The sequence below is a fragment of the Spongiimicrobium salis genome, from assembly GCF_043678055.1.
Classification (GTDB): Bacteria; Bacteroidota; Bacteroidia; order Flavobacteriales; family Flavobacteriaceae; genus Spongiimicrobium; species Spongiimicrobium salis.
In genome coordinates this window covers 230,686-321,593 of sequence record NZ_JBHEQA010000005.1, presented here as the reverse complement: position 1 = coordinate 321,593, position 90,908 = coordinate 230,686, and the positions used below count along the sequence as shown (strand labels likewise).

Below are 90,908 nucleotides of genomic sequence, written 5' to 3'. Positions count from 1 at the left end.
GACTTGCATGTGTTAGGCCTGCCGCTAGCGTTCATCCTGAGCCAGGATCAAACTCTTCATCGTTGTTCTTTATATATAATTCCGATCAACAATATTGAATATCCTAAACTCTATTAATGAATTTTTTAATCTTAGTTTAATTTTCGCAATAACAAGTTTTAGAATTTCCAAAACTTGAAATACGCGTTGTCTATCAATATATCAATGAACTTTTTACTATTTCACATTTCCAATTAAAGTGGAAATTTAAATCTTAAGTCAAGCCTTATGTCTTTCCCTAAGCGGGTGCAAATATAGACCTGTTTTTTAAATAAAAAACTAAATTTTGAATTTTTTTTTGATTTATTTTTTAAAACACTATAAATCAAATAATTACTTCAAAATAAATCTTTAAAAAAGGGTATTAAATTTAAAGGATAATAATGATATATGCAACTATTTTTTTTGCTGGGAATTACGCCCCCATTTATTGATCAGAGAAGCGTAATCATAATCTAAAACGGTCTTCTGTCTCGTGAGCTTATTATCAGCAAAGGCCCGTTGCAAAATATCTTCAATAAGATAGTCTTCATGAACCTGATCGGGATGAAATTCTTCCTTAAGGTTTATTTTAAAAACTTTAGCCGTAGTATTGTACCAGAAGGCCCGCCATCCATTCCGTAACTCCTTCACCAAAGCAAAGGACGTTTTTCCGGTTTGCCTATAAATCAGTTTTACAAGAATCTGCCCTTCTGTTCTTGTCAGTTTTTTTAATTCTTCGGAAAACTCTCCCTCAATATACTTTTGGACCTTTCGCGTATATCTTTTTTTGTGTCGCTTCTTCTTAATGTATTGTAAGCTATCGTTCAATTCCACGAGACGTTCTGCGGCCAGTTTTGCATAAGGATATACTTTAATGGTTTTACGTCTCAATATATAATATCGTAATTTCTCTTTCCTAGAAGCAAATTCCAACTTACCAAAAATGTAGACTTCTTCTAAAGGTATGGAACTATGAAAAATAGAATCTCCCGCAATCTGGATATAATCTTCAACAATGGAATCAGTAGGCTGGGGCACTTGAGCCATACCCAAGAAACCCACAGAAACTAGTATCCATATGAGTAATATTCTTCTTTTCATCTTTATAGCACTATGGCCAACACAAAATTAACGATAAACATCTGATGTTATTATTAAATAAAAGTGAATATTGTTAAGTTTGTACAGCACAGGAAAATTGTATCGGGCTCTTTTATTACCATAATAATTTTATTAGTAATACGAAGAAAAAGCCTTTCTGGTTTTTTAACTTTTAATCCATATCGCCAGCTATTGCTTTTCCTAACAACAAAATTCTTTTAAACAAATATACATGAGTTCAAAAAAAATTATCACGAAAAAATCACTCAATTTTTTTGAAAAATACCTTAACAATGCGGCACCAACAGGGTATGAATGGGAAGGGCAGAAATTATGGATGGAATATTTAAAGCCCTATGTAGATACTTTTATCACGGATACCTATGGTACCGCAGTAGGTGTCATTAATCCCGATGCCAAATTCAAAGTGGTCATCGAAGGCCATTCTGATGAAATCTCCTGGTACGTAAATTATATTACAGACAACGGATTACTTTATGTTATTCGCAATGGGGGAAGTGATCATCAGATCGCTCCTTCCAAATGGGTCAATATCCATACCAAAAAAGGAATTGTAAAAGGTATTTTTGGCTGGCCTGCCATACACACGCGAAACCGCGCTAAAGAAGAACCCCCTAAACCAGATAACATTTGCATCGACATAGGCGCCAAAGACAAGGAAGAAGTTTTAAAAATGGGCGTTCATGTGGGTTGCGTAATTACCTATCCCGATCAGTTTCAAATATTAAATAAAGATAAATTTGTCTGTCGTGCCATTGATAATCGCGCTGGTGGATTTATGATTGCAGAGGTTGCACGACTTATACATGAAAATAAGAATGAATTGCCTTTTGGGTTATATATCACGAATTCTGTTCAAGAAGAGATTGGACTTCGAGGAGCAGAAATGATCACCCAGACTATTCAACCGGACGTAGCTATAGTCACTGATGTGTGTCATGATACGACCACACCCATGATCGATAAGAAAGTACAAGGCCATACCGAAATGGGATCGGGTCCTGTAATTTCATATGCCCCTGCTGTGCAAAACAAACTTAGAGAGCGCATTATAGAAACTGCTGAAGCCAAAAAAATACCTTTTCAACGAATGGCGGCTTCCAGATCTACAGGAACAGATACGGATGCTTTTGCCTATAGTAATGGCGGTGTTGCCTCTGCATTAATTTCCCTCCCCTTACGTTATATGCACACCACTGTTGAAACGGTGCATCGGGACGATGTGGAGAATGTAATTCGCTTGATCTACGAAACCCTGCTCACGATTAAGGAAGGTGAAACCTTTAGTTATTTCGATTAATATGATAAACAAACGCTCTTCTTTTAATTTAGGAGAGCGTTTTTTCATTGGACCTATCCCTTAAAAATGGATGAATTAGTAGCGATTTTAGATGCCCAAGGTAAGCCGACAGGAAAGACGGCAATGAAGTCCGAAGCCCACCGGTTTGGTTGGTTCCACCCCACGGTACATATTTGGTGCTATACTTCAGATGGCCATGTTTTGCTGCAACAACGCGCTAAAAACAAAAAGACTTTTCCCCTTCTATGGGATGTTTCTGTTGCTGGGCATATCGCTGCAGATGAAGATATCGCATTAGCGGCGCAACGCGAAATAGAAGAAGAAATAGGTCTTAAAATAGTTCCTGAGGAATTAGAAAAAGTGGGCATTTTTAAATCCATTCACAAGCACCATGAGAAATTGATTGATTGTGAATTTCATCACACTTTCCTTTGTGCTTTGGAAGTTCCATTACACCATCTACAAAAACAAGAAAGTGAAGTGGCCGATTTGAAGTTGGTCCCTCTGGCAACTTTGGAACGCACTCACGCACAACCACACTTTGTTCCCCACAAAAAATCGTATTATAAAAGCATTATCGCAGCACTTAAGAAAAAACTATAGTACTTCTGCAAAAAGAGCAAAATCTTCTAACTTGTACGTTTCTTGTGTTCCCTTAGCCATATCCTTGGCAACGAAGGTACCCTCTTTACGTTCTTGCTCCCCAATCATGATTACATAAGCCACTCCCCTTTTGTTGGCATATTTCATTTGCTTTTGCAATTTGGTATCACTGGGATATACATCTGCTTTAACACCAGCCTTCCTAAGGTTCCTGGTCAATTCTAACGATAAGAGCGCCTCTTCTTCCCCAAAATTGACGCAAAGTACTTCTAAAGATCGTTTAAGTGCTTCTGGGAAAAGGCCCAATTCTTCGAGCACCAAATAAATACGATCCAAGCCAAAGGAAATACCAACGCCACTAACATCTTTTAAGCCAAAAATGCCGGTTAAATCATCATAACGGCCTCCTCCTCCGATAGAACCCATTTTTACCGTCTCTGGCGCGGCCACTTCAAAGATGGCACCTGTATAATAATTTAGTCCCCTGGCCAAAGTAACATCAATGGACAGTTTAGCAGATTGCAAGCCTAAACGCTCCACAGTCTCCACAATATACTTTAGCTCCCTAACGCCTTCCGTTCCTTCATCGGAAGAACTCAAAAGTCCCGAAAGCACCTCCAATTGCTCCAGATTCGTACCTTTTAAAGAGAAGAGCGGAGTGACCTTTGCAATCGCATTTTCCGAAATACCTTTGCTCAACATCTCTTTTTTGACACCTTCTTCTCCGATCTTATCCAATTTATCCAAGGCTACGGTAAAAGGCACCAATAAGTGTTTGGCCCCAATAACTTCGGCTATGCCAGAAAGCACTTTTCTATTGTTTAGCTTAATGGTGGTTCCTTTTAACCCCAGCTCCGTAAAAACCGCATCATACAACTGTACCAATTCTACTTCCTGCAATAAAGAGTCACCTCCAACCACATCGGCATCGCATTGAAAAAACTCGCGAAAACGTCCTTTTTGAGGGCGATCTGCTCTCCAGACCGGTTGAATTTGATAGCGCTTAAAAGGGAAATCAATTTCATTCTGATGCATGACTACATAACGGGCAAAGGGAACCGTGAGATCATAACGCAATGCTTTTTCCGATATTTTAGGAGTTAAGGAACTGGATTTTTTTGAGCTATAAGTAACATCATCCACTTTACTAATATAATCCCCAGAATTCAAGATTTTAAAAATAAGGCGATCTCCCTCATCCCCATACTTTCCCATCAGGGTTTCCAAATTTTCAAAAGAAGGGGTTTCTATAGGTTGGAATCCAAAGGTTTGAAAATGTTTTTTGACGATATCAAAGATGTAGTTTCGCTTTGCAATTTCAACGGGAGAGAAATCTCTAGTCCCTTTGGGTATACTTGGTTTTTGTGCCATGAATTTTTAGATAACGAATGCAAATATAATTACTTTGAACGGCCCATAGCTTTTAAGTCCGTAAATATACATATGGAAAAAGGCTTGTTAGCCAATGATGGCATCAAACCACTGATACAATTCGCCCTTAGTAATTGCTGCACCTTGTTGTATGAGATTAAATTTATCCTGATTTTTATCGTCGGAATACGCTTTAGAAGCTGTTAGGTACTCTACAAAATCCGATTGATAATTTGTACGGAACCAGCTAAAACCTTCTTGAGTGGTTAAATCGACATTTGGATTGGATACTTTTACAGAAATCAACTTCATTTCTTTAGGCTCCATATGAAACAGATGCATATGCTGGGCAGAAATGTTCTCCATATATACGACCTTCCCCAAAACGCCTTCCCATACCAAATCCGAGAATACATCAATCTCCTCTTCCGCAACTTGGGGCTTATTTTCTTTGATGTCCTTCCATTCTTCTGCAGTAATGGATTGGGTTGCCAGAAAATTAATAAACTCCTGTTCCAATTCCTCCAACTGCTGTTTTGTTAGCCTTCTATACTTCATGCGGCAAAAATAAAAATGCTATTTCAATTGAAAGCTAATTTTTGGTTGAATTTTTACCTCTTCGCGGTATTTGTGCGTATTCTCTTCTCGTCGCAAAATAATTCCAAGCTTTTCCCGTTTTGCTATGTAGTTTTCTGAAATCCAGGTAGATTATACAATCTTTTAGGTTGTAGAAAGAAATAACCCAAACCACAACTCATGAAAAATAACCTTCTTCTTCTTAGTGTCTTTCTTGTAAGTTTAAGTTGTATTGACAAAAACCCAAAGATTGATGAGTCCAAATATATTGCCATGCAGCAGGAATACGAATCTGAAAAATCGGATCTTGCCAGTGTCAAAACCAATTTTCTTTCAGCCAATAAAGCTTCCATAAACGAGAAGCTCCTTTTTTTTGAGAAAATAAAGGATTCCGCCTATAGCAGTGATCAGGTTTTACTCGATAGCACATATTATCTGTCCGACACTCCGGTCAAATTGGTAAATTTCCCTATGAGTCTCAAACAGCGATTTGTTATGTCTACCACTCGCACCTCCCGAAATACCGATGATGATACGAGGCAGAAAGCTATTTTTCTGGCACGACAAGGGAATGAATTTGCAGAAAAAGCTTTTAGTGAGCATTATCAGGAAATATATCCTTGCGAAGACTCCTTGGAAGGAAACTTATGCTCTGACTTAAAAATGAACGACCTTAAAACCTTTCTTGACTTAAAATATGCTTTCGTAGTAGATGGATATCGCATTACGGAACCTGCCTTGGAAGATTCCAAAAACTTCACCCCTGGATTGTTCTTCGCCGCTGTAGTGGTCCATGATATTGAAAAAAATGAGGCCCTAATCCGATTTAATATTGCCGCTTCAAATAGTGAGGAAGTACAGTATAGAGAAGGTGGTTATTTGGATGAAGATCCTTTGAAAAAAATACAGAGCGACTTCGAAATAAACATCAAAAAAGAAATTTGGGCCGCTTGTCAAAAGCACTTTGATATTGGCACTTCGCGCTATTGATATTGCTATAGTTGCTTGATTCAGCATTTTTAAAGGGCCAGAAATCCCTGCCTCAATTTATGAGCCACCAATATTCCCCCTACTCCATTTAGGTTCTGCTTTATTCCGGAGAAAGCCTTAAGTCATAAAGAATTTCCATTGGATGCAGACGGGTTGCAATGGGCTTAAAACAAAAAAAGAACTGGGCCATTACGCAATTGTGTAATGGCCCAATTCTTTGAGGTATTTATCTCCTATGAAATATCAGCTCTTATCTAGTTTTGCTCGCTCCATATCTTGAAATTCAAAACACCATCCTAAGTCTTCAATTTTGGCATTCTCACCATACTCACGGTATTCCTTATTCAATAATCCCATTAAATTTTCTTTTTTAACGGTAAAATTATTGTAGATATACTCGTTGTTTTTAGCAATTTCACTGCTAATACTGTACGCGTATTGGTTATCTCCCAAAAGGTCCAGATAACCCGAAGCGAATTCAATATGTTCTTCATCATAGGAATTTACCTTTAAAATAACATAGGTAGAATTATACCTATCGTTGGAGCATTCATAGGCTTTGAACTTATAATAATCTCCCGTGGTGGGGTACTTCATCATCATTTTGGTCATCGCTTGATTTTCGTAAAACCGATTCTCTCTGGAAATATCATTCAGTTTTTCGGCACCTACAAAAATTATACCTCCTACAAAGGCAAGAACCAACAACGCAAAACTATACCAAGGTGTTTTAACCCCCTGCTGTTGTATTCTAGATTTAATATCCTGAGGCATTTCATAATAGTTGGAATCCCCCTTCTTTTTTACGACGTAAAGTTTACCAATGGGAAAAAAGGGAATCCAGAACAAGTGAAAATAACGCTGTCTAACTTGGAAGTCGATACCTTCGGCTCCCGGTTCCTGTGGGATTCTTAAATCTCGAAAAGAAAAGCTTTTAATTTTAAAATTATTATGTCCAAAAACAATCATAAGATATTGGTTTTAAGGTGTATTCCATAAGTTGTGTTCCAGACCGAAAACAAAACGCTAGTTCTCTTCTTTTAGTATATTTTAGCCGAATTCCCTTAGAAGGTCCCATAAAAAAACCACGCCTAAAGCGTGGTCTTTATTTTTAGAATAATACATCCTTAAAAAATATAGCGAACCCCCACTTGAGCCCTCCATCTGGATCTCTCAAAAGTATTGGCCGTAAAGGTATTTCTTTGCTCAGGATTGAATGTAAAAGTAGGTGTATTGGTATCGTCTACAGTAACACCCAACAACTGGTCAAAACTCTGTACATCAATAACGCCCCAATCAGAATTGATTAAATTCCCTACATTCAAAACGTCCAAACTCAATTGGAATTTATGGCGGTCATTGATTTTAATATCCTGTAGGATTTTCATATCCCAACTCCCTCTCCAAGGTGCCAAGGCCCCATAACGTTCCGCATATTGCCCTCTACGATCGCTTAAGTAGTCATCCTGTTGAATAAAAGCCTCAAAGGCTTCTGCTTGTCCAGCACCGCTAAATTGCATCTGTCCTAATTCTGTTGCCGTGGGAATATAGATTAAATCATTTATTCCAGATCCATCATTATTGATGTCTCCTCCATAGATATAATTAAAACGTCCCCCCTGGGCATATTCAAAAAAGGTAGAAATGGTAGTTCCGGTCTTAAATTGTTTAGAGATAACCCCAATCACGCGATGTTTATCCCCAAAACGGGAATTGGACAATACTGCTTCATTGGCATCTCCCACAATGGCATTGGCATTAAAGGCATCACTTGTAATTTCCGCATCTACCGAATTCACTTCTTTAGCGTCCAGATAACTATATGCCAATTGTGCATACAGGCCATTATCCCAGTTCTTTTCGGCTTTCACGGACGCATTGATGATTCTACCCGCATCTGCATTCGTAAATACATAGGCATTGGTCGGCGCTCCAAAAATCTGGGCCTTATCCGTGGCATCTACATATATCGCTCTATTATCCACGCCGTTTAAGGTAGCGGATGGTCTGTTCAGGGCAAAGTTCTGCACATGGGTAGGATTGATGTCTCGGGTATATGCAAAATCGGCAGTTAGCACCAATCCATCTTTAAGACGTTTATCCACTCCAATATTCGTACGCCATACCTGTGGCCATTTGAAATCTGGATCTACCAGTTGGTAGAAGAAAAAATCGGTTGCCTGCACCTGATTTCCCAGCCAAACAAAAGGGAAACGTCCTGTAAAAACTCCCGAACCACCTCTGAGTTGCAAAGAATTGTCCCCATTGACATCCCAATTGAACCCTACACGTGGAGAAATCAACCAATTGTTCGTAGGCAACTGCTCTGAATCCAAGGTAATGGGTTGATTGGTATCTGGATCAAAATACTGAATATCCGGAGCATAGGTGCCCCCTTCGGACAACAAGCCTCCTTTTCTTGCAATATTCTCTTGAATCTTTTCCCTTGTATCAAAATACAAAGGGCGATCAAAACGTACTCCATAGGTCAATTTAAAATCTTCCGTAGTATCCCATTCATCCTGCAAATAAAAAGACAATTGCCCCACATTAGTCTCGGCAAGGGCCCACCCTCCAGGAGCTCCTGTAGGCAATGCATTGTTTCTATCAAATGTGGCTCTTGCATTGGTAAAAGCATCTCCATATCGCGTTGCCAAGAATTGCTGGAACGCTGCCAAATCCGTTTCGCCGGTAACGTCATCAATATAATTTGTATCTGGGATCCCATCACCATCCAAGTCCGTTTCTTGGTCAATGGCTATACTACCAAAAAGATCAAATCCATAGGCGGTTAAGTTAAAGGAATTATCAAATTCGAATTTCTCAAAAGAGAAACCAATGGTATAGGTATGATTGCCTTTAAAGTAATTCAAATTATTGGTAATCTGGAACACCTGTTGATCCAAACGGTTGTTCACCGAAAAAGGTTCATGCCCTGCAATGATGTAATTTGTTCCGCCTCTAGTAATATTAATAGAGGGAGCCGGAGTGGAAAATGGATTCCTAAAATCATCAAACTTGGTATATCCCATCTGCACTTTGTTAATGACATTATCCGATAAGGTGGAATTCAACTCCAATTGTACCGATTGAATATTATTATTGATCTCGTAACCCGAATTTTCGAACTGCAGGGTTGTTATACTAGGTCCCCTGAAGGTAATGGCATTTCTATTGGCGGGCAAGCCCCTAGAGGCATTTAAAAAGTTATAAATAATGGCCAATCTGTTCTTATCATTGATATTCCAGTCCAATTTTAAAATCCCTTTCGTAGATTCTTGATCAAAGTTAAAGCCTTCAAATCTACCGGTATCATATCCCAATGCGGCCAAACCTTGTTGCACGGCAATCAGATCTTGTTCCAATACCCTGGATTCATTGATGGCCCCGGTTCCCCGATTGGGCACAAAGCCATCTGTACCCAAAGAAGTAAGGTCGTCTTTTTCAAAATTTGCAAAGAAAAACAATTTGTTTTTTATAATAGGCCCACCTATACTAAAACCATACTGCGTTTGTTCCAATCCAGTTTTTGAAACATCCTCCCCATTGATCTTTCCTCCCGTTAGATCGTCATTTCTAAAGAAGCCGTAAGCTGTTCCATGAAATTCGTTGGTACCACTTTTGGTTACCGCATTGACCGATGCTCCTGTAAAACCAGATTGTGTGACATCGTAGGGTGCAGTAGTCACTTGTATCTGATCGATAGCATCAATAGATATGGGTGTAGCGTTAGCCTGACCTCCAGGCTGTGCTGCATCGAGGCCAAAAGGATTATTAAAAATTGCCCCGTCTAGTGAAAAGTTGTTAAACTGATCATTTCTACCTCCAAAAGAACCGTTACTTGCCGTAGGTTCCAAACGGGTAAAATCATTGGTAGATCGTGAAATTGTGGGCAGGCGCGTTAGTTCCCTTCTCCCGACGCTGGTTTCCGCCCCAGTTCTGTCACTACCAAAAGTTCCCGTACGATCCGAAACCACAACGACCTCGTCCAATGCCTGACTTTCAGAAACCATTTTAGCATTGTAATTATAGGTTTTTCCCAGGGATAGATACACATTGTTTTCTACCTGATCTTTGAAGCCTATATAGGAAACTGTTATGGTATAAGGGCCTCCTACTCTTAAGTTTAAAAGATTAAATCTTCCATCTTCGTTGGTAATTGCACCATAGCGCGTACCTGTAGGCGTATGTACGGCTACTACATTTGCCCCCAATAAGGGAACATTTTGATCATCCGCGATGGTTCCCCGAATATTTGAGGTAGTCACCTGCGCCATCGCTATGGTTCCAAAAAAAAGGAAAACCACAGCAAGAAATAGCTGTTTTTTCATTTTATGTAAGTTTTAGTTTGCTAAAGTTAAAAGTAACTAAAACCCAAAGAAAAAGGCTGCAAAATTGCAGCCTTTTCTAACTTAATATAAACAGTTTATTAACTTTTTGCCTCTGCAATTACTTCAAAAGGTAAGTCAACAATAACATCTCTATGCAAACGGATACTCGCATTATAAGGTCCGGTTCTTTTGATAGAACCTCCTTTGATTTGAATAAATTTCTTATCAATATTCTGACCCGCTTTCTCCAATGCCGCAGCGACATCGATATTCGTCACGGAACCAAATAATTTTGTTCCTGTTTCGGATTTTGCACTGATCTTTATTTCTAATTGCTTAATGGCCTCTGCTACTTTTTTAGCATCGTCCACAATTTTCTTTTCTTTATGCGCTTTCTGTCTTAAATTCTCTGCCAATACCTTTTTAGCAGATGGCGTTGCCAATGCAGCCAAACCTTGAGGAATAAGGAAGTTTCTTCCATATCCATTCTTTACGGTGACCAAATCGTCTTTAAAGCCCAAATTCTGTACGTCTTCTTTTAATATAAGTTCCATAATCTAGTCTTTCTTTTTATTTTAATAAATCACCAACATATGGCATTAATGCTAAGTGTCTTGCTCTTTTGACAGCAGTAGCCACTTTTCTTTGATACTTCAAAGAAGTACCTGTTAATCTTCTTGGCAATAATTTTCCTTGCTCGTTTACCAATTTGATCAAGAAATCAGGGTCTTTATAATCTACGTATTTAATACCAGACTTCTTAAACCTACAATATTTCTTTTGCTTATTGGTCTCAATATTCAATGGGGTCAAATATCTAATTTCCCCATCTTTTTTTCCTTTAGCTTGTTGTTCTATAGACGACATAACTTATGCTTTTGCTTTGGTTTTTAACTTTTCTCTTCTTCTCTCTGCCCATGAAATTGCGTGCTTGTCCAATTTAACGGTCAAAAAACGCATTACACGTTCATCTCTTCTGAACTCCAACTCATAAGGAGCAACTACTTCTCCTGGAGCGGCAAATTCAAAAAGATGGTAAAAACCACTTTTTTTGTGTTGAATTGCGTAGGCCAATTTCTTTAGCCCCCAATTTTCTTTAGCTACCATTTTGGCGCCTTTACTAATTAAGAAATCCTCGAATTTCTTAACTGTTTCCTCTATCTGCGTATCAGATAGAACGGGATTTAAAATGAAAACAGTTTCGTAATGATTCATATTATTTTATATTTTAAGGAGTGCAAAAGTAATAAATATTCATTCGTTTCACAAGAAAATGAAAAATTCTTCGTTATAGTCTGTAGAATCATATAAATTGAATGTAACCAAATCTTTAAATGAACATGCATTGGCATATTACTACGGTGGCATAATATTTGCAAATTTTTGCAGATAAACGTGTTTTTTTAGTACTTTGTCGATGATTTAACCCTACAAATCAACCCATTTATGAAATTAAGAAGTATAATCGTAGACGATTCATCGATGCAGCGTATGGCAGTTGCAAAGTTGGTGAATAATCATCCTAATCTTGCTTTGGTCGCTGAGTATAGCAATGCCATTGAGGCAAAGAACGGGATAAAGAACAACGAAATCGACCTCATTTTTCTCGATGTAGAAATGCCGATAATCAGTGGATTCGATTTACTTGAATCTCTTGAAAACAGACCTCAGGTTATTTTAATCACCGGAAAGCCGGATTATGCCTTGAAAGCATTTGATTATGATGTAACCGATTACTTGCACAAACCCATTACTATGGTACGCTTTGATGCTTCGGTAAAAAGAGCTATCGCCAAATACGAACAAGCAAATCGTGTAAATGAGGATGAGGAGCATATTTTTGTAAAAAGCAACTTGAAGAAGCGCAAAGTAATCCTTAATGAAATAAAATGGATAGAAGCTTTAGGTGATTATATCAAACTCGTTACCGATGAAGCAAATATTGTGATTCTTTCTACCATGAAATCTTTTGAAAAACAATTGCCGGAAGATAAGTTTTTAAGGATTCACAAATCTTATATTGTAAATCTCGAAAAGGTTGAAAAATTCAACAGTAAGAATGTTGAAGTAAGCGGAAAGCAGATTCCTTTGAGTAGAAATAAAAAAGCGGAATTGGCCGAAGCGTTGAACAACGTATAAGCTATATGTGATCTACATTGTAGATGACTCGGACGCCGCGATAAAATGAAATAGCATTAAAGGATTTTTCTATTCTTTTAATGCTATTTTTTGTTTTGGGCAAAGAACTTTCCCTAGAAATCTTAATGATAATATTTTTAAGGTACTGATTGCGAATCCTAGCCACAGGAGGGTATTCTGGCCCCAGAACATTTTTCCCTAAAACATTTCGCAAGGATTTAGCAAACCAATCCGATGCCTCATTCAGTTTATTGTAATCTTTATGCTTTAAGGTAATCTTAATAATTCTATTTACCGGAGGGTATTGGTATTGCCTTCTCTCATACAATTGTTCTTGAAACATTTCCGCATAGGACCCCGTAGTTACCTGCTTTAAAATTTGATGAAAAGGATTATAACTTTGAATGATCACCTTGCCTCTTTTTTGTGTTCGCCCTGCCCTACCGGCCACTTGCGTCAATAGCTGAAAGCTTCTTTCATGCGCCCTAAAATCAGGAAAATTGAGCAAGGCATCGGCATTCATAATACCTACCAATCGCACATTTCTAAAATCCAAGCCCTTAGTGAGCATTTGCGTACCCACCAAAATATCGATTTCCTGTTGTTCAAAAGCGGTAATTATTTTTTCATAGCCATGTTTCCCCCGGGTAGTATCTAAATCCATACGCCCAATCTTATGCTTTGGAAAAAGACCTTTCAATTCCTCTTCTACTTGTTCCGTACCAAAACCTTTGGTATCCAATAACCCACTACCACAAGCTTGGCAACTCTGTTGTAAGGCCATATGATATCCACAATAATGACAACGCAATTGCTTTCTGCGTTGATGAAATGTCAAGCTTACATCACAGTTGGGGCATTGGGGGGAATGTCCGCAGGTAACACATTCCATGATGGGCGCAAACCCCCTCCTATTTTGAAATAGAATTACCTGTTCCCCCAAATCCAAAGTCTCGGTAATCTCTTCGAGCAAACGTTCCGAAAAATGTCCTTTCATCCTCTTTTTTCGATGTTGCTCCTTGATATCCACCAACTCCATGTCTGGCATCAGTACATTTCCATAGCGTTTTTCAATACTGGCATACCCGTATTTTTCCGTTTTTACATTATAAAAACTCTCTATACTAGGCGTTGCGGACCCCAATAGAATATTGGCTTTGTGAATATGCGCCAATACAATGGCACTGTCACGGGCATGATATCTCGGTGCCGGGTCATATTGTTTAAACGAACTTTCGTGTTCTTCGTCTACAATGATCAATCCTAAATTGGAAAAAGGAAGAAACAACGAGGATCGGGCTCCAATGACTATCTGCGCTTTTTCCTTTTTAAGTAGTACATTATTCCACACTTCTACCCTTTCCTGAACATTATATTTGGAATGGTATACTGCAATCTTTTCGCCAAAGTACAATTGCAATCTGGAAATCAATTGTGTCGTAAGGGCAATTTCAGGAAGGAGATACAAGGCCTGTTTCCCAGATTGAATGCAAGCATCTATAAGTTTTACATATACCTCGGTTTTCCCCGAAGAGGTAACACCATGCAATAAGGTAGTCTTCCCTAATTTAAAATTTGAAGTGATAGTCTCGAATGCTTCCAGCTGATACGCATTTAGGGATTTTAATCCTTCGCCTTTCCCCCCATCGTAATTCACTCTATCTTTTCTGATGGAATATTCCTCCAAAACACCTTTATCCATTAGGGCTTTAATACTACTTCTAGAACCTCCACTTTCTCTTTCCAATGCAGAGATCTGGATCGGCTTTTTCTCACTGGCTTGCAGCTGAAACAATAAAAGTACCACCTGGCTTTGTTTAGGCGCCCGGGTCAAACTATAAAGTAACTGTTCTAATTTTTCTTCGGAACGATAGGCTTCCGCCAAGCGGACATAGCGGACCATCTTTGGTTTGTATTGCTCATACACCTCTTCTTTGAGGACAATAATATCTTTGGCCAGCAAACGGTTTAATATGGGAAGAACATTCTTTCGATCAACTATGGCACTTATTTCATGAACACGCAAAACTGCTTGATGCAATAGGGCTTCAAAGACCAAAAACTCATCATCTTTTAATGCCTGTTCATCTACAGTTACACCCGGCTTCCTAAGTATGAGCGTTTCACTTTCCAATAAAAAAGCTCCGGGTACCGCTGTCCTAAAGACTTCACCTGCTGTACAGAGGTAATAGGAGGCCATCCATGACCAGTGCTGCAGCTGAAAAGAATTCACTATGGGGTGATCATCCAAAATCTGATCAATTTCCTTTGCCTCATAGATCTGGGGAGCATTATGATGCACTTTAAGCACTAAGGCGGTATAAATTTTGGATTTTCCAAAAGGCACTGCAACACGCATTCCGGCTAGCAAAAACTTTCCTTCGGTATCACTGACACGATAGGTAAAATGATTTTCCAGTGGAATGGGCAATATTACATCAATAAAGTACTGCATGAAAGCTGAATTTCTTATTCAGTAACTCTAATCCAGGTTTGGGTTCTATAGATAAAGGCAAGATACCCTCTCACCTTCAATTCATTGGAATCCTTAGGGTTCAACCATATCTTACAACGAAATGTCATGGCTTGTTCCGGGTCAAATAAGGTTTTTCCTTTATACTCTCCATACTTGTTTCGCTTAAGACCAGAAATAATTTCCATTCCCAAAACAGGTTTGTTCTTACGTGCCCCCTTGCATTTTACGCATTTGGCATTTTCTTTTCCCTTTTCCAATATCTGGATTACTTTGCCATACATCAATCCTCCTTTTTGGTATACTTCTATAATTGCTTTGGGTTTTCCCGTGCGGTCATCTATGGTTTTCCATTTCCCAAAGATACTTTGGGAAAAACAATGGGTAATGGTAAAAAACAAGAGGAAAAATGGAAGTAGGTGTTTTTTTTTGATCATTGATCTTTATATTTTTTTCTGAGTGAGTTCAACGAGGCGTTCAGTTCAAACCCAAGTAGCAAGATATTGGAATTTAACCAAATAAATACCATTAAAATCAATAATCCTCCCAAGGCTCCATATAATTCGTTATAACGTGCAAATTTTTCTACATACACACCGAACAGATACGACGTTAAAATAAACAATAAGGTGGTCATTAATGCTCCGGCCGAAAAGAATTTTGCATGTTTGCCTTCCGTTGTTCCGTAGTAGTAAAGAATTGCGGTAGTAAAATAGGACAGGAGGGCAAAGAAAAGGATCTTACCTATCTGAACCCCAACGACATCGCCTTTTTCTATATCCGTGCCATAGGTCTTATTAGATAGCTCGCTCACGTATTCCACGATATAAAATTCAAAATACACAAATGAAACCGCTCCTATAATTAGAAGAATGGAAAGCATCAATCCAATCATTAAAGCGTAGGCATATTGGCGAACAAAATTGCGTGTGAGGCTCACATGATAGGAGTTTTCAAATCCACCAAAAATGGCATTCACTCCATTTGCCATTAAGAAAATAGAAATAATAAAAGCAGAAGAAAGGAGTCCGCCCCTTTTTTGGTTTTTGATTTGTTGGTATATTTCCTCAAAATAATCCGCGGTAGCATTGGGCAAGAAAGATTCTAAAAACTCCAAAAACTCTCGATCAAAATTATCTCCGCCAACACTTACATAGGGAATAATAAAAGGAAGCAAGGTCACCAAAAAGATCAACAAGGGAAAAAGCGCCATAAAAAGGCTGAACGCAATGGCACTGGCCCTTGTGGACAAAGCCCCCTGCACAATTCCCAAAATGTACATCTCCAATAAATCATAAATGGAAAGTCCTTCAAATCCTGGAAGTTTTATTTTTTTAAGCAAACGTATCAACCAATTGACAATTGGAATCTTACTTAACTTTCTTTCAATCTCTTCGGACATCTAAACAGCTTTAAGGCTTAGATCCATATTATAAACCGAATGCGTGAGCGCGCCGGATGAAATGTAGTTAACGCCACATTCTGCATATTTCCGAATGGTTTCTTCATTAATTCCACCTGAAGATTCCGTGAAACACCGATCCCCAATCATTTCTACAGCCCTTCTGGTATCTTCATAATTAAAGTTATCCAAGAGAATCCTGTATACGCCTTCCATCTTTAGGATTTCAGCCACTTCTTCCAAATTTCTAGCCTCAACTATGATTTTAAGGGCTCGATCGGTATCCTTGAGATAGGCATTGGTCTTGCTAATAGCTTGGGTGATTCCCCCGGCAAAATCGATATGATTGTCCTTCAACATGATCATATCATAGAGGGCAAATCTGTGATTTTCCCCTCCCCCTATTTTGACCGCCCATTTTTCAGGGGCTCGGAAACCGGGTGTTGTCTTACGGGTATCCAATATTTTAGTGCCCGTACCTTCCAATAACTTTACAAAAAACGCCGTTTTTGTTGCAATTGCGCTCATTCGTTGCATCGCATTTAATACCAAACGCTCGGCTTTTAGAATACTCTGCGAATTCCCGCTCACATAAAACACAATATCTCCATGCGACACTTCCGCACCATCTTCTATCAGAATTTCCATTTCCAAAGCTGGGTCTACGTAGGTAAAAACTGCTTTTGCAAAAGCTACCCCTGCAATAACCCCTTTATCTTTTACCAAAAGTTTGGCCTTCCCTTCAGCAGTATTTGGGATGCATGCCAATGAACTATGGTCACCATCCCCTACATCTTCTCGAATGGCATTTTGTATCAGTATGCTTATCTCTGCATTAAATTTTTCTTCAGAAATCATAAGTTATGCTTTGGTATCCGCTAAAATACTAAAATGTTTTGTGGATAGTTCTCTATTTTAGCCATCAAAATATGAAAAATTATACCTTTGAAACATGACGATAAAGTTACTTGCCATTGGGAAAACAGATAGTGCTACCTTACAACAATTGATTTCGGAATACGAAAAACGTTTACGGCATTATGTAAAATTTGAACTGGAAATTATTCCCGATATCAAAAATGCGAAACACCTGTCCGAATCCCAACAAAAGGAAAAAGAAGGAGACCTTATTTTAAAAAAAATAGGCGCTACGGATGTACTTTTCCTTTTGGATGAAAAAGGCAAGCAATATACTTCCATGGCATTTTCCCAATTTTTACAAAAGAAAATGAATGCAGGAATCAAACGATTGGTACTGGTTATTGGAGGTCCCTACGGTTTTAGCAATGCCATTTACAATAAGGCCCAAGGAAAAGTAAGCTTATCCCAAATGACCTTCTCCCACCAAATGATCCGGCTGTTTATTGTAGAGCAGCTATACAGGGCATGTACCATTCTTAAGAACGAACCCTATCATCACCAATAAAAAAAGCCTCTTCATCCTAAGATAGAGAGGCATGTTTACCGATGTCTGTACCATTTAATACAGTACTCTAAATTTAATGGTGTTTTCTATTTTCTTCAAGGCCTTAATCACCTCTTTATTATATTTTTTGTCTAAATCTACAATGACATAGCCCACTTCATTATCCGTGGATAAATATTGGCCCGAAATATTCATATTATAGGCAGCCAATACTTCACTTATTTTAGCCATGATCCCTGGTACGTTTTTATGAATATGTAAAAAACGATGGGCATTGCTTTGTTTTGGCAAGCGAATATTGGGAAAGTTTACCGCATCTACTGTATTCCCGGAATTAATATAATCCATGATTTTATTGGGAACAAAATCAGCAATATTACGCTGGGCCTCTTCAGTACTACCACCAACGTGAGGCGTTAAAATAACATTGGGCAATCCTTGTAATTGCGTTATGAAATCGCCATTGCTCCGGGGTTCTTCTGGATAAACATCTATAGCTGCTCCGGTAATCTTACCCTCTTTTAGCGCATGTACCAAGGCAGGGATATCTACCACAAAACCGCGGGATAGATTAATGAGCATGGCTCCTTGCTTCATCTGTGCAATTTCACGCTCCCCAATAAAATTCTTGTTGGCTTTATTATCATCTATGTGCAGGGTAACCACATCGGAAACACTCAGCAAATCTTCAAGCGTACTACATTTAATGGCATTTCCAAGGGCCAATTTGTCATTTACATCATAATAGTATACGCGCATACCTATAGCTTCTGCCAAGACCGACAGTTGTTTTCCTATGTTCCCGTATCCTACAATACCTAAATTCTTCCCTCGCACTTCCCTGGAACCTACCGCGGTCTTATTCCATTGTCCATTATGAATTTCCGTACTACGCGGAAAAACACTACGCATTAACATGATAATCTGACCTATGGCCAATTCCACTACAGAACGTGTATTACTATAAGGTGCATTGAAGACTACAACGCCTTTTCGTTTTGCAAAATCCAAATCGATCTGCGTTGTTCCAATACAAAAAGCACCGACCACCAATAACTTATTGGCCGCTTTTAACACTTTTTCCGTGACTTGGGTTTTTGATCGTATTCCCAGTACATGTACGCCTTTGATTTTTTCTATTAATTCTTCTTCCGACAGACTATGTTTTATCAACTCTACGGAAAATCCATCCTCACTAAGGTTTTCAAAGGCATCGGGATGTACATTTTCGAGCAATAAAATCTTTATTCTATTCTTTGGATACGATATTTTCCTGGGCAAATCGTTGACAAATAAAAATTCATCCAGATTAGGGGTCACATGATCGGCGTTATTTGCTGCTTTCTCCCGATGCACATTTTCCGTATAGGCAAAGAATTTGTCCGCTATACCTGCTTCGCGCATCACATAATCACTATAGCCATCTCCAATGACCTGTACTTCCCCCTCTAAATTCAGATCCTTTAAACAGGCAATTTTACCGTTGTGCGAAGCTAGGACATTGGCCTCATCAAAACCAATGATATTTCCCGCTTCATCAAAGGTGAACGTATTGGCATAGACGCGTTCCGAAGGAATATTATACTCTTCCACAATAGGATCGATAAACTCCTTAAAACCACAGGAAATCACGTAAATATCATCCGAATACTCCTCAAAAAACTCTTTATTGGCAGCTATGGATTTCGATATTTTTAGTCGAAGTTCTTCCACCAACCCCTTTAAATCGTCTTTGTGCGCGCTGAGTAATTTAATACGTCGTTCCAAGGATTCAGTAAAAGAAATATCACCATCAATCCCCAAATTGGTTATCTCTTGAATCTCATTGATGATTTCCTCTTTATTCGATTTTCCTTGCAGGGTCATTTCGGCAAGAACATCCAATGCCTCTACCCGGGTTAGTGTACTATCAAAATCGAACACATATTTTCTGGCCACGTCTATCATTTTATATTGCAAAAAGTTCGTGGTAAAAATAAAAATTAAATCCCTTTAACTCTCTTTTTTCAAACAAAAGTGGTTGGGCTTTGGCATTGACAGTATTTCACTGCGAATTTGATTTTTTTTGCCCCTCAAAATTATCAATATCACATTTTAAAATTTTCATCCCTTTAAAAATGCAATCACAGCTTGGGAAAATTCAGCAGTTTTATACGTGCCATTATGATCTCCTTTCACGATTTGAAGTACACTTTTTGGAATTGCCCGCTGTAAATCCGAAGGAGCCCCATTATCTTTGTCCTCATCCCCAGCCAAGACCAAAACTTTGGTCTTTATTTTTTGAAGTGCTTCTTTGGAAGTAACAGGTTGATATTTTTGCTGCAAGTGCAATGATCGTATATCTGCCTTGATCGATTTGGCATAAGTTACCGCCCCTTCCGTCTCTGGGGTAATGTTTCCTGCAAAAGCTTCCATGAACAACAACCTTCTATCCCAGTTTGGATCGGTAAAGTGGACCCCCATTCCTCCCAATACCGCTTTTTTGATTCTTGATTCCTGTGTCAGTAATTTTGCTAAGACAATACTTCCTCTGGAATACCCCACGGCATCGTATTCTTGAAGTCCAAGGTGAGCTATCAACGCCAACAGATCTTTAAGTTCGGCATCATGCTTATAGGCATCTTCCTTCTGTGGTTTATCCGATGCTCCATTTCCTCTTAAGTCCGGGGCAATGACACGATATCCCTTTGCCAGCAATTCTTTTTTCAGCATGGTCTTGTTCCAAGATGCACCAGTATTTATGAATCCATGCACCAGTAGGACAGGAAAGCCCTTACCTTCATCCGAATACGCAATTTTAATGCCGTCGAAAGATTGAAATGACTTTTGTTGCCCTTGACAATAGACTACAAATAATAATGCCGTAAAGGCGATATTGTTTCTTAGATTAAATTTCACAAACTTCATATTTTGGTGTATAACATTCCGGTTAATATGGCCAATCCAAAACTTACTAGGGTGCCTATTAAAATATATTCCGTGAGCTTTCTACTATTGGTTTCCTTAAGGTCATTAAAACGAAAAACAGATTTTGCTGCTATAAGCAAGCCTATGCCTTCCCATTTTCCCATAAGAATAAAAGTGAGGACAAAAAGACGTTCTATAATACCAATATATTTTCCCGCATTGGGCAATGATTTATGATCAAACTCTATTTGTTTTGAAAAGTTCTCTAACAACTTCCCCATAATTATTCCGCAAGGAAGTGTTACAAAAACAATGGCCGTGACCAATGCCCAGTCTATTTGCTGAAATAATGCCCTAGTATGAGTTTCCAAATTACCGTAATAGGCGCAAGCATACAATACTAGAACATGCAGTATTTGATCTATAAAAAAAGGAATGCCTTTGTTCTTAAAAAGCCTATTGGCATACAATTTGCCAAGGTCAATAACATAATGAGAGATCATAATGACCAGGGCTATTTTCCAATAACTCAAGTCCCAAAGAAGTATCATGGTGATCAATAGATGCAATACCACATGTACATATAGGAATTTAGAGGATATCTTATTGGCCTCTTTATGAATCACCCATCGTTTGGGCTGTACTAAAAAATCTCCGATGAGATGTGCCAGAAGCAATTTCGTCAATACTATCATAAGGTAATTTCTTTGAGCTTGTTTTCGTAATATTCCAGTAGTTCAAAAACCAATTCCAGACGGGCACGCTTTACACGTTGACTTACCGCAGATTGTTGTATTTTCAGTTTTTCGGCCAATTCTTTTTGGGAAGCATCCGGATTTTGTAGTACCATGGTCACTATTTCTGCCGAGACTTGGGACCAATCATCCATAAAAACCGAAGCCATTTTTAGTATTAAATTTAGGGTAATCTCCAATTTTTTATCGTCTAAGGCAATGGCAAGGTTACGTTTATTTTGCTCTAAAGTATTGAAGGTACGCCCAGAAAATCGGTATGCCGTTCCGTTGGAATCGCTCACGCGGTCCCCAATAAATGTTTCTGTACCGATACCTATAGCCATACGGGCGTCCAACCCCCTAATTGTTCTTAGTAGGGCTTTAAGTCCGATAGCCGCGCGCAACGCATCTTTAGTTGCCAATCGCAATTGAAATTCGTCGCCACGATAAATCTCCCAATCCACGGATGCCTTGCCGAACGTATGGAGGTATTGCTTCAGCATATCCATCCATGCCGAAGCATCATGGTTTTCGGAATTGATAATATCTCCCGTGAGTACTGCAATCATACTTTATAAGTTAAAAAGCTAATATATTAAAATATAAGCTAAAAAGCTAATAATTTTAAATATAAGTCAAAAAGCTAATATATGGATGCTTAAATATGAAAGGCAATAACACTGTTCAAAATCAATCAGAACCAACGTCTCACACTTTTGGTGTATTGTATATACGATTTACCAAATTTATTCGTCAACGCCTTTTCTTCCGGCATGATCTGAAAAGCATTCATATACGACACAAAACCCGCGGCCAAAATGGTATTAAAGGCATTACCAAGCCATAAGCCCCATGCCAGCAATACCAATAACATGGCCAAATACATAGGATTACGAGAGTATTTGTATACGCCTCCAGTAACCAATTCGGAAGCTTTTGACGGTTCTCTTGGATCAATAGAGGTCTTGGCTTTATAAAAACCAAAAAGGGCAGAAATCAAAATCAGAAAAACTCCGATGCATAACGCCATAATCAAATAACGCTGTCCTGTAAATTGGAAGTCGCCTACAGGCAGAAACTTCGCAACCAAATACATCAACAAACCGAAAATGGAAATCACAAAAACTGGTGGTACTTTTAACTTCATATTTCACAACTATACGGAAATAAATGTACTATTTTTGACGTCACAAAACCTAATTACTTTATAGAAATTATTATTCCCCTATGGAACTTGTTTTTGCCACACATAACAACAACAAATTTAAAGAAGTGCAAGTTCTTGTACCGAAACACATCCGTCTTTTATCATTGAACGATATTGGTTGCACCGTAGATATTCCGGAAACCGGACATACCCTGGAAGAAAATGCACAATTAAAGGCCAATTATGTTACTTCACATTATGGTTATCCCTGTTTTGCCGATGATACCGGGTTAATTGTAGATAGTTTAGACGGCGCTCCAGGCATTTATTCCGCACGCTATGCCGGCCCACAAAAAAGTGCTGCTGATAATATGGACAAACTTCTTAACGCATTGGATGGAAATAAAAACCGAGCGGCCCGATTCAAAACAGTAATAGCCCTAAATTTAGAACAAGAACGCCTTCTGTTCCAAGGCATTGTCGAAGGAAGCATTACCCATACTAAAAACGGTACCGCAGGTTTTGGTTATGACCCTATCTTTCTGCCCCAGGGATATGACAAAACTTTTGCCGAATTAAGTTTATCCGTAAAAAACAGCATAAGTCATAGAGGAAAAGCCATACAACAACTCATTGATTTCTTGAAAAATCAAGAAGAAAGATCCTTTTAAATACCTACTACTCCCTTAAAATATTGTGACTACAAGATTTTTTCTTATTTATCTGTCATGTAAATAATTAGCATTACCTTTGCCGCTTCAATTAACGCCGCTGGTATAGCATGTGTTGCGCTGAGTACAATGGGTTATTTACGATAATCGCTCTATGCAACATACATATTTGCGATTAAGTAAAACACATTATGACAAAATTTGAAGCGCTAGGGCTAAAAGAGTCCCTATTGAACGCTGTTTCCGATATGGGGTTTGAGCAACCTTCGGAAGTACAGGAAAAAGCAATTCCTATCCTATTGGGAGAAGATACCGATCTTGTAGCCCTGGCCCAGACAGGAACTGGAAAAACTGCTGCTTTTGGTTTCCCTTTAATTCAAAAAATAGACGCTGCGAGCAGAACTACACAAGGACTGATCTTATCTCCCACAAGAGAGTTATGTTTGCAGATTACCAATGAACTACAACTCTATTCAAAATATGAAAAGGGGGTAAATGTTGTGGCTATTTATGGAGGTGCCAGTATTACAGAACAAGCAAGACAGATCAAACGTGGTGCCCAGATCGTTGTAGCCACTCCTGGCCGAATGAAAGACATGATAGGTCGTGGGTTGGTAGATATCCGAAAAATAGATTATTGCGTTCTTGATGAAGCCGATGAGATGTTGAACATGGGATTTTATGAAGACATAAAAGACATTCTTTCGGATACCCCAGACGATAAATTGACCTGGTTATTCTCTGCTACGATGCCCAAGGAAGTATCTGCAATTGCCAAAAAATTCATGTACAATCCGCAGGAGATTACCGTAGGAGCCAAAAACTCTGGTGCATCAACGGTTCAACATGAATATTATGTCGTAAGTGGTAGGGATCGTTACCCTGCCTTAAAACGTTTGGCAGATACCAACCCGGATATTTTTTCCGTAGTATTTTGTAGAACCAAGAGAGACACTCAAAAAGTGGCAGAAAAACTTATTGAGGATGGGTACAATGCAGGAGCCTTGCATGGGGATTTAAGTCAGAATCAACGAGACTTGGTCATGAGTGCCTTTAGGAAAAAGCAAATTCAAATGTTGGTCGCTACTGACGTTGCCGCTCGTGGAATTGACGTAAATGATATTACACATGTCATCAATTACCAATTGCCCGATGAAATTGAAACCTATACGCACCGAAGTGGTCGTACAGGTAGGGCCGGTAAATCTGGTATTTCCATGGTTATCGTCACGCGAAGCGAATTGCGCAAGATTAAATCCATTGAAAACAAAATAAAGCAGCAGTTTATCGCCAAAAAGATTCCAACAGGGATGGAAATCTGCGAAATACAGCTGTACCATTTGGCCAACAAAATAAAGAATACGGAAATCAATGAGGAAGTAGACAACTATTTGCCCGCAATCAACGATGTACTTCAAGGTATTGATCGGGATGAACTCATTAAAAAAATTGTCTCTGTTGAATTTACGAGGTTCTATAATTACTACAATAAGAGCAAAGATTTAAATACGGTTGACTCCAGGGAACGCAGTGGTGATTCCAGAGGAAATGACGGTTCTGTCCGTTATTTTATCAATATTGGAGAAAAAGATGGTTATGATTGGATGTCTTTAAAAGATTTCCTCAAAGAAACCCTAAACCTTGGAAAAGATGCCCTTTACAAAGTGGATGTAAAAGACAGCTTCTCCTTCTTTAATACCGATCCCGACCATAAAGAATTGGTATTGAGTACATTCACCGAATTTAAGGTCAATGGTAGGTTTATTAATGTAGAAGTATCCAAAAACCCAGGTAGTGGACGTGGAAGACGTGATCGGGATAGAGGACGCGGTAGAGGAAAAAGTAATGATCGTGATCGTGGGGATAGAAGCCGTAGCCGCAGAAGAGGGGCTTCCAGAAATAATTCTTCAGGTAGTTCCGGGAATAGAAGAAGCCGAAGAAGAGATGGTTTCTATTAATTAAAAAATTAACGCATTCGTTAATAGTAATATAAAAAAACACGCTACAGCGTGTTTTTTTATATAGTTTATAGTACTTTTAAATTCATGAAGAAACATATCCTGCTTTATTTACTTTTCATCGGCTTTCTAGGCTTTTCCCAAGAAAAAAAAGAAAGTGATGCGAGTAAATCGATCAAAGCGGTAATTATCAATGCCCAGACAGAGGTCCCCATGGAGAGTGTTCACGTGTTGAACCTAAATCAAGTTATAGGTACCATTACCAATGCCAAAGGGGAATTTTCTATTACCGCTGCGGTAAATGATACCCTCTATTTTTCCTTTTTAGGGTTTAAATCCCAAAAGGTTCGGGTTACGAACGATATGTTTAAATTTCAGGATACCAAGATTGCATTGACAGAATTGGCCTATGCCTTGGAAGAGGTAGTTGTAAGGCCCTTTGAACTTACCGGTTATTTAGAGATCGATGTTAAAAACCTACCTATAAACACTGCTTATCAATACAGTATTTCCGGACTTTCCAAGGGATATGAGGCAAGAAACAAAAGCCCTAGTGCTGTGACCAAAGTTTTAGGTGCCATATTAAATCCAGCGGATTTACTGCGAAATCTTTTTGGCAAAAAACCTCGACAAATGCGCAAACTCCGACAAATGAAGGAAGATGCCGCAATACGCGATTTATTGGCAGCAAAATTTGACCGTGAAACATTGACCGAGCTTTTACAAATAGAAAAAATGGATGTTGATGACATCCTTACCAATTGCAATTACTCTAAATCCTTTATCACCACTGCCAATGACCTGCAGATTTTGGACGCCATAAACAGCTGCTACGAGGAATATAAAGTACTCAACAGAAAAAAATAAATTTTCTATTTCCATCTTCATTTTATAGTTTTAATTAAAATATTTGAAGATGACCAACAAACTGCTTTTTATTTCCCTATTTCCCCTCTTCCTAGTATTCTCCTGTAAGGAAACCCAAGAAGCGCGCAAGGAAAAAAATACTACAGCAGTCACCGATACCATTCCTAAGAAAAAGACACCTTTTTTATGGGAAGGTGCCAACATCTATTTTTTATTAACCGACCGTTTCCATAACGGTAACCCTGAAAATGATGTTAATTTTGATCGCAATTCCCCTACAGCCCCTTTAAGAGGTTTTATGGGGGGAGATATCGCTGGAATTACACAAAAAATTGAAGCAGGTTATTTTACCGACCTTGGCATCAATGCCATTTGGTTTACTCCAGTAGTGGAACAAATTCACGGAAGCACAGATGAGGGTACGGGCAATACTTATGGTTACCATGGGTATTGGACCAAGGACTGGACGGCCCTTGACCCTAATTTTGGAACCGATGCAGATTTGGAGAATTTGGTGAAGACCGCACATAAAAATGGCATTCGTATTTTAATGGATGTGGTACTGAACCATACCGGTCCCGTTACCGATAGCGATCCCGTATGGCCCAAAGAATGGGTCAGAACTTCACCAACCTGCGAATTTACCACCTATGAAAACACAACCCGTTGTACTTTGGTCGCCAATCTTCCTGATATCTATACCGAATCCGAAGATGCCGTAAAACTCCCTGACCATCTATTGGCCAAGTGGAAAGAAGAAGGAAGGCTATCTCAAGAATTGGATGAACTGCAGCTGTTTTTTGAACGTACCGGATATCCCAGAGCCCCAAAGTATTATATCATCAAGTGGCTTACGGATTACGTACATAAACTTGGTATTGATGGGTTTCGAGTAGATACCGTAAAACATGCCGATGAAGCAGCTTGGGCCGAACTGTACAAGGAAGCCTCCCATGCTTTTGAAAATTGGAAAAAAATACATCCAAAGGAAGTGATGGATAACCTCCCTTTTTACATGGTCGGTGAAGTATATAATTACGGGATTTCCGGAGGACGGGCCTTCGATTTTGGTGATAAAAAAGTTGATTTTTATGATTACGGATTTAAAAGCCTGATCAACTTTGAATTGAAATATGATGCAGAGCAGGATTATGAACGTATTTTTAAAAAATACAATACGCTACTACACACAAAACTAAAGGGAAAAAGTACCCTAAACTACCTTAGTTCCCATGATGATGGTGCTCCTTTTGACCAAAACAGGGAACGTCCTTACCATGCCGCCAATGTCTTATTATTGACCCCCGGAGCCTCACAAGTCTACTATGGGGATGAAACTTCAAGGGATTTGACCATTGAAGGAACGGCGGGAGATGCTACACTACGTTCTTATATGAATTGGGACGAATTGGATAGTCTTCCCGCAGTACAAAAGGTATTGGCCCATTGGCAAAAACTTGGGACGTTCAGAAAGAATCATCCCGCAGTAGGGGCTGGCAAACATAAGCGTTTGACCAAAAAACCATATGTTTTCAGCCGAACTTATAGTAACGGAGAGTTTAGGGACAAAGTGGTCATTGGTTTAAATTTGCCCAAAGGCAAAAAAGCCCTTAAAGTCAAAGGCTTTTTTGGTGACGGGACAATTTTATATGATACGTACTCCAAGACCGAGGTTGTCGTAAAAAACGGTCAGGTCATATTAGATAATGAATATGATATTGCCTTACTGGAACTTACGCGTTGATCAGGCTTCCATAAGCGACTTTAAACTTTGTAACCCATCTTCAAAATCTTTTCCTACGGTTTTATCCATACTGAAAAAGAGCATAAAAATACTAAAGGGAAACTTGTTTTTCCCAGAAAAACCCCAAGTAACCTTTGTTCCTCCAGAAGCATTGTCTTCTACTTCCAGGTAGCAGTCAGAAGTAGACTTCCAGGGTTTTAAAAAACGCAATTGCCCTTCAACTCTTTTTCCTTCTATAATTTTAGTAATCTCCTGCTCTCCCTCGCCTACATCTTTATTCCCGTTCCAATAACTTACTGCGCCAACTTCCCCATCGGTACCCGTAAACTTTTTCTCCATATTTGGATCTTTCTTCTCCCAAGGGGACCATTGCTGCTGATTTTTTAAATACTTCAAATACTCAAAAACCTCTGCCTTGGGTTTTGCAATTTCAATGGTTCTAAAAACATTGTATTTGCTAGGGGCAATGATGCCCAATAGCACGACAAGCGCAACGATTCCGATTAAAATGTAAATTAGTAAAGTCATTTTTTTATGAATTGGTTGAACTTAAAATTACTAAAAATTACTTAACTCTCGGAATAGCGTTCCATAATGGCTTCAATACTTTTAATGGATTTCTTGGTCCAGTCCAAGCGCTTTTCCAGCTTTTCTTCTGCGGTCAATGACCAATTGACTTCTCTCTTTTTTAGTTGAGTAGTTAAGGTTTGAAGGATGATAGCGGCAGAAACCGAAACATTTAAGCTTTCTGTGAAACCCACCATAGGAATCTTTAAAAAGCTGTCGGCTTTATCCATAACCACTTCGCTCAGTCCTTCTTTTTCCGTTCCAAAAAATAGGGCTACTTTCCCCTTGATTTCAAAATCGTCCAAATGACAGGAATTGGTATGCGGCGTCGTTGCCACTATGGTATATCCTTTTTCCTTTAAGGTATTTAAACAATCTTCAGGTTTATTGTAGGTATGGACATCTACCCATTGTTCTGCACCCATGGCAATATTTTTATCCAATCTTTTCCCAAATCTACCTTCGATCAAATGCGCTTCCTGAATGCCAAAAACCTCACAACTGCGGATAATTGCACTGGTATTGTGAATTTGAAAAACATCTTCGACAGCCACCGTTATATATTTGGTGCGTTCTTCCAAAATACTCAGAAAACGCTCACTGCGTTCCGCTGTGATAAAATTTTCGAGATATCTTAGTAATTTTTCATCCATTTCTGAAGATTATTCTATATTTAAGTAACCAACACCCTAAAGATGCAAAAATGATCTTAAAATCAAAAAAACCACTTTTCCTAATCCTCTGTATTGTTTTCTTTTATTGTTGTGCCGATAAAAACCCCAAGGAACAGGAAAAAATTGCTGTTTTGGAGAATTATCCTTCTGCAAAAACTGCCGAGAACGATTCTTTGGTCCTTGCCTTGGCAACACATATAGAAGAGGTTATTGCCAAAGGGGAAAGCATTAAGTTTACGCAAAAAATAGATCTGCAGCGCTTTGTTGATAAAGCCACTTTCATAGAAAAACAGGATTCCAAAATTAGCAAATGGCAAAGGGAATTTGGAAACGGCCTCGGTAAGGGACTTCAGCAATTGGCCGATCAAATTGTATCCATCACAGAAATGGGTGGGACTTATGAATTTATCTCCTACCGTTATAGTGAGGAAACATCATCTTATCATATGCTCTTCCGTCTATTTTCAGAAGAATCTGGAATCAATTACCACGATTTTGATTTGATTTCTTTCGATGGAAAGTTTTTCATTGAAGACATCTATGTCTACATTAATGGAGAGATGATGAGCAAGACCATGAATACTTTTTTCCTAGCCTCCTTGCCCGGAAGTCTCCTCAAAAGAATCCTTAGCTTGCAGAATAAATCGGACATGCCCCATTTGGTCCAGGCCATCAATCAAAAAAATGAAGGCAATTTCCAAGTAGCACTAGACCATGTGAACAAGGTTAGAGGTCCTTTGACAAAAATTAAACTCTACCATATCCTAAAAACACAACTGGCTGCGGCATTGAACGACTCCCAATATCAAAAGGCTATGCTTGATTTCAAAGCTACTTTCCCCAATGATCCCGCGACCAATATGGTCTTTATGGACTATTACATTTTAAATGGAAATTATGAGGAAGCCTTAAAATCCCTTGCAATTTTACAAGAGGCTACAAAAGATGATTTTCTTCATTACCTCATTGGAAATATCCATTTTCAAGCATCGGACTATGACAAAGCCATTTCATCCTATGAATTAATTGTGGGGAACTACCCTGATTTTGATGCTGCCAAGTTTAACCTCATTGCCTCATACTCCAATGAGAATAGACCGGAAAAGTGTATTCCCCTCCTAAATCAATTGATGGATACAGAGCTGTATTACGCCTCGGATTTGATCACATATTTTGAGGCATTGGACGATAATAACGATAATTTATTTGATACCTTAGTAGCTTCCAAGGAGTATAAAAATTGGAAGTCAGAAAATCAAAGTCTTTGAAAAAAATAGTTGTTTTAACGGGAGCAGGTGTAAGTGCGGAAAGTGGTATCAGAACCTTTCGGGATGCAAATGGTTTATGGGAAGGACATGATGTTATGGAAGTGGCCACTCCTCAAGGTTTTGCCAAGAACCCTGAATTGGTGCTGGACTTTTACAACCAAAGGCGAAAGCAACTTTTTGAGGTTTCGCCCAATGACGCACATACGGCCTTGGTTCAATTGGAATCCCTATTTGATGTGACTATTGTTACCCAAAATGTAGATGACTTGCACGAGCGCGCCGGAAGTAGTAAGATTGTTCATTTGCATGGGGAACTCCTCAAAGTACGAAGTACACGCAACCCACATACAGTTTTGGATTGGAAGGATGATCTTCATTTGGGAGATCTCTGTGATGCGGGACACCAATTGCGCCCTCATATTGTATGGTTTGGAGAAGCAGTGCCCTTATTGGAAAAAGCTATTGAAATTACAGAAACGGCAGATATCCTGATCATCATTGGGACTTCAATGCAAGTATATCCTGCAGCCAGCCTAGTCAATTTTGTTGCTCATGAAACGCCCATCTACTTCATAGACCCCAAGCCCAGTGTGAACCCGAATGATTTTAATCATCTCCATATAATTGCGGAAAATGCTTCTACGGGCGTTGTTAATTTGGTCGCTGACCTAATTGATACAGTGCCCTAGTTTGCCGGACCCATGCCGCAATTGCCTCCTTTTGCTGCTGACTTAATTTGGTATCGGCATGCATCAAAGTATAGTTTTCAATGGGCATTTTCCCTTTTTCAACTTCTTCTTCCAGTTCTTCCAATTTGTGATCTTTTTCCTTTCTGGAATAGTTCTCCCAATCCGAAAAATTCAGATTTCCTTTCCCGTGTTTTATATGGTCGTCCAACCAGTAGGATACCGGGGCAATATGTCCGTACCAAGGATAGGTGGTATGATCGCTATGACAATCGTAACAACTATTCTCAAGAATACGTTGCACTTCCGCGGGCGGATTGGTTTCAGAAAGGAATGTCGCCATATGATCACTTTCGGAGGTATTCTTATCCGGTCGATAGAATTGCAAGGCCACCAATAGTATTAGAAGTCCCGTAAGTATTTTTTTTACTATTTTCATAAGATGAATATTCTCCTCTTAAAAATACATTTTTGTGACCAAAGAAGCGCTTAATGAAGCATTAAATTATGTGAACCATTCCAGGGAAAAACGTTTGGAAATGGCCCAACTTATTCTAGAAAACCCCCATTTAGTGCAGCCCTTATTAGAAATAGCTTTTGATCTTAAAAACCCTATTTCATTCAGAGCATGCTGGGTGATGGAATTTACGGCCAAAAAACGTTTGGATTATCTTTTTCCCTATCTTGATGTATTTGTGGAAAACATCACTTTGGTTACCTTGGATGCCGCGGTTCGGCCAATGGCCAAAATCTGTGAGTATTTGATCTTATCCTATTTTTCAAAAACAAAGAATGAGACCAAAAAAGTGCTTACGGACCAACATTTGGAAAAAATTACGGCCAGTTGTTTTGATTGGCTTATTGGTGAACATAAGGTGGCGGCCAAAGCCTATTCTATGACCTCCTTGTTTCTATTGGGCACCAAGTTCAATTGGATACATCCAGAATTGCAATTGGTGTTGGAACAAAATTATCATGAAGGAAGTGCGGCCTATAAGGCAAGAGCTCGACATACCTTTGAGAAATTGAAAAAATTCAACACCCCATAAACTTTTAAACTCCTCAACTTATAGTTAACTTTGTCGCTTTCAAAAATTTAATAGATATCAATGTCACTACACCAATTGAATGCCATATCCCCTATAGACGGTCGCTACAGAAATAAAGTTGCTTCTTTGGCGCCATTTTTTTCGGAAGAAGCGTTAATACAATATCGGGTTCGCGTAGAAATAGAATATTTTATCGCCTTATGTGAAATCCCATTGCCTCAATTGGCCCATTTTGATCATTCAAAATTTACGGCATTGCAGGATATCTATAAGAATTTTAGTTCAGCCGATGCCGATTCCATTAAAGAAATCGAAAAGACAACCAACCACGATGTCAAAGCTGTGGAATACTTTATTAAAGGGGCTTTTGATCGTCTAGGATTGGAACAATACAAAGAATTTATCCATTTTGGTTTAACCTCCCAGGATATTAATAATACCGCCATTCCCCTATCCATTAAAGAAGCGATGAACGACGTATACGTTCCGCAATATTTTGAAGTGCTTCAAAAAATAAAGGAATTGGCCCAAGAATGGGCTGCGGTGCCCATGTTGGCACGTACCCATGGACAACCGGCCTCCCCTACCCGATTGGGTAAGGAAATCGAGGTTTTTGTAGAACGGTTGAAAGAACAATTCAATTTACTGAACGATATTCCCAGCGCGGCTAAATTTGGTGGTGCAACAGGTAATTACAATGCACATAAAGTGGCCTATCCGGCGATTGACTGGAAAGCTTTTGGCACAAAATTCGTTCAAGAAAAATTGGGGCTTCACCATTCTTTTCCTACCACCCAGATCGAGCATTACGATCATATGTCCGCTTTGTTTGATACCATGAAACGCATCAATACCATTCTCATTGACTTGGATCGGGATTTCTGGACGTATGTTTCCATGGATTACTTTAAGCAAAAAATTAAAAAAGGAGAAATCGGGTCATCAGCCATGCCCCATAAAGTAAATCCGATCGATTTTGAGAATTCTGAAGGAAATTTAGGTATTGCGAATGCTTTATTCGAACATTTATCCGCAAAGTTGCCCATCTCCAGATTGCAACGGGATTTAACCGATAGCACAGTCTTAAGAAATGTAGGAGTTCCTTTTGCCCATACCATCATCGCCTTTCAATCCACTTTAAAAGGATTGAACAAATTATTGCTGAATGCAGAGAAATTTGAACAAGATCTGGAAAATAATTGGGCCGTAGTCGCCGAAGCCATTCAAACTATTCTCAGAAGGGAAGGCTATCCAAATCCGTACGAGGCTTTAAAAGGACTAACAAGGACCAATACCAAGATCACACAGGAATCTATTGCCCACTTTATTGATACTCTAGAGGTTTCAGAAGCTATCAAAGGAGAGTTAAAGGCCATTACACCAAGTAATTACACGGGGATATAAGCCTTTATGCATACCATATAAAAAAGGCCATTCCTAGGAATGGCCTTCTCATTTAAAACTAATTCAACTCAACAACGAATATTAGCCTTTCTTTTGAATTTCCACTTGATGCGGATACGGAATTTCGATACCTGCTTTGTCCAGTGCCAATTTGCAATTTTCCAAAGTAGCAAAATACACATCCCAATAATGTTCTGGTTTACAGAAAGGGCGTACTGCAAAATTTACAGAGCTATCGGCCAATTCAGCTACATTGACCGAAGGTGCAGGATCTTCCAGTACCAAAGGGTTGGACGTCAATACTTCCAATAAGACTTCCTTTGCTTTTTTAATGTCCTCTCCATAGCCTACGCCAATAGTGGTATCTACCCGCATTTGCCCTTCCTCTGTGTAGTTTATAATGTTTCCATTGGCCATAGCACCATTGGGAACAATGGCCAACTTATTCTCTGGAGTTATCAATTTTGTAGTAAAGATTTCAATTTCTTTCACTACACCTAAAACGCCTTGGGCTTCAATTAAATCCCCAATTCTATACGGTTTAAAAATAATGAGCAATACTCCTCCGGCAAAATTGGATAGTGACCCCTGTAACGCCAGGCCAATGGCCAAACCGGCAGCGGCTATAATAGCCGCAAAGCTTGTGGTCTCTACGCCAAGTTTGGAGATGACCATGACAATAAGGAATATCTTCAGGGCCCAAGCCACTAAATTCAATAGGAACTTCTGCAAGGATTCATCATACTTTCGTTTCATCATTACGTTTCGCAAGAGATTGGTCAATTTCTTAATGACCCATGAACCAATGAGGTATATTAATAGTGCCCCTATTACTTTAGGGCCATATTCTACAACAAAGCCGATTCCCTTGTCAATCCATACTTGAGCGTTTTCCATAATTCCGTTTACTTTTTTAGTGTTAGTGTTGTTCTTAAGACACGAGTTTTCAGAGGAAGTCACTTATTTTTAGTGAAACTTTATATCTTTTTCTTAAGGTGCTGAAACAGAAAAGCTTGCATATTTTACAATAAAAAAGACCCTTGAAATACTTCAAAGGCCTTAACCATTTCTAATGTTTTTTTAGCATCTATTCCTTCTTTTGAATTTCCACTTGATGTGGGTATGGAATTTCTATACCGGCCTTATCCAGTGCCAATTTGCAGTTTTCCAAGGTAGCAAAATAGACATCCCAATAATGCTCTGGTTTACAAAAAGGGCGTACTGCAAAATTTACCGAACTATCAGCCAGTTCAGCAACGTTAACAGAAGGCGCAGGATCTTGTAATACCAAAGGATTAGAGGTCAAGACTTCCAATAGGACCTCCTTGGCCTTTTTGATGTCTTCGTTATATCCGATACCGATCATGGTATCTACGCGCATCTTGCCTTCTTCTGTATAATTAATAATGTTTCCATTGGCCATGGCACCATTGGGAATAATGGCCAATTTATTTTGAGGGGTAATCAATTTGGTGGTGAAAATTTCTATTTCCTTCACTGCCCCCAATACTCCTTGGGCTTCTATCAAATCTCCAATTTTATAAGGCTTAAAGATCATAATAAGGACACCACCTGCAAAATTGGATAGGGATCCTTGTAATGCCATTCCAACAGCAAGGCCGGCTGCAGCAATTACAGCTGCCAGACTGGTTGTTTCTACCCCTAAAGTAGAAATCACCGTAATAATCAAGAAAATCTTTAAGGCCCAATTGATCAGGTTTAGGAGGAATTTTTGCAAGGATTCATCATAGCTTCCTTTGGCCATTACCTTTCGTGCAGCACCCACGATTTTTTTGATGATCCAGGAGCCAATAAGATATATGAGAATGGCCCCAATAACTTTTGGCCCATATTCTACAGTAAAATCAATTCCTTTATTGATCCATACTTCTGCGTTTTCCATAATTCAATACGATTATAAAGTTTGTGTGCTGTGCAAGATACCAAATAGCGCTTGAAGAAAGGAAGGGTGTTTTTTTAATTTTTCATTATTTAACATAAAAAAACCTACTTCAGAATACTCCTGAAGTAGGTTTTTAAAATATAGTAAGCTGGTTTTTAGCTTTTAAAAAGATCGCTTAAAGGTCCAAACCCTTCTCCTCTATAGTCAGATTTGCTCATGGCCTGCATGAATTGTACCATGTGTGCCGGATTCATATCCTTTCCCAAAACACGTACCAATACAAAACCTTGCTCTTTATTGTTTCCGTAAATGATGATTTCATCAATGGCATCTTCGTCTCCCAGGTACTTTACTACACCTTTACCATATTGACTGTTCAATTTCATTAACTCTACAAACTTATCGTTCTTAAGAATGGCCTTCACCTTTCCTTTTTCCACTTGATAATCCGCTTCGTTCTTTGCCGTTTTCTTAAAGGCAAGAATATTAAGTTTACGTAGGGAATTAATAGCTTCCCGTTGGGTATCCGTTAAATCTGCTTCTTCTAAATTCAGGACACTGGCCGGAATATCAAAAGATAAGAAATTAGGGTTCTCTGTGTTGTCTACATAATATTCCTGTAAACTTTGGGTGGAGGAACAAGCCGATAAAGTCAATATCATCAGCATGGTTCCTAAAATTACTTTTACAATTGTACTCATATGTTGGTTTTTTTTATGTCTTTGAAAGTTTTCCTTTCAAGTACGGTGATTTTTATTTTCCTCCTGCCTTCTTCATTTCTTTGGGCAAGTTCATCTTCTTGGTCAGTGTTCCTATCTTGTTCAGATCAATATCTCCAGTAATGGAAACCAATACGGTTTCAAAATTTCTTCCTTCTACCTTTAGATCTTTCAATCCTGAAACAAACATTAAAAGTTCGCTCACATGGTCTTTACGCTTTCCATTTTTGATATAAAATTTCACATTGGCATCCTTATCCTTTACACGCATCAACTCTTCCAAAGAAGCAGATCGCAAATGTTTTTTTACGGCAGCGTTCATTTGGGCGGCCACTCCGGAATTTTCAGTGGTAAACACCTTAACTCCGTTGATATTCTTGGCCATATCCATAAACTCTTGGGCCTCTTCATCTCCATGACCATCTCCCATTTTGACCAGAAGGTCGATCATTCCTTTGTTGATGATTACGGCACCCACTTCATCCATTTCTTCAAATTTGTCAAAAATAGATTGTGAGAATCCGCTAAAAGGGGCAATGGCTATTAAAAGTACTACGATAATTTTTTTCATGATTGTTGTTTTAAAAATTGATGGGTATTAGGGTGACAGTGGATGGTGTATCCACCGTCACCGTTTTATTTGTTTGTGTTAATTCTTTTTTCCTGCTTTGTTCAACTCTTGTGGAAGGTTCATTTTCTTGGTCAGGGAGTTGATCTTGTTCAAATCAATATCTCCAGTTAGGGAAAGCAATACGGTTTCTATTTTTCTTCCGTCTATATTAGCGCCTTTGATGCCGGTGACGAACATTAATAGTTCGCTTACATGATCATCGTCCTTCCCACTTTTGATATAAAATTTGATATTTGCCTCTTTATCCTTCACGCGCATCAACTCTTCCAAGGAGGCCGTTCGTAAATAAGTATTCACTGATGCCGACATATCTGCGGCAATTTTGGCATCTTCCGTGGTAAAGACTTTCAAGCTGTTCACTGTTTTTGCAATGTCCATAAAGTCCTGTGCTTCCTTATCGTCCACTTCTACGTCAATTTTACTGAGTAGGTTGAACATACTCTTGCTCACGACAACCGCAGTCACTTCGTCCAAATCTTCGTATTTATCGAATAAGGACTGAGAGATTCCTGCAAATGGCAGTAATGTTAAAACTATAATTGTAATATACTTTTTCATCATTCTTAATTTTCGTTATAAATTTTTTGTTTTGCTTCTTCAAATTCGTTTAGGTAGGACATTTTTTCAGTACCGCGTCCAAAATTTGCGGCCAAAAGGTTCAACGCTTTCTTCGTTTCGTTATAAGCATATACCGCCTCTGCCTTTTGTTCTTCTGACAACCCTTCAGTTTCTGAACCTGAAGGTTGATTTACAAAATAGATACCAAACATAAAAACCGCTACAGCTGCAATGGAAGCCCACCTCATATAGTTTCTCTTAGGGGTTAGTGGGACCTGCTTGGTAAACTGTTCTTCTTTGGCGTTGGAGAAATATTGAAACAATGCGGCGTATTGTGTTAAATGCGGTGCTACGTTTTCATTTAAGAAATAGGCCCGTAAGGTTTCCTCCTCGGCAACTGTTGCAGTGGCCTCGAAATACTTTTCCAATAATTCTTCAATTCTACTTAATTCCATAACTATGTTTTTGTACTAATCGTTCTCTAACTGTTTTTCTTGCTCTGGACAATGCTACGCGTATTGCCGTAGGTTTCATATCCAATAGTTCTCCTATTTCATCAAAATCATACTGCTCTACATCCCGTAATTGCAATACCAGCTTTTGCTGTTCGGGCAATTCCTCCATTATTTTTTGAATCCAATCGATACTATCGTTGTGTTCCAATTGTTTTTGTAAGGATACATTTTCATCTTTATAATTGCTATGTACCAATTTTAAATTATTGGCCTGCTTTGATTTCAGGCGATCCAAACAAAAATTCTTGGTCATTGTCATGGCAAAAGCCTCTACATTATTATAACTCTCCATGACTTTTTTCTTGGCCCATAATTTCAACAATATTTCCTGTGTGGCATCCTCTGCTTCTTCTGTCGATACCAGCAAACGTTTTGCCAATCGATACAATTTGTCTTTAAAAGGCATGACCACATGTAAAAATTCTGCCTGTTTCATAGTTGGTTTATCTTATGTTGTATACCTTTCTGAGGGGTCTACATCTTGAAGACGAAGAAGGTCGATTTTTGTTACAAAAAATTTTTTATTCTAATATATGTAAGTATTTTAGAAAACTTTTAACTCAATATATACGTATTTATTACTAGTGATAGTAGCCGTTTTTAGCGTATTATCCTTTGGAATGATAATTGCAGTATGAAGTAAAAAAAATTGAAAAAGATGAAAAAGTTTGTAATGCTATGTATAGGCCTTAGCCTATTTTTTGCCAGTTGTAGTGATAATGACGATAGTGGGGTTCAAGTAAACCCTGGAGGCCCCAATCCTACAGCGGCCAATGTAACCGTTCAAAATTTTATGTGGCAAGCCCTGAATATTTGGTATTTTTGGCAAGCCGATGCGCCTAACCTAGGAGACGATCGTTTCAGCAACGATGAAGAATACACCGCCTATTTGGAAAGTTTCCCCAATCCTTCGGATTTCTTTTTCAACACTTGTTATAATCACAGTCGTGTGGTTGGAAATGCCGCCGCAACCGATCGCTTTAGTTTCTTGGCCGAAGATTATCGGGATTTGGTCAATGGTTTTGCAGGAGTATCCAGAAGCAATGGGTTGGAATTTGGGTTGATTGCCCTACCCAATGACGATGTTATTGGTATTGTACGCTATATTGTCCCTAATTCGGATGCCGCTACAAAGAATATTGCCCGCGGGGATATCTTTGGTATTGTGGATGGGCAAACCTTGAACCGAAGTAATTTTAGCAATCTTCTTTTTGGAAGCAATGCTTCTTATACGCTTACTTTAGGTACGGTAAACAGCAGCGACCAGTTTGTTTCCAACAATCAGGAAGTTTCCCTGACCAAATTAGAAGGTTTGGTAGAGAATCCAGTGTTCATTACCAAATCCTTTGATGTCAATGGTCAACGTATCGGGTATCTGATGTACAATAGCTTTACCCGTAATTTTGATGAGGAGTTGAATGCCGCTTTTGGGCAATTGCAGGCCGATGGCGTTACGGACTTGGTGATCGATTTCAGATATAACGGTGGAGGATCGGTAAATTCTTCCCGCTTACTTGCCAGTATGATCCATGGCACCAATACCAATGAATTGTATCTGAGGCAACGTTGGAACGATCGTATCCAAGCTTCCTTTAGTGATGATGACCTGGAAGACTTTTTTGCAGCCACTACGGGTGCAGGTACAGCCATCAACAGTTTAAACCTCAACAGGGTATTTGTAATCGCCACAGGAAGTACTGCTTCCGCCAGTGAATTGGTGATGAATGGTTTGGATCCGTATCTCGATGTGATCCATATTGGGACCACCACTTCAGGAAAAAATGAATTCTCCATTACCTTGGTCGATGATCCGGATCGTCCCAATGGACCTTATGTCTATACACAATCCCGGGAAAACCTCATCCCTGCGGATAGCGAATGGGCCATACAGCCTTTAGTGGGACGTAATGAAAATGCGGTGGGCTTCCTAGACTATATTGATGGTTTTGCTCCTGATATTGAATTACGCGAAGATATCCTAAACTATGGGGTCTTAGGAGAACTCGATGAGCCTTTATTGGCTAGAGCTATTCAGGCTATTACCGGCGCAACTACGGCCAAAGCAAGGATTGCCCCTGCAAAACCTATGGAAGTGATGACCAGTTCCAAAATGTACACCCCTACTAAGGACAATATGTATTTGGATAAAGACTTTAGGGTGATTTTGCCAGAATAAGCAAATGATATGATATGGAAAAGCAGCTTCTAAAGGAGCTGCTTTTTTTGTTTTCTATTGAGAGTCTTAAATCGTATTGTTACGTGTTTAAGAATAAAACTTCTCGATACATTTTTGAGTCGGCTAACCTCCTCAAAAACACTCGAAGTGACTTGGTCCATATCCTTGTCGGTTCGAGTGATTTCTTTTTCTGAAAGAACAAAGAAATTGTATCGAGAACCCGTTCTGCGAAGTTTGCAACTTCCCAACAATAATCGCATACCTACTTCCTCACTTCTTAAAAACACCCCTAAAGTCCCCTCAAGGGGACAATACCTTATTTGCAACACTTGGTGTCACTTCGAGTGTTTTTTATAAGCAAAGCGCAATTAAAAAATGTATCGAGAAGTCTTTTCAATGGAATAGCTGTCAGGTCGAGCGCAGTCGAGACTTATTCAGGTATGTGAGCATATAAAAACTTCTATTTCAATCTTCAAAAATGAAAAGACCCTAATCTTTACAATTATGGTCTTTTCTACTTCTTTCATTAAAAATACTTACGCAACATCGGTACGAAGTTGCAAACTTCGCACAGCGGGCCTGAAAAGTTACAAACTTTTCAGCAACAAAAGAATACCTTATTCCTCATTCAGCTGCTGGCGCGAGCGTCACGCTCGTGCCTTCAAAAATCGTGTTGTGCTAAAAAGGCAAAGATCCATAAGACCTGCTTCAAAAAATCAAAAAATGGCCACGACATCAATGCCATGGCCATTTCTCTTTAAAATTTAATATCCATTGTTCCTCACCGCTCACTCGTACCGCCACGCGTCTGGAGACAGCGCGGTAGCGAAATTTGTTTTAATTCATTCTATGCACCAGCGGTGGAGCTGCTTTTTTTGTTTTTTGATGTTCCTGTGATGATGTCGGTTCGAGTGTTTTTAGAAGAACGCAGTGAATCTAAAAATATATCGAGAACCTACACAACTAGGTCTCGACTGCGCCTGTCTGTCGGCAGGCAGGCGCAGTCGAGACTTATCTCAGTTGCTGGCCCGAGCGTCAAGCTCGTGCCTTCAAAAAATCAAAAAATGGCCATGACATCAATGCCAAGGCCATTTCTCTTTAAAATTTAATATCCATTGTTCCTCACCGCTCACTCGTACCGCCACGCGTCTGGAGACAGCGCGGTAGCGAAATTTGTTTTAATTCATTCTATGCACCAGCGGGGGAGTACGAGTAAACTCAGCAACAGTTTATTTAATCAATAGAATTACTTCTCTGTTAGTTTTCTATATGTCCAATAATTTATTGCTCCAGATCCTCCCACTGCAATTGACCATTTTGCCCAACCAGGGACATTCGAAAATTTTGAATAATTCCATGGTGTACTAAATGTAGCCTGACCTAAACCATTGAATCCATTTAGTTGATGTGATTGAGATTCTGTTATTATTTTACTCGAACCCTTCACAAATCTTCCATTGGCCCCACGTAATATCAACCTTTTTTGTCCGTATATAACTACTTCAGATTTTGATATAATTTGAGTAGGTATACTCCCAACTGTCCAAAATGAAGAAGCTGAAGATTTACCTACTAATCCATTTCCTCCAAGTGTGATGACACCTAACAAACTTAGACCACTGCCTAATGCATCGCCGCTTATGGTATGATTCGTTCCTAACGTATTATTAATACTCTCATAAAAATCTTCAAAACCTCCATCCGTACTCATCGCTGCTAATAATCTTGCAGTGTAAGAAACTCCTAAAACATCAAGATCATCTAAAAGGTTAACCATACTTCCTAAAGCTTTGGTTTGTTCTTTTTTAGTCTTCTTGCGTAGTTTTTTTATTCTTTGAGCTTCCTTAACTTTTCCATTTTCTGCTAGTATTTGTTCTTCTTTTATACTTTTAAGTCCTAAAAATGATTTTGCACTATTTATTACTCCCCTGATTTTAGCTCCGATACTTTCCCCTGATTCTTCTTCATCACCACAGCAATTATCTTCATCATTGCTATCCGCAGCTCCTCTTTCACTAGGTCTTAAATGATTTCCTCTTCCATCTGTCACACTTCTACCAAAAACATCTGATTGTGAATTTGCACCGGAAGGGTCTGCCCAATAAATAGGATTATTGTCGAAAGCATTAAATGGCGAATAGTTATAATGTACTACTGGATCTTGCACCACCCATCTAGCTATTGCAGGGTCAAACTGTCGCACCTCCATTTCCATCATGTTATAACCTAGGGATTCTTCTAATTCCATACCATTGTATTCAAAGGTATGATCCCTACCATTCTGCCCATTATTATACCCCTTATGTTTAAGTCCAAACGGATAAAAGTTGTTCTCCTCCTTAATTTCTGAAGTAGTAATATTTCCATCATGGTTGTTATCACTGTAGGAGAGACGTATATTTCCTAAGTGATCTTTGTATTGGTAGGTATAATCATAGTCATTAGTACCATCAGCTTCCACATAGCCTTCTGCCGTATTAAAAAACTGTAAGCCACCATTCTCATAAATGTAATTGCCTGCATATTCCGTGGTGGTTAGCGCACCTGAATCATTTACTATCTTTTTGATTTTTATGCCGGCTGCATCGTAGGAATACCTAATATCCTTATTGGTCCCAAAGCTGACCTTAGTGGGCAGGTTCAAATGGTTATAGTCAATATCCGTGATTCCTTTATTGCGATCTAGAATCATATTGCCATTTGCATCATATTCAAAATCATCATTGGTGTTGGTGCCATCTTTAAACCCATAAGTGTCGTTGGCATTATCTACTACTTTGGTCAGCTTATTTCCAGAATCATAGGAATAACTAAGGGCATCCATAGTTCCCCAATGAGTGGAAGTTGTCGGGTTTGGACTAGCCACCAAATGTCCTTTCCTATTCAAAGTGGTAATATTCCCATTCTTGTCATAGGCAATGCTACTGAGATTGTAATGCCCGGTATTGTCCACCCCACTTTTGATTCGATTCAGGGCATCATAGGCATAGGTATAGCTTTTTAAACTGCTATCCGTATTTGCTGTTTTCCAATGGGTCTGACTGATATTCCCATTGTACAATGGCGTTCCGCTTGTAGGGTCATTGTACTTTAATTCGAAGCCAAAAAGATCCGTGCCTAAAGCCGAGATATCATTAATTTTTTTCAGCCATCCTCTTACATTATAAGCATAGTTGACTTCCTGTAAGGGACTACTTGTGGTATTCCCGACATTTTTGGTCACTAACTGACCAATTTCATCATAGACATTCTCTGCGATAAGCTCTACGGTGCCATTTCCTATCTGATGGGTTTGCGTTACTAACCTAGCGGCATGATCATACGTAAACTTCTCTGTCACTACAATAGAAGCATTGCTTCCTTTGGTGTGTGTACTTTTGGTTTCCAACACCTTCCCTACAAAGTCCAGCTTACTCTCCACAATATCGGTGGTCCCCAATTCATTGTTTTTTGAAGCGACATAAATAGGACGTCCTTTAGCATCATAGCCTGTAAGGGTGGTAATCCAATTTGTAGTTCCCAATACACGCACTTTACTTCCAGTGGCCAGTTCTTTGGTCTGACTTGTCATGGCTTGTCCAAAACTGGTGGTTGCTGGTAAGCTGAGTCCATCTTTATCGAAAGTGGTATTGTCATAATAGTTGATGGATAGGGTTTGTGTAAAGGCTGTTGGGTAACTGCTGTTACTGTAATACACATCTGTTCCTGCAAGTTGTATAGCCGTTGTTCCCTTGGTTTCAAATTGTGTCGAAACCCCATTGGCAGCAGTCTGTACCGCCGTTCTAGATCCGTTATTGCTCGTTATCCCGGTATATACGACCCGCCCAAAAGCATCGTATTTGGTAAACAACCATTCTCCCTGTGCCCGCAAATTAGGGTCTTGGGTCATAATCGGTTGATTCCTTTTGTTATACACGATGTACTCCCATCCTTTGCCCGGAATTTTCTTTTCGATCAAACGGTTTCGGTAATCGTATTTGTATTGATAGGCCAATTCGCTCAATTCCGTAGCACTTACGCCATTGGATATATCCACTTTAGGAGGCAACACAAAGGAAAGATTGCTATAATCGTCATAGACATAGTAGGTGTCATGCGGAATTTCATTGTCATAGGTACGTTTCAGGACCACTTGTCCTTTGGTATTGGTAAACTCCTCTGTAGTATGGTCTTTACTGGAACTGCCATCGTGGTTTTCGTCTTTGGTGATGACTTTAGTCAATTCCCCAGGATGATAACTTCCGTGATCGATCAGCGTAGGTGCTTGTGCATCCCCGCCCGTAAAACTGACCTCAAAGAAAGTCACTTCTCCCGTGGTATTGGCTGAGTATTCAAACTTGACCTCATGACCACTGCCCAATTCCCAGTCTTTCCCCGGAGCGGCCTGTTTTAGGGGTCGATTTAAAGGAGACGCTTCAAAAAGTGTTTCGGAATAAGTATTGGTACTGGCTGCAGTAACACCGGTAAAATCATCGGCATAAGCGGTCTTATAGTATTGCTTGGTGGCCAAATCCTGATCTCCTGTTTTATACTGCCCATAGACGACATCTGTTGTAGGATACGGAAGGTACTCTTTGGTCTGCCGTCCCAAAGCATCGTACTCCATATGAGTCACAATATCCTTTCCTGTGGGCGACTGCTTGATGGCTATTTGTTGCAATCCCCGACCAAGGCCATCAAAATAGGCCACTTGATCAATGATATCGGCATTTAATAGCAATGCATTATTATCAATACTGCTCATTGCTTTTTGAGGTGCACGGCTATAGATATAATTCTGATTGTTATCCAAACTCACGGCATCGTAAACGGGTTGATAACATCCATTGCCCGTACCGGGGCCGGCCACTGCGGGGCATTCATCCGCATTATTCGCGACATACCCTGTGGGAGCCACACTGTAGTATACACTTACCGCAGGATCTCCATAGCCATCATTATCACTATCGCTATAGAAATTTTGAGGTGGGATATTGGTGATATTGGCAGTACTATCATCGTAATCATCGCTATTGCTTACATAACCGGCCGGTGGTGTGCAGCTTGAGGAGCTTGTAGCCGAATTTCCGTAACCATCTCCATCGGCATCAACGTACCAAGTGCTCGGTTGGGTGATGCTGTAAGTAATGGTCTGTGCCGTTCCCCAGCAACCGTTACTGTTTCTTCCTCTGAGGTAGTATACCGAGCCACTGGTTCTTGTAATACTCGTATTTGCATTGGACGTACTCGTTCCGGTGGCCGTACTTTGCCAATACCAGCTAATACCACTTGGGGGTGCAGTCCTGGTCAGCACCGTATTTCCACAATTATTGGTTATTGAGGGTAAGGGTGGAACGGCGGGTGTTGCTGCTACACTTACTTGAACGCTACTTGTATATTTGGTTTCCGAACAAGAGATTGCTCTTCTGCGGTACCATCTGGATGCCGCCAATCCTGAAGGTGGATTATAGGACGTACCCGTAGCTCCGGAGATATTGGTCCAGCTACTGGATCCATTATTGGAGTATTGCCACTGGTAACTATATGATCCATTACCTCCACTGGCGTTGCTGCTCGACCCTAAGGTTGAAGGATCTCCTGCATAACAGACGGTCTGTATTCCGCTGATGCTTCCTGCATTGAGGCTTGGGTTTACAGTGACTTGAATACTCCCGGTATATTTGGTCTGTGAACAGGAACTTGCTCTTCTTCGGTACCATCGAGAAGCCGTAAGTCCCCCAGGAGGATTATAGGAGGTGCTAGTAGCTCCAGAGATATTGGTCCAGCCGTTAGATCCATTATTGGAATACTGCCATTGATACCCAAAGGAGCCATTGCCCCCACTCGCATTACTACTTGATCCCAAAGTAGAAGGATCTCCAGAATAACAGACGGTCTGGGTTCCACTGATGCTTCCCGCACTCAAATTGGGTTGCACCGTTACTTTGATACTTGATGTATATTTGGTCTGTGAACAAGAAATCGCTCTCCTACGGTACCATCGAGTGCTAGTTTGTCCCGATGGAGGATTATACGAAGTTCCGGTAGCTCCCGAGATGTTCGTCCAGCTACTGGATCCGTTATTGGAATATTGCCATTGATAACTATAGGATCCATTACCTCCATTGGCATTGCTATTTGACCCCAAGGTAGCAGGATCGCCGGAATAACAAACCGTTTGGGTTCCGGCAATACTCCCTGCATTTAAATTGGGTAGTACCGTTACTTTGATGCTTGAAGTGGATCTAGTGATCCCACAAGAACTGACTTGCCGCCTGTACCACCTAGAAGTGGTTAGTCCTCCAGGAGGATTATAGCTGGCACCCGTAGCTCCGGAAATGTTCGTCCAACCACTACTCCCATTGCTGGAATATTGCCATTGGTAACTATAGCCATTGCCATAACTGGCATTATTTACACTGCTTAGGGTATTAGGGTCACCGCTATAACATATGGTATGGGAACTTCCAATAATTCCCGCATTCAAATCTCTTAAGGTAGCGTAGACCCTTCCGGTACCGCTACTCCACAGGCCACTGCTGTTACGAGCCCGAATGTAATAGTACCCACTACCCTCATTGGCCGTAAAAGAACTACCAGACCCTTTATGCGTAAAGGTTCCATTGGCATCTCTCCCTTGCCAATACCAAGTTACTCCACTGGGCGGATTTCCACTTCTAGATAGTGTTCCCGTGCCACAGCTGGTGCTTGCTAAGGTAGGGTTTGCTGGATTTGGAGGCGGATTTGCGGATACGGTCACATAAACTGTAGCATTGTACAATCCGAAAAAAGGATCTGAAGAAATCGCACTTACGGATGCCGTTCCTGTGTTATTAAATCGTACTGTGGCACTATAGGTGCTGCTTGATAAAACCTGAGCTCCAGAAGATACGGTCCAAGTGGTATTGGTTAGATTCGATGGGCCACTGATGCTATAGGTTTTGGTTTCTCCAGCCGTGGCCACGGTTGCCCCATTGATACTGATACTTCCACCACCGCCACCGCCAAATTGGCCGTACACGGTATGCGCATTCATTAAAAACAGGAACAAAATTCCTATAAAGAAGGCTATTTTATGAGTTTTTATAGTGTTGTTTTTCATGTGTTGGTGGGATTATTGTCCTTTATAATGATAGTTATTCTGGGAAAGGATAAAGCCATCGGCATCCTTGACTTGGGTAAGCCTGCTAAGGCCATCATATTCAAAAGTGGTGCTGTAGCCTCTGGCATCGGTCTGGGTAACCAGGCCTTTTAAGGGGTCGTGGATAAATGTGCTTACCATAGCATTGGGAAAAGCAGTGCGCAGGTTTTGATATAGGGTTCCAAGTTGAGCATTGGTGGTAACACTTAAATCTATCGGAGATTGTACGGCATCCAATTGCGCTTTGGTCACATTGATCAGTTGAGCGAGGACATGGTTACGCGTGGCATCCCATAACACTGCTGTTGGAATATCATCGCGCATTGTAATTTGGGCAGGCTTGCCTTGATCTAAAATATAGCTGCCATAAAATTCATAATCAGCGGGAATATAAGTGCCATAACTATTGCTACCCTGACCTTTATTGTAGCGATAGGTTTCCACCACATTTCCCTCTGTATCAAATACGGCGTACTGCCCTTGAATGAGGTTTGTCTTATCATACACCTTTTTACTCACCGGTAGGGCGATATAATGATCATTGACAAAGCCATTCATCTGTGTGCTTTGTGTACTATGATTTTGCGGATAGGTATATTCAATAGTTAGATGCTCGCCATGGGTATTGATGCTTAAATTATCCGAATCAATATCCTGCTGGCTTGTGGCATAATAGCGACCATCCAATTCCTGACGGATAGGCAATAACTGATCATTATAGTCATACCTACTTATCTTAATACTTGCCGAAAAAGGATCAGTGGTATCCCCAAAATAATCGATCTCTTTACGATTAGATAGTTCTTCTGTATGTAAATAATAGCGGGACAAATAAGAAGTACCATATCCTAAATAGTTAATCAAATGCGCTGTTGATGGTCCATTTGAGTTTCCAGAGGATAAGATAGAATAGAAAAAACACTGATCCTTATCACCAAGAACATAATATTGTACCTCACCTGTTGTACCTGTATACTCTAAATCAACGCTTTTAACCAAAAAATCATCTCTATAAAACTCTTGTCGGACCATTCTGGAATCTCTTGACTTATTTCTAAATTTCCCCTCATACTTTTCTACGGTCCGTAGTGTTTCTCCGTTTCCAATCTGTTCTATGGTCACCTCATCATAATAGTAACCAGATCGTATTAGTACTGGATTCAATGTTAGGTTATCGGAAGAGAAGACTTTTTTCAACCCATAATCCTTTCGCGTAGCACCAAGATTAGATCCCAAGCTATATCCTTGAAGTCCCTGATAGCTATAGTTTGTTCTTTTCGTCTGAGTCCCATCAGCATCTTTATCGATAATACTAGAAACCCTAAGACCACCGGTATAATGATTGACATCATTTGCATTGACGTTTACACCAAAACTAAAATCAGTAGTACCTCCAGTTGGATATTCTATTGTTTTTAAAGTCCCTATTTTAAGAAAATTAAGATCAGGCGTTCGGTCTGCTAAAAAGGCGCTATAAGTACTGTTCAATACGCCTTGTGCTCCTGCAGAAACAGGCACTAAAGAGCCATTGGTCTTGCCATTATAGTAGCCGGAAAAATCTTTGGAAGTACTTCCTTTAGATGGTAAAGCACCAGTCTCATAGGTAAACACATAAGGAGGTTTTGCCAGACCATCAAAACCTATTTCCTGCACCCGATCTAATCTAAGCCGTGCATCTCCCGTATAGGTACCATAGGTAAAGACAAAGCTCTTGGTTTTATTTTTTAATCTATCCAAGATGCTAATAGAAGTCAGTTTTTTTTGCCAGGTTGAGAGTGAGGTATCGTCAGCGTAGTGGAAAGTGACTTGTACAGTAGGAGAAGTGATGGTCTTGATTAATTGTTGTTGGGGCGTATAGTAAATAGAGGTATTTATCAAATGTGTATTGTTCAAATACTGTTCCCCCAAGCAACCGCAGTAGGTTTCGTTTGAGGACGGAAGGCCAGATCGTGGATCTATAGGTTGACAACCATTGATCTGAGTAATGGAATTGGACACATTAAAAATGGTGTATTGCATGTTATAATTCTCATACTCCAAAAGAATTTCCTTATTATTTTTCGTTTGGATTTTATTCATCATCCATCCAGAAATGTTGGCTCCACTATCTAAATTAAAAGCTACACTGCCATCTCCACTGGTACCCACATTAGTAGAATTGATTTCAATTGCATCGGCATCATTAAAAAAATAGGTGTTTCCCATACCATCTTTTGTGATAAAACCTGGAATTTGATTCACAGCATTTATTCGTTCAATGGAGATATGATCTTGGTACTCTTTAGCCAAATTCCCGTTTTGATCGTAAATAAAGGCTCCTGAATAACCTCCAAAATTATAGCTAAAATCATCGGGGAAGTAATCGTCATTTTGAGCGGAATCGTCTAAGACATATACTTGGGTATGCCTGTCATCAAATGTATTATTGTTAAACCAATCCGCATCGATATAACCACGATGCTGTGGATTTAACCAGCCTACTTCATCTGCTTTATCATTGACTTGCCTGAAAATTCCACCTCCTGCATTGAGGCGCCATTTAAGTCCAACAGCACTGGCCAGTTCGTCCACCATGATACCTGAAGCATCATAAGACAAAGAAATAGGAATGGATACTCCATCTTCTACTACCGTAAAAATGGGAATGGAAATTTGAGGAACTCCCGTAGCATGATTTACCGGGGTATTCCCGTATACCGTAAAACTACTGGCATTGGGCGTCACGGGTACATAATTTGCGTGGTACTCGGCATAGTCAGGAGTGAATCCTTGATTCCCCCCTCCTATTTGAGCTTGGCACATTAAGGTCCCCGTAAAAAGAAAAAAGAGGACACATTGGAATTGATTTGCTTTCATGTGTTATGGATTATTATATTGGTATTGATGTAATTGGTCTATTGAATTTTGGATAAGAGTATCCCCTCCCTCTACGATATGGCCGTACAGGGTATAGTTAACATGTCCTTTTCCTTATTCCAAAAGGACGAATCGTCAAGGCTCTAGTAAACGCTGTTTTGAACAGTTATCGCCTTTCTTATAAAAACAGTGGGTCTTTTAAATGTAGTACTGCAGTCTGTTTAGTAAAATGCCCCAATTTTTGGAAAAACAGAAACTAGGAGTTTTAAGCTAAAAAATTTGAGAACATGACAATAGGGATCCCCATGAAATTGCCTAAGGATTTTTTTCTTCATGATATTGAGGTTCAATTGGTTACAAAATTCTTGGTCTTGATGAAAAAATCTACACAAAACAGATTGTTTATGTCTTTTTGTATGTTTTTCAGTTAAAAATATCGAATAAAAACGAATAATCCTAATAAAAATAATAATGTAATCTTACTTAATTCGTGAGAAAAAAGTAGGATATATACTATAAGATGATTTAAGATTCATGCTAAAATGGCATTTAGCTTGAATGTCTTGTACAACAAAAAAGCCATGGCATTACTGCCATGGCTCCTATTCTGTGAAGTTTGTAAGTTCCCAGGTAAACGCGCACCTTATTCCCTACTCCCTAAAACACACCTAAAGTTCCCTAAAGGAGACAATATCCTATTTGCAGCACTTGGTGTCACTTCGAGTGTTTTTTATAAGCGAAGCGCAATTAAAAAATGTATCGAGAAGTCTTTTCAATGGAATAGCTGTCAGGTAAAGCGCAGTGGAGACGTATTCAAGTATGTCATCATATAAATACTTCTATTCCAACTTGCTCTGCGAAGTTTGTAACTTCGCAGCAACAAACATCACTTAACCCTTAATGCCTCATACCTCAAAACTTCTCACTCATTATCGGTAGGAAGTTGCAAACTTCATACAGCGACAGAAGCTTATCTAGACCTTAACCGTCTCGAACAACGTATATTTGGACGTCAAACGCTCAGGAATGGTAAGGATTTCTTTGTGGAACATTCCAGCCAATAATTCAATCCCATCTACTAAAGTGCTGGCAGATGGTTGGGTAAACAAATCAAAGTCTGCCAAATAAACGGCATTTTCTTTCACTGCTTTCAAATGGTTCCATTCTAGTTTTTGTGTCAGCAAATGCATTTCCTCCGCGGCTCGATCAATGCGAAAGCCACAAGGGGCAATGACCAATACTTCAGGGTCGTATTTTACAATTTTCTCCCAAGGGGTCACAATACTGTCTCCTGAAGGATTGGAAAGCATATCAATACCGCCTGCATAGGCGATTTGATGGGGAATCCAATGCCCACAATTGTAAATGGGAGCAATCCATTCCATCAGCAAAACGCGTTTTGGTAGCACTTTATGTTTGCGTTGGGTATCAATAATCGTATCGACTCTGCTTTGCAATTTTTCAAGATAAGCATAGGCCACTTCCTCTTTATCTAATGCTTTGGCGATTGTAATTGCAGTGGCAAATACATCTTCCAAGGAATCGGGGCTAATGGAAATCAATTCGGGTTGTTTTTCCAATTTAGCTACGGCTGCTGCGGTACAGGCGGTATCTATTTGACATACTTCACAAACATCCTGTGTAAAAATAATATCTGGTGCTATTTCCTCCAGCAGCGGTTCATCAACGTAATACAAGCTTTTTCCTTGCTGTTTGCTTGCCGAAAAAATAGTATCGATTTCCTGACTGCTATATTCCTTCCCTTCAAGAACACATCGTACCACGGCTTTTTTCTCAGTCAATGCAATCTCCGGACATTCAAAAGTAATCCCATATAGGTGTTCTTGTAATCCCATATCATAAATCATTTGGGTAACCGCAGGTAAAAAAGAACATACTTTCAACATCAGATGGTATTTTAAAGGTCAAGGTAAAACATTTCGTCTAAAACAACTAGAGCACAATCGAAATCATTGCATCGTATGAATTCGCTTGTGCTCCGGTCTAAAATAATTTCATTAGGATTATCTAAAGCATTAGAACGTCAAATTCATCCCAATTCTAAAATTTCGTCCTCTGGTACTGAAGCCCAAAGTTTCTTGAAAGTCCTCATTCAAGAGGTTATTGGCATTCAGGAACACCCTTAATTTATTTGCCAATATTTCGTGTCCGATATAGGCATCTACCACTGAAAAGGCGTCTAAAGGAACATCTACAGAAGGAAACGCGCTGAAATCGGTATCCGAACGATCCCCGGTATAGGTATAGGCCAAAGAAGCATTGGTTCTATTGGAAAAATCGTAGGCCAATGTTGCATTGATCTTATGTTTTGGAATACGAATTGCATTGTCGCCTTTACGTTCTGTGAAGGTATAATTGGCGCTGAACTGAAGTTCGTCTGCCGGATTCCAATCCACCTCAACCTCAACACCTTGTGCATCTATAGTATCCTCTGCATTTAAAAACCCGAAAGCGGTATTGTCAAAGAAGACGAAATTTTCTTCTTTCCTATTGAAGTACAAAGCACTTGCGCGAAGCTTATTGGAATTCTTATATTCCAATCCTCCTTCTATGGTCCGGTCGTCTTCCGGCTCTAAATCTGGATTAGGTCCAAAATTCCCGAATAACTGGTTCAAAGAAGGTGTGATATAGGAAGTGGCATAGGAGGTCAATACCTTAAAATACCCTTCTTCTGTTTTAAAGGTAAAGGAAGGGTTTACATTAAAGATAAAATTACTTCCATATTCGGAGTGATTGTTGAGTCGCGCCCCAGCATTGATATTTAGACCAAAAGGGGAAACATAAACCACATTGGCATAGGGATCAATAATATTAAAATCTTCGGTTTCCGTCAATTCAATTTGATTGTCAATATAGTTCACACCAGCAATCAAATAGAAGGTGTTGTCAAAGTTGTATTTGTTATATAGATCTACTACCAAGTTCTTGGATTCTGAAGTACTTGGGAACTGTGAAATAAATTCTGTATCATAGGTAGAATATCCCGTATTCAGGTGTAAAGAACCATTTTCATAAGTATATTCTGATGAAAGCCCCGTTCTCAATTGTTCAATGCGCGTAAGGTTATCGGCATCTAAAAACCCAAAAGATTCGTCGAACTCAGCATCTACTTTACTGTGGTTTCCAAAAATCTGTACATTAAAATTCTTTGTGAATTGATACCCTAAACGTACATCCGTATTAATTCTGGAGTAACTATCCTCCTGGTTATCTGCAGTTAACACGGCCGAAATACCATCCGTATAGGTATTGGAGAAGCTTGTGGCATAGGTAAATTTCCCTAGTGTTCCATTGATTTGTGCACTATTGGAAAAATCAGATAAATTGTAGTTCTGATCCTCAGCAGTTTGATTCGTGCCAATACTAGATTGGAAGGTAGCCGCAATTTTTTTCTTGGAAGCTTTCTTGGTAGTAATATTGATTACTGCCGTGGCTGCGTTAGTTCCATACAAAGTACTGGCAGCTCCCTTTATAATTTCAATGGATTCAATGGTAGAAACGGGCAACAAGCGAAGGTCATATTCCGAAGAAAAAGAAGCGGGATCTGAGACCTGAACACCGTCAATGATGATCAAGGTTTGACGGCCACGACCCCCACGGGCAAAAACCCCTAAGGTCACCCCATTACGGCCACGGCTTCCATTGACTTCTATTCCACTTTTTCTGTTAATGATGTCAACCACCGTCTTTCCTTGGCTTTGTGCCAATTCTTTTGCCGTGATTTTGATTACGGTCTTTCCTGAATTTTCCCTTTTCAATTGAAAGCGGGAATCACTCACCACAACCTCATCCAATTCGGTAACAATAATGGAATCGGTTTGTTTTTCCTGTGCCAAAGCATTTGCGTACACCAAAGAAGCGGCGCACAATCCTAAAAATTTTTTGTTCATTTTCGTTTAAATCGATAAACGGGAAATAGTATGCGTGTCTTCATACTAAACTTTTATCCCGAAAGTTTACTATTCTATTTTTGAATTTGGCAGGTCTCCTGGCTTGTTTTCTGCTATCTTGCCTTCCCACCTTATGGCAGTGGCTTTATGAAGAAAATAACAGCTCAAAAAAAATGAGGAATCAAAAATACATTTGATTCAAACTTACAGTTGCGGGAACAGCTCTAGACTTTCTGAAATACAGGTTCAAATCACTAGATTCCCTTTTAATACTATCATCTAAAAAATGACAGCAACCAAAATTCGCTGCAAATGTAGTTCTTTTATTTGATTTTAATAATTTTCGGTCTCTTTTGAAAAAAAAGGCTAATATTGAACCGCATTTCAAAGATGAAATCTCCCTCGGCCGGGCCCGTGAAAAGATTATAAAAAATACACACTATTTCGATCTAAGCGTGGGAACAACAGGCTTTATGGCGATTTGGTGGACATCTCGATTATCGAGTCAAATAAAAAATATGATTTACTATATTACAGGAGGAGAACGTTCGGGCAAAAGCCGTTATGCCCAAAATCTGGCATTGCAGCTTTCCGATACTCCCAAATATATTGCCACTTCCCGTGTTTGGGATGCCGATCACAGGAAGCGTATTGATCGCCACATTGCCGATCGGGATGCACGATGGACTTCCATTGAAGAAGAAAAAGAACTACAAAAAAACATTGAAGAGAACGATACCGTGGTTATTGACTGTGTCACCCTATGGCTCACCAATTTCTTTGTAGACACCAAAAATGATGTTGAAAAAGCCCTGGCTTTGGCCACCTATGAATTTGATCAACTGCTCTCTATAAAGGCTAACATTATTATCATCTCCAATGAAATTGGGATGGGCGTACATGCTGCTACCGAAATAGGCAGAAAATTCACCGAATTACAAGGTTGGATGAACCAACATATTGCAAAACATGCCACTAAAGCCATTTTAATGGTATCTGGCATACCTCTAACCCTTAAAGAATAAACATGGACCTAAAAAGCACCCCGCTTTCAAAACAATTGGCGGCAGGTATTCAACATAAAATAGATCATAAAACAAAGCCTATTGGTGCTTTGGGACAGTTAGAGGCTATTGCTTTACAAATTGGATTGATTCAGCAAACCGATACTCCTAGCATAAAAATGCCCCATATCATTGTTTTTGCCGGAGATCATGGGATAGCCAAAGAAGGAAAAGTAAATCCCTATCCCCAAGAAGTTACCGCTCAGATGGTTTTGAACTTTCTGAACGGAGGCGCGGCTATCAATTCATTCTGCAAGCGCAATGATGTGGCTTTAACAGTCGTAGATGCAGGAGTAAATCATAATTTTAAAGGAGTTGTAGGTCTTGTGGATGCTAAAATCGCCTACGGCACAAAAAATTATGCAAATGAGCCCGCTATGACCGCTGAACAATGTTCCCTTGCTATGAAAAAAGGCGGGGGTTTAGTACATGAAATTCAGCAAAAAGGATGTAATACCATAGGTTTTGGGGAAATGGGTATCGGCAACACTTCTGCGGCTTCCCTACTGATGCAATGCTATACAGCGATCCCCCTAGAAGAATGCGTAGGTGCGGGTACGGGATTGCAAAAGGAAGGAATTACCTTAAAAAAGGAAATTCTAGCTGCTGCACAGCGACAGCATGATCCCATATCCCCTTTGGAAGTTTTGGCGACCTACGGAGGCTTTGAAATTGCCATGATGGCAGGAGCAATCTTAAAAGCTGCTGCTCTAAAAATGGTTGTTATGATCGACGGATTTATTGTTACTGCTGCATTATTGGCTGCCCATGCCCTGGATAAAAACTGCTTGGACTATTGTATTTTTGCCCATACTTCTGGTGAACAGGGACATCAAAAAATGCTGGATTTTCTAAATCAAAAACCTCTTTTGAATCTTGGATTGCGGCTAGGGGAAGGTACTGGGGCCGCCTTGGCTGTTCCCTTGTTAAGAGCTGCTGTTGGTTTTCTTTCCGATATGGCCAGTTTTGACGAAGCTGAAGTAAGCAAGGCATGAAAAAGCAAATCGATATCTTTTTTACGGCACTTATGTTTTTCACGAGGATTCCATGTCCAAAATGGATCAATCACAATCCCGATTACTTGAGACAGAGCTCAAAATATTTCCCTTTAATAGGTATCTTGGTAGGAAGTATTGGCGCATTGTTCTTTTATGGTGCCGCTCTTCTGTTTCCTAAAGAAATTGCCATTCTTTTAAGCATGGTGGCCACCATATATACTACCGGAGCCTTTCATGAAGATGGTTTTGCCGATGTTTGCGACGGTTTTGGTGGAGGTTGGACCAAGGAAAAGATTCTTTTGATCATGAAGGATTCCAGATTAGGAACCTATGGTGTTATTGGTATTTTGGCTGTTTTAGCCTTAAAGTTTTTTGCACTCTATCATAGTCCTACCGCTTTAATACCTATAGTACTGATCAGTGGGCATGCTTTAAGTCGCTTTATTGCCACTACCCTCATTTACACACACCCGTATGTCCGGGATACAGAAGACAGCAAAGCAAAACCGGCTGCGAAAAGCATGTCCCTAAGCATGTTGGTCATTAGTGGTATTTTTGGAATGCTACCCTTATTGCTTTTTAAAAATCCATGGGTTTTTGTCGTCCTGATTCCTGTTTATCTGTCCAAGGTTTTTTTGGGTAGGAAATTCAAAAAATGGATCGGAGGACAAACAGGGGATTGCGCCGGAGCCGTACAGCAATTGTCCGAACTTATTTTTTATCTAAGCCTTATCGCCTTATGGAAATTTACCTAGTCCGACATACTACTCCCGATATTGCCAAAGGCATCTGTTATGGCCAATCGGATTTGGCACTGGTAGCGAGTTTTCCCGAAGAATACCAAAAAATACATGATCAAATTAACTTTGATCAGCAAACAAAAATTTATAGCAGTCCCTTAAAGCGTTGTAAAAAACTTGCTGCAACCTTTGGCAACACTATTCAGTATGATGCCCGTTTAATGGAATTGCATTTTGGGAAATGGGAAATGCAAGCCTGGAATGCGATTCCTCCAACGGAAATCAACCCTTGGATGGAAAATTTTGTGGAAACCAGCGTCCCTGAAGGAGAATCCTACCTTCAATTACAGGAGCGGGTAATTGATTTTTTTAGGGAACTTCAAGAAGAAAAACCAAAAAAAGCCATTGTCATTACCCATGCCGGAGTTATACGTGCTTTAGTAGCGCATTTGCAGCAGATTCCCTTAAAAGATTCCTTTTCCATTCAATTAAATTATGGCCATGTGCTACGTCTGGAAAATAAAGGCACTACCTTTGCCATTACCGAAGGCCTGGTCTTAAAATAATTCATCGATCCATCAATGTTATGAAATCCAAAACGCTCTTTTTTCAATGCTTCTTGATCACTTTTCTCCTGTTTTCCTGTAAATCGGAAAAGAAAGAAACTTTAATTGTTTCCCAAGAATCCCAAGAATCCCAAGAATCCCAAGAATCCCAAGAATCCAATATAGCATACGCCAAAGGCTTCCAAATAACCAAACAAGCCTCTGGCCTTACTGTTCTCACCATATCTTCCCCATGGGCCGAAGCTGAAGACGCCTTTACCTATGCCTTGATTCCAAAAGACAAAATGGCATCCATGACGCTGAATCGTGATGCTTATGATGCCATAATTGCTGTACCTGTAGATAAAATTGTAGTTACTTCAACCACACACATTCCGGCTTTGGAAGCCTTGGGCGTGCATGAAAAAATCGTAGGCTTTCCTCAAACTGATTTTGTTTCGTCCGAAAAAACAAGGCTTCGTATCGATAAAGGTCTTGTTCAAGAATTGGGAAGCAACGAAGCCCTCAATACCGAACTACTGCTTTCGCTGCAACCCGATTTGGTCGTAGGTTTTGGCATCAATAGTCAGAATAAGGCCTATAATACGATTCAACGGGCCAATATCCCTGTGGTTTACAATGGCGATTGGACCGAAGCCACCCCTCTTGGAAAGTCAGAATGGATTAAGTTTTTTGCGCCCTTTTTTGGATTGGAAGACAAGGCCGATCGTATTTTTTCTGAAACAGAAACCTCGTATACAAGGGTAAAAGCCCTGGCTCAAAAAGCCCATACAAAGCCTACGGTCATGAATGGAGGCTTATACAAAGATGTATGGTACGTTGCTGGAGGCGGAAGCTGGATGGCGCAATTTTTAGCCGATGCCCATGCCGACTATCTATGGAAGGAAACTACGGAGACCGGAAGCCTTTCTTTAAGTGTGGAAAGCGTTTTGGAAAAAGCAAAGCATGCCGATTTTTGGCTGAATCCGTCCCTACACGCTACACAAAAAGAACTCCTGGAGGCGAATTCCCATTATCAGCAATTTGACGCTTTTAAGAATCAAAAAATCTATACCCATACCAATGCCAAAGGCGCAACTGGTGGACTCCTTTTTTTTGAACTCGGCCCCAACAAACCCGATTTGGTTTTGAAAGACCTAATTCATATTTTTCATCCCGAATTGCTGCCCGATCACCAACCCGTATTTTTTAGTCGCATCCAATAAGTGAATCCTATTAAAACATATCGCCCTGCTTTTTTGATCTTACTATTGGTGTTACTACTTAGTTTTGGCATTAATATTAGTTTAGGTTCGGTAACTATCCCCATACAAGACACTTTTGGAGCACTTTTTGGGAAGGCAACCACCAACGATTCGTGGAGTTATATTATCTGGAATTACCGGATTCCCAAGGCTTTCACGGCTATTTTAGTAGGTAGTGGTCTGGCATTAAGTGGCCTTCTAATGCAAACCCTATTTAGAAATCCCTTGGCCGGTCCTTTTGTTTTGGGTATAAGTTCCGGTGCCAGTTTAGGAGCGGCCCTATTGATCATGGGCGCTTCGCTTTTCACAGGGTTTTTATCTTTTGGACTGATCAGCGATGTTTCTCTTGCCGTTGCGGCAAGTCTTGGTAGCTTTTTGGTCTTGTTGGCCGTTATCTTAGTCGCCGCCAAGGTAAAAGACACTATGGCCTTGTTGATCATTGGATTAATGTTTGGCAGTATTACAGCCGCCATCGTGAGCGTGCTTTCGTATTTCACCAATGCCGAACAATTGCAACAGTACATTTATTGGTCTTTTGGGAGCGTAGGAAATCTATCCTGGGCGCAATTGGGCTTATTATTTGCCATTATTCTTATGGGCATCTCTTTAAGTATTCTTTCCATAAAATCACTAAATGCATTGCTATTGGGTGAAAATTACGCACGAAGTCTAGGCATTGGGATTCAGAAAAACCGATTGATCATCATTATTGCGACAGGGCTGCTCGCAGGAAGTGTTACGGCATTTGCAGGTCCAATTGCCTTTATTGGCTTGGCCGTACCCCATTTAACCCGACAAATCTTCAATACCATGGATCATCGGGTTTTGGTCCCGGCAGTACTAATTTACGGCGCTATTCTTCTATTATTATGTGATACCGTGGCACAATTGCCTACAACAGCTTATATTTTACCCATAAATGCCATTACTTCTATCATTGGCGCTCCCATTGTGATCTGGCTTCTGATCAGAAAACGGAAGATGGTCTTTTAAAACTGGGAAAAAGTAATATTTTTGACATGGAATAGTAAAAATTTAAGACGATACCTATCACAGCTAAACATATTACTTTAGAAGCCCAAAACCTCACTATTGGGTATACGAACAAGCGCGAAGAAATCCACATTGGGAAACAACTCAATTTTTCTATTCCTCAAGGTGCGCTTACTGCGATTGTGGGCGTTAATGGTGTAGGGAAATCTACATTACTGCGTACTCTTGGCAATGTTCAACCCGGTTTAAAAGGAGATATTCTAATCCATGGCAAAAAGCTAAATTCCTATAACCCCTTGCAATTGGCATCCTTACTCAGTTTAGTACTTACCGAGCCTATTGCTTCTAAAAATTTAACGGTCTTGGAATTGATTGCCTTGGGCAGACAACCCTATACCAATTGGATCGGAGCACTAAGTGCTTCTGATAAGGAAAAAATACAGCAAGCCATAACCAGGGTGCAATTGGAAGATTTGCAACATCAAAAATGCTACGAACTCAGCGATGGGCAACTTCAAAAGGTGATGATTGCACGGGCCTTGGCCCAAGATACTCCTATTATGCTACTAGATGAGCCCACCTCACATCTGGACCTATATCACAAAGTACACATCTTAAAGCTTTTGAAGGCGATTGCACACGAAACCCAGAAAACCATTGTCTTTACTACGCATGAAATAGAAGTAGCCATTCAATTATGTGATGCAATGCTCATTCTGGAAAAAGGGCAAAGTCATTTTGGAACACCCTGCGAACTTATTGAACAAAAAAGTTTTGAACAGTTGTTTCCTGCAGATACTATTGCCTTTGACGCCAATACTGGCTCTTTTAAAGTAAAAAAGTAAAGTTCTGAACGCTTTGAGAATTGATTTTATTTGCAATTCAGTATTAAAATCCATGGGTTACCCCATCCTTGTTTTAATAATCAAAATCATATCTTTACAGCAAACTAGCTCGGTGCAAGATCATAGAGCTTTAAACGAAAAATCAATTTTTATTTCGACCTAAGTGTCGGAACAACTTGCCTGACGGCAGTCAGGTTCAAATCTCAATTATCGAGTAAAGCTAAGGCAGGTATATGGATGGTATTTTAATCTATTTTATTATTGGACTCTTATTCGCTGGAATAGGTTATTTTTTGGGCACTTATATCCAAAAATTGAAGACCAAATCGGATCAAAGCACCTTAGTGGAGCGCGAAGATCAATTGCGGAATACCGTGCAGCTTTTGGAGCAGAAATTAAGTGATGGGGAAACCTATCGTGAAAACTTGCAACACGAGAAGGAGCATTTAGGTCAACAAATCGTTCGTTACCAGGCCGACATGGAAAATCTGGAGGCAAAAAACAAAGAGCAAAAAGAAGAGGTAGCACAATTACAGCTAAAATTCACGAAAGAATTTGAAAACCTGGCCAATAAAATTTTGGACGAAAAGAGCAGCAAGTTTACCGAGCAAAATCAGAAAAATATTAAGAATATTTTGCTGCCGCTCAATGAAAAAATACAGCTGTTTGAAAAGAAAGTAGAGGAAAGTCAGAAAGAAAATATCAGCATCCATTCCGCACTTAAGGAGCAATTGCTCAACTTACAACATCAAAACCTCAAAATTACCCAGGAAGCAGAAAACCTGACCAAAGCCTTAAAAGGAGATAGTAAAATGCAAGGAAATTGGGGGGAATTGGTTTTGGAGCGTGTTTTAGAGAAATCCGGTTTGGAAAAAGATCGGGAATATAGCGTACAGCAAAGTTTTACCAGGGAAGATGGTACACGTGTGTTACCTGATGTCATTATTCATCTGCCTGATGGGAAAAAAATGATTGTAGATTCCAAAGTTTCGCTTACGGATTACGAACGCTATGTAAATGCGGAAGCGGAATTGCAGGAAAAGTTTTTAAAGGACCATATTAATTCCTTAAAACGACACGTAGACCAACTTTCTGCCAAGAAATATGAGGATCTCTATGAAATGGAGAGTCCAGACTTTGTATTGTTATTTGTTCCCATAGAACCCGCCTTTGCTGTGGCCATCAACAATGACAACCACCTTTACAATAAGGCTTTTGAGCAAAACATTGTCATTGTTACCCCTTCTACCCTATTGGCTACTTTGCGCACTATAGACAGCATGTGGAATAATGAAAAACAACAGCGCAATGCCATAGAAATAGCGCGGCAGGCAGGAGCGCTTTATGATAAATTTGAAGGTTTTGTGAATGATCTTACCAAAGTAGGCAAGAAAATGGACGAAGCCAAGAACGAATATAAAGGGGCCATGAACAAATTGGTGGAAGGTCGTGGCAATATTATCGTTAGCATTGAAAAATTGAAGAAAATGGGCGCCAAAGCCAAAAAATCCATTCCGGAATCAATTCTAAAGCGCGCACAAGATGATGCCCTATAGGTTGAAAGCTTGTTAGTTGTCTTTCAAAAAAGCGACATTTAAATCACATTATCCAAGAAAAGTATATTGTCCATGGAACAATTCAAGACCGCAAAAGAATCCCAGGTAACCATTACCGAATTAATGCTTCCTTCCCATTCCAATTTTAGTGGAAAAATCCACGGAGGTTACATTTTAAATTTAATGGATCAAATTGCCTTTGCCTGTGCTTCCAAGCATTCCCGGCAGTACTGTGTTACGGCTTCGGTCAATAAAGTAGATTTCTTAAATCCTATAGAAGTAGGAGAATTGGTTACACTGAAAGCTTCTGTGAATTATACCGGTAGAACTTCTATGGTCATTGGTTTGCGGGTAGAATCGGAAAACATTACTTCTGGAGTGAAAAAACATTGTAACTCTTCGTATTTTACCATGGTTGCCAAAGACGCTCAAGGCAAGAGTGTAGCTGTTCCCGGACTTATTTTGGAAGATGAGGAAGGGGTACGCCGTTTTGCCAGGAGCATTAGTCGTAAAGCCCAAGCTTCGTCACGAAGTACCGAATTTGATGATTGCACTTTTAAGATGGAAAAATACCTTCCCTCGTTAACAAAGGAAAATCTACAATTGAAATTGCCCAAATAATATGGGAAAAGCGGGAGCAACTAGGCTATTCCTTAAGTTCACAAGCAGCATCTGCATCTAAAAACCACACTAAATCTCCTGAAGTAGGAGCGACCAAAGTGGCAGGATACTGGGTATAATCTCCCTGAGCATTCAAAATTTCACGTACTTTTTCCGCTTTTCCCCCTCCGGTTACCAAAAAAGATACTTTTTTGGCATTATTGATTATTTTTCCCGTAAGGCTGATTCGTTTTTGTCCGGAGTCTGGATGAACAGCCACCTCGCAAAATTCTTCTGAATGCCATAATTCAATTTCATGTGGAAATATAGATGCGGTATGGCCATCATCGCCCATACCAAGAATCACCAAATCAAATTGGGGTATACTATGGACCGAAGGCAAAGAATCTTGCAATAGTTTTCCGTATCTAACAGCTTCCTCTTTAGGGTCTTTTTCTCCAAACACTCTGTGAATATTGGCTTCTGGTATTTTTATTTTAGATAAGAGATGTGTTAGGGTCATTTTATAATTGCTCTCATCGTCAGTAGGCAATACGCAACGTTCGTCACCCCAATACAAATGAACTTTAGACCAGTCCGTGCTATCTCCATAATCGGCTGCCAAGCGGTCAAACACAATCTTAGGAGTACTTCCGCCTGAAAGTGCTATATGTACCGTTTCTCCCGTTGCTATCAACTGTGCAAGGTAGGCGGAAAAATATTGGGCCACATCTGCCTTTGTATCGTAAATCTTTAATTCCATGAAGTGTTAGGTATTATTTCAAAAGAGTAATAAGTAAGTTGTTTTTAGCAAATGACACAGAAACCGGGGTCATCATCTGCCAAGTGTTTTGTAGGATTTCGCCACATGAACATCCCCTCAATGAGGTCATCTGCATTTTTAGGTCCCCAGACTCCTGCGGAATACCCATAGGTTTTCACATCTTCCCCCTTTTCCCAATAATTTAGGATGGGATCTACGAATTCCCATGCTGCCTCTACTTCATCTGCTCTGGCATATAGGGTAGCGTCGCCCTGAATAGCATCTAACAACAGCCTTTCATAGGCCTCCATGACGTAGTTTTCTTCCAGACTGGAGTAGTAAAAATCCAAATTGGCCCGATCTACTTTAAAACCTTGCCCTGGAACCTTTACACCAAATTTAATTAGGATACCCTCGTCGGGCTGTATTCTAATAATGAGTTTGTTGTTCTTATTAAAGGCATCCAAGTCCGCAAAAACTTGATGATGGGGCTGTTTAAAATGAATGACCACTTCGGTGACCTTAGTAGGCATACGCTTCGCCGTACGCACATAAAAAGGAGTGTCTTTCCAACGCCAATTATCCACATAAAATTTGAGCGCAGCATACGTTTCAGTGGTTGAATTGGGGTCTACCCCTTCTTCTTCCCGATATCCTTTCACCGGTACACCATCTATTTCGGCAGCAACGTATTGTCCGCGAATGGTATGCGCTGCCAAGGTTTCCGGATCGCGCATAATACGTAAGGATTTTAAGGCCTTTACCTTTTCATTACGAATCTCTTCGGCACTGGCACCTATAGGAGGTTCCATGACTACTAGGGAAACAATCTGTAAAAGGTGGTTCTGAAACATGTCGCGTAATGCTCCAGATTTGTCATAATATCCACCGCGTTTCTCCACACCTCCACTCTCTGCATTGGTAATTTCTATACGGTCAATATAATTTCTATTCCATAGCGGTTCAAAAATACTGTTTGAAAAACGCGTAACCAACAGGTTTTGAACCGTTTCCTTACCCAAATAATGATCAATTCTATAAATCTGCGTTTCCTTAAAATAACGCTGTAAACCAATATTCAATTGCTTGGCCGTTTCCAAACTGTATCCAAAAGGTTTTTCCACAATGATACGCTTCCAGCCCAAATGTTCTTCATTAAGTCCTTGATCTGCCAAATTTTTGGCGATGGATTCATAAAGACTTGGTGGAGTGGATAAATAGAAAATACAATTGTTATCCGTGTCGTATTGAAGGTTGAGCTCTGAAATACGATCACTTATCTTGGAGTAGTCCGTATCGTAGGTATTTCCCAGGTCCTGATAAAAGATGTTTTCGGCAAAACCTTCCAAAAGCCCATAGTCTTCAACCGTAATCTTTTCCTTTAGATGTTTACTTTCCAGCACCACCCTTTTTCGAAATTCTAGGTCGGTCATATCACTTCGACTGACCCCGAGGACTACAAAGTTTTTGGATAAGTGCTTTCCGCGATACAAGTTGAAAAGAGAAGGAATCAGCTTTCTTGCTGTAAGATCCCCAGAAGCTCCAAAAATAACTAGGATCTGATTGGTCGTTGTGCTCATCTTAAATTAGGAAGTGTATTAGTTATGTGAATATCGGATTAAAAGTCGATATTTTGAATTATTTTTGGATCTGATTTAAATCAAAAGCAAAGATAAGGCATATTTAGATCACTTAATTTACAACAAAAAGTTACTTTTTAGGACTTGTAAACAGCAACTATGGGACAGCAATACGATTTTGGATTGGTAGGTTTAGGCGTTATGGGACGCAATTTTATTTTGAATGTAGCAGACAATGATTTTAAGGCCTTTGGGTACGATCTTGATGCGGAAAAAGTGAATGCACTTAAGGAAGAAGGAGGAGATACCTCAAGAGTTGACGCTTCCACAGATATTAAGGCCTTTGTGGATTCCCTGAGCACACCGCGTAAAATTATGATGTTGGTCCCTGCAGGAAAAATCGTGGATGCTGTTATTGAGAGTCTTTTAGCACATATAGATGAAGGCGATATCCTGATCGATGGTGGCAATTCCTTTTTTACAGATACCGATCGCAGAGAAGCCTATTTACAGGAAAAAGGGATTCACTTTTTTGGAACAGGGGTTTCCGGAGGAGCAAAGGGAGCACGCAGGGGACCTAGCATTATGCCCGGTGGCAATAAAGAAGCTTATAAAGAGGTACAACCCATCTTTGAAGCGGTTTCCGCTAAATTCCAATCAGAGCCCTGTGTGGCTTACTTAGGGCCTAAATCTGCTGGAAATTATGTAAAAATGGTCCATAATGGTATTGAATATGGCTTGATGCAATTGACTTCTGAAATTTACGACCTCTTAAAAAAAGCGGGAAACCTCAGCAATGATGAACTTGCTGCCACCTATGCACAATGGAACAAAGGCCGATTACAATCTTTTTTAGTGGAAATCACCTCTGAGATTTTCCGTCAGGACGATGACTTGGGCAATGGGCGTTTGGTCGATCAGATTTTGGATAAGGCCAAACAAAAAGGTACTGGAAAATGGACTTCACAAAACGCTATGGATTTAGGTATCCCGGTCCCCTCCATTGATATTGCCGTTAGCATGCGGGAAATATCGGCTTTAAAAGGAGAACGCATTAAGGCCGATGCCCTTTATGGACGTCCCGAACCTGCTACTATAGAAAAAGAGGATTTGGTTAAAATGGCCGAGGAAGCACTTTATTTTTCATTCATCCTAAGTTATGCACAAGGATTGCACCAATTGGCCGATGCCTCCAAGGAGTACGGCTATGAATTGGATATGGCGGTTATTGCTAAAATATGGCGCGCAGGCTGTATTATTAGGGCAGGCTTGTTGGCCGATATTACAGAAGCTTTTAATAAGGATCCCCAATTGCCCAATTTACTCTTGGCTCCTTCCTTTGTACCCAAAGTACAAGCTACGGTAGCTTCTGCGCGTGCATTGGTAGCTTATGCCGCAACAAGTGGCATTCCCATGCCAGGACTCTCCAATTCGCTAACCTATTTTGATGCCTATACCTCAGAAAGATTGCCTTTAAATTTGATCCAGGCACAACGTGATCATTTTGGTTCGCATACCTATGAACGTGTAGATAAAGAAGGTATTTTTCATACAGAATGGGGCTCCTGATGTAGCACTATTTTTTTTATAAATCCATTCAGTGACCCTATGGAGTTAACCCTTAGCATTCCCGCACTGCTTTTTCCGGCTATTTCTTTGACGATGTTAGCCTATAACGCACGATATCTGGCTATTGCTGCCTTGATTCGGCAACTACATCAAAAGTATCAAGAAACGGCTTCCACAACGGTAGGCCTGCAAGTAAAACAACTCCGCAGGCGTTTGACCATTATCAAAAATATGCAGGCTATTGCTATTATAAGTTTTCTTCTTGCCGTCATTAGCATGTTTTTGATTTATGTAGAATTCCATTTCTGGGCCAACCTTTTTTTTGGTATCAGTCTATTTGCCCTAATGGCTTCCTTGATTTTAAGTCTTATTGAGGTGCAACTGTCCACCAAGGCCCTGTCCATTCAATTGGAAGATCTTGAACAATAATCCATTTGCTTTTTATCCGTTATATTTGATGACAGAATGGATTGAGCCGACCATTTAAAATTTTCAATAATTTTAGCCATGTATACGCGACTGTTCTTTGCTTTTATTTGCCTCTATTTATCTTCTTGTTCCAGCGGACAAAAAACCATCGGAAACAAAGAGGAAAACACCAAAATTTCCATTTTGTTTCTAGGAAATAGCCTTACCTATACAAATGATTTACCGGTATTGGTGCAAAAAAGTGCGAAAGAAAGGGGAATCCGTATCTCCACTAAGATGGTGGCTTTTCCCAATTATGCCATAGCTGATCATTGGAGCGAAAACAAGGTTCAAAATTTGATTGCTTCCGGGAAATACGATTACGTCATCTTGCAACAAGGTCCCTCCTCTCAAAAAGAAGGTAGGGAAATGTTGATCGAATATGGAAAAAAGTACAGTGCACTATGTGCACGATATGACACCAAATTGGCCTATTTCATGGTATGGCCTTCTCGAAACTATTACAGGACTTTTGATGGTGTCATTCAAAACTATAGTGATGCTGCCCGTATAAATAAGGCCCTCTTATTGCCCGTGGGAAAGGTTTGGAAGCAGTATTTCGATAAAAATCAAACTTATGATTATTATGGTTTTGATCAATTTCACCCTTCACTATTGGGCAGTACGATTGCTGCTGAAGTGATCGTAGACCATTTATTTCCGCAGTCAAAAACGAATTAGTATTTCTTTTGGAGTTCTTTTTGGGAAATTTCCATGAATGACGGGATAGGTTATCCAATTCACTGCTATTCCCCTTATCTTTATACCACTAAACAATACGTTATAGATCATGCCCACTCCTATCACTGCCTATCAAAAAGAGCGTTTTAGTGCCACTATAGCCCAAGGAACCAAAGTGACCCATGATATCTATACACGGGGGAATTTCAAAAAAATTGTGGTAATCATGCAGGAAATGCCGGGAATCGATCAAAAAGCCTTGGCTTTGGCCGACCGTTTTAGTGCAGAACAATATACCGTGGTATTCCCGCATTTGTTCGGTCCTCTGGGAAAGACTGCTGTACTTGGTAATTTCTTTAAGGTGCTATGTATGCAAAAGGAATTCAGGATGTTCGCTGCTCAGAAATCAAGCCCAATTGTAGACTATTTGGCCGCACTTTGTACACATATCAAGGAAAAACATCAAGTAAAAGGTGTGGCTGTCATTGGAATGTGTCTCACTGGTAATTTTGCCATTTCTTTGATGGCCAATGATGCTGTTTTGGCTGGTTTTGCCAGTCAACCTTCCATGCCACTCCTCGGAAAATCATCCATTCATATGAGTCCAGATGAAATTTCCGCAATTAAAAAGAAGTTAGATACCGATGGCCCGATGCATTGTGGGCGATTTGAAAAGGATTTTTTTTGCAAAGCAGAACGATTCCATACTTTAGAAACCACTTTTAATACGGACGGGAAACAACGTATTATTTTTCATGAACTGCCGGGAAAAGGGCATTCCATCTTAACCCATCATTTTGTGGACGAAGAGGGACACCCCACCAAAAAGGCATTTTCTGAAGTACTCCAATATTTTGACGAGGCCCTATCCTAATTTGGGTCAAACAATATGCTATTAGGAAACTCGGCGCTATCCGCTATGGATAAATTTCTTTATGCTCCATACAAAAGCCCCTTCCATACAATGACGAAAGGGGCCTAAGTAGGTTTTTAATAATATGCCTTATTTTGACAAGTACATTTTACGTCTAGCGTATAGGTTGTAAAAATCGTCGTCCTTAAGGTTATCAATAAACAAGATGCTCTCCCCTGTACTCTTCATTTCTGGCCCCAAGTTTTTATTTACGTTAGGAAATTTATTAAAAGAGAATACCGGTTGTTTGATCGCAAAACCTTCCAATTCGGGTTTAAAACTAAAATCGGTTACTTTCTTTTCCCCTAACATCACTTTGGTCGCATAGTTAACATAAGGCTCCTTGTAGGCTTTAGCGATAAAAGGCACCGTTCTAGAAGCCCTTGGGTTCGCCTCAATGATATATACCTTATCGTCTTTGATCGCAAACTGTATATTGATCAATCCGACGGTATTAAGTGCCAGAGCTATTTTTTTGGTATGATCTTTAATCTGTTGTAAAACAAATTCTCCCAGATTGAATGCCGGTAATGTAGCATTGGAATCCCCAGAGTGAATACCACAAGGTTCTATATGCTCCATAATTCCAATGATATAGATGTTTTCCCCATCGCATATGGCATCCGCTTCAGCTTCTATGGCGCCATCCAAATAATGATCTAGCAACAATTTATTATTAGGAATCTTGTGTAGTAAATCTACCACGTGTGCTTCCAATTCTTCTTTGTTGATTACAATTTTCATTCCCTGTCCTCCCAATACATAGGATGGGCGCACCAAAAGAGGAAAATCCAATTCATCGGCTAGATTTAAGGCCTCATCAGCTGTTTCGGCAACACCAAATCTGGGGAAAGGTATATTATTCGCTTCCAACAAGGTGGAGAAACTACCCCGATCTTCTGCCAAGTCCAAAGCTTCAAAACTAGTTCCTATGATTTTAATACCGTGCTTAGATAATTTTTCGGCTAATTTTAGCGCGGTTTGCCCTCCTAATTGCACAATGACGCCTTCTGGTTTTTCATGTCGGATAATGTCATAGATATGCTCCCAGAATACAGGTTCAAAATACAGTTTGTCCGCCGTATCAAAATCTGTAGATACGGTTTCCGGATTACAATTGATCATAATCGTCTCGTATCCGCACTCTGCTGCTGCAAGCACCCCATGTACACAGCAATAATCAAATTCTATCCCTTGCCCAATACGATTTGGACCTGAGCCGAGAACGACAATCTTTTTCCTATCAGTGACCTCACTATCATTCGCAACATAGCGCTCACCATCAGGTGTTTCGATCTCCGCCTCAAAGGTGGAATAGTAATATGGGGTCATGGCCTTGAACTCGGCCGCACAGGTATCTACCAATTTATACACCCTATTGATTCCCAAAGTCGAACGTTTTTTATGCACTTCGCTCTCGTAACAATCCAACATATGGGCGATCTGCCGATCAGCAAAACCTTTTTGTTTGGCTTCCAACAATAGATCTTTAGGTAGGGTCTCTATTTGATATTCTGAAATTTCTTTTTCCAAAAAGTGAAGTTCCTCATATTGTTTTAAGAACCACATATCTATTTTGGTGATTTCGTGAATTCTGCTCAAAGGAATCCCCAATTGAATGGCATCATAAATCACAAAGACGCGATCCCAACTTGGAATGGTCAGCTTGCTAATAATCGTATCATAATCTTTGTATCCTTTTCCATCGGCACCTAATCCATTTCGCTTAATTTCCAGGGACTGCGTTGCCTTGTGCAATGCTTCTTGAAACGAACGTCCAATGGCCATTACCTCTCCAACAGATTTCATTTGTAAACCTAAAGTTCGGTCAGACCCCTCGAACTTATCAAAGTTCCAACGTGGAATCTTCACAATGACATAATCCAAGGTTGGTTCAAACAAGGCAGAAGTGGATTTGGTAATCTGGTTGTCCAATTCGTCCAAATGATATCCAATGGCTAATTTTGTAGCCACTTTAGCAATGGGATACCCTGTAGCCTTTGAAGCCAGGGCAGACGATCTGGATACTCTGGGGTTGATTTCAATGGCAATAATATCTTCAGCTTCATCAGGACTAACTGCAAATTGCACATTACACCCACCGGCAAAATCCCCAATACTGCGCATCATATGGATGGCCATATCCCGCATTCTCTGGTAAGTCTTATCAGAAAGTGTCATTGCTGGAGCCACAGTTATGGAATCTCCGGTATGAATCCCCATTGGGTCCATATTCTCTATGGCACAGATAATGACAACATTGTCATTTTTATCCCGTAACAATTCCAATTCGTATTCTTTCCACCCCATGAGGGCTTTATCGATCATCACCTCATGAATGGGCGACACTTCCAAACCTCTGCTCAGTAATTCATCAAAATCTTCGGGCTTATATACAATGGAGGCTCCCGCCCCTCCTAGCGTATAGGATGCTCGTATGACCAATGGAAAACCAAATTCCTGTGCTATTTCCTTCCCTTTTAAAAAGGAAGTGGCTGTGGCTTGAGGTGCCATTCCTATACCAATCTTCAACATCAACTCACGGAATTTTTCCCGATCTTCGGTAATATTGATGGCATCGATATCCACGCCGATAATTTCAACATCGTAATCTTCCCAAATGCCTTTCTCGTCAGCTTCAATACATAAATTCAATGCCGTTTGGCCTCCCATAGTAGGTAATACCGCATCAATATTGGGATGGGCCTCCAGAATGGCCAGAATTGATTTTGTGGTCAAAGGCTTCAAGTAAATATGATCGGCCATAGAGGGATCCGTCATAATAGTAGCAGGGTTGCTATTGATCAGGATGGTTTCTATCCCATCTTCTCGAAGAGAACGAAGAGATTGCGAACCAGAATAGTCGAACTCACATGCTTGTCCAATGATAATAGGACCGGAACCAATGATTAAAATAGATTTTAGATCTTTTCTTTTAGGCATTTTCTATAGGGTGTTTAAAATCAAATATAAATAAGTATTGGATAAAAAAAAGGTGCTACTTCAAAAAAGTAACACCTTAATATTAATTGATAACGATAGCATCATTACTTCTTGTGTCTCAGCTCAGAGGATACCGTTAGTTTTTTTCTTCCTTTAGCTCTTCTTCTGGCAAGAACTTTTCTACCATTGGCTGAAGCCATACGCTCCCTAAAACCATGTTTATTTCTTCTCTTTCTCTTTGATGGCTGATATGTTCTTTTCATTGCCGAAAAATTTTAAATAGTTGTGTGAATACTTCCGAAGACTGTAAATTTGCCTTCTAAATTCCGGCTGCAAATATACAAAGAGTTTTTGCTTTGGCAAATGTATTTAAAAAAATGTTTCGAATTGTTTTTATTACTTTTGCCGTATCTAATATGAGTTACTGAAAATGAAATCTTTTTTGCTCTTTTTCCTGTCCTTTTTTATAGGATATACGGTCTCTGGACAAACTGCTTTGGAATATCATCTCAAGGAAGGAGACACTTTTATGGTCAGACAACATGCGGAGCAGGTAATCAGTCAAGAATTGGATGGAGCCGTACAAGAAATTACGAATATCATCAGTGGGATTTTGACCTTTAAAGTGGTTGGTGAAAAAGAAGATACCTACGAAATTGATTTATCGTTCGAAGATTTGAATCTTATGATGATGTCCAATATTCAAGGGCCTTTGATGAATATCAAAGCCAAAGAAGTTAAGGAAGAAGATCCGCAGTCTAAAGTGTTTAATGCTATTTTGAATTATCCCGTAAAAATTACTTTGGCAAAGACTGGGGATATTTTAGCGGTAGAAGGAGGAGATAGTCTTGTTGCCAAAATGGCCAAAGCTTCTGGTCTAAAGGATGACTTCTCCCTTAACCTTATGAAGAAGTCGTTGGAAAAAGAGTTTGGCTCCAAAGCCCTTTCCAATAGTTATAAGCAAATGACATTTATTTACCCTAGCGCTCCCATTAGTATTGGAGGTACTTGGGAAAACGAGTACCAGGGAAAACTGATGGCTAAAAATCGCTGGACTTTGGATAGCCTGAACACAACAAATGCCATAATCTCCGGCAAAGCAAACATCATCATGGATGTTAAGGAAGCTGCCACTAGCATGGCATTAAATGGCACTCAGGAGACACAAATAACCACAGATATTACAACAGGTTTTATTAGGACCATGAAAGTAACAAGTACTTCCGAAGGTTTTTCCACCATTGCACAATTGGGGGACCAACAAATACCCACTACCATAAAATCGACTACGACCTACGAATTAATCAAAGAATAACACAAGAATATGTTCAATAAAATTTTTAAACTCATTATTGCTGGGTTAATCCTAGCCTATGCCGGATACCAATTTGTAGAAGAAAATATTGGTAATGGTATTTTTCTCATTTTATTATCCCTGATTTTTATATTCCTCTATTTCAGAAATGAAATCATTCTCTTGGCTTTTCTCCGAATGCGAAAGCAAGATATGGAGGGGACCAAAAAATGGCTCGATAAGATTAAAAACCCGGAAGCGGCACTTACCGTTAAGCAACAAGGATATTACAATTACCTTCATGGAATCATCTTTTCCCAAAAGAACCTTACCCAAGCGGAAAAGTATTTTAAGAAAGCCTTGAAATTAGGTTTGACCATGGATTATGATATCGCCATGGCTAAACTAAGTCTTGCCGGTATTGCCATGCAAAAGCGTCGAAAGAGAGAAGCCACTGCACTCCTTAAAGAAGCAAAAAAATTGGATAAACAAAATATGCTGGCCGAACAGATTAAAATGATGCAGCAGCAGATGAAAAAAATCTAGTCAATTTGATTTCAAATCTTATGGTATAAAAAAGGCCGGAATATCTAAAATCCGGCCTTTTTTATGCAGTTATCCTACTAGATATTACTTTCCTGTATTGTAATATCCTTTATTGGGGATTTCTATAACGTATTTTTTTCTAGAACTGTTATTCAAATGGGGTTCCCTTAACCAGGGGTTGTGCCGTTTTAAAATCTTATAATTGATTTCATACTGCGCTGCAAAATCAGCAAAATTGGCAATAGGTTCGTCTACTTCCACAGTAAAAGATGGTATTGGCTTATACAGATCTTCATTTCCAATATCAAAACCGTATTTATCTGGGTTGGAAAGGATTTCTTTTATGGCCATGATACGAAATACATAACGGCCCGTTTCTTCACCTAATAACAGGTCATAATAATTATCCACTTTCTGAACTCCCATGAACTTTCTAATAGCACCAGGACCTGCATTGTAAGAAGCCGCTGCCAGCGTCCAACTCCCAAAACGATCCTTTGAACGCTTTAAGTACTTACACGCTGTTTCGGTTGCCTTGGAAATGTGATAGCGTTCATCAACATTGCCATTGACCTCCAAGCCATATTCCCTTCCGGTTCCTTTCAAAATTTGCCAAAAACCAGATGCTCCGGCCGGGGACCGTACATTCTGCAGACCACTCTCCGCTACGGCCAAATATTTAAAATCGTCCGGAATGCCATTTTTAGCCAAAATAGGTTCAATTATAGGGAAATACTTATTGGCTCTTTTCATCAATAAGAGTGCATTGGATTGCCAATAGGTGTTCACCAAAAATTCACGATCTACACGCTCCATGACTTCCGGGTCATTGACGGGTACACTTTCTCCTGCAAAATTTAAATTTTCGGGAATATCAATTGCTGTGATTTGATATCCATTGGCCGTTGTCTCCGTAATTTCCTCTTTTACACTATTTTGATTCTCATCCGCCGTTCCCTGAACGGCAAAAATCAATGTACTAACTACTAAAACGACTCCTAGGAGCATCAATATGTTTTTTAAAATCTTCATGGGCTATGCTTAAAATAGATATTAAAGATATAAAATAGAACTCCTTTATTCTAAAATAATTGTGGGTAAGTGCTCATTAAACCATTTATAACGATGAATAATCATGGTATGCGTGCCGTTTTTAACCGGAATGCAGTTTTTAATATACTTTATAGGAAATACCGGGTCTTTTTCTCCATGAATATGAATTAAGCAATCATCGTACTCGCTTTGCTCCCAATTTACGATCTGGTCAATGGACCAGTCAATATAATACTTATCCTTTACCGAAAGGTATTGTTCATACAATTCCAATCGCTTATTGACTTTTCCGCCAAAAGCAAATTTGTTCAAAAAGTGAATGTTGCTAACAAGACTAGTGGGCAGTAATTTGTATATTTTAGTGCGCCTTGCAAATTTCATGCGCTTGGGCAATTCCTTATTTTGCTTTACACTGGACACAATAATCAATTTCCTCACAGGAATATGCTTTGCCATTTCCTGTACAAGCATTCCTCCAAAGGACACCCCGATCAAAACAGGGTTTTTATGCTCAATTTTGTTGCACATGATCAAAGCGTAATCCTTTAGGCTCATTCCCCGTTCCGGTATGGTCCATTCCAAAAGGTGTTTTTCAAATTTTTCCCCGTCCAATACAATATGATCAAATATGGAAGGATTGGCTGCCATTCCCGGCATGAAATAGACCTGTATTTTGGGATTACTCATGTATCGTATTGCGTAGAAGCTAGGAAAATAGCATTTTTTTTACTAATTTTGTAGTCTTGGCTTTAAAATTAAACCTTATTCGAAATTCAGGTGATTTTAACCTCTAATTTAACGATAAAGTTTTACAATTTTGAGAACATTGTAAGCTTTTGATCATGTCAATATTTTAAATCAAATCTATATGAATGAAGTAGAAATTAATGACAACAGTTTCTTGCGCCAATTTGAAACTAGAATTGATGGGCATCTAGCGAAGATTGAGTACTCTTCACAAGAACGAAAAGTTTTTTTAACCAAACTAGTCATTCCAGAAGAAATTAAAAAAGAAGACTTTAAAGAAGACTTCATTAAAGAGGTACTACATCACATCCAAGGGCAAAATTTAAGAGTTGTGCCTACAAGTCCACAAATTGCAGGTTTTTTGAGAAAAAACAGGCAATACAAAGAAATGCTTCCTGTAGGGATACGCATTTAAGAAACAGGACTTTTGTAAAGACCAATAAAAAACCGCTCAATGAGCGGTTTTTTATTGGTCTTTATTTCGTTAGGAGCTTATAAAATCAAAGCGAACCAAACCATCTTCATCAATTGTCCTTAAAGTTACTTTTTGCAAGGTATTTACCAGAGCCGGGTTCCAAGGCGATTTCACCTTCACGTAGTTCTCTGTAAATCCATGAATATAGCCTTGTTTGTTCTCGCCTTCAAACAAAACAGTTCTTTCCGTTCCCAATTGACTTTCATAAAAAGCTCTCCGTTTTTTTACCGATAAACCACGTAGCATCTTACTTCGTTTACTTCTTACGTTTTTAGGAACCGCTCCTTCCATCGTTGCCGCAGGGGTATTATCTCTTTCCGAATAGGTAAATACATGCAAATAGGAAATATCCAGAGTATTCAGAAAGTGATATGTTTCCAGAAAATGTGCTTCTGTTTCCCCTGGGAAACCTACAATAACATCTACACCGATACAGGCATGTGGCATGCTTGCCTTGATGCGTTCTACCCTATCAACATATAAATCGGTAAGATACCTTCTGCGCATTAACTTTAACAGGGCATCACTCCCGCTTTGAAGCGGAATATGAAAATGCGGTACAAAAGCATTACTCCCGGCCACAAAATCAATCGTTTCATTTTTTAGAAGATTGGGCTCTATAGACGAAATCCGCAGCCGATGTATCCCTTCTACCGCATCCAATGCCTTGACCAAATCCAAGAAGGTATGTAAATGTTTTTTATTGCCAAACTCCCCTTTGCCGTAATCTCCAATATTCACTCCGGTCAATACAATCTCCTTGATATTCTTAGCGGCTATTTCCGAAGCATTTCGAAGCACATTCTCCAGAGTATCGCTTCTTGATATACCCCGAGCTAATGGAATGGTGCAATAGGTACACTTATAGTCACAGCCATCCTGTACTTTTAGGAATGCCCGGGTCCTATCTCCAATAGCATAACTGCCTACATAAAAATCAGCTTCAGCGATCTCGCAGGAGTGAATCTCCCCAAAATCATTTTTAGAGAGATCATTAATATAATCGGTAATCTTGAATTTTTCGGTAGCTCCCAAGACCAAATCCACACCATCCACCGCAGCCAATTCCTCTGGCTTTAGCTGTGCATAACAACCTACGGCTGCCACAAAGGCTTTGGGATTTGTTTTTTGCGCCTGTTTTACAATACTCTTAAATCGTTTATCTGCATTTTCGGTTACAGAACACGTATTGATTACATACATATCGGCATGTTCGGAGAAATCTACACGCAAAAAGTCTTCTGCTTCGAAACTTCGCGCGATGGTCGACGTTTCAGAGAAGTTCAATTTACATCCCAACGTATAAAAGGCTACTTTTTGCTTTTCCATACCATTACTTATGCGCCAATCTTATTATTGTCTTCAAAAAGTAGGCAAAGATACCAAACAAATTACATTTAGTCTTTACGCCATTTTTTAGTTTCCTCAAAAATATGGTTCAAAATAGCCTCTTCTTTTTCATCAAAAAGCATTCCTCGACGTTCCATCATGGCATTCGCCGTCTCAAAGGCTTTTTTGGGTAAATACGTTGAAAACCCAGCTGCCCCGCCCCAACTAAAGGCTGGAATAAAATTCCTGGGAAAACCAGATCCAAAGATATTGGCGCTCACGCCCACCACTGTTCCCGTATTAAACATCATATTGATGCCACACTTACTGTGATCTCCCATCATAAGTCCGCAAAATTGCAGTCCGGTTTTTGCAAAGTTTTCTGTCTCATAATTCCACAAGCGTACAGGAGCATAGTTGTTTTTTAAATTGGAAGTATTGGTATCGGCTCCAATATTGCACCATTCTCCCAATACTGAATTTCCTAAAAACCCGTCGTGTCCCTTATTGGAATACCCAAATATAACCGCATTGTTGACTTCTCCTCCAACCTTAGAATGAGGTCCCACAGTTGTAGCTCCGTATATTTTGGCTCCCATTTTCACAATTGCCTGTTCTCCTAAAGCAAAGCCTCCTCGAATGATACTCCCTTCCATAACCTCTGCATTTTTCCCAATATAGATAGGCCCATTTTTTGCATTCAGAATACTACATTCTACTACCGCTCCTTCCTCAATAAAAATATTTTCCGGGCAAAACACGGTATTCGTATCAGAAATCGGACTACTTTTTCTATCTTTTGTGATGAGGGTAAAATCGGCTATTATAGCTTCCTTATTTTTTGAAAAAATGTCCCAAGTATTCCGTATTTGAAGTATTTCACCTTCATAAGGAATCATGGTATAAATAGAAAAATCAACTTCTTCCTGACTGTCCAAACTGTAAAATGCAACAATTTCATCCGCTATACAAATGGCTTCATATTCCTTGAGGTTTTTAATCTGGTCCACAAGTGTTTGATCAGGTAGATACGAAGCGTTGATCATTACATTTTTCTCCAATTCCACCATAGGGAATTTGTCGGTGAGATAGTCTTCCGTAATGGTAGTCGTAGTACTCCCCAAATAACGCTCCCATTTTTCACGAATGGTAAGTATTCCTATACGGATTTCCGCGACGGGTCTTGTATAGGTGAAGGGTAATAATGCATTGCGTACCGTACCATCAAATAGAATGTAATTCATTGATTTGTAATTTATACTGATTCCGTCATACTAACGCGAATCTGAACTGGCTATTGTTTAATTGTGTTGCAAAGATATTCTTTAATCAAAAACGAAAATGCTTTACAAAAAAAATCACGTTCCCATAATGGAAACGTGATTTTATATAGGATGCAAAGAAATATTACTATTCCTCTTTCTTTTCTACTTTCTGAAATTTCTTATACTTATTCTTGAATTTGTCAATACGTCCTGCAGTATCGATCAATTTAGATTTACCTGTATAAAATGGGTGCGATGTTCTTGAAATTTCCAATTTCACCAAAGGATATTCAACACCATCAACTTCAATGGTTTCTTTAGTAACCGCAGTAGACTTTGTTAAAAACACATCCTCATTGGACATATCTTTAAAGGCCACTATTCTATAATTCTCTGGATGTATATCTTTTCTCATGATCAATAAACGTTAATACTGGTAAATTTCAGGCTGCAAATTTAGCGTTTTTTATTAAAACCACAATAACTTTTCAAAAAAAAGAAAAATAAAATTCTTGAGATTAGGGTGTAACAAATGTATACCTTTTGTCACTAATAGGATAATCAACTGAAAAATCTAAAAATTATGGAAGAAAATCAACCAAAAACGGGAAAGTTTGCTTTAAATTTTGGTCTTATTCTAGGCGCTATAAGCGTTGTTTTTGGCGTAATGCTATTTAGTTTGGACATGCACTACTCCCAAGACTGGACTATAGGCATCATTAATTTGGCAATTACCATTGCCGTACTTGCCGTTGGCATTGTTCAATTCAAAAAAGCCAATAATGGTTTTATTACCTTGCCTGAAGCCCTAAAAGTAGGTGTTGGGGCCGCAGCGATAGCCGCAGTGATTGCCTTGATTTATGGAGCTATCTTGGCCAATGTTATTGATCCGGATTTTGTGGATAAGGCCATGGAAGCCCGATTTAGTGAACCTGTAGCCAATGGAACAATGACCTCAGAGGAAGCACAGCAGGCCATGGAGGCCGGAAAAAGTTTCTTTTGGATTGGATACCCAATTCAATTGATCGTAGCCGTATTCTTAGGATTCATTATTTCATTAATTGTGGGCTTAGTTGTAAAAAAACAGAAACCAGAATATTAATATTTGTACTTTTGGATAGTAAATCCTGAAGTACCCTATGAATTTATCCATAGTCATTCCCCTCTTAAATGAGGAAGAATCCCTTAAAGAACTACATGATTGGATTGTATCCGTAATGCAATCCAATCATTTTTTATATGAGATTCTTTTTATAGATGATGGCAGCACGGACAATTCCTGGAACATCATCACCGAACTGGCTGCGTCCAACCCTTGCGTAAAGGGCATTCGTTTTCTAAAAAATTTCGGAAAATCACAAGCATTGCATGCAGGTTTCAAAGCTGCTCAAGGTGCTGTTGTTATTACCATGGATGCCGACTTACAAGACAATCCCGAAGAAATTCCAGATTTATATCGATTAATCACCGCTGAGGGCTACGACCTTATTTCTGGCTGGAAAAAGAAACGTTATGATGCCCTTATCAGCAAAAACCTTCCTTCCAAACTTTTTAATTGGGCGGCCAGAAAAACCTCTGGAGTACGTTTACACGATTTTAATTGTGGCTTAAAGGCCTACCGAAAGGAAGTCATCAAGACTATTGAGGTACATGGAGAAATGCACCGCTATATTCCCGTATTGGCAAAAAGTGCCGGTTTTTCTAAAATTTCGGAAAAAGTGGTGCAACATCAAGCTCGAAAATATGGGAAAACCAAATTTGGCATGGAGCGTTTTATCAATGGTTTTCTAGACCTGATCACCATTTGGTTTGTGTCTAAATTTGGAAAGCGTCCCATGCATCTTTTCGGTGCCCTTGGTGTCCTTATGTTTATAATCGGCTTTGGTTTTTCAATGTATCTCGGAATAGATAAGTTATTTATCCATAAACAAGGACGTTTAATTACTGATCGGCCACAATTCTTTATTGCCTTAACAGCCATGCTTATAGGTACACAGTTTTTCCTGGCCGGTTTTTTGGGAGAAATCATGGTGCGTTCCAGAAAGAACGAAACACGATATAAAATTTCCGCGCAAATCGGGCTCCCTCTAAAATAAAACTATAATCTTTGTATTTTTAACCATATCAATCTAAAACACCCTTCAAATCATGGATAGTATACTGCAGAACGCCAAAAGTTGGCTTACCGATTTTTTTGATGCTGAAACCAAAAAAGAAATCGAACATTTGATAGCGAACGATACCGAAGAACTCAAGGAACGTTTCTACAAAGATTTGGAATTTGGTACTGGTGGTATGCGGGGTGTTATGGGAGTAGGCACCAATAGGATCAATAAATACACCCTGGGGAAAAATACCCAGGGATTAAGCAATTATTTAAAAAAAGTATATCCTGGGGAGGCGTTAAAAGTAGTTATCGCCTATGATTGTCGTCATAATAGCGATACACTTTCCAAGACCGTTGCCAATGTATTTGCGGCCAATGGTATTAAAGTGTATTTATTTTCGGAGTTGAGAACAACACCGGAATTATCCTTTGCGGTAAAACACCTAAATTGTCATGTTGGTATTGTATTAACGGCTTCCCACAATCCTCCCGAGTATAATGGTTACAAAGTATATTGGACGGATGGCGGACAAATTGTTCCTCCAGAGGATAAGGAAATCATCGCTGAGATTGACCGTCTTGGATTTGAGGATATCAATTTTGATGCAGAAGAAGAACACATTGAACTCATAGGACATGAAGTTGATGAGGCTTTTATTGAGGCCTCTGTAAAAAATGGAAGCTTCAATGCCAAAGGAAAAGACGATTTTAAAATCGTCTTCACTTCCTTGCATGGTACTTCGATTACTGCCATTCCTGAGGTACTAAAGCGAGCAGGATATACTCAGGTAACGGTTATTGATGAGCAGGCCATACCCGATGGGAACTTCCCCACTGTAAAATCTCCAAACCCTGAAGAACCCGAGGCACTTACCCTTGCCATTAAAAAAGCCGAAGAGATTGGTGCCGATATGGTAATCGGAACAGATCCCGATAGTGATAGATTGGGCATTGCCGTTCGAAATTCCGAAGGAGAAATTGAATTGTTGAATGGAAATCAAACCATGGTCTTAATGACCAAATTCTTATTGGACCAACGAAAAGCCAAAGGGTTTAAAGGCAATGAATTTATTGCTTCCACAATTGTTTCCACACCTATGATGGATGCCTTGGCCAAAGGCTATGGCGTGGAATGTAAAACAGCCTTGACCGGTTTTAAATGGATCGCCAAAATGATCAAGGATTTTCCGCAGCAAGATTTTGTGGGAGGTGGAGAAGAAAGTTTTGGTTTTATGGTTGGGGATTTTGTGCGCGACAAAGATGCGGTAACCTCTACCCTATTGGCTTGTGAAATTGGTGCCAGTGCCAAGGCCAATGGCAGTTCCTTCTATAAAGACCTAATCGATGCGTATGTCACCTATGGTTTCTACAAAGAAAAATTGGTCTCTATTACTAAAAAAGGAATGAGTGGAGCCGAAGAAATCAAGAAAATGATGCGTGATTTCACCGAAAACCCAGTAAGTACTATTGATGGTTCCAAGGTAGCTACTATAGCCAATTACAATACGTCTGTTGAAAAAAACGTGCTAACTGGGGTAGAAACTCCTATCGATATCCCCAAATCCAATGTTATCATATATACTACGGCCGATGGAACACGTATAGCAGCCCGACCTAGTGGTACAGAACCCAAAATAAAATTTTATATGAGCATCAATATGCCCATGTACAATGCTGCCGATTTTAAATCCGTAAATTCGCAGTTGGAAAACAAAATACAACGTATTTTGGACGAATTGAATCTATAGTTGCATGAATTATTTCAAGAAGATTTTACAGTTTGCCAAACCGTATAAATTCTACGCATTTCTAAACGTTATATTCAACATCTTATATTCCGTTTTCAATGTTTTATCCATTATCATTTTCATTCCCACATTGGGAATTCTATTCGATAAGCAAGAAGAAGTGGTCAAGGCACCTGTTTATACGGGTCTCGGGAATCTACAGGAATATGCCGAAGGATCCTTGAATTTCTTTCTTTCCCAAAAAATTGAAATGGAAGGCCCCGTAGCAGCTCTGGTTTTTATTTGTATTGCCAGTATTGTCATATTCTTCCTAAAAAACCTCTTCCGCTATGCTGCCATGTTTGTACTGGCCTACTTAAGAACGGGAATGGTAAAGGATATTCAAGATCAACTTTACCTAAAAACCATAGATCTTCCGTTATCTTATTTTACGGAACAGAAAAAAGGAGATCTTCTGGCCCGAATGACCTCCGATGTCAAAGAAGTGGAAAGTTCCATTATTAATTCTCTGGAAGCCTTGGCTAGAGAACCCATTACCATCACAATTGTACTAATTTCCATGTTGGCAATCAGTGTAAAATTGACTTTATTCGTTTTTATTTTTTTACCCATCGCAGGTTTTCTGATTTCCATCGTAGGGAAGCGTTTGAAGGCACAATCATTGGAGGCCCAAAAGGAAACTGGGGTTTTTCTCTCTTTCATTGAAGAGACCTTGGGTGGACTTAAAATTATCAAAGGATTCAATGCGGAAACTAAACTTTCTAAAAAATTCATGAATTCTACGGCCAAATTCAAAAAAATCATGATCGCAGTTCTTCAGCGAAAAGGCCTGGCCTCTCCCTTTAGTGAATTTTTGGGCGTTGTGGTTGTAATCACCGTCCTCTGGTACGGTGGAAGTTTGGTCCTAGGAGGCCAAAGCGATTTGACCCCTCAAAAGTTCATGGGTTACATTGGCTTATTTTATACCATCATCAACCCCGTAAAATCAATTACCACGGTAAATTACAATATCAAAAAAGGAAACGCTTCGGCAGAACGTATTTTTGAGATTTTGGAAACGAAAAATGTGATTGTTGAAAAAGAAAATGCCATAGCGAAGAACTCTTTTGAGGAAGGAGTCCATATCAATAATATCTCCTTTAAATATGAAGATGATTACGTATTGAAAAATTTTAATCTCACAGTGGCCAAAGGACAGTCCATTGCCCTTGTTGGACAATCCGGAAGTGGAAAAAGTACCATTGCCAATTTGGTTACTCGTTTTTATGACGTAAACGAAGGAGAAATCACCATCGATGGCACGAATATCAAAGATCTTAAGAAGAAATCTTTACGATCTTTATTCAGTCTTATCACACAGGATTCCATTTTATTCAATGACAGTGTAAAAAATAATATTGGCATGGGCAATGAAAATGCTAGCCAAGAAGAAATTATTGCTGCGGCCAAAGTGGCCAATGCACATGAGTTTATCGTTGATCTGCCCCAAGGTTATGATACCAATATTGGAGATGGAGGGAGCAAATTAAGCGGTGGACAAAAGCAACGTCTTTCCATTGCAAGGGCCGTATTGCGAAATTCCCCGATCATGATTTTGGATGAAGCTACTTCGGCTTTGGATACGGAAGGGGAACGTTTAGTTCAGGATGCTTTGGAAAAAATGATGTTGAATCGTACCTCAATTGTCATTGCACATCGTTTATCCACCATCCAAAATGCCGATACTATCGTAGTACTTCAAAAAGGGAAAATTGTAGAAAAGGGAACGCATCAAGAACTTTTGGCTGCCCAAGGGGTCTACAAAAAACTAGTGGACATGCAATCTTTTGGTAGGGTCTAAAAACATTTCCAATATATTGGAATCTCTCCTCAGGATATCCTATCTTGAGGAAGATTAAACCTTTTTCAAAAAGAAACGTCTTACTAGGGAATTAGATAGTTATCATTTGATCGAAGAAGCCACCTTAATACGACAATTACAGGACAATAGCTTGCAGGCAAAAGCCTTTGAGTTTCTTGTCAATACATACAAAGAACGCCTGTATTGGCATATCCGTCGGATTGTATTGAATCATGACGATACCGATGATGTTTTACAAAATACCTTCATCAAAGTATATCGCAATATTCAATCCTTTAAAGGAGATAGCAAGCTATACTCCTGGATGTATCGTATTGCTACCAACGAGGCTTTGACTTTTTTAAAACAAAAGTCGAAAAAGTTGGGAGTGGGTAGTGAAGCGCTGCAAAAGCAGATGTTGACCGAGTTGCAAGCAGATGTATATTTTGAAGGCGATGCCATTCAGTTGCAGTTGCAAAAAGCCATTGCCGCTCTACCTGAAAAACAGCGTCTGGTATTCAATATGAAGTATTTTGAAGCGTTGAAATATCAGGAAATTTCGGAAATCCTGGATACTTCGATAGGTGCTTTAAAAGCTTCCTATCATTTGGCTGTAAAAAAATTGGAACAGTATTTGACTGACGAGCATGAATAAGATGTTATGAAAAAAAAGGAACAACATAAAGATTTTAAAATTCCTGAAGAGTATTTAGAAGGGTTTACCACTAAACTAATGGATAAACTTCCTAAAGAAGACCCGGCTACCGATACCGATGGATTTAAAGTGCCCGAAAAGTACTTTGACGGGCTTTACGATAGTCTCACCAAAAAGTTAGGGGAAGAAGAAGACACCAAAATAATACCACTGCACAAGCAAAATAAGACGCTTTATTATGCTATAGCTGGGGTAGCGGCTGCCATCTTAATGGTATTCGGGATGATATTTATGGAACCAAAAACAATTACTTTTGAGGATTTGGCAGCTTCCGATATTGAAAATTATTTTGATGTGAACGTCAACGAATTGGATTCGTACGAACTTGCAGAAGCCATTTCTGAAAGCGACCTTGAGATTCTTTCCATAACAGAAACCACAATTGAAGATAGCGCGATTATAGAATATTTAGATACAAATACGAGCGATTTTGAAGATTTAAATTTATTGGATTATGAACAGTAAAAATATTGTTGTCCTATTGGTACTCTTAAGTACCACATTCATTTATGGACAACGTAGGGAAAATAAAGATAAAATAGAAGCATTAAGAATTGCCTTTCTAACAGAACGATTGGATTTATCTTCCGCGCAGGCACAGCAGTTCTGGCCTATATATAATGAACATCGAAAAAAGATGGATGATTACCGAAAGGAAGAACGTAAGGAAATTTATGGTGCCTTAGAAGATATCGCCAGTTTGCCGGATAAGGAAGCCGAGGTTTTATTGGAAAAGCATATGAAAATCCAGGAAAAGAAGCATTTGGCGGAAAAACAATATTTAAAGGCATTGAACAACGTCTTAGGTGCAAAAAAAATATTCGCCTTATTTAAAGCGGAGCATGCTTTTAAACGTCGCTTGCTCAGACAGTATCGTCACAAGCAGGGCGAAAGGCGCAATAGGCCATAAATTCGACAAATGACATTAAAAAGGAGCCAAATGGCTCCTTTTTTCATTAAACCATCACGCTAAAATACGGTCAAAAAGATATAACCCATAAATAATGATGACATGAAAAATTTGAAATTAATAGTAGCGGCAGTTGTTCTTTTGGGAACTATATTTTCTTTGAATGCACAAACCAAAGTAGTTAAGGTATACCCGAAACATGGGACCGTTGTCACCAAAATCTACAAGCCAAAAAAAATAGTCTTTAAAAAAGCAAATTTCCACTTTTCCAAGGGAGTTTGGTACAAAAAAAGAGGAAGAAATTATGTCGTATGTGCAGCACCCGTTGGTATTAAAGTAAGGACGTTGCCCAGAGGAAACAAAGTGGTAAAAATCAATGGAAGAAAACTATACAAGTATAAAGGTGTATGGTATAAGAAAAAAAGAGGCGGCTTTGTTGTAGTTACGGTTTAGATATATAGCCATCGTATTCTTATTGGAGAATTTCGTATTAAAAAAAGCACAAACCACCATAGTTTGTGCTTTTTTATATCTCAAAGAATCCATGCACGATACGTATAAAGTCCTTTTATAAATCACAAAGGCTTTTCTCAATACCTATATTGGAAATAGATCGCAAGATGTAATCTTATCTCTTATCATAAAAAGCTTTCGGCTATTTGTTGCACTATTTTTGTGCCATCTGGATCAGCCAATGTTTTTAGTTTACAAAAATCTTCGGCCCATGTGGAAGTACCCAGACGTAAAGGTGGGTTTTCATTTTCAGCGATTTCCAGTACCACTTGGGCTACTTCCAAGCCTGTCTGATACACTTGTTCTTTAGATTCACTGGCCCTTTTCTGATTCCCGGCCATATATCGTTCAAAAATCGGGGCATATTCCCCTGTGGCAAATTGCCCTTCAACAACTGTATTTTCAATGGCTGAAGCCATAAAAGCCGTAGTTATTCCTCCAGGCTCCAGATTGGTAATCTTAATATTAAAGGCCTCTCCCACATAAGTAGCAAGCCCCTCCATAAAGCCTTCAACAGCAAACTTTGCGCCACAATACAATTCATTGAACGGTTGCCCAACCAATCCCCCAACAGAAGTAATATTGATGATTTGACCAGATTTCTGTGCCCTCATGAATGGAAGTACTGCTTGCGTGCAATAAACCACTCCATGATAATTCACTTCGGTAACCCATTTGATTTCTTCAATCGTGGCTTGTTCCGTAGTTTTGGCAAAACCTGCACCGGCATTATTTACCAATATATCTATTCTCCCATCCTTTTCTACAATGGTATTCACTGCAGCTTGAATGGAAACCACATCGGTCACGTCCAGATGGAGCAGTTCGATATTCAATTTATCTGCTTCAATTTTCTCTTTTAGGTCCTCTGCCTTATCCAGATTTCGCATACTGGCATATACCTTATAATTGTTCTTAGCGAAAAGAAGGGCCGTTTCCAACCCTACTCCGGTAGAAGTCCCGGTAATCAATACATTTTTAGTCATTTTATTTTAATTATGGAATGAACATTCATTCCAATTTATATTCAAATTTTTTTATTCCTTGATGGCGTCCCACACCATTTTGATCTGATTTTCCATCGCACTCTTCGTCTTTCCCTCCTGGCTAAAGTACCATCGTAAATAGGACAATACCGCTCCTCCCACAAACGTCAGTATTTCTTCTGTTTCTATAGCTTTAATGACCCTTTCTTCTTTGCCCTTTACCAGTAAATCAAGGAAGGGAGCTATAGACATTTCCCCCTTGGCCCTATTTTCTTTGGTGATCATTGGTGATGCCTGTAATTGCTCCATAAACCGATAGTAGACCGGATTTTCTATAAAAAAAGTAATAATGGACTCAAAATAGTCTTCAAATTGTGTTTTAATAGGTTTATGCACATTGAATGCCGCAAATACCGCCTTTTCCTTTTCTTTGATATCAAGATAAATTTCGTTGATCAATAGTGCTTTATTCGGGTAATAATTATAAATGGTTCCCATACCGGTCCCTGCCGATTTTGCAATGGCGGACATTGGGGTATTGTGGATACCATTCTCCGTAAGAAGACGAAGTGCGGCCGCTACTATGCTTTCCTTTTTGTTCACTTTGCAAAACTACTTTTTTGGAATAATTATTCCAAATTAAATTTAAATTTTCGGATTTCTAAGTATGCATTCCAATCAGTTCCTCCTATTTGATTACCTAAACGTCAGTCTGGCAATGCGATTCCTTCCAGCTGCATAGGCCACAGAATCGTTTAAAAATCGGATGGTATAGAACGGTTCCTCAGAAAGTTCTTTCCAAGTTTTCCCCATTGTTGAAGAATACGAAATTCCTGTAAACCCCAGAGCAACCAAATCATTTCCCCCAGAATTTGGTATAAATTGCACGCAACTTTTATAATCAGGTTCTACCCCATTGGCGATACTCTCCCAATGACGTCCCCCATCAAAAGTAATGGCTTTATTGGCTGTGCTGATTTCGGGTGAAGTATAATCCCCTCCAATAGCAAACCCCAATGCTTCGTCATAAAAGGCAATACTATAAATTCCCTCGGTTTCCTTTTCATGGATTATGGGAGTTTGCATCACTTCCCAAGAAATTCCTTTGTCCGGAGAAAAATAGACCGTGCCACTTGTAGTTGCAATCCATGTACGACTACCTTTGACCACAACATTGGTATTACTGGCTGCAAAGGCTCCTTCTCCTTTGGGGGCTTCTGGCATAGCAGTACAAGGCGTTTTCTGCCAACTACCTCCTCCATCCCTAGTAATAATAACAGAGAGACAACCATTTCTACTATCGCCTACGGCTATTCCTTCCTGATTGTTCCAAAAGGTCATGGCATCATAAAAAACGCCCTCTCCTTCTTCTTTATAAACTACTTCCATTTTTCCGCCACCAGCGGTTTTATACAATAAGGCCGGCGAACCTATTGAAAGCATAAAAAAATCATTGGACGTATGGGCAACAGCTCTAAAGGCAGGGATTATAGTATCATAGACCATTCTATCATCACGTACTTTTTGATTCGTGGTATTTACAGTACCATATATGCCATTACTGCCCGCAAAGGCAAGGTTCCCGGGCATGATCTCAATGGCTCTGATACTAGTGGAATCTTCATAGACTGTTTCAATGGCTACGGCAGTGTATTGATGTGATTTTTCCTTTTCCATACAGGATAAAACCAGAAAAAGGCAACAAAGTAAAAGGAGTGTTCGCATGCCTAAATGTAGCAATAAAAAGTGTCCTTTGGTATCACTTACAAAAAACATCTTTGTTTTTCCCAAAAACAAAAACTGGGTCTCCCTCCATATTCATAGATCATAAGAGGCTTATCGGATATTTTGGATACTACATGTAAACAATTTCAAAAGTGTACCTTTGCATTCTTAATTTTTTAGGATGCGATTACATAGGAATTTGGTGTTTGCCGTTATCGATGCTTTGAATTTTATATTCAATGAAGGAGAATATGCCGATAAGGTAGTACAAAAAGTATTGAAATTTGATAAACGATGGGGAGCACGGGATCGCGGTTTTATTGCGGAAACTACCTATGAAATTGTGCGTTACAAAAGACTGTATACAGAAATTGCTCAAGTAAAGGCGCCTTACAGCAGAGCAAACCTCTTCAGAATTTTCGTGGTTTGGGCAACACTAAGAGGCATTGAGCTCCCAGATTGGAAACAATTGGAACCCGTACCAAAACGAAAAATTAAAGGAAGGTTCGATGAACTCTCTAAAATTCGAAAATTTAAGGAAGCTATTCCTGATTGGATCGATGAGATTGCTGAAAAAGCTTTGGGAGAACAATTATGGAATGAGGAAATTACGGCTCTAAATAAGAAAGCAGAGGTGATCCTAAGGACCAATACCCTAAAAACTACCAAAGAAAAACTGCATCACCAGCTTCGGGATGAGGGGATTCTTACCGAACCTATCAAAGGATATGCTTCTGCCTTACGCCTCCCGGAACGCAGCAATGTCTTTGTGACGGAAGCCTTTAAAAAAGGGCTTTTTGAAGTTCAGGATGCCTCCTCACAATTGGTAGCTCCATTGCTGGATGTGCAGCCAGGACATCGTGTCGTGGATACCTGTGCAGGCGCAGGTGGCAAATCCTTACATTTGGCGTCCCTTATGGAAAACAAGGGACAGTTGATTGCCATGGATATCTATGGGAGCAAATTAAAGGAGTTAAAACGTCGTGCCCGACGCAATGGGGCGCACAATATTGAAACCCGGGAGATTGAATCTACCAAAGTCATTAAGAAACTATATGGTAGCGCCGATAGAGTGCTTATCGATGCCCCTTGTACTGGGCTTGGAGTGCTGCGAAGAAACCCAGATACCAAATGGAAGTTGCGGCCAGATTTTCTGGATAAAATTGTTGAAACCCAGCAAGAGATACTCAGACGCTATAGTAAAATTGTAAAAAAAGAAGGAAAATTGGTCTATGCCACCTGTTCTATACTTCCACAGGAAAACCATGATCAGGTAAGTGCATTTTTGAAATCCGAGGAAGGGTCCGATTTTAAACTTGTCAAAGAAAAGAAAATATATGCGTCCAAAAGTGGTTTCGACGGTTTCTATATGGCCCTATTGGAAAGAAACTAATTGGTTTCCCTGATAAAAAAGCCTTTTTTAAAAGCATAATGGGCTATTAACAATTTCGTTGAAAACTGTTCATTACTTCCCTGTTCTTTTTACACTTAAAAAGCGTAAATTTGTGGCTTCTTTAACAAACAATTCAGGAATTCAATGATTCATTTCTTCGGGGACGTAGCTATCAAAGTTTTTGCGGTCCAAACCAATCAGGAACTTTCACAGGAGACTATTTCAAAATTGACATGGTTGTTCGGCAACCAACCTAAAATAAACGTGGCGTCTTTGGACGCCTTTTTTGTTGGACCTCGGGCCGCCATGATTACCCCCTGGAGTACCAATGCTACTGAAATTACACAGAATATGGGAATTTCGGGAATTCTCCGCATTGAGGAATTCAGGGCCTCCCATAAAGAAGATACTAATTTTGACCCCATGCTTTTTCACAAATATGAGGGTCTGGACCAAGACGTTTTTAGTATTGAAATTGCTCCTGAACCTATTCTGGAAATTGATTCCATTGTTGATTTTAATGAGGAGGAAGGACTCGCCCTAAGTACGGAAGAAGTACATTATTTAGAGGAAGTGAGCCGTAAAATAGGTCGCAAATTAACGGATTCTGAAGTTTTTGGTTTTAGTCAAGTGAATTCCGAACATTGCCGGCATAAAATTTTCAATGGCAGTTTTGTCATTGATGGAGAAGAAAAACCTACATCCCTTTTTAAGCTCATCAAAAAAACATCGCAGCAAAATCCAAATGAAATCGTTTCTGCATATAAAGATAATGTCGCCTTCATCAAAGGACCCAAAGTGACTCAATTTGCACCTAAGACAGCAGATAAACCGGATTTCTACACTGAAAAGGAATATGAATCCGTGATATCGTTAAAAGCGGAGACCCATAACTTTCCAACCACCGTGGAACCTTTTAA

General features: G+C 39.5%; 84 protein-coding genes, 1 rRNA gene and 1 riboswitch (1 of these 86 running past the window's edge). Of the genes, 41 read left to right on the top strand and 44 right to left on the bottom strand.

Translation table 11 applies throughout. The annotated features are described in order from the left end of the window. Both ACEXOE_RS20220 and ACEXOE_RS20215 read right to left on the bottom strand, forming a co-directional pair. Window positions 1–63 (bottom strand): 16S ribosomal RNA (locus tag ACEXOE_RS20220); the annotation flags it as partial. 372 nt (window positions 64–435) lie between these two features. After that, window positions 436–1,122 carry a DUF4294 domain-containing protein gene (locus ACEXOE_RS20215; protein ID WP_394750672.1) on the bottom strand — a complete coding sequence of 229 codons (687 nt, stop codon included), beginning with the start codon at window positions 1,120–1,122 and terminating at the stop codon, window positions 436–438. Between the two features lie 232 nt (window positions 1,123–1,354). Here ACEXOE_RS20215 and ACEXOE_RS20210 point away from each other — a divergent pair, with 232 nt between their 5' ends. Further along, a complete protein-coding gene (locus ACEXOE_RS20210) occupies window positions 1,355–2,443 on the top strand; it encodes a M42 family metallopeptidase (RefSeq protein WP_394750671.1) in 1,089 nt (362 codons plus the stop codon). 66 nt (window positions 2,444–2,509) lie between these two features. Beyond that, on the top strand, window positions 2,510–3,046 hold the full coding sequence (locus ACEXOE_RS20205) for an NUDIX hydrolase (protein ID WP_394750670.1): 537 nt from the start codon (window positions 2,510–2,512) through the stop codon (window positions 3,044–3,046). On the opposite strand, the gene hisS is transcribed toward ACEXOE_RS20205, so the two are convergent. Continuing rightward, window positions 3,041–4,417: a histidine--tRNA ligase gene (hisS, locus tag ACEXOE_RS20200; protein WP_394750669.1), complete on the bottom strand. Its 1,377-nt coding sequence runs from the start codon at window positions 4,415–4,417 to the stop codon at window positions 3,041–3,043. The two genes, ACEXOE_RS20205 and hisS, sit on opposite strands and share 6 nt — an antisense overlap. 87 nt (window positions 4,418–4,504) lie before the next feature. After that, the gene (locus tag ACEXOE_RS20195) at window positions 4,505–4,975 is read right to left on the bottom strand and encodes a DUF6495 family protein (protein ID WP_394750668.1); all 471 of its coding nucleotides are present in this window, start codon (window positions 4,973–4,975) and stop codon (window positions 4,505–4,507) included. A 198-nt stretch (window positions 4,976–5,173) separates the two neighbouring features. Here ACEXOE_RS20195 and ACEXOE_RS23740 point away from each other — a divergent pair, with 198 nt between their 5' ends. Beyond that, window positions 5,174–5,983, top strand: coding sequence for a hypothetical protein (locus tag ACEXOE_RS23740; RefSeq protein WP_449619019.1), 810 nt, complete (start codon window positions 5,174–5,176; stop codon window positions 5,981–5,983). 243 nt (window positions 5,984–6,226) lie between these two features. On the opposite strand, the gene ACEXOE_RS20185 is transcribed toward ACEXOE_RS23740, so the two are convergent. The 5 genes from ACEXOE_RS20185 to rpsF form a co-directional block, all read right to left on the bottom strand. Beyond that, entirely contained in the window at window positions 6,227–6,952 is a 726-nt protein-coding gene (locus tag ACEXOE_RS20185) for a hypothetical protein (protein WP_394750667.1), read from the bottom strand. A gap of 158 nt (window positions 6,953–7,110) precedes the next feature. Then, complete coding sequence (locus tag ACEXOE_RS20180) at window positions 7,111–10,314, bottom strand: TonB-dependent receptor (protein WP_394750666.1); 3,204 nt, start codon at window positions 10,312–10,314, stop codon at window positions 7,111–7,113. 98 nt (window positions 10,315–10,412) lie between these two features. Next, window positions 10,413–10,868 carry a 50S ribosomal protein L9 gene (gene rplI, locus ACEXOE_RS20175; RefSeq protein ID WP_394750665.1) on the bottom strand — a complete coding sequence of 152 codons (456 nt, stop codon included), beginning with the start codon at window positions 10,866–10,868 and terminating at the stop codon, window positions 10,413–10,415. 16 nt (window positions 10,869–10,884) lie between these two features. Beyond that, a complete protein-coding gene (gene rpsR, locus ACEXOE_RS20170) occupies window positions 10,885–11,181 on the bottom strand; it encodes a 30S ribosomal protein S18 (RefSeq protein ID WP_062054635.1) in 297 nt (98 codons plus the stop codon). A 3-nt stretch (window positions 11,182–11,184) separates the two neighbouring features. Beyond that, on the bottom strand, window positions 11,185–11,529 hold the full coding sequence (gene rpsF, locus ACEXOE_RS20165; RefSeq protein ID WP_394750664.1) for a 30S ribosomal protein S6: 345 nt from the start codon (window positions 11,527–11,529) through the stop codon (window positions 11,185–11,187). Window positions 11,530–11,760: 231 nt separating this feature from the next. On the opposite strand from rpsF, the gene ACEXOE_RS20160 reads away from it, so the two are divergent. Further along, window positions 11,761–12,453, top strand: a complete 693-nt coding sequence (locus ACEXOE_RS20160; RefSeq protein ID WP_394750663.1) for a LytR/AlgR family response regulator transcription factor — start codon at window positions 11,761–11,763, stop codon at window positions 12,451–12,453. Window position 12,454: 1 nt separating this feature from the next. On the opposite strand, the gene priA is transcribed toward ACEXOE_RS20160, so the two are convergent. From priA to nadC, 4 genes are read right to left on the bottom strand one after another with little or no spacing between them, the layout of a single operon-like run. Then, window positions 12,455–14,908, bottom strand: coding sequence for a replication restart helicase PriA (gene priA, locus ACEXOE_RS20155; RefSeq protein WP_394750662.1), 2,454 nt, complete (start codon window positions 14,906–14,908; stop codon window positions 12,455–12,457). 14 nt (window positions 14,909–14,922) lie between these two features. After that, on the bottom strand, window positions 14,923–15,363 hold the full coding sequence (locus ACEXOE_RS20150; RefSeq protein WP_394750661.1) for a DUF2147 domain-containing protein: 441 nt from the start codon (window positions 15,361–15,363) through the stop codon (window positions 14,923–14,925). Further along, on the bottom strand, window positions 15,360–16,328 hold the full coding sequence (locus tag ACEXOE_RS20145) for a YihY/virulence factor BrkB family protein (RefSeq protein ID WP_394750660.1): 969 nt from the start codon (window positions 16,326–16,328) through the stop codon (window positions 15,360–15,362). The genes ACEXOE_RS20150 and ACEXOE_RS20145 overlap by 4 nt, the downstream gene beginning before the upstream one ends. Then, entirely contained in the window at window positions 16,329–17,186 is an 858-nt protein-coding gene (gene nadC, locus ACEXOE_RS20140) for a carboxylating nicotinate-nucleotide diphosphorylase (protein ID WP_394750659.1), read from the bottom strand. Between the two features lie 94 nt (window positions 17,187–17,280). On the opposite strand from nadC, the gene rlmH reads away from it, so the two are divergent. Beyond that, complete coding sequence (gene rlmH, locus ACEXOE_RS20135) at window positions 17,281–17,754, top strand: 23S rRNA (pseudouridine(1915)-N(3))-methyltransferase RlmH (protein ID WP_394750658.1); 474 nt, start codon at window positions 17,281–17,283, stop codon at window positions 17,752–17,754. A gap of 54 nt (window positions 17,755–17,808) precedes the next feature. Here rlmH and serA read toward each other — a convergent pair whose 3' ends face one another. The 5 genes from serA to ACEXOE_RS20110 form a co-directional block, all read right to left on the bottom strand. Further along, complete coding sequence (gene serA / locus ACEXOE_RS20130; RefSeq protein ID WP_394750657.1) at window positions 17,809–19,701, bottom strand: phosphoglycerate dehydrogenase; 1,893 nt, start codon at window positions 19,699–19,701, stop codon at window positions 17,809–17,811. A 156-nt stretch (window positions 19,702–19,857) separates the two neighbouring features. Beyond that, window positions 19,858–20,652 (bottom strand): alpha/beta fold hydrolase, encoded by a 795-nt coding sequence (locus tag ACEXOE_RS20125; RefSeq protein WP_394750656.1) that lies wholly within the window; start codon window positions 20,650–20,652, stop codon window positions 19,858–19,860. Between the two features lie 5 nt (window positions 20,653–20,657). Next, window positions 20,658–21,356, bottom strand: a complete 699-nt coding sequence (locus ACEXOE_RS20120; protein WP_394750655.1) for a DUF3307 domain-containing protein — start codon at window positions 21,354–21,356, stop codon at window positions 20,658–20,660. Next, complete coding sequence (locus tag ACEXOE_RS20115) at window positions 21,353–21,964, bottom strand: SatD family protein (protein ID WP_394750654.1); 612 nt, start codon at window positions 21,962–21,964, stop codon at window positions 21,353–21,355. The genes ACEXOE_RS20120 and ACEXOE_RS20115 overlap by 4 nt, the downstream gene beginning before the upstream one ends. 125 nt (window positions 21,965–22,089) lie before the next feature. After that, a complete protein-coding gene (locus ACEXOE_RS20110) occupies window positions 22,090–22,542 on the bottom strand; it encodes a methyltransferase family protein (protein ID WP_394750653.1) in 453 nt (150 codons plus the stop codon). 80 nt (window positions 22,543–22,622) lie between these two features. Here ACEXOE_RS20110 and ACEXOE_RS20105 point away from each other — a divergent pair, with 80 nt between their 5' ends. The 4 genes from ACEXOE_RS20105 to ACEXOE_RS20090 all read left to right on the top strand — a co-directional run bounded on the left by ACEXOE_RS20105 (window position 22,623) and on the right by ACEXOE_RS20090 (window position 27,782). Then, window positions 22,623–23,213 (top strand): non-canonical purine NTP diphosphatase, encoded by a 591-nt coding sequence (locus ACEXOE_RS20105; RefSeq protein ID WP_394750652.1) that lies wholly within the window; start codon window positions 22,623–22,625, stop codon window positions 23,211–23,213. A 191-nt stretch (window positions 23,214–23,404) separates the two neighbouring features. Beyond that, on the top strand, window positions 23,405–25,171 hold the full coding sequence (locus ACEXOE_RS20100; protein ID WP_394750651.1) for a DEAD/DEAH box helicase: 1,767 nt from the start codon (window positions 23,405–23,407) through the stop codon (window positions 25,169–25,171). 87 nt (window positions 25,172–25,258) lie between these two features. Beyond that, window positions 25,259–26,038: a carboxypeptidase-like regulatory domain-containing protein gene (locus ACEXOE_RS20095; RefSeq protein ID WP_394750650.1), complete on the top strand. Its 780-nt coding sequence runs from the start codon at window positions 25,259–25,261 to the stop codon at window positions 26,036–26,038. Window positions 26,039–26,087: 49 nt separating this feature from the next. Further along, complete coding sequence (locus ACEXOE_RS20090; RefSeq protein WP_394750649.1) at window positions 26,088–27,782, top strand: alpha-amylase family glycosyl hydrolase; 1,695 nt, start codon at window positions 26,088–26,090, stop codon at window positions 27,780–27,782. On the opposite strand, the gene ACEXOE_RS20085 is transcribed toward ACEXOE_RS20090, so the two are convergent. Next, a complete protein-coding gene (locus ACEXOE_RS20085) occupies window positions 27,783–28,310 on the bottom strand; it encodes an SRPBCC family protein (protein ID WP_394750648.1) in 528 nt (175 codons plus the stop codon). It lies immediately after the preceding gene. A 41-nt stretch (window positions 28,311–28,351) separates the two neighbouring features. Continuing rightward, window positions 28,352–29,002, bottom strand: coding sequence for a TrmH family RNA methyltransferase (locus ACEXOE_RS20080; protein ID WP_394750647.1), 651 nt, complete (start codon window positions 29,000–29,002; stop codon window positions 28,352–28,354). Between the two features lie 50 nt (window positions 29,003–29,052). Here ACEXOE_RS20080 and ACEXOE_RS20075 point away from each other — a divergent pair, with 50 nt between their 5' ends. Both ACEXOE_RS20075 and ACEXOE_RS20070 read left to right on the top strand, forming a co-directional pair. Further along, window positions 29,053–30,291: a tetratricopeptide repeat protein gene (locus tag ACEXOE_RS20075; RefSeq protein ID WP_394750646.1), complete on the top strand. Its 1,239-nt coding sequence runs from the start codon at window positions 29,053–29,055 to the stop codon at window positions 30,289–30,291. After that, the gene (locus ACEXOE_RS20070) at window positions 30,288–30,980 is read left to right on the top strand and encodes an SIR2 family NAD-dependent protein deacylase (RefSeq protein ID WP_394750645.1); all 693 of its coding nucleotides are present in this window, start codon (window positions 30,288–30,290) and stop codon (window positions 30,978–30,980) included. Before ACEXOE_RS20075 ends, ACEXOE_RS20070 begins: the two co-directional genes overlap by 4 nt. On the opposite strand, the gene ACEXOE_RS20065 is transcribed toward ACEXOE_RS20070, so the two are convergent. Further along, window positions 30,943–31,416 (bottom strand): heme-binding domain-containing protein, encoded by a 474-nt coding sequence (locus tag ACEXOE_RS20065; protein ID WP_394750644.1) that lies wholly within the window; start codon window positions 31,414–31,416, stop codon window positions 30,943–30,945. The two genes, ACEXOE_RS20070 and ACEXOE_RS20065, sit on opposite strands and share 38 nt — an antisense overlap. A 34-nt stretch (window positions 31,417–31,450) precedes the next feature. Here ACEXOE_RS20065 and ACEXOE_RS20060 point away from each other — a divergent pair, with 34 nt between their 5' ends. After that, window positions 31,451–32,026 (top strand): adenylosuccinate lyase, encoded by a 576-nt coding sequence (locus ACEXOE_RS20060; RefSeq protein WP_394750643.1) that lies wholly within the window; start codon window positions 31,451–31,453, stop codon window positions 32,024–32,026. 60 nt (window positions 32,027–32,086) lie between these two features. Beyond that, window positions 32,087–33,430 carry an adenylosuccinate lyase gene (gene purB / locus ACEXOE_RS20055; RefSeq protein ID WP_394750642.1) on the top strand — a complete coding sequence of 448 codons (1,344 nt, stop codon included), beginning with the start codon at window positions 32,087–32,089 and terminating at the stop codon, window positions 33,428–33,430. A gap of 81 nt (window positions 33,431–33,511) precedes the next feature. Here purB and ACEXOE_RS20050 read toward each other — a convergent pair whose 3' ends face one another. From ACEXOE_RS20050 to ACEXOE_RS20020, 7 genes are all read right to left on the bottom strand, one after another. Next, entirely contained in the window at window positions 33,512–34,327 is an 816-nt protein-coding gene (locus ACEXOE_RS20050) for a mechanosensitive ion channel family protein (protein WP_394750641.1), read from the bottom strand. Between the two features lie 190 nt (window positions 34,328–34,517). Further along, the gene (locus tag ACEXOE_RS20045) at window positions 34,518–35,333 is read right to left on the bottom strand and encodes a mechanosensitive ion channel family protein (RefSeq protein WP_394750640.1); all 816 of its coding nucleotides are present in this window, start codon (window positions 35,331–35,333) and stop codon (window positions 34,518–34,520) included. 155 nt (window positions 35,334–35,488) lie between these two features. Then, on the bottom strand, window positions 35,489–36,034 hold the full coding sequence (locus ACEXOE_RS20040; RefSeq protein WP_394750639.1) for a DUF4252 domain-containing protein: 546 nt from the start codon (window positions 36,032–36,034) through the stop codon (window positions 35,489–35,491). Between the two features lie 52 nt (window positions 36,035–36,086). Continuing rightward, window positions 36,087–36,623 carry a DUF4252 domain-containing protein gene (locus ACEXOE_RS20035; RefSeq protein ID WP_394750638.1) on the bottom strand — a complete coding sequence of 179 codons (537 nt, stop codon included), beginning with the start codon at window positions 36,621–36,623 and terminating at the stop codon, window positions 36,087–36,089. Between the two features lie 78 nt (window positions 36,624–36,701). Next, window positions 36,702–37,241, bottom strand: coding sequence for a DUF4252 domain-containing protein (locus ACEXOE_RS20030; protein ID WP_394750679.1), 540 nt, complete (start codon window positions 37,239–37,241; stop codon window positions 36,702–36,704). Window positions 37,242–37,246: 5 nt separating this feature from the next. After that, the gene (locus ACEXOE_RS20025; protein ID WP_394750637.1) at window positions 37,247–37,696 is read right to left on the bottom strand and encodes a hypothetical protein; all 450 of its coding nucleotides are present in this window, start codon (window positions 37,694–37,696) and stop codon (window positions 37,247–37,249) included. Next, a complete protein-coding gene (locus tag ACEXOE_RS20020; protein WP_394750636.1) occupies window positions 37,683–38,192 on the bottom strand; it encodes an RNA polymerase sigma factor in 510 nt (169 codons plus the stop codon). The genes ACEXOE_RS20025 and ACEXOE_RS20020 overlap by 14 nt, the downstream gene beginning before the upstream one ends. Before the next feature lie 222 nt (window positions 38,193–38,414). Between ACEXOE_RS20020 and ACEXOE_RS20015 the strand changes: the two genes are divergently transcribed. Further along, window positions 38,415–39,932: a S41 family peptidase gene (locus ACEXOE_RS20015; RefSeq protein ID WP_394750635.1), complete on the top strand. Its 1,518-nt coding sequence runs from the start codon at window positions 38,415–38,417 to the stop codon at window positions 39,930–39,932. 1,246 nt (window positions 39,933–41,178) lie between these two features. On the opposite strand, the gene ACEXOE_RS20010 is transcribed toward ACEXOE_RS20015, so the two are convergent. Both ACEXOE_RS20010 and ACEXOE_RS20005 read right to left on the bottom strand, forming a co-directional pair. Next, on the bottom strand, window positions 41,179–47,013 hold the full coding sequence (locus tag ACEXOE_RS20010; protein ID WP_394750634.1) for a DUF6443 domain-containing protein: 5,835 nt from the start codon (window positions 47,011–47,013) through the stop codon (window positions 41,179–41,181). 12 nt (window positions 47,014–47,025) lie between these two features. Further along, window positions 47,026–49,908, bottom strand: coding sequence for an RHS repeat protein (locus ACEXOE_RS20005; RefSeq protein ID WP_394750633.1), 2,883 nt, complete (start codon window positions 49,906–49,908; stop codon window positions 47,026–47,028). Between the two features lie 542 nt (window positions 49,909–50,450). Between ACEXOE_RS20005 and ACEXOE_RS20000 the strand changes: the two genes are divergently transcribed. Further along, window positions 50,451–50,741, top strand: a complete 291-nt coding sequence (locus ACEXOE_RS20000) for a hypothetical protein (protein WP_394750632.1) — start codon at window positions 50,451–50,453, stop codon at window positions 50,739–50,741. 141 nt (window positions 50,742–50,882) lie between these two features. On the opposite strand, the gene ACEXOE_RS19995 is transcribed toward ACEXOE_RS20000, so the two are convergent. Both ACEXOE_RS19995 and ACEXOE_RS19990 read right to left on the bottom strand, forming a co-directional pair. Next, window positions 50,883–51,815, bottom strand: coding sequence for an ABC transporter substrate-binding protein (locus ACEXOE_RS19995; protein ID WP_394750631.1), 933 nt, complete (start codon window positions 51,813–51,815; stop codon window positions 50,883–50,885). 129 nt (window positions 51,816–51,944) lie between these two features. After that, a complete protein-coding gene (locus ACEXOE_RS19990; RefSeq protein ID WP_394750630.1) occupies window positions 51,945–53,819 on the bottom strand; it encodes a TonB-dependent receptor plug domain-containing protein in 1,875 nt (624 codons plus the stop codon). 71 nt (window positions 53,820–53,890) lie between these two features. Next, window positions 53,891–54,135, bottom strand: a riboswitch (cobalamin riboswitch). Window positions 54,136–54,337: 202 nt separating this feature from the next. Between ACEXOE_RS19990 and ACEXOE_RS19985 the strand changes: the two genes are divergently transcribed. The 9 genes from ACEXOE_RS19985 (at window position 54,338) to ACEXOE_RS19945 (ending at window position 62,446) form a co-directional block, all read left to right on the top strand. Next, complete coding sequence (locus tag ACEXOE_RS19985) at window positions 54,338–54,844, top strand: bifunctional adenosylcobinamide kinase/adenosylcobinamide-phosphate guanylyltransferase (protein WP_394750629.1); 507 nt, start codon at window positions 54,338–54,340, stop codon at window positions 54,842–54,844. A 2-nt stretch (window positions 54,845–54,846) separates the two neighbouring features. Continuing rightward, window positions 54,847–55,878: a nicotinate-nucleotide--dimethylbenzimidazole phosphoribosyltransferase gene (gene cobT, locus ACEXOE_RS19980; protein WP_394750628.1), complete on the top strand. Its 1,032-nt coding sequence runs from the start codon at window positions 54,847–54,849 to the stop codon at window positions 55,876–55,878. Next, window positions 55,875–56,636 carry an adenosylcobinamide-GDP ribazoletransferase gene (locus tag ACEXOE_RS19975; protein WP_394750627.1) on the top strand — a complete coding sequence of 254 codons (762 nt, stop codon included), beginning with the start codon at window positions 55,875–55,877 and terminating at the stop codon, window positions 56,634–56,636. Before cobT ends, ACEXOE_RS19975 begins: the two co-directional genes overlap by 4 nt. Further along, window positions 56,621–57,187 (top strand): alpha-ribazole phosphatase, encoded by a 567-nt coding sequence (gene cobC / locus ACEXOE_RS19970; protein ID WP_394750626.1) that lies wholly within the window; start codon window positions 56,621–56,623, stop codon window positions 57,185–57,187. The genes ACEXOE_RS19975 and cobC overlap by 16 nt, the downstream gene beginning before the upstream one ends. Before the next feature lie 20 nt (window positions 57,188–57,207). Next, window positions 57,208–58,392, top strand: a complete 1,185-nt coding sequence (locus ACEXOE_RS19965; RefSeq protein ID WP_394750625.1) for an ABC transporter substrate-binding protein — start codon at window positions 57,208–57,210, stop codon at window positions 58,390–58,392. After that, a complete protein-coding gene (locus ACEXOE_RS19960; protein WP_394750624.1) occupies window positions 58,393–59,424 on the top strand; it encodes a FecCD family ABC transporter permease in 1,032 nt (343 codons plus the stop codon). A gap of 50 nt (window positions 59,425–59,474) precedes the next feature. Then, window positions 59,475–60,269 carry an ABC transporter ATP-binding protein gene (locus tag ACEXOE_RS19955; protein ID WP_394750678.1) on the top strand — a complete coding sequence of 265 codons (795 nt, stop codon included), beginning with the start codon at window positions 59,475–59,477 and terminating at the stop codon, window positions 60,267–60,269. A gap of 233 nt (window positions 60,270–60,502) precedes the next feature. Continuing rightward, complete coding sequence (gene rmuC / locus ACEXOE_RS19950; protein ID WP_394750623.1) at window positions 60,503–61,825, top strand: DNA recombination protein RmuC; 1,323 nt, start codon at window positions 60,503–60,505, stop codon at window positions 61,823–61,825. 72 nt (window positions 61,826–61,897) lie between these two features. Next, on the top strand, window positions 61,898–62,446 hold the full coding sequence (locus ACEXOE_RS19945; protein ID WP_394750622.1) for an acyl-CoA thioesterase: 549 nt from the start codon (window positions 61,898–61,900) through the stop codon (window positions 62,444–62,446). Between the two features lie 25 nt (window positions 62,447–62,471). Here the strand turns inward: ACEXOE_RS19945 and pgl are convergent, their stop codons facing one another. Both pgl and zwf read right to left on the bottom strand, forming a co-directional pair. After that, window positions 62,472–63,188, bottom strand: a complete 717-nt coding sequence (gene pgl, locus ACEXOE_RS19940; protein ID WP_394750621.1) for a 6-phosphogluconolactonase — start codon at window positions 63,186–63,188, stop codon at window positions 62,472–62,474. A 44-nt stretch (window positions 63,189–63,232) separates the two neighbouring features. Continuing rightward, window positions 63,233–64,768: a glucose-6-phosphate dehydrogenase gene (gene zwf, locus ACEXOE_RS19935; RefSeq protein ID WP_394750620.1), complete on the bottom strand. Its 1,536-nt coding sequence runs from the start codon at window positions 64,766–64,768 to the stop codon at window positions 63,233–63,235. Between the two features lie 159 nt (window positions 64,769–64,927). On the opposite strand from zwf, the gene gndA reads away from it, so the two are divergent. The 4 genes from gndA to ACEXOE_RS19915 all read left to right on the top strand — a co-directional run bounded on the left by gndA (window position 64,928) and on the right by ACEXOE_RS19915 (window position 68,360). Continuing rightward, window positions 64,928–66,337, top strand: a complete 1,410-nt coding sequence (gene gndA / locus ACEXOE_RS19930) for an NADP-dependent phosphogluconate dehydrogenase (RefSeq protein ID WP_394750619.1) — start codon at window positions 64,928–64,930, stop codon at window positions 66,335–66,337. 39 nt (window positions 66,338–66,376) lie between these two features. Continuing rightward, the gene (locus ACEXOE_RS19925) at window positions 66,377–66,766 is read left to right on the top strand and encodes a DUF2721 domain-containing protein (RefSeq protein WP_394750618.1); all 390 of its coding nucleotides are present in this window, start codon (window positions 66,377–66,379) and stop codon (window positions 66,764–66,766) included. Between the two features lie 78 nt (window positions 66,767–66,844). Continuing rightward, the gene (locus tag ACEXOE_RS19920) at window positions 66,845–67,486 is read left to right on the top strand and encodes an SGNH/GDSL hydrolase family protein (RefSeq protein WP_394750617.1); all 642 of its coding nucleotides are present in this window, start codon (window positions 66,845–66,847) and stop codon (window positions 67,484–67,486) included. A gap of 109 nt (window positions 67,487–67,595) precedes the next feature. Further along, complete coding sequence (locus tag ACEXOE_RS19915) at window positions 67,596–68,360, top strand: dienelactone hydrolase family protein (RefSeq protein ID WP_394750616.1); 765 nt, start codon at window positions 67,596–67,598, stop codon at window positions 68,358–68,360. Window positions 68,361–68,489: 129 nt separating this feature from the next. Here ACEXOE_RS19915 and carB read toward each other — a convergent pair whose 3' ends face one another. Together carB and rpmH are read right to left on the bottom strand one after the other, a co-directional pair. Next, window positions 68,490–71,342, bottom strand: a complete 2,853-nt coding sequence (gene carB, locus ACEXOE_RS19910; RefSeq protein ID WP_394750615.1) for a carbamoyl-phosphate synthase large subunit — start codon at window positions 71,340–71,342, stop codon at window positions 68,490–68,492. Window positions 71,343–71,446: 104 nt separating this feature from the next. Next, window positions 71,447–71,605, bottom strand: a complete 159-nt coding sequence (rpmH, locus tag ACEXOE_RS19905; RefSeq protein ID WP_394750614.1) for a 50S ribosomal protein L34 — start codon at window positions 71,603–71,605, stop codon at window positions 71,447–71,449. A gap of 167 nt (window positions 71,606–71,772) precedes the next feature. On the opposite strand from rpmH, the gene ACEXOE_RS19900 reads away from it, so the two are divergent. Both ACEXOE_RS19900 and ACEXOE_RS19895 read left to right on the top strand, forming a co-directional pair. After that, window positions 71,773–72,657 (top strand): DUF6263 family protein, encoded by an 885-nt coding sequence (locus ACEXOE_RS19900; protein ID WP_394750613.1) that lies wholly within the window; start codon window positions 71,773–71,775, stop codon window positions 72,655–72,657. 9 nt (window positions 72,658–72,666) lie between these two features. Then, on the top strand, window positions 72,667–73,182 hold the full coding sequence (locus ACEXOE_RS19895; RefSeq protein ID WP_394750612.1) for a DUF2892 domain-containing protein: 516 nt from the start codon (window positions 72,667–72,669) through the stop codon (window positions 73,180–73,182). Between the two features lie 84 nt (window positions 73,183–73,266). Here the strand turns inward: ACEXOE_RS19895 and ACEXOE_RS19890 are convergent, their stop codons facing one another. Together ACEXOE_RS19890 and ACEXOE_RS19885 are read right to left on the bottom strand one after the other, a co-directional pair. Continuing rightward, complete coding sequence (locus ACEXOE_RS19890) at window positions 73,267–74,214, bottom strand: lytic transglycosylase domain-containing protein (RefSeq protein ID WP_394750611.1); 948 nt, start codon at window positions 74,212–74,214, stop codon at window positions 73,267–73,269. A 45-nt stretch (window positions 74,215–74,259) separates the two neighbouring features. Continuing rightward, complete coding sequence (locus tag ACEXOE_RS19885) at window positions 74,260–74,922, bottom strand: alpha/beta fold hydrolase (protein ID WP_394750610.1); 663 nt, start codon at window positions 74,920–74,922, stop codon at window positions 74,260–74,262. Between the two features lie 181 nt (window positions 74,923–75,103). Here ACEXOE_RS19885 and ACEXOE_RS19880 point away from each other — a divergent pair, with 181 nt between their 5' ends. Continuing rightward, window positions 75,104–75,397 (top strand): GNAT family N-acetyltransferase, encoded by a 294-nt coding sequence (locus ACEXOE_RS19880; protein ID WP_394750609.1) that lies wholly within the window; start codon window positions 75,104–75,106, stop codon window positions 75,395–75,397. Window positions 75,398–75,466: 69 nt separating this feature from the next. Here the strand turns inward: ACEXOE_RS19880 and mtaB are convergent, their stop codons facing one another. The 3 genes from mtaB to ACEXOE_RS19865 all read right to left on the bottom strand — a co-directional run bounded on the left by mtaB (window position 75,467) and on the right by ACEXOE_RS19865 (window position 78,466). Further along, entirely contained in the window at window positions 75,467–76,786 is a 1,320-nt protein-coding gene (mtaB, locus tag ACEXOE_RS19875) for a tRNA (N(6)-L-threonylcarbamoyladenosine(37)-C(2))-methylthiotransferase MtaB (RefSeq protein WP_394750608.1), read from the bottom strand. Window positions 76,787–76,854: 68 nt separating this feature from the next. Next, window positions 76,855–78,030, bottom strand: coding sequence for a GlmU family protein (locus ACEXOE_RS19870; protein WP_394750607.1), 1,176 nt, complete (start codon window positions 78,028–78,030; stop codon window positions 76,855–76,857). A gap of 166 nt (window positions 78,031–78,196) precedes the next feature. Further along, window positions 78,197–78,466, bottom strand: coding sequence for a type B 50S ribosomal protein L31 (locus tag ACEXOE_RS19865; protein ID WP_394750606.1), 270 nt, complete (start codon window positions 78,464–78,466; stop codon window positions 78,197–78,199). Window positions 78,467–78,634: 168 nt separating this feature from the next. Between ACEXOE_RS19865 and ACEXOE_RS19860 the strand changes: the two genes are divergently transcribed. The 8 genes from ACEXOE_RS19860 to ACEXOE_RS19825 all read left to right on the top strand — a co-directional run bounded on the left by ACEXOE_RS19860 (window position 78,635) and on the right by ACEXOE_RS19825 (window position 85,824). Continuing rightward, window positions 78,635–79,153 carry a DUF4199 domain-containing protein gene (locus ACEXOE_RS19860; RefSeq protein ID WP_394750605.1) on the top strand — a complete coding sequence of 173 codons (519 nt, stop codon included), beginning with the start codon at window positions 78,635–78,637 and terminating at the stop codon, window positions 79,151–79,153. 37 nt (window positions 79,154–79,190) lie between these two features. Further along, window positions 79,191–80,147, top strand: a complete 957-nt coding sequence (locus ACEXOE_RS19855) for a glycosyltransferase family 2 protein (protein WP_394750604.1) — start codon at window positions 79,191–79,193, stop codon at window positions 80,145–80,147. Between the two features lie 52 nt (window positions 80,148–80,199). Next, the gene (locus tag ACEXOE_RS19850) at window positions 80,200–81,906 is read left to right on the top strand and encodes a phospho-sugar mutase (RefSeq protein WP_394750603.1); all 1,707 of its coding nucleotides are present in this window, start codon (window positions 80,200–80,202) and stop codon (window positions 81,904–81,906) included. 4 nt (window positions 81,907–81,910) lie between these two features. Continuing rightward, window positions 81,911–83,746, top strand: a complete 1,836-nt coding sequence (locus ACEXOE_RS19845; protein ID WP_394750602.1) for an ABC transporter ATP-binding protein — start codon at window positions 81,911–81,913, stop codon at window positions 83,744–83,746. Window positions 83,747–83,852: 106 nt separating this feature from the next. Next, window positions 83,853–84,401 (top strand): RNA polymerase sigma factor, encoded by a 549-nt coding sequence (locus ACEXOE_RS19840; protein ID WP_394750601.1) that lies wholly within the window; start codon window positions 83,853–83,855, stop codon window positions 84,399–84,401. Window positions 84,402–84,407: 6 nt separating this feature from the next. After that, window positions 84,408–84,926: a hypothetical protein gene (locus ACEXOE_RS19835; RefSeq protein WP_394750600.1), complete on the top strand. Its 519-nt coding sequence runs from the start codon at window positions 84,408–84,410 to the stop codon at window positions 84,924–84,926. Continuing rightward, complete coding sequence (locus ACEXOE_RS19830; protein WP_394750599.1) at window positions 84,916–85,371, top strand: hypothetical protein; 456 nt, start codon at window positions 84,916–84,918, stop codon at window positions 85,369–85,371. Before ACEXOE_RS19835 ends, ACEXOE_RS19830 begins: the two co-directional genes overlap by 11 nt. 102 nt (window positions 85,372–85,473) lie before the next feature. Further along, complete coding sequence (locus ACEXOE_RS19825; RefSeq protein ID WP_394750598.1) at window positions 85,474–85,824, top strand: DUF6515 family protein; 351 nt, start codon at window positions 85,474–85,476, stop codon at window positions 85,822–85,824. A gap of 185 nt (window positions 85,825–86,009) precedes the next feature. Here ACEXOE_RS19825 and ACEXOE_RS19820 read toward each other — a convergent pair whose 3' ends face one another. The 3 genes from ACEXOE_RS19820 to ACEXOE_RS19810 form a co-directional block, all read right to left on the bottom strand. Then, a complete protein-coding gene (locus tag ACEXOE_RS19820) occupies window positions 86,010–86,870 on the bottom strand; it encodes an SDR family oxidoreductase (RefSeq protein ID WP_394750597.1) in 861 nt (286 codons plus the stop codon). A gap of 51 nt (window positions 86,871–86,921) precedes the next feature. Further along, window positions 86,922–87,473: a TetR/AcrR family transcriptional regulator gene (locus ACEXOE_RS19815; protein WP_394750596.1), complete on the bottom strand. Its 552-nt coding sequence runs from the start codon at window positions 87,471–87,473 to the stop codon at window positions 86,922–86,924. 93 nt (window positions 87,474–87,566) lie between these two features. Then, window positions 87,567–88,547, bottom strand: coding sequence for a WD40/YVTN/BNR-like repeat-containing protein (locus ACEXOE_RS19810; protein WP_394750595.1), 981 nt, complete (start codon window positions 88,545–88,547; stop codon window positions 87,567–87,569). A gap of 229 nt (window positions 88,548–88,776) precedes the next feature. On the opposite strand from ACEXOE_RS19810, the gene ACEXOE_RS19805 reads away from it, so the two are divergent. Together ACEXOE_RS19805 and purL are read left to right on the top strand one after the other, a co-directional pair. Continuing rightward, complete coding sequence (locus ACEXOE_RS19805) at window positions 88,777–89,988, top strand: RsmB/NOP family class I SAM-dependent RNA methyltransferase (protein WP_394750594.1); 1,212 nt, start codon at window positions 88,777–88,779, stop codon at window positions 89,986–89,988. A gap of 144 nt (window positions 89,989–90,132) precedes the next feature. Further along, on the top strand, window positions 90,133–90,908 hold the beginning of the coding sequence (gene purL, locus ACEXOE_RS19800) for a phosphoribosylformylglycinamidine synthase (RefSeq protein WP_394750593.1). It continues 2,899 nt past the right edge of the window; only the first 776 of its 3,675 coding nucleotides appear in the window; its start codon is at window positions 90,133–90,135; its stop codon lies beyond the right edge, outside the window.

What these genes read in the sequence shown, in the direction of transcription:
- ACEXOE_RS20215 (WP_394750672.1), bottom strand. Translation starts at nt 1,122, where the DNA reads ATGAAAAGAAGAATATTACTCATATGGATACTAGTTTCTGTGGGTTTC.
- ACEXOE_RS20210 (WP_394750671.1), top strand. Translation starts at nt 1,355, where the DNA reads ATGAGTTCAAAAAAAATTATCACGAAAAAATCACTCAATTTTTTTGAA.
- ACEXOE_RS20205 (WP_394750670.1), top strand. Translation starts at nt 2,510, where the DNA reads ATGGATGAATTAGTAGCGATTTTAGATGCCCAAGGTAAGCCGACAGGA.
- hisS (WP_394750669.1), bottom strand. Translation starts at nt 4,417, where the DNA reads ATGGCACAAAAACCAAGTATACCCAAAGGGACTAGAGATTTCTCTCCC.
- ACEXOE_RS20195 (WP_394750668.1), bottom strand. Translation starts at nt 4,975, where the DNA reads ATGAAGTATAGAAGGCTAACAAAACAGCAGTTGGAGGAATTGGAACAG.
- ACEXOE_RS23740 (WP_449619019.1), top strand. Translation starts at nt 5,174, where the DNA reads ATGAAAAATAACCTTCTTCTTCTTAGTGTCTTTCTTGTAAGTTTAAGT.
- ACEXOE_RS20185 (WP_394750667.1), bottom strand. Translation starts at nt 6,952, where the DNA reads ATGATTGTTTTTGGACATAATAATTTTAAAATTAAAAGCTTTTCTTTT.
- ACEXOE_RS20180 (WP_394750666.1), bottom strand. Translation starts at nt 10,314, where the DNA reads ATGAAAAAACAGCTATTTCTTGCTGTGGTTTTCCTTTTTTTTGGAACC.
- rplI (WP_394750665.1), bottom strand. Translation starts at nt 10,868, where the DNA reads ATGGAACTTATATTAAAAGAAGACGTACAGAATTTGGGCTTTAAAGAC.
- rpsR (WP_062054635.1), bottom strand. Translation starts at nt 11,181, where the DNA reads ATGTCGTCTATAGAACAACAAGCTAAAGGAAAAAAAGATGGGGAAATT.
- rpsF (WP_394750664.1), bottom strand. Translation starts at nt 11,529, where the DNA reads ATGAATCATTACGAAACTGTTTTCATTTTAAATCCCGTTCTATCTGAT.
- ACEXOE_RS20160 (WP_394750663.1), top strand. Translation starts at nt 11,761, where the DNA reads ATGAAATTAAGAAGTATAATCGTAGACGATTCATCGATGCAGCGTATG.
- priA (WP_394750662.1), bottom strand. Translation starts at nt 14,908, where the DNA reads ATGCAGTACTTTATTGATGTAATATTGCCCATTCCACTGGAAAATCAT.
- ACEXOE_RS20150 (WP_394750661.1), bottom strand. Translation starts at nt 15,363, where the DNA reads ATGATCAAAAAAAAACACCTACTTCCATTTTTCCTCTTGTTTTTTACC.
- ACEXOE_RS20145 (WP_394750660.1), bottom strand. Translation starts at nt 16,328, where the DNA reads ATGTCCGAAGAGATTGAAAGAAAGTTAAGTAAGATTCCAATTGTCAAT.
- nadC (WP_394750659.1), bottom strand. Translation starts at nt 17,186, where the DNA reads ATGATTTCTGAAGAAAAATTTAATGCAGAGATAAGCATACTGATACAA.
- rlmH (WP_394750658.1), top strand. Translation starts at nt 17,281, where the DNA reads ATGACGATAAAGTTACTTGCCATTGGGAAAACAGATAGTGCTACCTTA.
- serA (WP_394750657.1), bottom strand. Translation starts at nt 19,701, where the DNA reads ATGATAGACGTGGCCAGAAAATATGTGTTCGATTTTGATAGTACACTA.
- ACEXOE_RS20120 (WP_394750655.1), bottom strand. Translation starts at nt 21,356, where the DNA reads ATGATAGTATTGACGAAATTGCTTCTGGCACATCTCATCGGAGATTTT.
- ACEXOE_RS20115 (WP_394750654.1), bottom strand. Translation starts at nt 21,964, where the DNA reads ATGATTGCAGTACTCACGGGAGATATTATCAATTCCGAAAACCATGAT.
- ACEXOE_RS20110 (WP_394750653.1), bottom strand. Translation starts at nt 22,542, where the DNA reads ATGAAGTTAAAAGTACCACCAGTTTTTGTGATTTCCATTTTCGGTTTG.
- ACEXOE_RS20105 (WP_394750652.1), top strand. Translation starts at nt 22,623, where the DNA reads ATGGAACTTGTTTTTGCCACACATAACAACAACAAATTTAAAGAAGTG.
- ACEXOE_RS20100 (WP_394750651.1), top strand. Translation starts at nt 23,405, where the DNA reads ATGACAAAATTTGAAGCGCTAGGGCTAAAAGAGTCCCTATTGAACGCT.
- ACEXOE_RS20095 (WP_394750650.1), top strand. Translation starts at nt 25,259, where the DNA reads ATGAAGAAACATATCCTGCTTTATTTACTTTTCATCGGCTTTCTAGGC.
- ACEXOE_RS20090 (WP_394750649.1), top strand. Translation starts at nt 26,088, where the DNA reads ATGACCAACAAACTGCTTTTTATTTCCCTATTTCCCCTCTTCCTAGTA.
- ACEXOE_RS20085 (WP_394750648.1), bottom strand. Translation starts at nt 28,310, where the DNA reads ATGACTTTACTAATTTACATTTTAATCGGAATCGTTGCGCTTGTCGTG.
- ACEXOE_RS20080 (WP_394750647.1), bottom strand. Translation starts at nt 29,002, where the DNA reads ATGGATGAAAAATTACTAAGATATCTCGAAAATTTTATCACAGCGGAA.
- ACEXOE_RS20075 (WP_394750646.1), top strand. Translation starts at nt 29,053, where the DNA reads ATGATCTTAAAATCAAAAAAACCACTTTTCCTAATCCTCTGTATTGTT.
- ACEXOE_RS20065 (WP_394750644.1), bottom strand. Translation starts at nt 31,416, where the DNA reads ATGAAAATAGTAAAAAAAATACTTACGGGACTTCTAATACTATTGGTG.
- purB (WP_394750642.1), top strand. Translation starts at nt 32,087, where the DNA reads ATGTCACTACACCAATTGAATGCCATATCCCCTATAGACGGTCGCTAC.
- ACEXOE_RS20050 (WP_394750641.1), bottom strand. Translation starts at nt 34,327, where the DNA reads ATGGAAAACGCTCAAGTATGGATTGACAAGGGAATCGGCTTTGTTGTA.
- ACEXOE_RS20045 (WP_394750640.1), bottom strand. Translation starts at nt 35,333, where the DNA reads ATGGAAAACGCAGAAGTATGGATCAATAAAGGAATTGATTTTACTGTA.
- ACEXOE_RS20040 (WP_394750639.1), bottom strand. Translation starts at nt 36,034, where the DNA reads ATGAGTACAATTGTAAAAGTAATTTTAGGAACCATGCTGATGATATTG.
- ACEXOE_RS20035 (WP_394750638.1), bottom strand. Translation starts at nt 36,623, where the DNA reads ATGAAAAAAATTATCGTAGTACTTTTAATAGCCATTGCCCCTTTTAGC.
- ACEXOE_RS20030 (WP_394750679.1), bottom strand. Translation starts at nt 37,241, where the DNA reads ATGAAAAAGTATATTACAATTATAGTTTTAACATTACTGCCATTTGCA.
- ACEXOE_RS20025 (WP_394750637.1), bottom strand. Translation starts at nt 37,696, where the DNA reads ATGGAATTAAGTAGAATTGAAGAATTATTGGAAAAGTATTTCGAGGCC.
- ACEXOE_RS20020 (WP_394750636.1), bottom strand. Translation starts at nt 38,192, where the DNA reads ATGAAACAGGCAGAATTTTTACATGTGGTCATGCCTTTTAAAGACAAA.
- ACEXOE_RS20015 (WP_394750635.1), top strand. Translation starts at nt 38,415, where the DNA reads ATGAAAAAGTTTGTAATGCTATGTATAGGCCTTAGCCTATTTTTTGCC.
- ACEXOE_RS20010 (WP_394750634.1), bottom strand. Translation starts at nt 47,013, where the DNA reads ATGAAAAACAACACTATAAAAACTCATAAAATAGCCTTCTTTATAGGA.
- ACEXOE_RS20005 (WP_394750633.1), bottom strand. Translation starts at nt 49,908, where the DNA reads ATGAAAGCAAATCAATTCCAATGTGTCCTCTTTTTTCTTTTTACGGGG.
- ACEXOE_RS20000 (WP_394750632.1), top strand. Translation starts at nt 50,451, where the DNA reads ATGGCATTTAGCTTGAATGTCTTGTACAACAAAAAAGCCATGGCATTA.
- ACEXOE_RS19995 (WP_394750631.1), bottom strand. Translation starts at nt 51,815, where the DNA reads ATGTTGAAAGTATGTTCTTTTTTACCTGCGGTTACCCAAATGATTTAT.
- ACEXOE_RS19990 (WP_394750630.1), bottom strand. Translation starts at nt 53,819, where the DNA reads ATGAACAAAAAATTTTTAGGATTGTGCGCCGCTTCTTTGGTGTACGCA.
- ACEXOE_RS19985 (WP_394750629.1), top strand. Translation starts at nt 54,338, where the DNA reads ATGATTTACTATATTACAGGAGGAGAACGTTCGGGCAAAAGCCGTTAT.
- cobT (WP_394750628.1), top strand. Translation starts at nt 54,847, where the DNA reads ATGGACCTAAAAAGCACCCCGCTTTCAAAACAATTGGCGGCAGGTATT.
- ACEXOE_RS19975 (WP_394750627.1), top strand. Translation starts at nt 55,875, where the DNA reads ATGAAAAAGCAAATCGATATCTTTTTTACGGCACTTATGTTTTTCACG.
- cobC (WP_394750626.1), top strand. Translation starts at nt 56,621, where the DNA reads ATGGAAATTTACCTAGTCCGACATACTACTCCCGATATTGCCAAAGGC.
- ACEXOE_RS19965 (WP_394750625.1), top strand. Translation starts at nt 57,208, where the DNA reads ATGAAATCCAAAACGCTCTTTTTTCAATGCTTCTTGATCACTTTTCTC.
- rmuC (WP_394750623.1), top strand. Translation starts at nt 60,503, where the DNA reads ATGGATGGTATTTTAATCTATTTTATTATTGGACTCTTATTCGCTGGA.
- ACEXOE_RS19945 (WP_394750622.1), top strand. Translation starts at nt 61,898, where the DNA reads ATGGAACAATTCAAGACCGCAAAAGAATCCCAGGTAACCATTACCGAA.
- pgl (WP_394750621.1), bottom strand. Translation starts at nt 63,188, where the DNA reads ATGGAATTAAAGATTTACGATACAAAGGCAGATGTGGCCCAATATTTT.
- zwf (WP_394750620.1), bottom strand. Translation starts at nt 64,768, where the DNA reads ATGAGCACAACGACCAATCAGATCCTAGTTATTTTTGGAGCTTCTGGG.
- gndA (WP_394750619.1), top strand. Translation starts at nt 64,928, where the DNA reads ATGGGACAGCAATACGATTTTGGATTGGTAGGTTTAGGCGTTATGGGA.
- ACEXOE_RS19925 (WP_394750618.1), top strand. Translation starts at nt 66,377, where the DNA reads ATGGAGTTAACCCTTAGCATTCCCGCACTGCTTTTTCCGGCTATTTCT.
- ACEXOE_RS19920 (WP_394750617.1), top strand. Translation starts at nt 66,845, where the DNA reads ATGTATACGCGACTGTTCTTTGCTTTTATTTGCCTCTATTTATCTTCT.
- ACEXOE_RS19915 (WP_394750616.1), top strand. Translation starts at nt 67,596, where the DNA reads ATGCCCACTCCTATCACTGCCTATCAAAAAGAGCGTTTTAGTGCCACT.
- carB (WP_394750615.1), bottom strand. Translation starts at nt 71,342, where the DNA reads ATGCCTAAAAGAAAAGATCTAAAATCTATTTTAATCATTGGTTCCGGT.
- rpmH (WP_394750614.1), bottom strand. Translation starts at nt 71,605, where the DNA reads ATGAAAAGAACATATCAGCCATCAAAGAGAAAGAGAAGAAATAAACAT.
- ACEXOE_RS19900 (WP_394750613.1), top strand. Translation starts at nt 71,773, where the DNA reads ATGAAATCTTTTTTGCTCTTTTTCCTGTCCTTTTTTATAGGATATACG.
- ACEXOE_RS19895 (WP_394750612.1), top strand. Translation starts at nt 72,667, where the DNA reads ATGTTCAATAAAATTTTTAAACTCATTATTGCTGGGTTAATCCTAGCC.
- ACEXOE_RS19890 (WP_394750611.1), bottom strand. Translation starts at nt 74,214, where the DNA reads ATGAAGATTTTAAAAAACATATTGATGCTCCTAGGAGTCGTTTTAGTA.
- ACEXOE_RS19885 (WP_394750610.1), bottom strand. Translation starts at nt 74,922, where the DNA reads ATGAGTAATCCCAAAATACAGGTCTATTTCATGCCGGGAATGGCAGCC.
- ACEXOE_RS19880 (WP_394750609.1), top strand. Translation starts at nt 75,104, where the DNA reads ATGAATGAAGTAGAAATTAATGACAACAGTTTCTTGCGCCAATTTGAA.
- mtaB (WP_394750608.1), bottom strand. Translation starts at nt 76,786, where the DNA reads ATGGAAAAGCAAAAAGTAGCCTTTTATACGTTGGGATGTAAATTGAAC.
- ACEXOE_RS19870 (WP_394750607.1), bottom strand. Translation starts at nt 78,030, where the DNA reads ATGAATTACATTCTATTTGATGGTACGGTACGCAATGCATTATTACCC.
- ACEXOE_RS19865 (WP_394750606.1), bottom strand. Translation starts at nt 78,466, where the DNA reads ATGAGAAAAGATATACATCCAGAGAATTATAGAATAGTGGCCTTTAAA.
- ACEXOE_RS19860 (WP_394750605.1), top strand. Translation starts at nt 78,635, where the DNA reads ATGGAAGAAAATCAACCAAAAACGGGAAAGTTTGCTTTAAATTTTGGT.
- ACEXOE_RS19855 (WP_394750604.1), top strand. Translation starts at nt 79,191, where the DNA reads ATGAATTTATCCATAGTCATTCCCCTCTTAAATGAGGAAGAATCCCTT.
- ACEXOE_RS19850 (WP_394750603.1), top strand. Translation starts at nt 80,200, where the DNA reads ATGGATAGTATACTGCAGAACGCCAAAAGTTGGCTTACCGATTTTTTT.
- ACEXOE_RS19845 (WP_394750602.1), top strand. Translation starts at nt 81,911, where the DNA reads ATGAATTATTTCAAGAAGATTTTACAGTTTGCCAAACCGTATAAATTC.
- ACEXOE_RS19835 (WP_394750600.1), top strand. Translation starts at nt 84,408, where the DNA reads ATGAAAAAAAAGGAACAACATAAAGATTTTAAAATTCCTGAAGAGTAT.
- ACEXOE_RS19830 (WP_394750599.1), top strand. Translation starts at nt 84,916, where the DNA reads ATGAACAGTAAAAATATTGTTGTCCTATTGGTACTCTTAAGTACCACA.
- ACEXOE_RS19825 (WP_394750598.1), top strand. Translation starts at nt 85,474, where the DNA reads ATGAAAAATTTGAAATTAATAGTAGCGGCAGTTGTTCTTTTGGGAACT.
- ACEXOE_RS19820 (WP_394750597.1), bottom strand. Translation starts at nt 86,870, where the DNA reads ATGACTAAAAATGTATTGATTACCGGGACTTCTACCGGAGTAGGGTTG.
- ACEXOE_RS19810 (WP_394750595.1), bottom strand. Translation starts at nt 88,547, where the DNA reads ATGGAAAAGGAAAAATCACATCAATACACTGCCGTAGCCATTGAAACA.
- ACEXOE_RS19805 (WP_394750594.1), top strand. Translation starts at nt 88,777, where the DNA reads ATGCGATTACATAGGAATTTGGTGTTTGCCGTTATCGATGCTTTGAAT.